This is a genomic window from Aliagarivorans marinus DSM 23064 (assembly GCF_000429485.1).
Lineage (GTDB): Bacteria > Pseudomonadota > Gammaproteobacteria > Enterobacterales > Celerinatantimonadaceae > Aliagarivorans > Aliagarivorans marinus.
In genome coordinates this window covers 57,672-161,208 of record NZ_AUBY01000016.1, presented here as the reverse complement: position 1 = coordinate 161,208, position 103,537 = coordinate 57,672, and the positions used below count along the sequence as shown (strand labels likewise).

At 53.4% G+C, this 103,537-nt stretch carries 98 protein-coding genes (1 of these 98 running past the window's edge); 42 read left to right on the top strand and 56 right to left on the bottom strand.

Going from position 1 to position 103,537, the window contains the following annotated elements; genetic code table 11:
• Both tnpA and fabB read right to left on the bottom strand, forming a co-directional pair.
• A partial coding sequence (gene tnpA, locus G461_RS25840) for an IS200/IS605 family transposase (protein WP_157360257.1) occupies positions 1–209 on the bottom strand: 209 nt, incomplete at its 3' end.
• 171 nt (positions 210–380) lie between these two features.
• A complete protein-coding gene (gene fabB, locus G461_RS0107600; RefSeq protein ID WP_026971397.1) occupies positions 381–1,592 on the bottom strand; it encodes a beta-ketoacyl-ACP synthase I in 1,212 nt (403 codons plus the stop codon).
• Positions 1,593–1,705: 113 nt separating this feature from the next.
• On the opposite strand from fabB, the gene mnmC reads away from it, so the two are divergent.
• The 3 genes from mnmC (at position 1,706) to G461_RS0107585 (ending at position 6,107) form a co-directional block, all read left to right on the top strand.
• Positions 1,706–3,688 carry a bifunctional tRNA (5-methylaminomethyl-2-thiouridine)(34)-methyltransferase MnmC2/FAD-dependent 5-carboxymethylaminomethyl-2-thiouridine(34) oxidoreductase MnmC1 gene (gene mnmC, locus G461_RS0107595; protein ID WP_026971396.1) on the top strand — a complete coding sequence of 661 codons (1,983 nt, stop codon included), beginning with the start codon at positions 1,706–1,708 and terminating at the stop codon, positions 3,686–3,688.
• Positions 3,689–4,096: 408 nt separating this feature from the next.
• On the top strand, positions 4,097–5,149 hold the full coding sequence (locus G461_RS0107590; RefSeq protein ID WP_026960242.1) for a response regulator: 1,053 nt from the start codon (positions 4,097–4,099) through the stop codon (positions 5,147–5,149).
• The gene (locus G461_RS0107585) at positions 5,139–6,107 is read left to right on the top strand and encodes a sensor domain-containing diguanylate cyclase (RefSeq protein ID WP_026971395.1); all 969 of its coding nucleotides are present in this window, start codon (positions 5,139–5,141) and stop codon (positions 6,105–6,107) included. The genes G461_RS0107590 and G461_RS0107585 overlap by 11 nt, the downstream gene beginning before the upstream one ends.
• 107 nt (positions 6,108–6,214) lie before the next feature.
• Here the strand turns inward: G461_RS0107585 and G461_RS0107580 are convergent, their stop codons facing one another.
• The 5 genes from G461_RS0107580 to prmB form a co-directional block, all read right to left on the bottom strand.
• On the bottom strand, positions 6,215–6,541 hold the full coding sequence (locus G461_RS0107580; protein ID WP_026971394.1) for a YfcL family protein: 327 nt from the start codon (positions 6,539–6,541) through the stop codon (positions 6,215–6,217).
• Complete coding sequence (locus tag G461_RS0107575) at positions 6,513–7,667, bottom strand: ATP-NAD kinase family protein (RefSeq protein WP_026971393.1); 1,155 nt, start codon at positions 7,665–7,667, stop codon at positions 6,513–6,515. The genes G461_RS0107580 and G461_RS0107575 overlap by 29 nt, the downstream gene beginning before the upstream one ends.
• Positions 7,657–8,178: an elongation factor P hydroxylase gene (locus tag G461_RS23640; protein WP_051333430.1), complete on the bottom strand. Its 522-nt coding sequence runs from the start codon at positions 8,176–8,178 to the stop codon at positions 7,657–7,659. Before G461_RS23640 ends, G461_RS0107575 begins: the two co-directional genes overlap by 11 nt.
• 51 nt (positions 8,179–8,229) lie before the next feature.
• Positions 8,230–9,318 carry a chorismate synthase gene (gene aroC / locus G461_RS0107565; RefSeq protein ID WP_026971392.1) on the bottom strand — a complete coding sequence of 363 codons (1,089 nt, stop codon included), beginning with the start codon at positions 9,316–9,318 and terminating at the stop codon, positions 8,230–8,232.
• Between the two features lie 65 nt (positions 9,319–9,383).
• Positions 9,384–10,313 carry a 50S ribosomal protein L3 N(5)-glutamine methyltransferase gene (gene prmB, locus G461_RS0107560; RefSeq protein WP_026971391.1) on the bottom strand — a complete coding sequence of 310 codons (930 nt, stop codon included), beginning with the start codon at positions 10,311–10,313 and terminating at the stop codon, positions 9,384–9,386.
• 58 nt (positions 10,314–10,371) lie between these two features.
• Here prmB and smrB point away from each other — a divergent pair, with 58 nt between their 5' ends.
• Entirely contained in the window at positions 10,372–10,902 is a 531-nt protein-coding gene (smrB, locus tag G461_RS0107555) for an endonuclease SmrB (RefSeq protein WP_026971390.1), read from the top strand.
• Positions 10,903–10,946: 44 nt separating this feature from the next.
• Here smrB and G461_RS0107550 read toward each other — a convergent pair whose 3' ends face one another.
• A complete protein-coding gene (locus tag G461_RS0107550; protein WP_026960235.1) occupies positions 10,947–11,159 on the bottom strand; it encodes a DUF1107 domain-containing protein in 213 nt (70 codons plus the stop codon).
• A 165-nt stretch (positions 11,160–11,324) separates the two neighbouring features.
• Positions 11,325–11,795 carry a phosphohistidine phosphatase SixA gene (gene sixA, locus G461_RS0107545; protein ID WP_026971389.1) on the bottom strand — a complete coding sequence of 157 codons (471 nt, stop codon included), beginning with the start codon at positions 11,793–11,795 and terminating at the stop codon, positions 11,325–11,327.
• Positions 11,796–12,039: 244 nt separating this feature from the next.
• Here sixA and G461_RS0107535 point away from each other — a divergent pair, with 244 nt between their 5' ends.
• The 7 genes from G461_RS0107535 to G461_RS0107505 all read left to right on the top strand — a co-directional run bounded on the left by G461_RS0107535 (position 12,040) and on the right by G461_RS0107505 (position 19,623).
• Complete coding sequence (locus tag G461_RS0107535; RefSeq protein ID WP_026971388.1) at positions 12,040–14,826, top strand: insulinase family protein; 2,787 nt, start codon at positions 12,040–12,042, stop codon at positions 14,824–14,826.
• A gap of 249 nt (positions 14,827–15,075) precedes the next feature.
• Positions 15,076–16,014, top strand: coding sequence for a phosphate/phosphite/phosphonate ABC transporter substrate-binding protein (gene phnD, locus G461_RS0107530; RefSeq protein WP_026971387.1), 939 nt, complete (start codon positions 15,076–15,078; stop codon positions 16,012–16,014).
• Positions 16,015–16,102: 88 nt separating this feature from the next.
• On the top strand, positions 16,103–16,903 hold the full coding sequence (gene phnC, locus G461_RS0107525) for a phosphonate ABC transporter ATP-binding protein (RefSeq protein ID WP_026971386.1): 801 nt from the start codon (positions 16,103–16,105) through the stop codon (positions 16,901–16,903).
• A complete protein-coding gene (gene phnE / locus G461_RS0107520; RefSeq protein WP_026971385.1) occupies positions 16,903–17,709 on the top strand; it encodes a phosphonate ABC transporter, permease protein PhnE in 807 nt (268 codons plus the stop codon). The genes phnC and phnE (G461_RS0107520) overlap by 1 nt, the downstream gene beginning before the upstream one ends.
• A gap of 11 nt (positions 17,710–17,720) precedes the next feature.
• A complete protein-coding gene (phnE, locus tag G461_RS0107515; RefSeq protein WP_026971384.1) occupies positions 17,721–18,533 on the top strand; it encodes a phosphonate ABC transporter, permease protein PhnE in 813 nt (270 codons plus the stop codon).
• A gap of 220 nt (positions 18,534–18,753) precedes the next feature.
• Positions 18,754–19,158 carry a YeeE/YedE family protein gene (locus G461_RS0107510; protein ID WP_026971383.1) on the top strand — a complete coding sequence of 135 codons (405 nt, stop codon included), beginning with the start codon at positions 18,754–18,756 and terminating at the stop codon, positions 19,156–19,158.
• A gap of 9 nt (positions 19,159–19,167) precedes the next feature.
• A complete protein-coding gene (locus tag G461_RS0107505; RefSeq protein WP_026971382.1) occupies positions 19,168–19,623 on the top strand; it encodes a DUF6691 family protein in 456 nt (151 codons plus the stop codon).
• A 9-nt stretch (positions 19,624–19,632) separates the two neighbouring features.
• On the opposite strand, the gene G461_RS0107500 is transcribed toward G461_RS0107505, so the two are convergent.
• Complete coding sequence (locus G461_RS0107500; protein WP_026971381.1) at positions 19,633–20,574, bottom strand: sensor domain-containing diguanylate cyclase; 942 nt, start codon at positions 20,572–20,574, stop codon at positions 19,633–19,635.
• A gap of 274 nt (positions 20,575–20,848) precedes the next feature.
• Between G461_RS0107500 and G461_RS0107495 the strand changes: the two genes are divergently transcribed.
• Positions 20,849–21,127 (top strand): hypothetical protein, encoded by a 279-nt coding sequence (locus G461_RS0107495; RefSeq protein WP_035479704.1) that lies wholly within the window; start codon positions 20,849–20,851, stop codon positions 21,125–21,127.
• Between the two features lie 134 nt (positions 21,128–21,261).
• Positions 21,262–22,170 (top strand): SMP-30/gluconolactonase/LRE family protein, encoded by a 909-nt coding sequence (locus G461_RS0107490; RefSeq protein WP_026971379.1) that lies wholly within the window; start codon positions 21,262–21,264, stop codon positions 22,168–22,170.
• Positions 22,171–22,212: 42 nt separating this feature from the next.
• On the opposite strand, the gene G461_RS0107485 is transcribed toward G461_RS0107490, so the two are convergent.
• A complete protein-coding gene (locus G461_RS0107485) occupies positions 22,213–22,527 on the bottom strand; it encodes an AzlD domain-containing protein (RefSeq protein ID WP_026971378.1) in 315 nt (104 codons plus the stop codon).
• Positions 22,527–23,249 carry an AzlC family ABC transporter permease gene (locus G461_RS23635; protein ID WP_035479700.1) on the bottom strand — a complete coding sequence of 241 codons (723 nt, stop codon included), beginning with the start codon at positions 23,247–23,249 and terminating at the stop codon, positions 22,527–22,529. The genes G461_RS0107485 and G461_RS23635 overlap by 1 nt, the downstream gene beginning before the upstream one ends.
• Positions 23,250–23,482: 233 nt before the next feature.
• On the opposite strand from G461_RS23635, the gene G461_RS0107475 reads away from it, so the two are divergent.
• Positions 23,483–24,514 carry an efflux RND transporter periplasmic adaptor subunit gene (locus tag G461_RS0107475; protein ID WP_026971377.1) on the top strand — a complete coding sequence of 344 codons (1,032 nt, stop codon included), beginning with the start codon at positions 23,483–23,485 and terminating at the stop codon, positions 24,512–24,514.
• Positions 24,511–27,591: an efflux RND transporter permease subunit gene (locus G461_RS0107470; RefSeq protein WP_026971376.1), complete on the top strand. Its 3,081-nt coding sequence runs from the start codon at positions 24,511–24,513 to the stop codon at positions 27,589–27,591. The genes G461_RS0107475 and G461_RS0107470 overlap by 4 nt, the downstream gene beginning before the upstream one ends.
• A gap of 137 nt (positions 27,592–27,728) precedes the next feature.
• Here G461_RS0107470 and G461_RS0107465 read toward each other — a convergent pair whose 3' ends face one another.
• The 7 genes from G461_RS0107465 to G461_RS23625 form a co-directional block, all read right to left on the bottom strand.
• Positions 27,729–28,307, bottom strand: a complete 579-nt coding sequence (locus G461_RS0107465) for a PEP-CTERM sorting domain-containing protein (RefSeq protein WP_084429084.1) — start codon at positions 28,305–28,307, stop codon at positions 27,729–27,731.
• Between the two features lie 378 nt (positions 28,308–28,685).
• Entirely contained in the window at positions 28,686–29,123 is a 438-nt protein-coding gene (locus tag G461_RS23630; RefSeq protein ID WP_051333428.1) for a hypothetical protein, read from the bottom strand.
• A 62-nt stretch (positions 29,124–29,185) separates the two neighbouring features.
• Positions 29,186–29,320 carry a hypothetical protein gene (locus G461_RS26495; RefSeq protein ID WP_281172004.1) on the bottom strand — a complete coding sequence of 45 codons (135 nt, stop codon included), beginning with the start codon at positions 29,318–29,320 and terminating at the stop codon, positions 29,186–29,188.
• Between the two features lie 113 nt (positions 29,321–29,433).
• The gene (locus G461_RS0107455; protein ID WP_026971374.1) at positions 29,434–30,954 is read right to left on the bottom strand and encodes a hypothetical protein; all 1,521 of its coding nucleotides are present in this window, start codon (positions 30,952–30,954) and stop codon (positions 29,434–29,436) included.
• A 130-nt stretch (positions 30,955–31,084) separates the two neighbouring features.
• Positions 31,085–31,300 (bottom strand): nicotinate-nucleotide--dimethylbenzimidazole phosphoribosyltransferase, encoded by a 216-nt coding sequence (locus G461_RS0107445; RefSeq protein ID WP_026971373.1) that lies wholly within the window; start codon positions 31,298–31,300, stop codon positions 31,085–31,087.
• A gap of 101 nt (positions 31,301–31,401) precedes the next feature.
• Positions 31,402–32,100: a DUF3592 domain-containing protein gene (locus G461_RS0107440; RefSeq protein WP_026971372.1), complete on the bottom strand. Its 699-nt coding sequence runs from the start codon at positions 32,098–32,100 to the stop codon at positions 31,402–31,404.
• 185 nt (positions 32,101–32,285) lie between these two features.
• Positions 32,286–33,401, bottom strand: a complete 1,116-nt coding sequence (locus tag G461_RS23625; RefSeq protein WP_051333427.1) for a hemolysin family protein — start codon at positions 33,399–33,401, stop codon at positions 32,286–32,288.
• Positions 33,402–33,730: 329 nt separating this feature from the next.
• Here G461_RS23625 and G461_RS0107430 point away from each other — a divergent pair, with 329 nt between their 5' ends.
• On the top strand, positions 33,731–34,099 hold the full coding sequence (locus G461_RS0107430) for a DUF2237 family protein (protein WP_026971371.1): 369 nt from the start codon (positions 33,731–33,733) through the stop codon (positions 34,097–34,099).
• Here G461_RS0107430 and G461_RS23620 read toward each other — a convergent pair.
• The 9 genes from G461_RS23620 to G461_RS0107385 form a co-directional block, all read right to left on the bottom strand.
• Positions 34,081–35,034 carry a LysR family transcriptional regulator gene (locus G461_RS23620; protein ID WP_051333426.1) on the bottom strand — a complete coding sequence of 318 codons (954 nt, stop codon included), beginning with the start codon at positions 35,032–35,034 and terminating at the stop codon, positions 34,081–34,083. The two genes, G461_RS0107430 and G461_RS23620, sit on opposite strands and share 19 nt — an antisense overlap.
• A 131-nt stretch (positions 35,035–35,165) precedes the next feature.
• The gene (locus tag G461_RS0107420; protein ID WP_026971370.1) at positions 35,166–37,982 is read right to left on the bottom strand and encodes an FAD-binding and (Fe-S)-binding domain-containing protein; all 2,817 of its coding nucleotides are present in this window, start codon (positions 37,980–37,982) and stop codon (positions 35,166–35,168) included.
• Between the two features lie 284 nt (positions 37,983–38,266).
• A complete protein-coding gene (locus G461_RS0107415; RefSeq protein ID WP_026971369.1) occupies positions 38,267–38,761 on the bottom strand; it encodes a P-loop nucleotide/nucleoside kinase family protein in 495 nt (164 codons plus the stop codon).
• A 13-nt stretch (positions 38,762–38,774) separates the two neighbouring features.
• Positions 38,775–39,281, bottom strand: coding sequence for a GNAT family N-acetyltransferase (locus tag G461_RS0107410; protein ID WP_026971368.1), 507 nt, complete (start codon positions 39,279–39,281; stop codon positions 38,775–38,777).
• A gap of 33 nt (positions 39,282–39,314) precedes the next feature.
• Positions 39,315–39,845, bottom strand: a complete 531-nt coding sequence (gene cobC / locus G461_RS0107405; RefSeq protein WP_026971367.1) for an alpha-ribazole phosphatase — start codon at positions 39,843–39,845, stop codon at positions 39,315–39,317.
• Positions 39,830–40,591 carry an adenosylcobinamide-GDP ribazoletransferase gene (cobS, locus tag G461_RS0107400; RefSeq protein WP_026971366.1) on the bottom strand — a complete coding sequence of 254 codons (762 nt, stop codon included), beginning with the start codon at positions 40,589–40,591 and terminating at the stop codon, positions 39,830–39,832. The genes cobC and cobS overlap by 16 nt, the downstream gene beginning before the upstream one ends.
• Positions 40,592–40,599: 8 nt before the next feature.
• The gene (gene cobT / locus G461_RS0107395) at positions 40,600–41,649 is read right to left on the bottom strand and encodes a nicotinate-nucleotide--dimethylbenzimidazole phosphoribosyltransferase (RefSeq protein WP_026971365.1); all 1,050 of its coding nucleotides are present in this window, start codon (positions 41,647–41,649) and stop codon (positions 40,600–40,602) included.
• Between the two features lie 79 nt (positions 41,650–41,728).
• Positions 41,729–42,067, bottom strand: coding sequence for a hypothetical protein (locus G461_RS0107390; RefSeq protein WP_245587163.1), 339 nt, complete (start codon positions 42,065–42,067; stop codon positions 41,729–41,731).
• Positions 42,068–42,349: 282 nt separating this feature from the next.
• On the bottom strand, positions 42,350–43,075 hold the full coding sequence (locus G461_RS0107385; protein ID WP_026971363.1) for a tellurite resistance TerB family protein: 726 nt from the start codon (positions 43,073–43,075) through the stop codon (positions 42,350–42,352).
• Between the two features lie 311 nt (positions 43,076–43,386).
• Between G461_RS0107385 and G461_RS0107375 the strand changes: the two genes are divergently transcribed.
• Positions 43,387–43,653 (top strand): DUF3081 domain-containing protein, encoded by a 267-nt coding sequence (locus G461_RS0107375; RefSeq protein WP_026971362.1) that lies wholly within the window; start codon positions 43,387–43,389, stop codon positions 43,651–43,653.
• Between the two features lie 335 nt (positions 43,654–43,988).
• Positions 43,989–44,477 (top strand): CIA30 family protein, encoded by a 489-nt coding sequence (locus tag G461_RS0107370; RefSeq protein ID WP_026971361.1) that lies wholly within the window; start codon positions 43,989–43,991, stop codon positions 44,475–44,477.
• A gap of 7 nt (positions 44,478–44,484) precedes the next feature.
• Here the strand turns inward: G461_RS0107370 and G461_RS0107365 are convergent, their stop codons facing one another.
• Positions 44,485–45,468, bottom strand: a complete 984-nt coding sequence (locus tag G461_RS0107365; protein WP_026971360.1) for a Gfo/Idh/MocA family protein — start codon at positions 45,466–45,468, stop codon at positions 44,485–44,487.
• 541 nt (positions 45,469–46,009) lie between these two features.
• Between G461_RS0107365 and G461_RS26060 the strand changes: the two genes are divergently transcribed.
• On the top strand, positions 46,010–46,186 hold the full coding sequence (locus G461_RS26060) for a hypothetical protein (RefSeq protein WP_157360256.1): 177 nt from the start codon (positions 46,010–46,012) through the stop codon (positions 46,184–46,186).
• Positions 46,187–46,398: 212 nt separating this feature from the next.
• Here G461_RS26060 and katG read toward each other — a convergent pair whose 3' ends face one another.
• Positions 46,399–48,555, bottom strand: a complete 2,157-nt coding sequence (gene katG, locus G461_RS0107355) for a catalase/peroxidase HPI (RefSeq protein ID WP_026971359.1) — start codon at positions 48,553–48,555, stop codon at positions 46,399–46,401.
• Between the two features lie 338 nt (positions 48,556–48,893).
• Between katG and G461_RS0107350 the strand changes: the two genes are divergently transcribed.
• From G461_RS0107350 to G461_RS0107340, 3 genes are all read left to right on the top strand, one after another.
• A complete protein-coding gene (locus G461_RS0107350; RefSeq protein WP_026971358.1) occupies positions 48,894–50,492 on the top strand; it encodes a BCCT family transporter in 1,599 nt (532 codons plus the stop codon).
• Positions 50,493–50,666: 174 nt separating this feature from the next.
• On the top strand, positions 50,667–51,728 hold the full coding sequence (locus G461_RS23615; RefSeq protein ID WP_051333425.1) for a PQQ-dependent sugar dehydrogenase: 1,062 nt from the start codon (positions 50,667–50,669) through the stop codon (positions 51,726–51,728).
• A gap of 12 nt (positions 51,729–51,740) precedes the next feature.
• On the top strand, positions 51,741–52,406 hold the full coding sequence (locus G461_RS0107340; RefSeq protein WP_425393806.1) for a cupin domain-containing protein: 666 nt from the start codon (positions 51,741–51,743) through the stop codon (positions 52,404–52,406).
• Here the strand turns inward: G461_RS0107340 and nhaA are convergent.
• Complete coding sequence (gene nhaA, locus G461_RS0107335; protein ID WP_026971356.1) at positions 52,376–53,578, bottom strand: Na+/H+ antiporter NhaA; 1,203 nt, start codon at positions 53,576–53,578, stop codon at positions 52,376–52,378. The genes G461_RS0107340 and nhaA overlap by 31 nt on opposite strands.
• 598 nt (positions 53,579–54,176) lie before the next feature.
• On the opposite strand from nhaA, the gene G461_RS0107330 reads away from it, so the two are divergent.
• The 7 genes from G461_RS0107330 to G461_RS0107300 all read left to right on the top strand — a co-directional run bounded on the left by G461_RS0107330 (position 54,177) and on the right by G461_RS0107300 (position 63,664).
• Entirely contained in the window at positions 54,177–55,283 is a 1,107-nt protein-coding gene (locus G461_RS0107330; RefSeq protein WP_026971355.1) for an ABC transporter ATP-binding protein, read from the top strand.
• Positions 55,284–55,316: 33 nt separating this feature from the next.
• Positions 55,317–56,387: an ABC transporter substrate-binding protein gene (locus tag G461_RS0107325; RefSeq protein ID WP_026971354.1), complete on the top strand. Its 1,071-nt coding sequence runs from the start codon at positions 55,317–55,319 to the stop codon at positions 56,385–56,387.
• A gap of 43 nt (positions 56,388–56,430) precedes the next feature.
• Entirely contained in the window at positions 56,431–57,669 is a 1,239-nt protein-coding gene (locus G461_RS0107320) for an ABC transporter permease (RefSeq protein WP_035479695.1), read from the top strand.
• A gap of 2 nt (positions 57,670–57,671) precedes the next feature.
• Positions 57,672–58,520: an ABC transporter permease gene (locus G461_RS0107315; protein WP_026971352.1), complete on the top strand. Its 849-nt coding sequence runs from the start codon at positions 57,672–57,674 to the stop codon at positions 58,518–58,520.
• Between the two features lie 80 nt (positions 58,521–58,600).
• On the top strand, positions 58,601–59,047 hold the full coding sequence (locus tag G461_RS23610; protein WP_035479692.1) for a DUF2780 domain-containing protein: 447 nt from the start codon (positions 58,601–58,603) through the stop codon (positions 59,045–59,047).
• 331 nt (positions 59,048–59,378) lie between these two features.
• The gene (locus G461_RS0107305) at positions 59,379–60,494 is read left to right on the top strand and encodes an efflux RND transporter periplasmic adaptor subunit (protein WP_026971350.1); all 1,116 of its coding nucleotides are present in this window, start codon (positions 59,379–59,381) and stop codon (positions 60,492–60,494) included.
• An 8-nt stretch (positions 60,495–60,502) separates the two neighbouring features.
• Positions 60,503–63,664 carry an efflux RND transporter permease subunit gene (locus G461_RS0107300; RefSeq protein WP_026971349.1) on the top strand — a complete coding sequence of 1,054 codons (3,162 nt, stop codon included), beginning with the start codon at positions 60,503–60,505 and terminating at the stop codon, positions 63,662–63,664.
• 72 nt (positions 63,665–63,736) lie between these two features.
• Here G461_RS0107300 and G461_RS0107295 read toward each other — a convergent pair whose 3' ends face one another.
• The 6 genes from G461_RS0107295 to zntR all read right to left on the bottom strand — a co-directional run bounded on the left by G461_RS0107295 (position 63,737) and on the right by zntR (position 69,583).
• Positions 63,737–64,210, bottom strand: coding sequence for a hypothetical protein (locus G461_RS0107295; protein WP_026971348.1), 474 nt, complete (start codon positions 64,208–64,210; stop codon positions 63,737–63,739).
• A gap of 119 nt (positions 64,211–64,329) precedes the next feature.
• Positions 64,330–65,712, bottom strand: coding sequence for a phosphohexomutase domain-containing protein (locus G461_RS0107290; protein WP_026971347.1), 1,383 nt, complete (start codon positions 65,710–65,712; stop codon positions 64,330–64,332).
• A 15-nt stretch (positions 65,713–65,727) separates the two neighbouring features.
• Complete coding sequence (locus G461_RS0107285; protein WP_026971346.1) at positions 65,728–67,176, bottom strand: mannose-1-phosphate guanylyltransferase/mannose-6-phosphate isomerase; 1,449 nt, start codon at positions 67,174–67,176, stop codon at positions 65,728–65,730.
• Between the two features lie 191 nt (positions 67,177–67,367).
• Positions 67,368–67,922 carry a prolyl-tRNA synthetase associated domain-containing protein gene (locus tag G461_RS0107280; RefSeq protein ID WP_245587162.1) on the bottom strand — a complete coding sequence of 185 codons (555 nt, stop codon included), beginning with the start codon at positions 67,920–67,922 and terminating at the stop codon, positions 67,368–67,370.
• 43 nt (positions 67,923–67,965) lie between these two features.
• Positions 67,966–69,192, bottom strand: a complete 1,227-nt coding sequence (locus tag G461_RS0107275) for an SO_0444 family Cu/Zn efflux transporter (RefSeq protein ID WP_026971344.1) — start codon at positions 69,190–69,192, stop codon at positions 67,966–67,968.
• On the bottom strand, positions 69,176–69,583 hold the full coding sequence (gene zntR / locus G461_RS0107270) for a Zn(2+)-responsive transcriptional regulator (protein WP_026971343.1): 408 nt from the start codon (positions 69,581–69,583) through the stop codon (positions 69,176–69,178). The genes G461_RS0107275 and zntR overlap by 17 nt, the downstream gene beginning before the upstream one ends.
• 378 nt (positions 69,584–69,961) lie before the next feature.
• On the opposite strand from zntR, the gene G461_RS0107265 reads away from it, so the two are divergent.
• On the top strand, positions 69,962–71,947 hold the full coding sequence (locus G461_RS0107265; protein WP_026971342.1) for a methyl-accepting chemotaxis protein: 1,986 nt from the start codon (positions 69,962–69,964) through the stop codon (positions 71,945–71,947).
• A gap of 120 nt (positions 71,948–72,067) precedes the next feature.
• On the opposite strand, the gene G461_RS0107260 is transcribed toward G461_RS0107265, so the two are convergent.
• On the bottom strand, positions 72,068–72,499 hold the full coding sequence (locus G461_RS0107260) for a GNAT family N-acetyltransferase (RefSeq protein WP_026971341.1): 432 nt from the start codon (positions 72,497–72,499) through the stop codon (positions 72,068–72,070).
• A gap of 174 nt (positions 72,500–72,673) precedes the next feature.
• On the opposite strand from G461_RS0107260, the gene G461_RS0107255 reads away from it, so the two are divergent.
• Complete coding sequence (locus G461_RS0107255; RefSeq protein WP_026971340.1) at positions 72,674–73,021, top strand: HopJ type III effector protein; 348 nt, start codon at positions 72,674–72,676, stop codon at positions 73,019–73,021.
• A gap of 21 nt (positions 73,022–73,042) precedes the next feature.
• Here G461_RS0107255 and G461_RS25440 read toward each other — a convergent pair whose 3' ends face one another.
• From G461_RS25440 to G461_RS0107225, 6 genes are all read right to left on the bottom strand, one after another.
• On the bottom strand, positions 73,043–73,741 hold the full coding sequence (locus tag G461_RS25440) for a hypothetical protein (protein WP_051333424.1): 699 nt from the start codon (positions 73,739–73,741) through the stop codon (positions 73,043–73,045).
• Complete coding sequence (locus tag G461_RS0107245; protein ID WP_026971339.1) at positions 73,738–74,166, bottom strand: DUF3592 domain-containing protein; 429 nt, start codon at positions 74,164–74,166, stop codon at positions 73,738–73,740. The genes G461_RS25440 and G461_RS0107245 overlap by 4 nt, the downstream gene beginning before the upstream one ends.
• A gap of 102 nt (positions 74,167–74,268) precedes the next feature.
• Entirely contained in the window at positions 74,269–74,454 is a 186-nt protein-coding gene (locus tag G461_RS0107240; protein ID WP_026971338.1) for a DUF4250 domain-containing protein, read from the bottom strand.
• Positions 74,455–74,463: 9 nt separating this feature from the next.
• Positions 74,464–74,661 carry a DUF2061 domain-containing protein gene (locus tag G461_RS0107235; RefSeq protein WP_026971337.1) on the bottom strand — a complete coding sequence of 66 codons (198 nt, stop codon included), beginning with the start codon at positions 74,659–74,661 and terminating at the stop codon, positions 74,464–74,466.
• Positions 74,662–74,785: 124 nt separating this feature from the next.
• Positions 74,786–75,517: an SDR family oxidoreductase gene (locus G461_RS0107230; RefSeq protein WP_026971336.1), complete on the bottom strand. Its 732-nt coding sequence runs from the start codon at positions 75,515–75,517 to the stop codon at positions 74,786–74,788.
• A 130-nt stretch (positions 75,518–75,647) separates the two neighbouring features.
• On the bottom strand, positions 75,648–76,439 hold the full coding sequence (locus G461_RS0107225; protein ID WP_026971335.1) for a CLCA_X family protein: 792 nt from the start codon (positions 76,437–76,439) through the stop codon (positions 75,648–75,650).
• A gap of 251 nt (positions 76,440–76,690) precedes the next feature.
• Between G461_RS0107225 and G461_RS0107220 the strand changes: the two genes are divergently transcribed.
• From G461_RS0107220 to G461_RS0107210, 3 genes are all read left to right on the top strand, one after another.
• Positions 76,691–77,665: a calcium/sodium antiporter gene (locus G461_RS0107220; protein ID WP_026971334.1), complete on the top strand. Its 975-nt coding sequence runs from the start codon at positions 76,691–76,693 to the stop codon at positions 77,663–77,665.
• A 114-nt stretch (positions 77,666–77,779) separates the two neighbouring features.
• Entirely contained in the window at positions 77,780–78,328 is a 549-nt protein-coding gene (locus G461_RS0107215; RefSeq protein ID WP_026971333.1) for a YaeQ family protein, read from the top strand.
• Positions 78,325–78,681: a hypothetical protein gene (locus G461_RS0107210; RefSeq protein ID WP_026971332.1), complete on the top strand. Its 357-nt coding sequence runs from the start codon at positions 78,325–78,327 to the stop codon at positions 78,679–78,681. The genes G461_RS0107215 and G461_RS0107210 overlap by 4 nt, the downstream gene beginning before the upstream one ends.
• 29 nt (positions 78,682–78,710) lie before the next feature.
• Here G461_RS0107210 and G461_RS23600 read toward each other — a convergent pair whose 3' ends face one another.
• Positions 78,711–79,142 carry an RNA-binding S4 domain-containing protein gene (locus G461_RS23600; RefSeq protein WP_035479684.1) on the bottom strand — a complete coding sequence of 144 codons (432 nt, stop codon included), beginning with the start codon at positions 79,140–79,142 and terminating at the stop codon, positions 78,711–78,713.
• Positions 79,143–79,425: 283 nt separating this feature from the next.
• Between G461_RS23600 and G461_RS0107200 the strand changes: the two genes are divergently transcribed.
• A complete protein-coding gene (locus tag G461_RS0107200) occupies positions 79,426–80,040 on the top strand; it encodes a hypothetical protein (protein ID WP_026971331.1) in 615 nt (204 codons plus the stop codon).
• Between the two features lie 35 nt (positions 80,041–80,075).
• Here the strand turns inward: G461_RS0107200 and G461_RS0107195 are convergent, their stop codons facing one another.
• From G461_RS0107195 to G461_RS0107185, 3 genes are all read right to left on the bottom strand, one after another.
• On the bottom strand, positions 80,076–80,402 hold the full coding sequence (locus tag G461_RS0107195) for a hypothetical protein (protein WP_026959368.1): 327 nt from the start codon (positions 80,400–80,402) through the stop codon (positions 80,076–80,078).
• Positions 80,402–81,040: a hypothetical protein gene (locus G461_RS0107190; RefSeq protein WP_026971330.1), complete on the bottom strand. Its 639-nt coding sequence runs from the start codon at positions 81,038–81,040 to the stop codon at positions 80,402–80,404. The genes G461_RS0107195 and G461_RS0107190 overlap by 1 nt, the downstream gene beginning before the upstream one ends.
• A 95-nt stretch (positions 81,041–81,135) precedes the next feature.
• Positions 81,136–81,792 (bottom strand): HAD family hydrolase, encoded by a 657-nt coding sequence (locus G461_RS0107185; protein WP_026971329.1) that lies wholly within the window; start codon positions 81,790–81,792, stop codon positions 81,136–81,138.
• A 293-nt stretch (positions 81,793–82,085) separates the two neighbouring features.
• Between G461_RS0107185 and mtlA the strand changes: the two genes are divergently transcribed.
• The gene (gene mtlA, locus G461_RS23595) at positions 82,086–83,138 is read left to right on the top strand and encodes a mannitol-specific PTS transporter subunit IIC (RefSeq protein ID WP_051333423.1); all 1,053 of its coding nucleotides are present in this window, start codon (positions 82,086–82,088) and stop codon (positions 83,136–83,138) included.
• Positions 83,135–83,665: an MltR family transcriptional regulator gene (locus tag G461_RS0107175; RefSeq protein ID WP_026971328.1), complete on the top strand. Its 531-nt coding sequence runs from the start codon at positions 83,135–83,137 to the stop codon at positions 83,663–83,665. Before mtlA ends, G461_RS0107175 begins: the two co-directional genes overlap by 4 nt.
• 42 nt (positions 83,666–83,707) lie before the next feature.
• Here the strand turns inward: G461_RS0107175 and ptsP are convergent, their stop codons facing one another.
• The 4 genes from ptsP to G461_RS0107155 form a co-directional block, all read right to left on the bottom strand.
• Entirely contained in the window at positions 83,708–86,287 is a 2,580-nt protein-coding gene (gene ptsP / locus G461_RS23590) for a phosphoenolpyruvate--protein phosphotransferase (RefSeq protein ID WP_035479681.1), read from the bottom strand.
• A 4-nt stretch (positions 86,288–86,291) separates the two neighbouring features.
• A complete protein-coding gene (locus G461_RS0107165) occupies positions 86,292–86,927 on the bottom strand; it encodes an MltR family transcriptional regulator (protein ID WP_026971327.1) in 636 nt (211 codons plus the stop codon).
• 17 nt (positions 86,928–86,944) lie between these two features.
• A complete protein-coding gene (locus G461_RS0107160) occupies positions 86,945–88,102 on the bottom strand; it encodes a mannitol-1-phosphate 5-dehydrogenase (RefSeq protein ID WP_026971326.1) in 1,158 nt (385 codons plus the stop codon).
• 81 nt (positions 88,103–88,183) lie between these two features.
• On the bottom strand, positions 88,184–90,103 hold the full coding sequence (locus G461_RS0107155) for a PTS mannitol transporter subunit IICBA (protein WP_026971325.1): 1,920 nt from the start codon (positions 90,101–90,103) through the stop codon (positions 88,184–88,186).
• Between G461_RS0107155 and G461_RS26215 the strand changes: the two genes are divergently transcribed.
• Positions 90,045–90,323 carry a hypothetical protein gene (locus tag G461_RS26215; RefSeq protein ID WP_169727236.1) on the top strand — a complete coding sequence of 93 codons (279 nt, stop codon included), beginning with the start codon at positions 90,045–90,047 and terminating at the stop codon, positions 90,321–90,323. The two genes, G461_RS0107155 and G461_RS26215, sit on opposite strands and share 59 nt — an antisense overlap.
• Before the next feature lie 348 nt (positions 90,324–90,671).
• Here the strand turns inward: G461_RS26215 and G461_RS0107150 are convergent, their stop codons facing one another.
• Both G461_RS0107150 and glmS read right to left on the bottom strand, forming a co-directional pair.
• Positions 90,672–91,301 (bottom strand): class I SAM-dependent methyltransferase, encoded by a 630-nt coding sequence (locus G461_RS0107150; protein WP_026971324.1) that lies wholly within the window; start codon positions 91,299–91,301, stop codon positions 90,672–90,674.
• Between the two features lie 147 nt (positions 91,302–91,448).
• Positions 91,449–93,284 carry a glutamine--fructose-6-phosphate transaminase (isomerizing) gene (glmS, locus tag G461_RS0107145; RefSeq protein ID WP_026971323.1) on the bottom strand — a complete coding sequence of 612 codons (1,836 nt, stop codon included), beginning with the start codon at positions 93,282–93,284 and terminating at the stop codon, positions 91,449–91,451.
• A 491-nt stretch (positions 93,285–93,775) separates the two neighbouring features.
• On the opposite strand from glmS, the gene G461_RS0107140 reads away from it, so the two are divergent.
• The 4 genes from G461_RS0107140 (at position 93,776) to G461_RS0107125 (ending at position 101,051) form a co-directional block, all read left to right on the top strand.
• Positions 93,776–98,533 carry a PAS domain S-box protein gene (locus tag G461_RS0107140; RefSeq protein ID WP_026971322.1) on the top strand — a complete coding sequence of 1,586 codons (4,758 nt, stop codon included), beginning with the start codon at positions 93,776–93,778 and terminating at the stop codon, positions 98,531–98,533.
• 16 nt (positions 98,534–98,549) lie between these two features.
• The gene (locus G461_RS0107135; RefSeq protein WP_026971321.1) at positions 98,550–99,650 is read left to right on the top strand and encodes a response regulator; all 1,101 of its coding nucleotides are present in this window, start codon (positions 98,550–98,552) and stop codon (positions 99,648–99,650) included.
• A 151-nt stretch (positions 99,651–99,801) separates the two neighbouring features.
• A complete protein-coding gene (locus G461_RS0107130) occupies positions 99,802–100,434 on the top strand; it encodes a DUF2959 family protein (protein ID WP_026971320.1) in 633 nt (210 codons plus the stop codon).
• Positions 100,435–100,607: 173 nt separating this feature from the next.
• Positions 100,608–101,051, top strand: coding sequence for a hypothetical protein (locus tag G461_RS0107125; RefSeq protein ID WP_026971319.1), 444 nt, complete (start codon positions 100,608–100,610; stop codon positions 101,049–101,051).
• Between the two features lie 17 nt (positions 101,052–101,068).
• Here G461_RS0107125 and G461_RS0107120 read toward each other — a convergent pair whose 3' ends face one another.
• Both G461_RS0107120 and G461_RS0107115 read right to left on the bottom strand, forming a co-directional pair.
• Positions 101,069–103,003, bottom strand: coding sequence for a sensor histidine kinase (locus G461_RS0107120; protein ID WP_026971318.1), 1,935 nt, complete (start codon positions 103,001–103,003; stop codon positions 101,069–101,071).
• A gap of 24 nt (positions 103,004–103,027) precedes the next feature.
• Positions 103,028–103,537: the final stretch of an EAL domain-containing protein gene (locus tag G461_RS0107115; protein WP_084429078.1), read on the bottom strand. 1,743 nt of this gene lie beyond the right edge of the window; the window shows 510 of its 2,253 coding nt (coding positions 1,744–2,253); its start codon lies beyond the right edge, outside the window; its stop codon occupies positions 103,028–103,030.

The following is a 103,537-nucleotide window of genomic DNA, read 5'->3' as shown; positions in this document are numbered from 1 at the left end:
GGCGGAACCTTTACAATCAAGTGTACGTGGTCACTTTGGACGCTGAGCTCGACGACCTCACATCCCAACTGAGCACAGTAAACTTGAATACACCGATAGACTTCTTTCCCTACATTATTTCTCAATATCCTAAATCGGTACTTGGGCGTCCAAACTATGTGATATTGACACCGCCAAAATACGTGTGATGCTTGCTTGTATCTGCTCATGTTATTTGTCCTTTTGACTTCGCTAAAAATCAAAGGCGCATTTAGCATGAGCGGGTCTTCAGGCAAAGCCTCACCGCATGATAACCACCTACTGAAGTAGGTGGTTTAGGGCCGAAAACAAAAAAGGGAAGTGCCTAAGCCCTTCCCTTTTGGTTTGCTAACGCGTGTTTCTTAGTACTTTTCAAACACAAGAGTAGCGTTAGTGCCACCGAAGCCGAAGCTGTTCGACATCACTCGCTGCAACTCTGCAGATTGCGCCTGATTGGCCACAATGTTTAAGCCTTGTGCTTTTTCATCAAGGTTCTCGATATTAATGCTTGGCGCAACAAAGCCGTACTCAAGCATCAGCAGTGAGTAAATCGCTTCATGGACACCCGCTGCGCCCAAGGCGTGACCGGTCAGTGACTTAGTAGCACTGATTAGCGGGCTCTGCTCAGAGAACACCTCTTGGATCGCGCCCAGCTCTTTAACATCGCCCACCGGGGTCGAGGTGCCGTGGGTATTCACATAATCAACAGCACCATCCAGTTGCTGCATTGCCTGACGCATACAGCGCACTGCCCCTTCACCGCTTGGTGCAACCATATCAAAGCCATCTGAGGTTGCGCCGTAGCCAACAATCTCGCCGTAGATCTTAGCGCCGCGGGCCAGAGCATGTTCAAGCTCTTCGACTACCACCATGCCGCCGCCGCCAGAGATAACAAAGCCATCACGGTCAGCATCATAGGTACGAGATGCCTTGCTTAGGTCATCGTTGTACTTGGTCGACAACGCGCCCATGGCATCAAATTCCATAGCCAGGCTCCAATGCAGCTCTTCACCACCACCGGCGAATACTACATCTTGTTTGCCAAGCTGAATCAGCTCCAAGGCGTGTCCGATACAGTGGGCACTGGTCGCACAGGCACTGCTGATGGAGTAGTTAACGCCTTTGATTTTAAATGGCGTGGCCAAACAAGCAGAGGTGGTGCTCGCCATGGTACGCGGTACCATGTAAGGGCCGACACGACGTACGCCTTTCTCGCGCAGGATATCTGCCGCTTCAACTTGGTTTTTTGAGCTGGCGCCGCCAGAGCCCACGACCAAGCCAGTACGTTCATTGGATACCAGTTCCTCGCCAAGGCCCGCATCATCGATGGCCTGCTGCATGGACAGATAAGCGAAGCCAGCCGCATCGCCCATAAAACGCATTACTTTGCGATCGATGTGCTCTGCCGGGTTAAGTTTGAGGTTGCCCCACACTTGGCTACGCAGCTTGAATTCAGCAAATTCCTCTGAGTAGTTGATTCCTGACTGACCGTTCTTTAGTGAGGCCAATACTTCTTCTTTATTGTTACCAATGCTGGATATAATACCCAGCCCGGTAATCACTGCTCTTTTCATCCGTTGTTCTCTCAGATCAGGTTTGCCGACTATGTTAACGAGTTTCATCCTAGAAACTGGTCTGAACAGGGTACAAGTGTACGCTAAAATTCGCTAGGCAATTCGAGGCAGCTTTGACAGAAAAACGTCCCTCTCCCACTCAACACGCACAAATTTCCTGGAATCAACAAGGTACACCGGTTGCCGAACAGTTCGATGATGTCTATTTTTCGAACGTGAACGGGCTCGAAGAAACCCGCTATGTATTTCTGAAACAAAACAATTTGCCCCAACGGTGGCTCGATAGCTCAGCCCAGCATCATGTGATTGGCGAATCTGGCTTTGGTACTGGCCTTAATTTTCTCGCCAGCTGGCAAGCCTTCGAGCAATTTCGAACCCAGCAGCCATCTCATTGCCTGAACCATCTCTATTTCGTGAGTTTCGAGAAATACCCACTGACCACCAGCGATTTAGTGAAAGCCCACCAAGCCTGGCCTGAGCTGGCTCAATTCGCCCAGCGCTTGCAACAACGCTACCCCACGGTAATGACCGAAGGCTGCCAACGGCTGCATTTTCAGTGCGACGGTTACTGTGTCACCTTAGATTTATGGATTGGCGATATTCTTGAGCAGCTACCCAGCGTCTATACCGGCTCTGCAGGCACTGTCGACAGCTGGTTTTTGGATGGCTTTGCGCCGAGCAAAAACCCTGATATGTGGTCTCAGGCGCTGTTCGACGGTATGGCCCGAATCAGTAAGCCCGATGCCACCCTTGCCACCTTTACCGCAGCAGGCTTTGTTCGTCGCAGCTTGATAGAAGCGGGCTTTGCTATGTCCAAAGCCAATGGCTTTGGTACTAAACGCGATATGTTGGTGGGGCACTTTCCCGCACAGACCGCGCAAGACCCAGACACAAGCGCACAGAACGTCGCCATTATTGGCGCGGGTATCGCTGGCGCTGCGCTCGCTTACTCGCTATGCAGCCGGGGTGTAACCGTTGATTTGTATGAGCGAGAGTCACAAGCCGCCACCGCCGCTTCGGGGAATCGCCAAGGGGCGATCTATCCGCTGCTAACCCCCACCAAGCCCGAGCAAACCCAGTTTCATGTGCAGGCCTTTTTGTACCAGCAGCAAACCATTGATATGGCCAGGGAGCATAACCCGCAACTTGGCTATGAGCAGTGCGGCGTGTTGCAACTGGCGCACAGCGATAAATCCCTCACCGCCATCGACAAGATTGCCCACGCCCGCTATCCGCAAGCTCTGGTGGAGCATGTTGGTGAAGATGACGCGAACCGCTTAGCCGAGCTTACTGTCGATGCCCAAGGCCTGCATTACCCGCTAGGCGCGTGGGTCAACGCGCCGGGCTACGTCAACACGCTTCTCGACAAAGCTGCGCAAACCGGCAAGCTAAATCTGCACTTTGGCAAAGAGCTGAGCGGCTTTATCCCAGAAGCGGATCGGGTAACCCTAAGCTTCACTGATGGCAGTCAGGCCTCCCATCCACGTCTTGTGTGCTGTCATGCTGAGCAAGCCCTGCAGCACGACCCACAATTGCCGATCACCCCGGTACGCGGACAAGTTAGCCATATTCAGTCCTCACCGCAGCTAAGTGCCCTAAGCAAAGTGTTGTGTTTCTCGGGCTACCTGACTCCCGGTTTGGAGCAGCAGCACTGCCTGGGTGCGAGCTTTATTCGTTTTGATCTGTCGCGAGAGCTTCGCGACGAAGAGACGCGGGAAAATCTTGAAAAGCTGCAAACCAGCCTGCCCCGGCCTTGGAACCAAGCGCTAAATGTCGCAGATAGCCAAGGGCGGGCTGCGATCCGCGCGACGGTACGCGATCACCTGCCACTTATCGGCCGCTATCCCGACCTCAAAGCTATCTACCGCGATGGCTATGCCGAGGCTTGGCAGGGAGAGCCCTTGCCGGTGCTAGAGAACTGTTATCTACTCACCGGCTTAGGTGCTCGCGGGCTAAGCATTGCACCGTTGGCCGCCGAGCTGCTCGCCAGCGAGCTGACCGCGCAGCCACTGCCAGCAAGCAAGGACATGAAATCGCTCCTTGAGCCTCAGCGCTTCTATCTGCGCCGCCTGCAAAAAGGGCGGCCACTGCCTTAGGCGCTTTGTTCGCTACTTGCGAGCTTAGGATTCTTTAACAAATGTCGAATAACGGTAGTAAACCTCAGTTTTCTACCGCTTCCTGCTCTTTCGCACGCTAAGCACAAGAAAACGCGATTTTTCCGCGTCTCTGTGGGCGATGATTGGGTTAACTGGGGGTACTCAAAGCCTTTCCAAATCACCTAGCCCAACCACCTAACCCAACCACCAATAGCCGGTCATTAATTAACCACAAGGTTATTTTTAGGTAACCGGAATGTGACTAATGCGCGGTTATTCTCCATTTTGTCCTATTCTAACCATGAACTTCTCAAAAGTGAGTGTACACTTAGCTTGTGCACAGCAGGTTAGTTGCCAGTCGTGCAATTAATATGAATTACAATGATTTAAGGAACAAATCATCCAACTATGCCATTGCCAATTTTAATTTGTGACGATTCACGGATGGCCCGAAAACAGATGGCGCGCAGTCTTCCTCCAGCGTGGGATGTTGAGATCAGCTTCGCGGAAAACGGTGAGGAGGGGCTCGAGGCAATTCGTTCAGGCAAAGGGAATATTGTCTTTCTCGACCTAAATATGCCGGTATTGGATGGTTATCAAGTGCTCGAGCAAATCCAGAGCAACGATCTCCCGGCATTGGTGATCGTGGTATCCGGTGATATTCAACCAGAAGCCCATGCTCGAGTAAAAGACCTCGGGGCGCTCGATTTCATCAAAAAGCCTACCAACAAGGCCAAGATCGGCGAGATCTTGCTGGAATACGGCATTCTTGATTCACCCCAGATACTCGCTCTGGACACAGAGATAGCCGAGGTCGAACAACTCGGCGAAAGTAAGGCCGATACCCTCTCCCCCAAAGTCAGCGACAATCTCGATCACTACCAAGAGATTGCTAATGTGGCCATGGGCCGCGCCGGTGACCTGCTGGCTCGCCTGCTTAACGCCTTTGTGCTGCTGCCAATCCCCAAGGTAAACATCCTGGAGACCAGCGAGCTGCATATGGCACTCAGCTCGGTGGAGAGCGATCAGAGCCTGTCAGGGGTTTGCCAGGGCTATATCGGTTCCGGTATCGCCGGTGAAGCGCTGCTGATTTTCCAGGATTCCAGCTTCTCCGATATGGCGAAACTGCTGGATTACCAAGGCCCACTCGACGACAAGGCCGAGCTCGAGCTGTTAATGGACACCGCTAACATCTTGATTGGCGCCAGCTTAAAAGGGATCGCAGAGCAGTTAGATATGCACTTTGCTCAGGGCCACCCGGTAGTGCTGGGGCAGCACTGTAATGTTGCAGAGCTTATCCAAAGCAACCGCCAGCGCTGGCAGAAAACCCTGGCCATCGAGATTAATTTCAAGATTGAGAAGCACGATATCCAATGTGATCTGCTATTGCTGATCACCGAAGATTCGCTGCCAACGCTAAACAACAAGATTTCCTATTTGATAGATAACGATGACGACTAGCCAAGAGCAACTAAATGAGTTCCATTGGATGCTGGACATGGTGCAAACCATCGATGCAGGCTTGGTGGTGCTCGACCAGCAGTATCAGGTGCAGATCTGGAACAACTTTATGGAAGCGCACAGTGGTAAGCGCCCTGATCAAACCCATGGAAAATCCTTGTTTGAACTGTTTCCTGAGCTTCCAGCAGACTGGTTGAAGCAGAAAATTGATTCGGTGTTCCTGCTGAAAAATCGAGCCTTTACCACCTGGGAGCAGCGACCACACGTATTTCCGTTCCGTAACTATCGGCCCATCACTGGTACGGTCGATTTTATGTATCAGAACATCACTCTGATCCCGCTTACCTCACTGACCGGTCAGGTGACTCATATCTGTATCATTGTCTATGACGTGACCGACAGCGCAGTCAACAAAGAGGAAGCCCAGCGGGTTAACGAGCAGCTCAAAGCACTCAGCCGCACCGATCACCTCACCTCGTTGAGCAACCGTGGCTACTGGCAACAGCGTCTTGAGCAAGAGTTCGGCCGCAGTATGCGTAGCGGGCACAACTACGCACTGGTGATGCTCGATATTGACCACTTCAAAAACATCAACGACAGCTACGGCCACCCGGTTGGCGATGAGATCATTACCATGTTGGCCGATGCTATCCGCCATATCATGCGCAAAACCGATATTGCCGGGCGCTATGGGGGCGAAGAGTTTGCCGTGATCCTCACCGACTGTACCGGTGAAGCGGCAATGTTATTTGCTGAGCGCCTGCGGGAAGCGGTTGAGCAGCTCAAGCTATCGCTAGACGAGCAGACCATAACCTTCACCATCAGTTTAGGTGTAGCCGCACTGGATGGTGAGATGGAAGCCGCAGCAGATTGGCTGGAAGCCGCCGACAAGGCGCTGTATGCCAGTAAGCATCAAGGGCGTAATCGCTCTACCTTGTATAGCCAAGAATTAGAATAGACAGGCTAAGCCAATGAGCAGTGCAGCGTAGCGAGAATCAGCGAGCGCGAGTAAAGAAAAAGGGAAGCGATGCTTCCCTTTTTGGATTTTCAATAGTGCAGTTCGTGTTAGCCAACGGCCACATTGGCAGTCGCTTGAAACTTGTGCAAACTCACGCTGAGATCTTGTAAGTCGGCAAATTTGAGTGCTTCTTTCCACCAGCTCTCAACCAGACGCTTATCCATACCATCTAGCTCCTCGCCCATGTGGGTGTCGAGTAGGTTCAGGTGCATCATCGATTTAAAGGTGTGCACCATAGGACGGGCACTGATTTCAGCTTGCGCCAAGGCAACAGTAATCTGACTTTGTAAGTACTCAAACAAACGGCCTTCCGCATAAGGGCGGATGTTGTTATTCAAGTAGCTTTCAACATGGTTTACATAACTTAGGAGCATCGGATACCTCATATTCGGGGTTCGATACTCGATACATCACATAATCTCGGTAACCGGTTATTACCTTAATCACGCCGGACAACTCTTGGTCCAGCAGCGTATCGCCAGTATCAACAATCAACGGGCGTCCATGCAAAGAGTTTAGTTTTGTTTTACTCGCCACAACTAGAATGTTGTCGCGGCCCACGCGTTTAATAAGCTCGGGACTTAACTGTTGATTTCCCCTGCCAAAGAGGTGTCCTTGGCCACCGATAGGAGTAATCAACAACTTAACTTTTTCGCGCGAAATTTTCTCAAGTAGCTGATTAGCAGTCAAATCATTCAGGACCACTGTGTGATCTTTGATTAGATCTACTCCTAAAAGGGTACATTGCAGTGATAATTCCTGCATAACCCCGGTGGTAGTGCCTCCTGACCCTATGATATACCAGGTGTCAGGGTCCATATTCTCATCAATTTCTGCTGCGATATCAGCAATCACCAGTTCATCGCTCTCTCGACCGCCCTGTTTGACTGCCTGAACGTAGCTTAAATCATCTGGAATGCTCATCTCGCCGAAGTTTCGCGCTCGAACCGTGCCGGCGCGAAACGCCTGTTCATCGATGTCCATCACATCGCCGGCGCGCAGGCTGAGCATCGAGCCTTCGATTAGCTTGCGTAATAACGCGCCCGTGGCCTTAGGAGACACACCATAAACACCGGAATGAATCTTACAGCCCGCCGGGATCCCCAAACAGCATTGCGACTCGGGTACAACCTTAAGCACATCTCGGGCAGTGCCATCGCCGCCAGCGAACACCAGGATATCAACTCCCGCATCAATGCAGGCTTGCACCGCTCGCTGGGTATCCTCGGCGCTGGACTCCCCTTGGTAGTGATAAACCACTTGATGGTCGAACCCTAGTTTGGCGCACACGTCCGCGCCCATCTGTGCAGATGCGGTATAAACCTGCAACTGGGAACGACAGTCAAGTAACTCTCCTAAGGCGGTTTTGGTACGCAACTCAGCCTGTGGTGTAGCGCCACGCTCGAGTGCTTGTTGGACAACCCCATCGGTGCCTTTGAGAGCGACTGAGCCTCCCAGACCAGCAATCGGGTTAACGACAAGTCCAATCCTAAGCGTCATGTTGCAGGCTCTCTGGTTGGCGTGATTGGGTTAAATGCTGCTCGATGGCGTCGATAAACAAGTGGACTCGCTGTGGGAAACCATGCTGCAGGTAGAGATGGTGCTGAGCGCTTACCCGTTTTTGGAACTGCGCACTGTCGCCCGCATCGCCATGAAGGTTATCGACACTAACTCGAAACGGACGTCCACAGGCTAAGGCAAAGGCCATCTCAACTGCCTGGGGTTTTACTTCGACTTGCTCAAACTCGGCTTGTTTTTCGGCGTCGCGCCCATCGGGGCAGTACCAGTAGCCGTAGTCTTCCAGTTTCCTGCGAGCAGGCCCGGCGATACACCAATGGGCTATCTCGTGCAGGGCGCTGTTAAAGTAGTCGTCGCGAAAGATGATTTTGGCGGGTTGGATTGCGCTAGCAGGTACATAGAGTGGCTCGCCGCCGCCCGCTACCAGCACGGTTTGATAATCACTAAAGCAGTGGTTAAACAGGGAGATAAGTTGCTCGATATCGTCAAACATGCCCTCTCCCCTCGTTCTGTTGTCCAGACTCTAATCCACTACCGCTAAGCGTTAACGCAGTACCGGTGTCTCGGTCTGCACATGGCCGTTTTGACCACGCTGACGCAGGCTGTGATCCATCAGCACGATCGCCAGCATTGCCTCGGCGATCGGTACCGCGCGGATGCCGACACACGGGTCGTGACGGCCTTTGGTGATGACCTCTGCGCTCTGCCCTTGCTTATCAATGGTTTTTCCTGGAACGGTAATCGATGAGGTTGGCTTCAGCGCGATGTGCGCGACAATGTCCTGACCAGAAGAGATGCCGCCCAGCACGCCACCGGAGTGGTTGCTGGCAAAACCTTCTGGGTTTAGCTCATCGCGGTGCTCACTACCACGTTGGTTAACGACACCAAAGCCATCGCCAATCTCAACGCCTTTCACCGCGTTGATGCCCATTAAGGCATGGGCAATATCGGCATCGAGGCGATCAAACACCGGCTCACCTAAGCCCACTGGCACGCCAGATGCAACCACGGTGAGTTTGGCACCAATCGAATCGCCATCTTTTTTCAGTTGGCGCATGTATTCGTCGAGTTGTTCAAGCTTACTGGCATCGGGGAAGAAGAACGGGTTCTGTTCCACTTGCTCCCAGTCGACAGTTTCCGCTTCAATCGGGCCGAGTTGGCTAAGGTAGGCGCGAATCTCAATGCCAAAGGTTTGCTTAAGGTATTGCTTGGCAATCGCACCGGCAGCAACCCGCATTGCCGTTTCGCGCGCCGACGAGCGACCGCCACCGCGATAATCGCGTACACCATATTTTTGGTGATAAGTGTAATCGGCATGGCCGGGGCGGAACAGGTCTTTGATAGCGGAATAGTCTTTGGAGCGCTGATCGGTGTTCTCAATCAACAGGCCAATTGAGGTACCGGTAGTTTGCCCTTCAAACACACCGCCAAGGATGCGCACTTCATCGGGTTCGCGGCGCGCGGTGGTATAGCGGGAGGTACCAGGCCGACGGCGATCGAGATCGTGTTGAATCATCGCCTCGTCGATCTCGACGCCCGGAGGACATCCGTCGACAACACAACCTAGTGCAGGGCCATGGCTCTCGCCGAAGGTCGATACCCTGAATAATTGGCCAATACTGTTTCCCGCCATTACAACTTCCTTTATTACTTGTATGCGTTAATTTGTTGCCTGCAAAAGCGCTTCAATGCGTCGACTTACTTAAATCCGTCAAACTGAGCGGCTACGTCGACCAGCTGCTCGCGGCTAATGGCGAACACACCGTGCCCACCATGGGCAAATTCAATCCAGGTAAAGGGTACCTCAGGGAACTGCTCGGATAAATGAATTTGGCTGTTGCCCACTTCAACAAACAGCAAACCACCTGGGTTCAGATGATCAGCGGCATGCGCCAGAATATGCTTAGTTAGCTCTAGGCCGTCGTTCCCCGAGGCGAGGCCAAGCTCGGGCTCGTGGTGGAACTCGCTCGGCAAGCTTGCCATATCTTCAGCGTCCACATACGGCGGATTGCTCACGATAAGGTCGTAGCGTTGGCCGGTTAGCTGTTTAAAGCCGTCCGATTGCAGCGGGATCACCTGCTGCTCCAGACCGTGGTCCTGGATGTTGATCTCGGCCACTGCCAGCGCATCTTCGGAGATATCCACTGCGTCCACTTCCGCCTCGGGGAAGGCATAAGCACACGCGATGGCAATACAGCCGCTGCCGGTGCACAGATCCAGCACTCGGGTAGGCTCGTTCACCACCCAAGGCTCAAAGCGTTGCTCAATCAGCTCTGCGCATGGCGATCGTGGCACTAACACCCGTTCATCTACGTAAAATTGCAGGCCGGCAAACCAGCTTTGGTTGGTCAGATAAGGCACTGGGGTGCGCTCGTGTACCCGGCGTACGATCAGTTCCACCAAATGCTGACGCTCTTGCTTGGTCAGACGCGAGTGGCGCACACCCGGGTCGATGTCCAGCGGCAAGTGCAAACTTGGCAGGATCAGCTGTACCGCTTCATCCCAGGCGTTGTCCGTTCCGTGGCCATAGAAGATGCCCGCGTCGTTAAAGCGACTTACCGCCCAACGCAGCATATCCTGAATGGTATGAAGCTCTTCAACGGCTTCTTCAATAAAGATCTTTTCCAAACTGGCCTCCAGATTCAGTACAATGCCCGCTGTTGCGAGTCTAGCACCGAGAGAAATGATGACAGATCCAAAAGACGATACCTTTAACAGCTTTCAAGAAGCGATGCAGGGAGTTCGTCAGATAAAGCAGGATAAAATAAGTCCTGAGCGACAGCGAATCAAGCAAAAACACACCCAAGCGCAGCAGCAAAAGCAACGTCGGGCAAAGATTGACCAAACCAGCTTCTTTTTCTCGGATGAGTACCATCCTCACCTGCCTTCTGAGGGACCAATGCGCTGGCATAGCGATCAGTGCGACCCTTTCGAGCTGAAAAAACTGCGCCGTGGTGACTACCCGCCAGAAATCTTTCTGGACTTGCACGGCCTGACCCAACAGCAAGCCAAGTTGGAAATCGCCGCGCTGTTAGTGGAGTGCCAACAACAGCACTACCAAGTTGCCTCGATTATGCACGGCCATGGGCAACGGATACTGCAATCGGCGGTTCCGCGCTGGCTGGCCCAACATCCCGAGGTGTTGGCCTTTCATCAAGCGCCGAAGGAGCACGGCGGCAACAGCGCCTTGCTGGTATTGCTGCCGTTAAAGGAATAGCATTGCTGTTTAGCTCCCAGGGGAGCCAGTAAGAGCAAAGCGGCCTAGGCCGCTTTGTCGTCGTTGAACTTATCGATTTGCTGGTTCACTTCCGCAACCGTTGAACGGTGTTTCTCGGTGGTGTGATTAGGTAGGTTGAATAACTTGCCGTTGTCGAACTGGTACGCCCCACGGCCCTTGATGTAGATACGTCCTTTGAAAAAAGCCTTCACATAGCGGGCTATTCGTCGCGGCGAATAGCGGGAAAATATTTTCATTATTGCGCCTGATTCTTCTAATAGTGCGGATTAATTTATCAGCGAAAGTGCCGCCCTCCTAAGCAAAGCTCACCCGTGGTGTTATTTCCGTCTTAGAGATCGCACTTCTATGATTTTATCTGACCCGCGGGGAACTCGATAAGTTTCACCGCACTTCACGGGTGCTTAATTTTTAAGCATATAAGGATGAGTGACCGCCACCAAGGTCGGCTCTTCGTTGAGATCGACTTGCGCGATAGCGGCGGTGCTAAACAGCGGAGAGCCTGCGCCGGGGCACAGCGCTTCTACCAGATAGCCAACCAGCGGCAAGTGCGACACCACGATGATATTGGCGTTGGTATGCTCGCGCGCCAGCTCTTCAATCAAACCGGCCACCGACACCTCGTCGCCAGAGGGGATCAGCTCTTCCATGGGAATGACCTGCTTACAGGCTGGCAGAATATCCTTCAACACCTGCCAAGTCTGCTGCGCACGCATATAGGGGCTCACCAGGGCATAATCAAGAGTGTCAATCTGCTTGGCTAGCTGAAGGCCCATGTTTGCCACGTCTTGTCGGCCCTGCTCTGTCAACTCGCGCTTTGCATCACTACTGGCGTACATTTCCGCTTCGCCATGACGCATGATAAATACTTGCATATCGCTGCACCTAACTAAATCTGCCTACTATCATCATAGCCCGAACGGCAAATGTAAATAACAACGGTCAATTGTTGTTAACATTGCAATCAACTGCCACCATGATTAGACCAAAGTCGGGGGTTTCTAGTTCGCGTTTTTCATCGATCTTGCTGAAATAAGTGAAAAAATCTGTCGCGATTAGATTGCAAGAAGCGAGTGGCCGACTGATAATCATTTGATTGCGCAAATTGCGGAGGGAACCTTGCGACTCAGCCCGAATGATCACAAACAGTATCTTCATTTACACTTGGATAACCAGATCAAAGTGTTGCTGGTCCATGATCCCGAAGCGCAAAATTCCGCCGCCGCCTTAGCGGTTAACGTTGGCCATTTTGATGATCCCGCTGAGCGCGAAGGCCTCGCGCATTTTCTCGAACATATGTTGTTTCTTGGGACCGAGCACTTCCCCAAGCCGGGCGAATATCAAGAGTTCATCAGCCGCCACGGCGGCAGCAACAATGCCTGGACTGGCACCGAACATACCAACTACTTTTTCGATATCGACACACCGTTCTACGAGCAGGCACTGGCGCGCTTTAGCGCGTTTTTCATCTGCCCCACCTTCGATGCCGAACTGGTCGACCGCGAGCGCCAAGCGGTTGATTCCGAATATCGACTCAAACTAAACGACGAAGCGCGTCGCAACTACCAAGTACATAAAGAGACGGTCAACCCCGCCCACCCCTTCTCCAAATTCTCGGTGGGCAGCCTGGATACCCTCTCAGATACGCCAGACAGCCAAGTGCGCGATGACCTGTTAGCCTTCTATCAGCAGCACTACTCCGCCAACTTGATGAGCCTGGTGTTAATCAGTGACCTACCGCTGTCTGAACTCGAACGGCTCGCGTTGCAGTTCTTTGCCGTGATCCCCAACCATGATTTCACCAAGCGCGAGTTGCCTCCCCTGTATCTCGAGGAGCACCAAAGCGTTGGCATCTGTATCGAACCGCAAAAAGAGTTGCGTAAACTCACCCTAAGCTTTGCCTTCGATAACATGATGCCGCTGTATCGCTGTAAGCCACTGACCTACTTGTCTAATTTGATTGGCTATGAAGGGCATGGCAGTTTGATCGCCAAGCTGCGTCATGCCGGTCTCATCAATGCCATGGCTGCAGGCGGTGGTGTGAGCGGCAGTAACTTCAAAGAGTTTTGTGTCAGCTTTAACCTCACTGAAGAAGGCTTGGGCTACATCGACGATGTGATCGAAAGCTGTTTTGCCTACTTCCAGCTCATCGCGAAAGAAGGGATGCAAGACTGGCGCTATCAGGAAAAATCCCAGGTCATGCAGCGCGCCTTCTCATACCAAGAGCAAAGCCGCCCGCTGGATTTAGCCTCCCACCTGGTGATGAACCTGCAGTACTATCCTGAGGAAGATCTGATCTATGGCGATTATGCCATGGAGCAGTTCGACGCGGAGTTAATCAAGGCCTGTCTGGGCAAGCTCACCGTCGACAACATGCGCATGACCTTGGTGGCCAAGGGCATCATGCATGACCAAGTCGCCAAGTGGTATCACACCCCCTACAGTGTGCGCGAGTTCGGTGACGAGCAGCTGGCGCGCTGGCGTAACCCAAAACCGCTGGAAGGCGTAGCGCTGCCGCCTGCCAACCCCTTTATCAGCTTCAACAGCCCGCAACTGGAGAGCGTGGGATCTGCCGCAGCGGTGCCACAGTTGTTGGTCGAAGAAAGCGGCTTTCGGCTGTGGCTGGCCCGTGAGAGCGAGTTTAAGGTGCCCAAGGGGCATCTTTATATCTCTATTGATTCAGCGTTTGCGGTCGCCTCAATTCGCAACATCGCCTGCACCCGTTTGGTGGTGGAACTGCTGCTTGATCACCTCAGCGAGATCACCTATCAAGCAGAGATAGCAGGCATGGGCTATCAGCTCTATGCCCACCAAGGTGGCTTTACCCTGCATCTATCAGGTTTTAGCGACAAACAAGTGACCTTGCTGGAGATGATCCTCTCCAACCGCCGTTTCGGTTATTTCGATGAAAAGCGTTTCGCCGTTATCAAGAAACAACTTCTGCGCCACTGGCGCAACCAGCAACAAGCCAAACCGATCAATCAGCTGTTCAACCAGCTTAGTGCCCTGCTACAGCCGAATAACCCGCCGCCCGCCGAACTACTGGAGGCTTTGGATGATTTGGAGTTAGTGGAGCTACCTACCTTTATCGACCAGCTCTATCAGCATGTGCACCTCGAGGTGTTGGCCTACGGCAACTGGCCGAGCGAGCAAATCGAGCACTTGGCCGATTACATCAAGCAAGAAGGCGCCCCCTATGCCATTCCCACCAACGAGACCCCGCGTCAGTTGGTGAGCATTCAGGGTAAAGGGCCGCTGCTCTATCAGGTGAATTGCCAGCAAAGTGATGCCGCCTTGATGATCTACTACCAAAGTGCCGGCTGCGATGCGAAAGATATCGCCTTATTTACCCTAACCAATCACATCATGAGTTCGCCGTTCTTCCATGAGCTGCGTACCCGTCAGCAATTAGGGTATATCGTCGGTAGTGGTAACCTGCCGCTCAACCGCCACCCCGGTTTGATCTTTTACGTGCAGTCGCCCCATGGCACCCCACAAACCCTGCTCGATGCGATCAATGAGTTCCTCGACGAGTTCCCGGTGCTGACCTTCCAACTGAGCGATCTGCAGTGGCAGCAAAGCAAACAAGGGCTAGTCAGCCAAATCCTGGAGACCGAGAGCAATATGCGCACCCGCGCTAAGCGCTTCTGGACCAGTATCGGCAACAAAGATTATCAGTTTTGCCAACGCGAACGGGTTGCCAAGGAGGTACTGGCGCTCGAGCGTGCCGAGGTGGTCAAATTTATGGTCGAGCTCAAGGGTAAACAGCGCGACAGGCTTATTGTTTACAGCTATGGCCAAGAGGGCGAGCCAACGCCGATCCAGGCCCACCCCCATGAAGCCGGTAAGCATATCGATGAGCGTCAGCAATTCCATCGCTCCAGCGGGCGCTTTATCTACAACTGATCGCGGTCACATTTTAACCAACAAGGTAACCGCGATCGCACATCAATGCTTTATCACCTTTTCCTCAGTACGCAATCAGGTTTGACCAGATAGGTAAGCGCTCGCCGTAAGAATTATAAAATATTCGTGATTTCATAAAGTTACACTCATCTCACGTACATATTTCTGACATCTTACTGACGCATATCTGTCATAACAGCCTTCTATAGTCCGCGCTGCATTTAAACTAAATCCGCAAAGGACACACGAATGAAAAAGTTTGCGTTAACTCTGGCTGCGCTTGCAGTATCTGCAACCACCGCGGCTTCAAGCCTGGACGCTCGCTACCAAGATACCTCAGGCAACCTGACTGCTGATCTGCCAAGCGCGTCGCAACAGGTTGATCCAAACACCCTGATCTTTGCCTACACCCCGGTTGAAGATCCTGCGGTATACGCCGATGTATGGAGCGATTTTCTGGCTCACCTGAGCGAGAAAACCGGTAAAGATGTGCGCTTCTTCCCCGTTCAAAACAACGCCGCGCAAATCGAAGCGATGCGCGCTGGTCGCCTGCACGTTGCTGGGTTCAACACTGGCTCAACCCCACTTGCCGTAAACTGCGCAGGCTTCGTGCCTTTCACCATTATGGCTGCTGAAGACGGCTCATTTGGTTACGAAATGGAAATCATCACCCACCCAAGCAACGGCATCGATGCGGTTGAAGACCTGAAAGGTAAAAAGGTGGCGTTCACCTCGCAAACTTCGAACTCAGGCTTCAAGGCACCTTCTGCGATTCTGGATGCAGAGTTTGGTATGAAGCCAGGCGATGACTTCGACACCGCCTTCTCAGGCGCTCACGACAACTCGATTATCGGTGTAGCTCATCGTGACTACGACGCTGCGGCTATCGCTAACTCAGTCATGGGTCGTATGCTCGACCGTGGTGTGGTTAAGCAAGATGACATCAAAACCATCTACACCTCACAAACCTTCCCGACCACTGCTTACGGCGTGGCACACAACCTAAGCGAAGACCTGCAAAACCAGATCCGTGATGCATTCTTCAGCTTCGACTGGGAAGGCACCAAGCTGCAAGAAGAGTTCACCCGCAACGGTGAAGCGCAGTTCATTCCAATTACTTACCAAGAGCACTGGGAAGTGATTCGCACCATCGATACGGCAAATGGTGTGTCTTACACCTGTAGCTAAGCCGCATTAGCGCGTAATACGCCGCGGCCCCGGTCGCGGCGTTGTTGTTAGTAAATAAACGTCAGCTGGCGCTGACAGGAAAGACCCAATGGCCACTTTGCAACTAAAGAATCTGAGTATGCACTACTCAGCCAAAGACAAAGCACTTACCGACGTAACCATCGACGTTCAAGCAGGCGAAATCGTCGGCTTGATAGGACCGTCTGGTGCCGGTAAATCCACCCTGATCCGCTGTATCAATCGCTTGAATAACCCGACCAATGGGCAGGTGCTATTTAAAGAGCAGGATCTCACCAAACTCGGTGGCCAAAGCCTGCGTAAAGCGCGCAGAAAGATTGCAATGATATTTCAGGAATACGCCCTGATTGAGCGCCTCACCGTAATGGAAAACGTGCTCTCAGGCCGCCTTGGCTATGTACCGTTTTGGCGCAGCCTGCTACGCAAGTACCCTGAGCAAGATATCCAACAAGCCTATGCCCTACTCGACCGGGTTGGCCTGCTCGAGCATGCTGACAAGCGCGTCGATGCGCTTTCCGGGGGCCAGCGTCAACGCGTCGGTATCGCCCGCGCACTGGCACAAGACCCGGAGCTACTGCTAATTGACGAGCCCACCGCTGCGCTCGACCCGCGCACCGCCCGTCAGGTGATGCGCCTTATTAGCGAGATCTGCAGTGAACGTGGTCTCCCTGCCATCATCAACATTCACGATGTAAATCTAGCCAAGATGTTTGTTAAGCGGATCATCGGCCTGCAACAGGGCGTGGTGGTGTTCGATGGCAAGCCCCAGCAACTGGATGACTCGGTGCTTACCCTGATCTACGGCGAAGAAGACTGGAACCAAACCGAGCAGCAAGAGCAAGAGCTCGAGACACTGCGGGAGATTGCGTAATGCAGTCAGCCTCAGATTACCCAACTACCTGGCGTAAACCGCCACTGATTAGCACCCCCAGTATTCGTTACGGCCTGTGGCTGTTGGCTGCGGTGTATCTGTTTTTTGCCTTCGACTCGGTTGAGGTCAACTGGCAACGGGTGTGGGAAGGTGGCGAGCGCGGTTGGCGCTTTGTCCAAGCTTTTCTTAACCCCGATTTCACCAGCCGCTGGAGCAATATTGTCGATGGCATCTATGAAAGTCTGACCATGACCCTGTGCGCCACCGTCGCAGGTGTGATCTTGTCGATCCCTTTCGGCTTGGGCTCGGCGCGTAATTTGGCACCCACGCCGGTGTATCTGTTCTGCCGCAGCTTTATCGCCATCGCTCGAAGCTTTCAAGAGATCATCATCGCGATTCTCTGTGTGGCCTTGTTCGGCTTCGGCGCCTTTGCCGGTTTTGTTACGCTGACCTTCGCCACCATTGGCTTTCTGGCCAAGTTATTTGCCGAAGAGATAGAAGAGATCGACCCGGCATCGCTCACCGCCATGCGTGCTACCGGCGCTAACTGGCTGCAGCAGGTGAACTATGCGGTGCAGCCACAAGTGATGCCTAGGCTGATTGGCCTTAGCTTGTACCGACTTGATATCAACTTCCGCGAATCAGCGGTGATCGGCATCGTTGGTGCTGGCGGTATCGGCGCCACCTTGAACACCGCCATGGACCGCTACGAGTATGACTCGGCCGCCGCGATCCTATTGGTGATTATCCTGCTGGTTATGTTGGCAGAGTTTGCCTCCGGCCAGATCCGTAAACGCATTCACTAGGAGCATCGCCAATGTTGAACATCAACGATTACCCCCAGCAGTGGGAAAAACACAGCCGCACTCAGCGACTGCTGAGCTGGCTAGCATGGCTGAGCTTTGTAGTGCTGTGTGTGTTTTGCTGGCAACAGATGAACCACCAGACACTGTGGTACTTTGTCACCGACGCGCCCAATCAATTCGCCGATATCAGCTCGCGTATGTGGCCTCCCCGTTGGTCATATATGGAGCGCCTCTGGCAACCGCTGTGGGACACCATTAATATCGCCACCCTTGGTACCGCGCTCGGTGTAGTAATGGCTATCCCAGTGGCCTTTTTGGCCGCGCGCAACACCACGCCTAGCCAGCTGCTTGTTCGGCCCATCGCGCTGTTTGTGATTGCTGCCAGCCGCTCGATTAACTCGCTGATTTGGGCGCTACTATTGGTTGCTATCATGGGGCCCGGCCTACTGGCGGGTATCATCGCCATCGCACTTCGCTCGATCGGTTTTGTGGCCAAACTGATGTACGAGGCCATCGAAGAGATTAACACCACTCAGGTGTCGGCCATCACAGCCACTGGCGCAAGCCCTATGCAGATCCTCGATTACGCGGTAGTTCCACAGATTATGCCGACCTTTATCGGCACCACCATCTTCCGCTGGGACATCAACATCCGTGAGTCCACCGTACTGGGTTTGGTGGGCGCTGGCGGCATTGGTTTACGCCTGAATGAGTCTTTGGCAACACTGGCGTGGCCGCAGGTATCGCTGATCTTTATCTCGATTCTGGCAACGGTGGTGTTTTCCGAGTGGGTCTCAGCACGTTGTCGTAAGGCCTTTATCTAACAGACAGCTGGGTCTAAACCTGACAAGCGGTGCCAAATTTGGCACCGCTTTACTTATTCGCCTTGCAGAACGACTTAGCTTATTTATTTCTTTCTTTATTTCTTCACTCTTCTCGCGCCTCCTCCAGCTGGCTCTTCAGTTGGTCCTTTTTAAATTAGTATTGCCTAATATTAATCTGTCGCTATAATCCCTAACATTAGCTTTATCTAATGGACATGCCATGACCTTGAACTCGATTCTTCCTGCCCTGCTAGGCGGAGCCTTGCTCGGCCTCTCCGCCGCAGCCTTGCTGCTGTTTACTGGCCGAATTGCCGGTATCAGCGGCATTGTCGCCAGTCTGTTAAACAAAGGCTCGCTAAGCGGCCCTTGGCAGCTTTGGTTTGCTGGCGGCATGTTGCTAGGGGGCGGCCTGGCGGTGCTGGCTGGCGTTCCATTGCCAACGGTGGCTGTGCCACTACCTGTTGCGGTTATCGCCGGTGTGCTAGTCGGTATTGGCAGCCGGATGGCCAACGGCTGCACCAGCGGCCATGGGATCTGCGGTATCGGCCGGCTATCGCTGCGCTCTATTGTAGCTACCGCAGTGTTTATGCTGTGTGCCGTGATCACCGCCACCCTTATTCACTAGGAGCTTGAGATGAATGCAAAGCTTATAGCCCTGCTATGTGGGGTAGTGTTTGGTCTGGGCATGATGATCTCAGGCATGGTAGATCCCAACAACGTATTGGGTTTTCTCACCCTTTCTGCGAGCTGGAACCCGAGTCTGGCCTTTGTGATGGGTGGTGCACTAGCGGTGTTTATTCCCGCCTACCAATGGCTGATAAAGCCGCGAGTTGACGCATCAAAGACTGCACTTACCGGGCAGCCCCTGCAGCTACCTGCAAATAGGCAAATCGATGGCAAGCTGTTGGCGGGCGCGTCACTATTTGGGATTGGTTGGGGCGTGGCGGGGATCTGTCCCGGTCCTGGGTTGACCATGTTAATCAGTGGGCAGGCACCGGTTTGGGTGTTCTTTGTCAGCATGCTGGCAGCCATGTTCGCTTATCAGCGAGTAATCGAGCCGCTATCTCGCGCAACCAAGCCTAGTGCCTAGCGTTATTTGCTAGGCAAGCTCGCGCTGAGAGTTATCTGAAGCGCTCGACAGCACTACCTGATTGCGCCCGGCATGTTTGGCGCGATAGAGCGCCGCATCGGCCCTGCCGAACACGCTATCCGAGCTATCGGTGGGCGACAGCTCTGCCACGCCAAAACTCAGTGTGATAGACATCTTCATGCCTTGGTGCATAAACACATGCTTGGCAGTCTCAACGCGGATACGTTCAGCCACCTCCAGCGCCGCGGCACTGCCCTTACCAAGCAGCAAGATGGCAAACTCCTCGCCACCAACCCGTGCTAGCAGGTCTTCGTCGCGCAAGATGGGCAGCAAGAACGGGCGCAGTTCACGCAATACGCTGTCGCCAGCTTGGTGGCCATGGCGGTCATTGATCAGCTTGAAATAGTCCACATCGAACAACAACAAGCTACCAGTGGAGGCCTGTCCAAGCTGCATCAGGTTCAAAGCGCTGTTCAATTGATTGAAGAAGTGTCGGCGATTATACAAGCTAGTGAGTTCATCGGTGAGAGACTGTAAGCGCAGTTGCCGTTCATTTTGATATCGGCTCGACACATTGTGTGCCATCCATAGCACTAAACGTTCGCCACTATCACGAAAGCTAAGCGGAAAGACTTTGGCTTCATAGTACTGCATACCGATAGGGCCGATGGATGTGTCTAACAGCTCGATACTTGCCGGGCAAAGAGAGTATTCGACGATCAGCATGCTGCCTTGCTGCAGCACCTTGCCAATCTGCTCGATATACCAAGGATACTGATCCTCCGGCAGTACTTGCGCTACATTCTTGCCTTCTAGCACTCTACCGTCTTGATAACAGTCTTGGTCCACCCCACCAAGCACCGCAACATAGCGCCCGGTTTCGCTAAGCACAAACACCGGATCGGGCAAGCAGGAGAACAATTCTTTAAGTTCACTGGCTGAAAAATTCATATTCGTCCCTGAATTGCTTGCTTCAATGAGCCACGACCCTCAGGCGCACCGATTAACACCACGACAATCCATCTTAGTTATTACTGCTATAAAATCCGCTAATGATAATTAGATCAAATCAACAAATATAGGGCAACCGCGCTATTACTTGCTTATATATTCACCATCTGTTGGTCACTAATTTGTCACTCCTCTCCTCTGAACAACGGCTAAGTTGTTGAACAGCAACCCCTCTCGGGATAGCATTACTGCCCCAACTCCAGCAACTATGACCATGTTTCAGACAATCGAACAGCTCAAACAACAGGCAACAAATGCTGATTTGGTGGCGGTGTTCAACCATTTCGATGTCGAAGCAGACCGCAGCTTTATCGAAACCCATCGTGTTGAGCTACGTAAACGCTTTATGGGCAACCTGCTTATAACAAACGCAGAGGACTGGTTTGACTTTCGCCGCGCCCTGAAGAACGCCTATTGCCGGGTACAACGCAGCCAACGTCCTGCCGGCCACCGGGGCGCTTGCCGCGGCTGTAGCAGCTGCGAACGCCGCTAAATTGACGAGTTGCTTAGCAAAACCAGTGAATTACCCTGAAACAAGTTTCATTCGTAAACGGCGCATTGGTCACTGTCCCTGAGCTAACTTGTTTGGCATCATAATCGCGTTATTCATCATACGGTTGCCCTTGCATGAGCACACATATTCACGCTGGTTTCCAGTTCAGCGCTCTCTCTCCGGCGTCTAACCTCTTGGGCGAAGGCCCAGTTTGGCTCCCATCAGAACAGGCTATTTACTGGGTAGACATCATCGGAAAAACCCTCAACTACTACCAACCATCTAGCCAACGTTGTCAAAGCTGGCCACAGCCGAATATGCTCAGCGCAGTACTGCCTTGTGAGCCGGCGGGTCAACTGGTTGGTTTCTATGAAGATGGGGTCTACCTCATTCGGGACGGGCAACGCGACGCCGAACCACTGCTTGAGTTGCTCAGCGACAACCCCGACATGCGTTGCAACGATGCCTGGGTAGCACCTACCGGCGATATCTGGTTTGGCACCATGGATAAGGAATGTGCACGTGAGAGCGGTAACTTCTACCGACTAACGCCAAAACTCGAGCTTCAGGCCATGCCGGGCAGTTATGTCGTGACCAATGGCCCCACCTTTGACGGCGACAATGCCTTCTTTGTCGACACCGAGCAGCGGCAGATTCTGAAAGGCCAGCTGGATGCCCAAGGCCACGTCGTGCAACTGAATCAATGGGTGGAGTTTAGTGAAGAGCAAGGACACCCCGATGGTATCGCCATTGATGCCGAGCACCATCTTTGGGTGGGCCACTGGGGCGGTGCACGACTCTCCCGTTACCGTCCGGATGGTAGCTTAGAGCGTGAGATCCCGATTCCGGCGTTGAATGTCACCAAATGTGCCTTTGGCGGTAGCAAACTCGACACACTGTTTATTACCACTGCACGCAACGGCATGAGCGAGCAACAGCTTGCAGAATATCCATTGAGTGGCAGCCTGCTTGCCCTAAAACTTGATGGGATTCGAGGTGTTGCCTGCCCCGCCTTCTCACTAGCTGAGAAGGTATTCCGCTAAGCCTTTACTTTACACAAGGGCATAAACAAAACGACTGGCTGTCTAGCCCAGCCACTGTTTTAGCCCGAAAAATAGCAACATACTCAGCACGGTGGTCAACAGCACATTCTTGGTGGCCTTGGCCAACACAATGGCCACCAGCGCCGCCATAAGATAAGGATTGCTCAATTTGAGGTTAAGCTCGCCCTCAGGAATAAACACCAGCGGCACCCATAGCGCGGTCAGTACTGCCGCGCTCGAATAAGCCAATATCCCGCGGGCATGGCGATTGAGCTTAAGCGGCAGCTTAGGCTCGAGGAACAAGTAGCGGCTGGTAAACACCACCAGCGTCATCAAGATAATGGCTAACCAAATCATCAGCGTCCCCTCCCAGCTTGCTGTGCTTTCTCTAACAAGTACGCGGACACCATCGCCAGTAAGCTGGCGAAAATCAGCCCACCGCTTAGCTCGATTAACTCAAACACCAGCGAGGCAACGCCTGCAATCAGCACCGCGGCGAGCACCGGCAGTGATTTTACCTGCGGGATCACCAAGGCAATAAAGGTGGCGGCCACCGCAAAATCGAGACCCAGTTCCTGCAGATTGGGGAGCTGCGCACCAGCCACGATCCCTACAAGGCTAGCGGCGTTCCAACATAGATAGAACCAGAGCCCGGCACCGAGCGCGTACCAGCGGTTAAACTGCTCAGGCTTTTGCTTGCCGCACAGGGCAAACAGTTCATCGGTCAACAAAAAGCCCAACAGCACTCGCCAGCGCAGCGGCTGCTTGCTGATATGTGGGCGCATCGCCAAGCTGTAAAGCAGGTGGCGCGAGGTAACAAACAGTGTGGTGAGCAACATGGTCGACAGGCTAGCGCCAGCCTTAAACAAGCCACAAGCCACCAGCTGGGTGGAGCCTGCAAACACGATGGCTGACATCGCTTGGCTTTGAAACACATCCAGGCCACTTTCCAGGGCAAACGATCCGGCGAGCAGGCCCCAGGGAAGCACCGCAATCGACAGCGGGGTAACGGCGAGCGCCCCTTTTAGCAGCTCTCGCCAACGCGAAGCACCGAGGTCATTCTGACTATCTAAATCCATATCCAACGAAACTTGTCCTTGTTCAATCAAAACAGCTAGTAGAGAGCCCTACACTAACGCCTTTATATAGTGCCCATCACGCAACGCCAAAGTGTTTTTTAAACTAGCGAAAATATTTCGAAACTTTGATACCTTGATGCAGTTCACTATTTACTGAATTTCACAATATCGCGCTAGCTGCGGTCTATTAACTGATGTAATGTCCCAGCGTTCTTTTTTCAAGGGGTGTAATCATGCGTGTTCTGCTTGGCTTAGCAGCACTGCTGGCTGTAGTCGCCTCCTGGCTACTTACTGGCAAAGAGTCGGACGAACCGGTCCATCACAATCTATCAATCAGTGTCGAAGTCACCGACGTCACTGAGCAACAGTTGCAGCAGCGCTTGCACATTCTCGGCACCGTTTATGCCGAACGATCCGTTACAATTCAATCAGATGTCGATGGCCGATTGCAACAAGTCGCGGTCAAATCCGGTGAGCAAGTGGCCGAAGGGCAACTGCTGTTCCAACTCGATAACCGCCAGCAAAACGCCATTGTCGAGCGCGAGCGAGCGCGTTTAGCCGACGTCGAACGCCGCTACCGCAATATGCAAAGCCTGCTCCCCCGGGGTGCGGTTACCCAAACCGAGGTGGAAGCCATCGAATCGGAGCTGGCCATGCAGCAAGCCGAACTGAACCTGGCTCAAGCCAACTTGGAAGACCGGGCGATCCGCGCCCCCTTCGAAGGCCGCTTGGGCTTAATCGACCTTAGCCCCGGCCAGTTGATCTCGCGCGAACAAGCGCTCACCACACTCGATGATGCCAGCACCTTGCGCCTGAACGCCCCTATCCCGACCCGCTACCTCAGTCAGGTGGTACCGGACAAGCAGGCCACTTTAAGTGATGCCAGCCGCCCAGACCTGAGTATCATTGCCGATCTGGTCGCCATCGATACCCGAGTGCGCGATGACAGCCTGAGCATGCACCTGATGTTTGAGCTGGACAATCAGCAGCAACAACTGCCTCCGGGCAGTTTGGTTAGCGGAGAGCTAAAACTGCACTCTATGCCCAGTGTGGTGATCCCACTACAGAGCATCGTGTACGAAGGCCACAAGCGCTACGTATACCGCCTCAATGGCGAAAACGTAGAAAAGGTTGAGGTGGAGCTGGGACAACGCAGTGCCAACCAAGTGGAAGTGATTCACGGCCTTAGCCAAGGCGAGCAAATCGTTATCAAAGGCATGGTTAAGCTTCACGACGGCGCAGAGGTTGAAGTCATCCGCTCATGAGAATCTCCGATATTGCGATGTACCGCCCGGTTAGTGCGGTGGTACTCAGTTTGCTATTAATTTTGTTTGGTGTGGTTGGCTACAGCATGTTGCCAGTGCGCGAGATGCCAGATATCGACAACCCGGTGATCTCCATCGGTACGCCCTATCGTGGTAGCGCGTCGTCCATTGTTGAATCGCAGATCACCAAGCCTATCGAAGACCAGCTCTCTGGCATCGATGGTATCGACTATATCTGGTCTTCTTCGTGGGATGGCTGGTCAGGCATCACCATTACCTTCAAGCAAGGCCACGACATGTTGCAGGCGATCAGTGATGTACGCGATGCCGTTGGCCGAGCCCGCAACCGCCTGCCCGACGACATCGATGAACCTGTGGTGCGTAAAAACGATGACCAAGCAGGCCCGATCCTTTGGCTAAAACTCACTGCACAACTGCAAGACCGCGTCGAGCTCAGTGACTACACCCAGCGGGTATTGGTCGAGCGGCTAAGCATGCTGCCCGGTGTTAGCTCGGTGAATACCTCAGGTCTGGTTGAGCGAGTCATGTATATCGAGCTCGACCCGGTAGCCATGGCTGGCCGCGGCCTCACCACCCAAGACGTCATTCAAGCCCTTGGCCGTGAGAACCTCGAGCTACCCGCCGGTTACGTGCGTAACGACAGCCTCAATGTGGTGGTGCGCATGGAGCGTCTCTACCAAGGTGAGCAAGACTTTAAGCACCTGAAAGTGGCCGAGTACAACGACGATATCGTGCTGTTGGGCGACATCGCCGATATCTATATTGGCGCGAAAAAAGACACCACCACCTTTAAAAGTAACGGTGTAGATAACATGGGGCTAGGCATCGTGCCCATGTCGCAGGCCAATCCCTTGGATGTGGTCGATGCCGTGACCAACGAGCTGGAATACCTGCGCCGCTTTCTACCCGAAGGCGCCTCTCTAGAGGTGGACTATGACAGCACCGTGTTTATTCGCACCGCTATCTTCGAGGTCTACCAAACCCTGTTTATCTGTGCGGTGTTGGTGATTGCGGTACTTTATCTGTTCCTTGGCCGACTTAGCGCCACCATTATTCCTGCCGTGGCGGTGCCAATCTCACTGATTGCCGCTTTTTCGGTAGCCTACCTGCTTGGCTACTCGATTAACCTAATCACGCTGATGGCGCTGGTGTTGGCGATTGGCCTGGTGGTCGACGACGCGATTGTGGTGGTGGAGAACATTATCCGCCACCGGCAACTGGGCGAGAACGCCTTGGTCGCCGCGTTCAAGGGCACTAAAGAGCTTAACTTCGCGGTAATTGCCACCACCGCGGTGCTGGTGATGGTGTTCCTGCCGCTGCTGTTCCTGCAGGGCAAGATCGGCGATATGTTTGCTGAGTTTGCGGTGCTGCTATCTGCCTCGGTGGTGTTCTCCTCCATCGTCGCGCTGACCCTCACGCCGGTAATGGCCGGCAAGATCTTCGAGAAAGAGATCGGCCGCCCAGCCTTGGTATGCCGCTGGGTCGACCAAGCGATGATCGCCCTGCGCCGCCACTACCGCAAGGTGCTAACTAAACAGCTACAGTACAAATGGCTAGCTCCCCTGCTACTTACCTTGTGTTTTGCAGGCCTCTACTACAGCTATGGCCAACAGCGCTCGGAGTTCTCCCCCCGGGAAGACCGCTCGGTGGTGAACGTCTATATTGGTGGTCTGGAGGCCACCAGTTACGACCGGATGCTGATCAGCATGCAAGCCATCGAAGACCGTCTACTTCCCTTGCTCGATGGCCCAGTGCAATCACTAAATTGGTCAGCACCCGCTTTTGGCTCCTGGGCCGATCACCAAGGCTTTGTGATTCTGGTACTCAAGGACTGGAACGAGCGCGAAGAGAACGCCGCTGATGTGGTCGAGATGGTGCGCGAGCTCACCCGCGATGTCACCGACGTACAGATCCACCCCTATCAGCCCGGTTTTGGTGGCGGTATGGGTGAGCCAGTACAGTTTGTTTTGCAAGGTGACGACTACGACGACATCTACGTCTATGCCAAGCAACTGGAAGAGCTGGCTCGCCAAAGCGAGTACATGATCGACCCCAAACTCGACTACAACCCGAGTACCCCCGAGATGCTGGTCCATGTGAACCGCTCGGTGGCTCAGCAGCTTAACGTCAGCATGGATGCCATCGGCAACACGCTGGAGGTGCTATTAGGCGGCCATACTCAAACCCGCTTTAGTGAGCGCGGAGAAGAGTATGATGTATTCCTGCGCGCCGACGAAGAGCACTTCCAATCGCCTTCGGATTTTGCCAAGGTCTACGTACGCTCTGAAAATGGTGCGCTAGTTTCCCTTTCTAACCTGATAGAGATTGAAGAGGTAGCCTCAGCACGCGGCTTGTTCCACTATCAGCGTAAAAAGTCTATCAATCTCAAGGCAAACCTCGCCGAGGGCGCTACCTTGGGCCAGGCCCTAGAGTTTTTGAATGAACAGGCCGCCGAGATCCTCCCTACTGGCTATACCTACGCCTATGCCGGCGAGTCGAAAGACTACTACGACAACCAGCGCGAAATCGGCCTGCTGTTCTTGATGTCGCTATTGGTGTGTTATCTGGTATTAGCCGCGCAGTTCGAGAGCTTTGTCAGCCCCTCGATTGTCATGCTTACCGTGCCGCTTGCCCTATTAGGCGGTCTAGTTGGCCTACTTATCAGCGACGAGAGCTTTAACATCTACAGCCAGCTTGGCATGTTGATGTTAATTGGCATGGCGACTAAAAACGGCATTTTGATCGTAGAATTTGCCAATCAATTGCGCGATCAAGGCCAAGATACCCTCAACGCCATCGTCAATGCTGCCGAGCAACGTTTACGGCCGATTCTAATGACTGCACTCACCACCCTGCTGGGATCGGTACCAATGCTGCTAGCCAGCGGTGCAGGCTCGGAGACTCGCTTTGCGGTTGGGGTGGTGATCTTCAGCGGCATGGCCTTAGCGACCTTGGTAACTTTGTTTGTGATTCCAGGACTTTACGCGCTAATTGGCGGGCTAAGCTCGTCACCGGAGGCGCGCGAGAAGCTGCTTAAAGAACAGCTCGGTCACTAGTTAACGCTCTAACACTGCACAAATCAAAGGCCACATCTGTGGCCTTTGATATTACGTCCAGTTACGCCGATACTTGTTTGAACGTAAGCTGCGTTTCAACTCGCACCTAAGTCTCGCCTAAGCATTCTAAAAGAAAATCAAGCTCTACGGCGACGACCAGCAAACAGGCTAATCAACCCCAGCGATAACAACGCTATGACGCCCGGCTCTGGCACGCTTGAGCTTGGTGCTGAAAATGCCACCTTCGCCGCAAAATCGCCATTTTGATTGCCGAAGGTCATGGTGCCTAAGCTGTCTAGCAGGTTGAACTCCTCGCCCGCTAACATTGCGCCGATATCGTCTACGTTAATCACGCTAGTGAAAAAGCCCAGCAGCGTATTGGTGGTATCGTTAAGCGCATCCGCCGCATTTTCGAACGCATAAAAGGTATCGAAGTCCTCTGTGCGCGTAGACAAAAAGTAGGTTCCCGTGTCCTGCCAAGTCAGACCGGCGATATCAACGCGGTAATCGACGCTAAGATTGCTGGTGCGCTGGGTGTAATCCAGATTATCGACATCGAAGGTCAAGCTATACATCACACTATCACCGACCTCGATATCGATATGATCGGGCGACGAATCAAGCAAGCCTCCACCCTGCTCCAGATGCTGCACATAGCCCTCAAAATCCAGCGTAATGGGCGTAGCCCACACATTCATGGAAACGAGAGCAGCCATCAATACCAATAGTCCTTTTTTCACTGTAGTTAACACCTGTCTTGAGTAAGAGCACTAGCCTAAGCAGGAATAAGGCCACGATCGCTGAAACTGGTTACATTTTTCAATAGCACCACATATCTTATTGTTATTTATAAATTTAATTAGTTTAGCAATGTCTTGAATTTTGTGTGGATTTTGAGAGTTTGGAGCCCGTTAATCAAAAACTGTTAAATTTTTTGACAGTAAAAGTAAATTGTTTAGCTATTGATGAGAGCTGTTGGAAGTGATCTACTTCCGCACATCCAACAACTAAAGGTACTCGGTATTCTTAGTATTTAAATACCGACTTTACGTCCTTGAACATAGCAGGAAGCCGAAATAGGAGCTAACTACGCGCTACTGAGTGAGCCAGCGCTTGGCTGCACCCATTCCTTGAACGCGCTGTTGGTGATGGCAGACCTTGTAGCGCAGCAGACTGGTATCTCTGCCAACTACGCCGCCAAAGTGCTTCTCGAGACCGGTGGTAAGCTCAAGCCAGCATTGATGGTCGATGTTGAGCCGCTCCAAGATGGGGCTGGTCGTGGCGTCGATAGCACCACGCTTGTCTTCGCGAATAACCCGCCCCGTCATATCCACCAGTGCCAAGTAATCAGCCAAGGAAAATGGCAGACCATCGGGCATATCCTTGCGTGGATTACCAACAAATGGGTATAGTTGCTTGGGCTGCTCGCCTTTCCTGGCCTTCTCGATACGCTTTTTCACGCTGGTGTGAACCGAGTTTTCTGAGGTATCCGCAATCTTGGCCCGAATCGGATTCAAATCCACGTAGGCCATACATGCTGCTACGGCGGATTCATATACCGCTGAGTAAGCAGCGTACCTTTATGCAGCCTATGTCAACGCACTAGCACTTGTTCAACCGACCAACTCAACGCCCGCTCTTCATTGACATGCAACACCACATGGCTGTGGTAACTCATCACCGCATAAGCGCAGACGTCAATGGCAAATACCTCCGCTAAGCTCAGCAACTTGTCTTCAACCCAACGGGTGTCTTCTTAATGTTAAAACGAATCGATGGACTTCCCTTTCTTCTTAAAGCGCAGGCGCTTTGCAGCGGACTCGGTGTCAATTTGTGACTAGCTCAACGAGAAAGTTTAATCTGGCGATAGCTCAGTGGAGCATTTATTAATCTTCGCAAGTGTTGAAAGTAGGAGTCGCTCTCTTTGTTGACGGGGTGTTGTCCAACAATCACATATTCTACTCGTTTCTTTTCTAGAGCGTAGCGGTGTCCGTATTGGAGTATCTGCCCAAGAGCTTCTCTCAAGCACCGATTTGCACACAGGGCTGTTTTGACTTCGAATAAAATAACCCTGTCTGCCAGTATGACCTGCATATCTACGTAGTCATGTTCGGTGTGCAGGTTCTCGTGGTCATACTCCTTGCATAGCTCTTCGAGTAGTTTGTTTTGAAGCATCTTGTGAACTTGCCTTATCTTGGTGCGTCCCCGGCCGCGTACGTCTATGTCTGATGTATCGGGAAACGGCGTGTCCCCGCTCCCAATCGGGAGTGGTTTGGGGCTTTCAGTATCACTTGCGTACGCGCCAAATATCGATTCTGCAGTCTTTCTGTCTGTGATGTGGTGCATCGTCCAGCGATATGTCGTTGGTAGCGGAATGCTGAGGTCGTAATCAATGAAGTCAACGGCAATGGTGTGTGTTAAGTGTTCGCTTAATTGATAAATTGGATTGTTGTTGCCTTTGACAATGGCTATGCTGCTCACCTTGAGTGTATCTTCTGGGCGGCGGCGTGTTTTGAGTGCTACTAGGTCACCGGGTCTGAGGCTGAGGAAGTGTTTTAGAGCAGTGACGGCGGTTGTGTTAAATCCATCTGCCTTTAGCTGTTTCTGGATTTCTTCGCGACCAAGTCCTACTAGGTGGCTTAGATCATGCTTTGGGTAAAACCCAACGCTTATCACGCTCTGTTCTAGCATGTCTTGGTAGACGTCTATGGTTGTGTTTTCAGCAACGCTATAACCGGTTCCCAAGATGTAATAGTTAGTTTTATCGCTCTCGGCGGGATCGCGGTGAGTGGTATCATCAGCAATTTCATTGTATAGCTTAAGTAGCTTTATGAGCTCGCGCTTCCAGTCCCCCCAGCGACTTGATGACAGGTCTTTCTCTCCGATGACCTCAGACTGTAGATTGTCGGAGTCTTTGTGGGTGGTCATCTTTAGGTCAGAAAATCGCGCGTGGTAAGTGTCCGCAATTGAGAGAGCTTTATCTTTTAGTTGGTCGTTGGCCTGTGCCCTGCTTTTTGTGGACTCTATTGCTTCTTTGAACCCCTGAGTCAGTTTGAGCTTGCAGTGCTGGTGCGGATTAGTGCGGCCAATAATCGGTTTAATGATTGCATAAATCCCCTCTTTCCCTGATTCAGATAATCGGGGGTCAGCAAAGTGTATTACGGGGTTGTGGGAGAGATTGCCGCTACCGCTACTCACCCACGTCTTTATGTGCTTAAAGCCGGAAGCATCTAGCTCCCCTCTTAGTCTCTTCTCTATTTCTTCCCGAGCTTTTGAAACAGCTCTGTTGCTAACGGTCTGATCTTTCGCAAGCCATTTCGGGTACTGTTGTCCGAACTGATGGATAAGCGTTGCAATATTCATCCCTGCACCTGTTATTGACTAAAGCATTCTTTATAGCTCTATTTGCTTGTTATTTCGAGACTTATTCTTAATTAGTTTGCCGTTGTCCATGTCAATCTCAAACTCGGAGCGATCCATGGCCTCCTCTACCTTACTCATTTGATTGGCAGGTGGCGCTCATCAGCAGCACAGAGGCAGAGGAATTGCCGATCCCCATCTCGCCAAAGCCGAGGCAGTTGCAACCCGCCTGAAGCGTCGCTTCTGTAATCTGAGCGCCCTTGTCGATGGCAGCCTCGCATTGCGAGCGGCTCATGGCAGGCAGCTCTAGATAGTTGTGGGTACCCAAAGCGATCTTGCCGTCAATCAAGCCATCGACCTAGTCAAAATCAAAGTCCACACCGACATCGAACACCTTGAGTGCGATACCGCATTAATATGGGTGTATTGCTAAATACAGTAGAACCTTCACTAACGCGCCATTTTTGGAAGACACGATACATCGACGTAATATTTCTTTGGGTTACTCATTTCAATCAACACAGTGATTTCTTGCTGCTTTATATAGTCGGTGGGGTCAAACCATAGGTTTTCGCTGCTAAAAACGTGCATCTCTGATGTACGTGGATTTCGCCACTGGGCATGGATCTGATAGGGGTTTCTGCCATTAACAGAAAGTGATCTGTTGATATTTACCCCCTGTAGCTTGGCTTTTACCCGAGTGCCATTTTGCTTTAGGTGTTTGATGTTAGTGTTTTTGAGGTGCTTCGAGGCGAATATTGATAAGCCGATGATGGAAAATATCGCGCCTAATCCTCCCAAAACGGCAACGCCGCCCCATAAGGGAAAGAAGGCGTTGATTTCTGCTTCTTGAGGAGCACTTTCAAGGTAGAGAACCTCAACGCGTTCACCTTCAGAGTAGGACGGAGGATTGCTGCCTGTTGAAGAAGAAAATTCAATCTCACGGCCGCTTTTGATCTTAAACCTTACAACAGGGTAGTAGCTGGTGGAGTCGCTGGATCTTGAGCGTATCAACTGAGTCACAACGCCTTCGGTTGTAACCGCGCTGCTAACAAAAGACTGGGTGTTTGAGTACATAAAATACGCCCCGGCCAGCATCGCAAGCCCAATAGCGCTAAACAGATATTTTATGATTGAAACGGCCTTCATCGCTTACTCCTTCTAACGCTAACAACCCATACGACGACGGAGCGCCCTTTTAAGGAAAAAGGGCGATGTATTCAGAAATACTCAATCTCCATAAAGCAGCTTATCATTAAGGTTTGGCATTATCTATCAACAGCTTACGGCCAAGCGCAAGGGCGATACGGTAGGAGAAGCTCGGCAAACAGCTATCATGACTCCCCTTCCCCCTTCGTCTCATTCTCCGAATTCGCCTGTCCATCAAAGCTCTCAACATCCAGCCCCATAGACTTTGCCCGCTCCTTCCACTGTTTGCGGGCAAGTATGCGCATGTCTTCCACATCGTCGGTTTCGTCGACGATCTCCATGCCCATGAGGGTTTCGATTAGATCTTCAAGGGTAACCAGACCTTCGGTGCCGCCGTGTTCGTTGAGCACCACGGCGATATGGGCTTTGTCGTTGACTAGCTGTTCGAACAGGTTGGGCAGCGTCACAAAGTCGGGAACGGCCAGAATGTCGCGCTTCACCGCGCTGAGTTTAGTGTCGTCTTGATGTTGAGCAGCGCTCTCTAACACGTCTTTTTTCAGCACAAAGCCGGTGATTTCGTCGATGTTATTGGCATAAAGCGGGATGCGGGAGAAGCTTGATTGGGTGACCAGCTCCAGTGAGTCGGCGATGCTCATCTCCTCGGCTAGCGCAGTGACCACGGTGCGCGGGGTCATGATGTCGTCGACCTTTAGCGATTCGAAGCGGAAGATATTGCGAATCAGGGTCGATTCATTCTCGCGGATTTGGCCGGTTTCTACGCCCACCTGCGCCATAGCGATAAACTCGTCGCGGCTGAAGATATGGACTGGCTTGCCCCTTGAGATGAGCTTGGTGAGCTTCTCGGAGATCCACACTATCGGATACAGCAATAGGATAAGGGTATTGATAAAGTAGGAGGTTGGGCCGACCAAGGATGACCAGTACACCGCGCCCAAGGTTTTCGGCACGATCTCGGAGAGAAACAGGATCAGCAGGGTCATCACCGCCGAGAACAAGCCAAACCAGGTGTTGCCGAACACCACAGTGGCCTTAGCACCGGCACCAATTGCCCCTACGGTATGGGCGATGGTATTGAGCGTTAGGATTGCCGCGAGAGATTGGTCCACATTATCTTGCCGCAGCCGTTTTAGCATTGCCGCCAGCTTAGGCTGCTTCTCCTTTAGCCCTTCTATATACGAAGGCGTGATGCTAAGCAGCACCGACTCGGCCACCGAGCAGAGAAACGAAAACACCAGAGCCAACAGCACGTAGAGTATTAGCAGCAGCACATCAGCGCTCATTATTGATTTTCCTTTTCCTTAACACCGTTCACTCCTAGGGCGCTAACTGCAACCTTGGGGTAAGCGATAGAGTCATATCCAGTTGTTTTATCGCCGCTTTGAGCTGCGACCTACCTATTACGCTATACGATGAAAAGTTTATCAAAGAGATCATCACTACGTCTGTTTTGTTGGTCTCCAAAGCAAGGCTGAACATAGCGCCCCCTGCCCCGCATTTTGACGCAGCATTGCACTGGCAAAGCCAATAGCCAACTCACTAGGAGTGATCAGATCGACCGGCATACACTGTATTAGCTATGAGATGAATCGAATCAAGGAAATATCAGCGTATGAACGACAAGTTCAATGTGCTCGGCGAGCCACTCGCGCTTTGTAGCTGCACACCGCTCACCGGCTTTTATCGCGATGGCTATTGCCGCAGCGATCAGCAAGACTTGGGCCGCCACATAATTTGCGCAGAGGTGACCGCCGATTTCCTCGCCTTCACCCTGATGCAGGGAAACGACCTTTCGACCCCAAGGCCCGAGTTTGGCTTTCCCGGCTTAAACCCCGGCGATCGCTGGTGTCTTTGCGCCGAGCGTTGGAAAGAGGCATGGCAAGCCGGTTGTGCGCCGATGGTGGTACTATCTAGTTGCGAGCAGAGCGCCTTGGAGGTGGTTAGCCTCGAGGTGCTGCAGCTCTATGCGGTCGGCTCTTGAGGCTGGTGCTCTTGCGGGCGGTGCTCTTGCGGATGGTGCTCTTCGGGCAGATTGTAATACTTATGGATATGCTCAATCAGCAGCTTGGTTTTGCGGGGCACATGTTTGGTGTAAGGATAAACGGCATAGATGCCTAAGCTTTTGCCCACCTGATCGTTCAATACTTCAATCAGCCGGCCTGCCGCTAAATCCTCGGCGACTAAGATCTTGGGCACATACACCAAGCCTTGGCCATACAAGGCCGCCTTGCGCAGCGCAGAGGCGTTATTGGTGCAAAAGTTTCCCGCCACATTCAGGGTGTAGCTACCCTGCTCGCCCTTAAACAGCCACTCATAGGCACCAGTCTCCTGAAACGAGTAGCCCAAGCAGTTGTGCTTTAGCAAGTCCTGCGGTGAGCGCGGCAGGCCTTGTTCTTCTAAGTACTCAGGCGCGGCGCAAATTACCCAGTGCACATCCACCAAGCGGCGAGCAATATAACTGGAATCGGGCAGCACTCCGGTGCGGATCGCCATGTCGTAGCCCTCTTCAATCAGGTCGACAAAGCGGTTTTCTAAGTCCATATGCACATGAACCTTAGGGTAGGCTTTGCTGAACTCGGCAATGGCCTGAGGGAGCACCAGCTCGCCAGAGATGGTCGGCACCGTAATCTTGATAGAGCCAGACAGACTGTCGTTAAGCCCCTGCAGCTCCTCCATCGCATTGTTAACCGAGTTGGCCACCTCACGCGCATGCTTGTAAAACACCTCGCCGGCTTCGCTAAGCGCCAGCTTGCGGGTGGTGCGGTAGATTAGCTGAACGCCCAGCTCCTGCTCTAAGCGGGTAATGCGTTTGCTAATCACCGATTTGGTTAAACCCACCTGCTCGGCGGCTTTGCTAAAAGAGCCTTGCTCAATGAGGTGGTAGAAGATCAGAAAATCGTCGCTATGTTTGAGCATAAACCACGCTTATTGCAACAGTGTTTGAGTTTGTTGCAATAAGCTTAAGAGATAGCCCGAGCGATTTCCTGCACCCGCCCCACACTTTGGCAATCACAGCTACTGCCGACACTCTAGCGAAGTAACTCGCGCTAGCGGGTACACTGGTCCACCAGATACACAATCGACTGATAATCGATGCCCGAGTGATGGCTAAGGCCAATCTCACAGGTGCGACTGGTGGAGTAGCCACTGCTGCAGCCTTCCACCTGACCAGATAAGGTGCGCAGCGCTGACTCGTTAAGCTCCGGGGTGGTAAAGCCTTTATCGCCGGCAAAACCACAGCAGGTGATTTGGTCGGGGATAACCACGTTGGTACTGCAGGCGTTCATCAGCTCGACAATCTTCTGATCCAGCCCCATCCGCCGCGTCGAGCAGGTAATATGCAAGGCGACCTTGTCGTCGGTGGGCTCGAACTCCAACCTATCCATCACGTATTCGTGGATAAACTCCACCGGTTCATAAAGTTTAAGCTTGGGATGGGGGTGCTCTTTTAGCTGCATCAAGCAAGGGCTGGTATCGCAGTAGATGGGGATCTCGCCGTTGTTGCTGGCTTCGAGCAACATCTCTATGGTCTGATTGGCCTTTGCATCGGCCTGATTGAACATGCCTTTGCTCTTAAACGGCAAACCACAGCATTGGTCTTTTAGGCCCTTGGGATAGATCACCTCAAAACCGGCTTTACGCAGTAGGCTTTCGGTTTTCTCAAACAGTGTGGCCTGCTGCTCCGCGCCGCGTGCTGGCCCCATAGTACGGCTGGAACAGCTTGGCAGATACACCACCTTAAGCGAGCTGGCTGCCGGTTCACTGTTCTCGATGTACTGATTGACTGGAATAAGTTGCGCCGCCGGGGTCGGCATAGACGGCGTCCAGTGACCCAAGCGTTTGCCCGATGCTTTACGCATACCACTGGTAAGCGCGCCCATCGCCTTAGAGCCAAGCACGCCATGGCTGATATTGGCCGCGCCAAAGGCGGTTTTTGCAGCCTTAGTGACGATGTTGAAGTTGTCGGCAATCCACTCCGAAACCCCTTCCTTATCCCGGTTGCGGTCGTGGCGTAGCTGCCGGACCAAGTCGCCGGTGTTGATCCCCACCGGGCACACCGTTGAACACAGCCCGCAACCTGCACAGGTATCGATCGCCATATAATCGTATTTGTCGGCGAAGGCTTTTTTGTTTTCACCATCGAGCAAGGCCAGCTCGCGCTTACCAATAATTCGCTGGCGCGGGCTAAGGGTGAGCGCACGTGAGGGGCACATGCGCTCGCAAAAACCACACTCAATACATTGGTCGACGATATCGCTGACCGCCTCCATCGGCTTGAGGTTACTGATATGCAGCTTGGGGTTATCGGTAATCATTACATCGGGGTTTAAGATCCCTTGTGGGTCGAACAGGGCCTTGATTTTAAGCATGTAGCCATAGGCTTCCTCGCCCCACTCGCGGCGTACAAACGGCGCCATATTACGGCCCGTGCCGTGCTCGGCTTTGAGCGAGCCATCGTACTTGTTCACCACGATATCGCACACCGCCTCCATAAAGCGCTCGTAGCGTGCCACCTCCTCACTGCAGCCAAAACCTTGGGAGAAGATAAAGTGCAGGTTGCCATCGAGAGCATGGCCGTAGATCACTCCATCGTCGTAGCCAAACTGCTGCATAAGCTGCTGCAAGTCGGTTAAGGCATCAGCCAAGCTCTCTATATGGAAAGCGACATCTTCGATAAGCGCGGTGGTGCCCTTGGGCCGGGTGGCTCCTACTGCGGGGAAGATCCCTTTGCGGATATTCCAGTAAGCCTGATACTCAGAAGGCTTTTCGGTAAAGCTGGCTGGCACCACCAGCGGCAAGTCGTGGATCTCGCCCAAGATGGTGTGGATCTGCCCCTTTAGCACCGACAGCATCTCTGCCTCGGTTTGCACCAGGATCGCCGTCGCGCCTAGCGGCACATTGGCGACAAACTCGGGCACTCCGTCCATATGCTGTACCGCTTTGAGCGCGTAGTAGTCAATCATCTCTGCGGCAGAGACAGGAGTATCGTTAAGCTTAAAGCGCATCACCGCTTCGCTGGCGGTGCGGATATCCGGAAACACCAAAAAGGCCGAGGCTTTGAGCGGGTACTTTTTGATGGTGTTATGGGTGATCTCCGAGATAAAACCCAGCGTGCCCTCAGAGCCAATCAGCAAGTGGGCGATGATGTCGATGGGGTCGTCCCACTCAATCAAAGAGCGCAGCCCATAGCCGGTGGTGTTTTTGATTTGGTACTTGCGCGCGACCCGCTGGCTAAGCGTCTTGTTGCCGCGCATCTGCTCGGAGAGCTCGGTAACACCGGCAATCAAATCGGCATGGGTTCGCTTGAACATACTGCGGCTGGCCTCAGAGCCAGTATCGAGAACCGTTCCATCGAGCAATACAATGCGCGCCGACTCCATCACCCCGTAGGTATCCATCGAGTTCATGCCCGCGGCATTGTTAATCGCGATGCCACCGATGCTTGCCGCATCGATGGAGGCCGGCATGGGCGCAAGCTGATAGTGAAGCGGAGCCAGATAGCGGTTGGCGTCGCCACCCAGTACACCGCATTGCATGCGGATCTTGGCGCCACCTTCAAGGATTTCGTAGTCTTTCCAATCCGGCGTTAGGGAGAGCAAAATCGAATCGCTCAGCGCCTGACCCGAGAGGCTGGTTCCCGAGGCGCGGAAGGTAATCGGCAGGCCCATGGCAGAGGCGAGCGCCATCAAGCGGATCACCTCACCTTCATTGGTAACCTGTACAATCACCTTGGGGACTAAGCGGTAGAAGCTGGCGTCAGTGCCATAGGCAAGTGAGCGGAAATAATCAGTGATCAGCCTATCGCTGGGAATGAACTCGGCGGCCGCGTTCACAAACTGCTCATAGCTATCTTTCACTTGCATGTCATCGTCCTGATGCGTATTGGAATGTTGCGGATCAGGTTAGCAACAGCACATTAGTAAGATTAGGCGCTTTAGGGCGTTTAATTGTTTCTTAAATGCCACCAATCACCATATCTAATTGTTTTAAATGATGTTTATTAAGTGCAGGTGTGTAATTTGGCAAACTGGGTACCGCCCTTGCAGGTGGCAAATTGTGATCTCACTGCAAGTGACCGGTGGAACTTGAAGCTTGGCGACTGCCCTCAAGTTCACGAGCAGTACACTAGCAGAAGTGAGTGAAACGCTTAGCTGTTAATCGTTCGCCCGTGCTGAAGCTCTATGTCATCGGGCACTTCAAACTTGGGCTCCATAAACTCAAACATCACGTCGGTGACCTCAAAGGCGTAAACCTTCGGATCCTTCTCTTGATTACGCTTGGCGATGCGCTGCCTGCGCAGCTCTGGCGGCGCGTTCACAAAATGCACCTCGGCGTTTATCCCTAAGGCCTTTGCCTTGCTTGTGAACACCTCACGTTGCGCTTTGGTGGTAAAACCAAGGTCCAGTAATACTTTGCCATCGAGTACGAGGATCTGCTCACTGACCTCCCAGATTTGCTGATAACAGCGCTCTACCCGCTCAATCATCCAGGCATAATCAAGCGCTTGCATATCTTTGGCGAACAGGGTTTGCATCCATGGGTCGATGGAAAACCGGACTGCGCCGATTTCCTCGCAAAGCGATAATGAGTAGGTGGTTTTGCCTGCCCCGGTGGGGCCACAAACCAAGATCAATCTAGCCATGTGCAAAAACCTTTTATAGCAGTTTATAGAAGTAAACCGTTGCCTCTAGCTCGCCCGTTGAGCTACGCGCAAACTGTGGGATCTGTCCCGCTTCAGTGTAGCCAATCCGCTGGTAGAGCGACGATGCAACATCGCCAAGCCGCGTGTCCAACACCAACAGCGATAGCCCAAGCGCCGACGCAGTCTGTTCCATCAGGTCCATTAAGCGTTTGCTTAATCCTCTGCCACGACTTTGGGTGTGTACCATTAGCTTTTCAACTTCGCCCCGATGGGCGCCATTCGCTTTACCACAGAGCGATAGCTGCACGGCGCCTTGCACCGCATTGTTGTCCAGTGCGACAAACAGCTTACGAGCGCCAGCCTTCAACTCTTCTTCAACCGCGCTCCAATAGCGGCTAATTTCGTCGTCTTCTACCGGGGTTAAGAACCCAACCGATGCACCGCTTTCCACGCAGTCAGCCAGCAGATGTTGTAACGAAGGCTGCAAGCCTTCGATTGATTTAACTTCTTTGATTTCCACTCGTTTTCCTAGACGTTGAAACTGCTTTTTTGATTAAAGGCTAACCCGAACCACCTGACCATAATCGAGCTGGTAGCTAAACGCATCCTTGAGCTCGGTGTTATGCGCGATACTCATAAACGCTCTGATCACGCCGCTGTGGGTGACGATAACTGCGCGCTTAAGGCCGGTCGCAAGCAGCTCGGTTTTAAAGGCTTCCACTCGTTGATATAGGTCGACAAAGGACTCGCCGCCCGGGCAGCGTACATTCACATAATCGTTGCCCCAGTCGCGGTATTCGTGTTCCGGAATATCATTCCATCGCCTTAGCTCCCAATCGCCGAAGTTCAGCTCTTTCAGCCGCTCATCGAATGCGATAAAGCCAGTTGTTAACTGTTGCGCCAACTGCTTACAACGCCGCAAGGGGCTGGCGTAGATAGCGTCAATTTGGCTAAGCTCGGGCGTGTTGCGAGCAATCGCTTGAACCTCGTCGGTAAAGGAGTCCGCCACATCCAGATCGCTCTGCCCATAGCAGACGCCCTTCTCCACCTTCGGGGTGGTATGCCTGACTAGATAAACTTCCATAGCGCGATCACACTCAAGTAAAACACCACTTCAGAAACCTGCTGCACCGCACCGGCACAGTCGCCGGTATAGCCGCCAATCCATTTGCTAAAAAAGCGGAACAGCGAGGCTTCCGTAAGTAGTAAGGGGATCAAGGCAAGCATTACGTAGGGCGAGTCGAACAGCAAGAATGCGCTCAGGCCCATTAGCGCATTAGCCAGCAGTGAGGAGAGCGGTAGCTTGTCGGCGGCACTCCCCGCCTTGGCTTGATTTTTCTCCTGTACATAGCGGCCACGGGCCAACATCCTGGCGGCGGTAAAGCGGCTAAGCGCATGTCCGGCGATAATCATCGCCGGGATCTCTGCCGCGGCGAACTCTTTGAGGCTAACGAACTTCAGCAGGGTAATCAGGATAAGACCCAGCACACCAAAGGTGCCCAGCGTAGAGTCTTTCATGATGACCATGATCCTCTCCTTGCTCCAACCGCCGCCAAAGCCGTCGCACACATCGGCCAGACCATCTTCGTGAAAACCGCCGGTCACTCGCGCACCAACGATAAAGCTCAGCACCAAGGCGATATCGCTGCTAAACAGCAGATTGCTCACATAAAAGGTTAAGGCGGCGATAGCCCCAACTATCCAGCCAATCAGGGTAAAGTAGCGCGCACTTTGATGGTTGTAAGCCGGGTCGAACTGCGCCCCCGGCGGGCAAGGGATGCGCGTGTAGAACATCAGCGCCGCGCAGAAGATATTGAACTCTCTATACATCGACGCTGCTACTCATCGGGCTGGCTAACAGCGGCTGAGTCGAAGCTGGCCATTTGATTGATAAAGGCGCAGGCGGACTCAACGATGGGATACGCCACTGCCGCGCCACTGCCCTCACCGAGTCGCATACCGATATCGATAAGCGCCACTTTGCCCATATGTTCGAGCATGGCTTTATGTCCGCTCTCTTCAGACTGATGGGTGCAAATCACGTAATCCAGCACCAAGGGGTTGATGCGCTGCGCTACCAGCAGCGCCGCAGTGGTAATAAAGCCGTCCACCAAGATGGTCGCCTTCATCTCCGCGGCTTTGAGCATGCCGCCACAGATTTGGGCGATCTCAAAGCCGCCAAAGGTGGCCAGCAGCGCAATCGGGTCGTCGCTATCAACATCGCGGTGTAGCTCCTGCACCTTCGCCAGCGTATCGAGCTTTTGCTGATACTGGGCGCCAACTACGCCGGTGCCCTTACCCACACATTGGTCAATCGGCAACTGGCAGGCGGCACTCATCAGCAGCGCTGAGGCAGAGGTATTGCCGATCCCCATCTCTCCAAAGCCGATGCAGTTACAGCCGGTCTGAAGCGTCGCTTCGGTAATCTGGGCGCCTTTATCGATGGCAGCCTCACATTGCGAGCGGCTCATGGCAGCCTGCTCAAGATAGTTATGGGTACCCAAGGCGATCTTGCCGTCTATCAAGCCATCGACCTGGCCAAAATCATAGTTCACACCGGCATCGACCACCTTGAGTGCAATACCGTGTTGCCTGGCAAACACGTTGATCGCTGCCCCACCCTGCAGAAAGTTCATCACCATCTGAAAGGTGACTTCCTGAGGAAAAGGATTCACCAGCCCATCTTTGGCGATGCCATGGTCAGCGGCGAACACGATAATGGTCGGCTGGTTAAGGTTGGGCGCTAAGGTGTCTTGAATACAGCACAGCTGAAAAGCAATAGATTCGAGCTTACCCAGCGCGCCAAGCGGCTTGGTTTTAAGATCGATCTTGGATTGGATCGCGGTGGCTTGGTCGAGGGAGATCGGCGTGATATTGAATGTCGTCATAATGATTTGGTTTTTAAAAATAGAGCGTTGAAAACAATAGTTAAAAGCAATCGTTAAAAGCAGTATTACTGGGCGCGTGCTAGCGAGTCGATGCCAGCAAGGCCAAGACTCCGATAGCAATAAAAAACAGCCAAGACAGATGCTTACCTTTGGCCCCCACTAAAGAGACCAACGCATGCAGCAAAAAGGTGATGCCAATAATGCCCGCTATAACATGAGCGCTTAGCGCCCCTTGGGCCAAGTGAACCAAGATGGCAGCAAAGCCCCACCACGCGATGGTGGTGACATGCCAGGCAAAACGCAGGGTGTTCTTAGTGAAGGTTTGCCCGCCGTAGAGCTTTGGGAGGTTGTCGCGCCGAAACAGCCGGATCAGTAGGTAGCGTTCGCCCAAGTAAGAGTGGGCAACGCCGATAAACACCAACAGCAGAGCAGCAATATAGTAGAGTATGTGAGTCCTTCCTTAGATTGCAGCGCACAAGCAGGGCCTGAAGTCTCGCCCCCGACGAAATAGTGCTCACTCTATCATTTGGTTTTGTCTATATCCATCAGTGGCTTACACCCGAGCAACCTCAAGATGCAGGATTCAGATTAGTAAGGGGATTCGAAACAGCGGCCGAGTTCGATAAGGGGTTAGATTAGAATATAGGTACAAACCCTGTCGCTGCGTAGCTTTTACTACAGCGACAGGGGGAGATGGCGACTACAGCGCCATTTGAGCTTCTATTTCATTCACCAAGCCTTGCGGCAGATTAAGGCGCGCTGCCAACATCGACAGATAGGCACGCTCGGCGGCGGAGTCGACCTCGATGGCCAACAGCGATGCCGCGTAGATCTCAGCGGCCACCTCTGGGCAGGTGGCGCTGGCAACAATGGCGTCCATATCCACCGGATGCCCCATCTCCTGCACCAGCACGCGTTGGGTGTCGGCATCTAAGCCGAGCGCTTCAATACGTTGGAAGATCGCTTGGCTCTCTTGGGCATCCAGCCGACCGTCGGAACGCGCCGCAGCAATCATGGCGCGGATCAGAGTAAGCCCTAAGGCCTCCTGAGCGGCGATATCATTTGCCGCTGGCATAAAGGCTGAACCTGCGGGTGCCTGAGTAAGCGTGCCGGTATGCCCCGCAGAGCTTGCTGGGGAGTAGGTCGCTTGAGCCGCTTGTTGCGCAGGCTGCGGAGAATAAGTTACATCTGGCTGGGCCTGCCCGCTTGCCGCCGCGCCACTTTTATCGCTGTATTTCTGATAGGCGCTATAGGCAAGTGCGCCAACCGCGGCAACGCCGCCAAGCTTTAAGGCCTGCTTGCCCATTTTTCGGCCAGACTTACTAGTAAGCAGCCCACTGGCTAGCCCTCCTGCCAAACCGCCAGCAAAGCCACCCGCGGCGCCGCTGCCCATTAATCCACCGAGTAGTTTGTTGATATCAGCCATAACATCTTCCTTTTTGTAGTTATTCGAGTACTGAGCGCTTTAATGAATAGTTGTGTTGTACTAAGCGTTGTTTGTAAGCGAGCCTGCTAAAAACACCCACTTTTCTCAAAGATAGGCGATTATGCCGGTGATTTCCGTTGTGAACGCTTTTGTCGACGCTCTAGTAAACGTGCGTATCGCGTTGGCTGATCACCCCACAAAGAGGTATCAGAGACACGCCATATTGATCGAGGAGGAACACTTACACGTAGCTAAACAGGTGAAATCGACCTATCAGGGCGCGTGTTGGCCCAACTAAGCAGGAGCCACCTATGGACAGCAGACTCACCATCAGAGATTTTCTTCGCGTATTTGATCTTGTCAGCTCTAATGGCACCAAGCAGCAGTCTAAATACCAACTAGACGGGCTGAGTGCATGGCACGACTTCGACGGCTACACCTGCTGGCTGGGCTATAAAGATGTCACGGTCACGCTGATGTTCCACGGCTCGCTGAAAATCGAGTATGACAAGCCCTCCAGCTACAATGAGTTGGTTGAACGCTGCCTGGCACTGACCGCCAGTGAACCTATGTCATGAATGTGTTATACCCGAGCAACCTCAAGATGCAGGATTCAGAGGACCTCAATGTCCATAGAGCGAGGCGAAAGTACGAAGGAATGGTGACTCATTTCAAGTGCTTTCAACGAAGAACTATGGACATTGAGCGCCTCCCGAAGGGCGTGTTTACCAGTCTCTCATACTGCGTTACTGCTCCTTGATTTAGACCACTAGATCGGCGGAGCAGTGCCTTGCCTGAGAGACTGGTAAATCTCGCTGAACAAGCATCTTGAGGTTGCTCGGGTATAGAGCGCGCATGTTTCCTGGCCTTTACTGCACTATCGCTTGCTCACCCGGTTACAGCAGGAAGCCCGATGATCGACTTATCCGCACCTGACGAACACCATCGATGGCGTGCTACCAATGACGGAGTGATGGGTGGACTCTCCCAAGGCGAGCTGCTATTTGACGGTCGCTGGAGCGTGTTTTCTGGAGAGTTATCACTTTCCAACAATGGAGGCTTTAGTTCGGTCAACCGCCCCATTGAGAACCTTCCCGCCGCCATTGACCGGGTCGAGCTGGTGTTTATCGGCGATGGGCGTCGCTATCAGCTACGTTTTGCAACGATAAGCGGCGGTGAGTTGGTCCGTTACAAACATGAGTTTGCCACCGTTCCAGGGCAGCGTCACAGCAAACTATTTAAACTCAAAGACTTCCAAGCCACGTTTCGCGGAAGGCTTATTAGCGACGCGCCCTCACTCAAAGCTGAAGCGATAAATCAGGTGGGACTATTGATTGCCGATAAGCAGCCAGGGCCGTTTGCGCTAGAGCTTGTGCAGCTCCAGTTCCTTCCCGCGCCTTAAATGAGCTCTAATCCGCACCCTTAAGTATCTGCTCCATCACCCATGCGGTGTGACTGGCGCTAACGCCGGTGGATGGATGAGGTACGCCGGAGACCAGCTGCGCACGGATGTTTTGCACATGGTAGCGCTGAATGTGCGCCGGGTTATCGATATACAGTTGCTGCTCACCACTCGCGTCAACCACGGTAATTGGCTGTTCGCCAAACACCGAAAAACGGATCTCGCCGCGACGGCCCAAAATCGTCACCTCATCGATCCGGCTGTAGCTGGCAAAATTCCAGCAAGCCGAACCAGTCACCCCGCTCGCATGTTGCCAACAGGCGGCGATGGAATCGAGGGCGCTATACAGCCCCTGTTGGTTTAGGCCAATGCCTTTAGCCCGCTTGATATCACCGAGCAGAAAAGCAAACAGATCCAAGCCATGACTGGCCAGATCGTCAAAGTAACCACCGGGGGCAATCAGCTTGTCGGTTCGCCAGTTATACGCGCCGGATAGGTCCAGCTCGGATGCCGCTTTACTAAACTGCCAGTTGATCTGCCGCGCATCGCCAATCACACCACTCTCCAGCAAGCTTTTGACTTTGACAAAGCGCGGCAAAGAGCGCCGATAGTAGGCCACAAACAGCGGTAGCCCAGCGCTTGCGAACGCATCGCAGATTGCTACGCAGTCTTGATAACTGGGGGCTAAAGGCTTTTCGATACAGCAGATCTTACCGGCTTGCGCCACTTTCAGTGCGTAGAGCTCATGCGAATCAGGTGGAGTGGCGATATACACCGCGTCGATATTGTCATCGTTTATTAGTGCATCAGCGTCGCTGTAGTAGCTCGGCACACCATGGCGCTCAGCGTAGCTTTTTGCCGCTTGCCCATCGCGCCGCATCACTGCGACTAAATCAAACCCATCGGTCTGTTGATAAGCCGGACCGCTCTTTACTTCGGTCACCGCACCACAGCCGATGATTCCCCAACGAATGCGCTGATTGTTACTCACTACTGCTCCTGTAACCCTACAAGCAAATAAACAAGCCTACCCCGCGCAATAAGACCTGGCTAGATCCAAGTGATAAGCGTGTGGCGAAGAGTGCTCGGCAAAGCGCAAGCAGCAGGTACTGCGACGATGAATACGCGCTCAACCTAACGTTGCTAGTAAACAAAAATCACAGGAGATTAATAATGAACATCGTTAATACGCGCTTGCACAATAATAATTGCGTTTAATTGCATAGATTGGTCCGAACACTTTTTACGAAAATTTAATTAACAAAAATCACCATCACCCACTCCTTTCTTTGACAATCAGCATCTTACCGACACCCACACAATAAAAAATCGAAATGCAAACAATGAGCGAGCGATAAAATAAAAATACATTCACCGGTTAACAACACTTATCAACCGGTGAATTAAATTATTGAAGCGGTCGACCCAAAATTATTTGCTAAAAATATATTTACATCAGAAATATCTGGTCTAGGATTTTTTTAGGAATAGCAGCAAGGAAGCGTTTGTTTACATTTCGCAGGAGAAACGTAATGAAGATTATTGCAAGTGTAGTATTAGCGTTAGCCGTTATTGTCCCAGCTACCAGTTCCTACGCCATGGGCAGAAGTGGCGGGATGCCAACCGTTGCCTGTTTCGACAAACAGGGCAATATGATTTCACCTCAAATGAAGATTAATGAATGCCAAGACATTCGCAATCAAAGCTAGTTAATTCAACAGTAACTCTATTAGCCTTCACAAGACTGTGGAGGCTTTTGTTTTATTAGTCCGCACAATCAATACAAAAATCGAAAAATAAATTCGCCAGAAAATAAATAATACCCCGGCAAATAAACTGAAGTCTTTGCAGCAATGTTCCGGATAATAAAAAGCCCGCCTGCATAGCGCAAGCGAGCCTATCAAAAACGACAACTAGTTGATTAACTTAAATCAAATCGATCTGCATTCATTACCTTCGTCCAAGCGCTAACAAAATCTTGCACAAATTTATCCAAGTTATCATCTTGAGCATAAACCTCAGCATAGGCGCGCAGGATGGAGTTGGAACCAAACACTAAATCAACTCGCGTTGCAGTCCACTTCAGCTCGCCGCTGTCCCGATCCACCAGCTGGTACAGGCCATCGGCTGCGGGCTTCCAGCTATAGCGCATATCGGTCAGGTTCACGAAGAAATCGTTACTCAGCACCCCTACCCGGTCGGTAAATACGCCATGTTGACTGCCTCCGTGGTTGGTACCGAGCACCCGCATACCACCGAGCAGAACTGTCATCTCTGGTGCAGTGAGCCCCATAAGCTGGGTGCGATCGAGCAACATCTCTTCGGCGCTCACCGAGTAGCTTTGCTTTAACCAGTTGCGGTAGCCATCATGAAGCGGCTCGAGTACCGCGAATGACTCTGCATCGGTTTGCTCAGGCGTTGCATCGCCGCGCCCCGGTGAAAACGGCACGTCTACCTCAATACCAGCGCCCTTGGCTGCCTGCTCCACGCCCACATTACCCGCTAGCACAATCACATCGGCAATACTGACGCCGTTATCGACGGCAATACGCTCCAGAACCGCTAACACTCGGTTGAGGCGCTCAGGCTCATTCCCCGCCCAGTCGCGCTGTGGGGATAAGCGAATACGCGCACCATTGGCGCCACCGCGCTTATCTGAGCCACGGTAGGTGCGAGCGCTATCCCAGGCGGTAGTGACCATATCGCTGATACTAAGGCCGGATTGGGCAATCTGCGCTTTTAGCACGCTGATATCATAATCTTTCGGGCCTGCGGGCACAGGGTCTTGCCAAATCAGCTCCTCGTTAGGCACGTCAGGGCCGATATAGCGCGCTTTCGGTCCCATATCGCGATGCGTTAGCTTGAACCAGGCTCGGGCAAACACCTCGGAGAAGTAGTCATGATCTTGTTGGAAGCGCTCTGAGATCTTGCGATAAGCGGGATCCATTTTCAGCGCCATATCCGCATCGGTCATCATTGGGTTGTGGCGCTGGGTTCCCTGCTCAACATCTACAGGTTTATCTTGCTCATCAATCGCCACCGGCTCCCACTGCCAGGCGCCAGCGGGGCTTTTCACCAACTGCCACTCATGCTTGAACAGCATGTCAAAATAGCCGGCATCCCACTGTGTAGGATGGGTGGTCCACGCGCCCTCGATGCCGCTGGTCACTGCGTCGTTACCCACACCTCGGGTAGTATGGTTATTCCAACCCAAGCCCTGCTCTTCAATGCCGGCGGCTTCCGGCTCGGCGCCTAGGTTTGCAGCATCGCCATTACCATGGGCTTTGCCTACGGTGTGGCCACCGGCGGTAAGTGCCACGGTCTCTTCGTCATTCATTGCCATACGTGCAAAGGTGACGCGCATATCGTGGGCGGTTTTAAGCGGGTCAGGGTTGCCGTCGACCCCTTCTGGGTTCACGTAGATCAGCCCCATCATCACTGCGGCCAAAGGATTTTGCAGGTCGCGTTCGCCTGAGTAACGGCTACCTTCACTGCCACTTGGCGCTAGCCACTCTTTCTCCGAGCCCCAGTAGGTGTCTTTTTCTGGGTGCCAGATATCCTCGCGACCAAAGGCAAAGCCGAAGGTTTTTAGCCCCATGGACTCATAAGCGAGTGTCCCTGCGTAAGCGATAAGATCGGCCCAACTAAGCTTGTTGCCGTATTTCCTCTTAATCGGCCACAGCAGTCGGCGGGCCTTATCGAGGTTGGCGTTGTCTGGCCACGAGTTGAGCGGCGCAAAACGCAGGTTACCCGAGCCGGCACCGCCACGTCCATCGGCAACGCGGTAGGAACCAGCGGCATGCCAGGTCATGCGGATCATCAGGCCGCCATAGTGGCCCCAATCTGCCGGCCACCAACTCTGGCTATCGGTCATCAAGGCCTTTAGATCAGCTTTTAGCGCCGCCACATCCAACTGCTTGACCTGCTCCTGATAGTTAAAGTCGGCCCCCAAGGGGTTAGTCTTGCTATCGTGCTGGTGCAGGATGTCGAGGTTAAGGGTTTTTGGCCACCATTCGGTGACGGTCTTCTCTGTGCTGGAGAGTGCTCCATGCATGAACGGGCATTTGCTTGCGGACATTTCTGGTAACTCCTGTTTGTGGGGGAGTGACGTAATCCAAGTCACCTGAACAGTATGGTTCCGGATTTTCAATTAGATAAGTTGATTAAAAATATCACTACGATTGAGTAACCCTATCAATTGAAATTAAGCAGTTTATGCTTACATTTTGACCACCTGCCAAATCTACAATAACACCACCAAATCCCACCCATTCAGTGATATGTGTCGAATTTTTGATTGAAACTAGATATTTTGAGATAATAATCGCGTCATGAGTAACCACAAAGCACCTTTCATAGGTGCTTTTTGTTTAGTCGTGATCTCAACAAATTCATCTATCAACAAATTGAGGATTAGTGTCTACTCACACTGACAGATATAGTATCGACAACACCGACTACGTGGTCGGCCAGGACAATATTCAGAAATGGGGTCTGGACATCCACAACCCCGTATTCGGCACCAGTGCCGCGCTGGTATTGTTTTTTGTTGTCACCCTCCTGCTGGTCGATGCCAGCACCGCTAAATCAGCGCTCGACAGCATCAAATGGCAGATCATCGACCATTTTGATGGCCTGATCATGTGGTCCGCCAACCTCTTCTTGCTGTTTTGCATCGCTTTGGTTCTCTCGCCCTACGGCAAGATCCGCATCGGTGGCGACAAGGCCAAGCCCGAATACTCACGCAAATCATGGTTCTCCATGCTTTTTGCCGCGGGTATGGGCATTGGCTTGATCTTCTGGGGTGTCGCTGAGCCTTTGGCCTACTTCACCGGATGGTTTGAAACGCCACTGGGGGTTGAAGCCAATACCCCCGAAGCTGCACGCTTGGCGCTGGGTGCGACCATGTTCCATTGGGGCTTGCACCCATGGGCGGTCTACTCGGTCATGGCCTTATCTTTGGCCTTCTTTGCCTATAACAAAGGCTTGCCGCTTTCGATTCGCTCGGTGTTCTTCCCGATCCTCGGTGACCGCGCCTGGGGCTGGGCTGGTCATATCATCGATATATTGGCCGTGCTGGCGACCTTGTTCGGTGTAGCCACCTCGCTAGGCTTAGGCGCCCAACAGGCATCTGCGGGTATCAGCCATGTATTTGGCCTTGAGGTGGGCATCGGCCTGCAATTGATTGTGGTCGCTTCGGTAACGGCCTTGGCAGTGATTTCGGTGGTACGCGGCATTGATGGCGGCGTAAAGGTGCTGAGTAACATCAACCTGATTGTGGCGTTTTTGCTGGTCGTCGTAGTGGCCCTGACCGCCATTGGCGTAGTGACAGGGTCACTGTTTAATGCGCTGGGCGGCTATGTGGAGAACATCATTGCCCTAGCCGTTCCCCATGGTCGCGAAGACCAAGCCTGGATGCACGGCTGGACTGTGTTCTACTGGGCGTGGTGGATTTCATGGTCACCTTGTGTCGGGATGTTTATCGCACGCGTATCGAAAGGGCGCACCATCCGCGAGTTTATTACCGCCACTTTGTTGATCCCCACCTTGGTGACCTTGCTGTGGATGTCGACCTTCGGCGGCATTGCCATCGATCAGGTGGTCAACGGTATCGGCGAGTTGGGCCGCAATGGCCTGACCGACGTGTCGCTGGCACTGTTCAGCCTGTATGAAGTGATGCCAATGAGCACTTTGCTGTCGCTGGTATCAATACTGCTGATTCTGGTGTTCTTTGTGACCTCTTCAGATTCAGCGTCACTGGTCGTCGACAGCATTACCGCTGGCGGCAAGGTGAGCTTACCGGTGCCACAGCGTATCTTCTGGGCAGCCAGCCAAGGCCTTATCGCCTCGGTACTGTTGTGGGTAGGTGGCACTGAAGCCATTGAGGCCTTGCAAGCAGGCGCTATCTCCACCGCGCTGCCATTCACTGTGATCCTGCTGGTAATGTGTGTCTGCCTGATTATGGGCATGCGCAGCGAAGTCGCAGGGCAATCACGCAGCATCGCGTATTCCTAGCGCAGTAACGTGTTATTAATGGGGCCGCATTCTATGCGGCACCATTTGCCACTCTTCAGTATTCAGCCGCTCTACTTTACTTCCTGCTTCCGCATAGGTTTGCCGCAAATTCAGCAGGTTAACGATGTTGGCGTATAATACTTAGATACTCGTAGACCAGCAGCAGGTGTCAGGATGATACGAGCGTGGTTTTTTGTTGTTTGCCTCTGTACCAGCGATGCCCTTTTCGCTCGGCAATTCACTACCGTAACCGATCAACTGGTTCACCCCTGGTCAATGGCGCTGATTGGCGACCAGCAAGCCTTAGTCACCGAACGTCGTGGCAAGCTATGGCGGGTCGATTTGTCCGGCAACACTCGCCCCGTCGAGATTATCGGCCTGCCAGCCATCTATGCATCGGGCCAAGGTGGCCTGTTTGATGTACTCCCCGCCCACGACTTTGCCAGCAGCAAGCTCCTTTTTCTGAGTTATGCCGCAGGTAGCGCCAGTGCTAACGCGACTATCCTTGCCAGCGCCCGCTTGCAAGGCAACCAGCTTCGCGATGTCACCGTGCTGTTTCAGGTAAGCCCGATGAAATCTGGCGCCTATCACTTTGGTGGGCGACTGGCGCAGCTTGCAGATAACACCCTGCTGCTCACCACCGGTGACGGCTATCACTTGATGCAGCAATCTCAGGAGCTCGATAACCACCTTGGGAAGTTAATCCGCATTCATCCCGACGGCAGCGTGCCCGACGACAACCCCTTCATTAAGCGCTCAGACGCGCTGCCAGAGATCTACAGCTATGGCCACCGTAACCCGCAAGGGCTGACCGTCAGCGCCGATGGCCGCATCTACCTGCACGAGCATGGCCCCAAAGGCGGTGACGAAGTTAATCTGATAGAGCCCGGCCTCAACTACGGCTGGCCGGCTATTACCTATGGCGTGGACTATTCCGGTGCAGAGATCAGCCCCCATCAATCGCTGCCCGGCATGCAGCAACCGCTGTTGCACTGGACCCCGTCCATCGCACCTTCTGGCCTGTGTTATCAGCAACAGCGCCTGTTTGTCGGCGCTTTAAAAGCGCGAAAGTTGCTCGAATTATCGCTCGAAGCGGGTAACATAGTGGCGCAACAGGAAATCGCTCTGCCGATCAACGAACGTATTCGCGATGTGCGCTGCTCCCCTAGCGGCGGACTGTATATTCTAACCGACAGTCCTAGCGGCGCGCTCTATTATCTGAGTCCTGAGGGATAGACAATGTTGAACATGGATCGTAGCACTAACCTGTTTATCGACGTCGAGTCTATGCATTGGCAAGAAAGCCCCCACCCGGGAGTACTGCGCAAGCCATTAGAGCGGGAAGCCGCTGAACATGGTTGGGTCACTAGCGTAGTTAAGTACCTGCCCGGCGCCAGTTTCCACGGTCACGAGCACCCTAAAGGAGAAGAAATATTGGTACTCGACGGCACCTTCTCCGATGAAAATGGCCACTACCCCGCCGGTAGTTATTTACGTAACCCTCCCGGCAGCTCGCATGTTCCATTCAGCGACCATGGCTGCGTGCTGTTCGTCAAACTCAACCAGATGCAAGCCAGCGACAACACGCTTTTGGCACTACCGCTGCTTGAGCAAAGCTGGACGCAACTCAGTGATGGGGTTACCGAGCTGGAGCTATACACCCATAACGACGAACGGGTCAGCCTGGTGTCGGTCGATGCCGGAGCCAGCCTACCCCTTGCCACCCAAGATTTTGGCGAGGAGCTGTTTCTACTGAAGGGAAACATCAAGATTGGAGAGCGCTTTATGCGGGCGTTTAGCTGGATACGCATGGCCAGAGATCAAGTGGCCGGCCACGCCCAGCAAGATTGCCTGCTATGGCGTAAAACCGGCAGTTTAGCGGGTTATTTCAGCGACGCGCCTATCTCTGCCTGAATCAAGGCCTGCTGCCTCTCGCGGGTACTGTGCCACAGCAAGTAGTAACCTGCCAACGCAGAGGCAAACGAACCGCCGAGAATGGCTAATCGCGATTGCGACAAGGTTGCCGCCTCGGCGAAGGCCAGTGAAGAGATAAAAATCGACATGGTAAAGCCAATACCACACAAGCTGGATGTGGCAAACAGCTGAGTGCGGTTGGCGCCTTGTGGCAACTCGGCAATGCCTAGCCTAACCGCCAACATACTAAAGCAGAAGATACCCAATGGCTTACCAAGGAACAGCCCTAGCATAATCCCCAAACTGATCGGGCTGGCCAAGAAGCTCAGGCTCACGCCGCTAAGGTCGACCCCGGCATTGACGAAGGCAAACACCGGCAAGATAAAGAAGTTGGAGAAGGGATAGAGGTATTGCTTCATATGTGCCAGCGGCGAGTCTCCTTCCCGGCCGTTCATCGGCATAAAGAAGCCCACCACCACTCCGGCGAGCGTGGCGTGCAAGCCGGATTTGAGTACCGCTGTCCACAGCAGCAAGCCAAAGAACATGTATGGAGTCAGACCACTGTAGCGACGACGGTTTAGGATAAACAACGCGCCCATGGCGACTACCGACCAACCTAATGCAGCCATGGAGATCTTGCCGCTATAAAACAGGGCAATGATTAAGATTGCCCCTAAATCATCGCTAATGGCCAGTGCCAACAAAAACACTTTTAAACTGGTAGGCACCCGCTTACCCAGCAGCATCATAATCCCCAAGGCAAAGGCGATATCGGTGGCCGCGGGTACCGCCCAACCGTTTAGGAACTCGGGGCTATTGAGGGTAAACAGCACATAGATAGTCGCGGGTACCACCATCCCTCCCACTGCGGCAATGATCGGGAGCATTGCGCCTTGCAGCGACGACAAGCTGCCATGGCAGATCTCTTCTTTTACCTCCAGCCCGATAACCAAGAAGAAGATGGCCATCAGGCCGTCATTAACCCACAGCAGCAGCGGCTTGTGGATATCAAACTCAGCAATACGAAACTGTATGGGAAGGTCGAGCAAGTCAAAGTAAAAAGGGCCGAGGATAAGGTCGTTGGCTAAGAACATGGCCATTGCGGCAGATAACATCAACAGCATTCCGCTAGCGGCGTCTTTTTTCAGTAGACGCTCGATATAGCCTGGCATAATTCCCTCTACTCATGCGTAAGTGCTTTCAAGTCAGTAAGTTATCACTAAGACCTAAGTAAAATTGTGAACTTGATCGCCTTCAAAAATTTCAGCCTTTAAATGTGACTTTTTGATGTTTAGGACAACGTGATGTCTATTTTTTGTCCGTTGATGTACTTGTTAGGTTATATCGTTGTTAAACCTATCAAAAAAGAAAGGAAGCATGTGAAATTACTTAGCGAATGGCTGTTTCGCAGCAAACTCGGCGATTCTGGCGTCTATTTGACTTTAATTTTCTGCATTTTCGTTAAAAGGCCATTTTCTGCTAAATTGACCGCCGGTTCCGTGTCATTACTCTAGCACTGTGCAAAACGTGGCCAAGCTAACAGAGCATAGTGAGGCGCAAGCCCTAGACAAAACTCACTTCTAACCCGAGTAATTGCTCAATCCGACCCACGGCAGCAGATTTTTTCTTTACCTTTCCATGAGTCTTTGCTTTGTTTAATGGGTAGCTAAACAACGTCACTAAAAGATTTAACCGTTAACTTTTAACGAGTTGCGCGCCCTATCCTTGAATATCTATCGCGGGGCCGCGCCAACAACGCCGAGGGAATGGATGCCGCCCGCCGTAGATAACAGCTGTTACGTACAGTTCAAAAATGTAAAGAAAAGCTACGACCAACGCACCTTGGTAGTGGTCGACTTTACCCTCGATATCGCTAAAGGCGAGTTTGTGACCCTGCTTGGCCCTTCTGGCTCGGGCAAGACCACCTGTTTGATGATGCTGGCGGGCTTTGAAGATGTTAGCAGTGGCGAGATCTTGGTGGAAGGCCAGCCTATTACCCATGTGGCGCCCTACCACCGCAATATCGGCATGGTGTTCCAACACTATGCACTGTTCCCCCATATGACGGTGGAAGAAAACCTCGCCTATCCGCTCAAAGTGAGAAAACTCCCCGATACCGAAGTCAAACGCCGGGTGGCCAATTCACTGGATTTGGTGGAGCTGAGTAACTTTGGCAAACGCTATCCGGGGCATTTATCGGGTGGCCAACGGCAGCGGGTGGCGCTGGCACGCTCACTGATTTTTGAGCCATCGATTGTGTTGATGGATGAGCCACTCGGTGCCCTCGACAAAAACCTGCGCGAACAGATGCAATTTGAGATCAAGCGCTTACACGAACAGCTCGGCTTTACGGCCATCTATGTTACCCACGATCAAACCGAAGCGCTGACCATGTCAGACCGGATTGCCGTATTCGATCAAGGTGTCGTGCAGCAATGCGCCAGTCCCGACCAACTGTATGAGCGCCCCAGCAACGCCTTTGTGGCCGACTTTATCGGCGAGAACAATCACCTGGCAGGCACCGTTTTGCAGCGCAACAACGACTATACCGAGCTGCAGCTAAGCGATGGCAGTCGGATCAAAGCCCTTACCGGCGATTGCCCAGAAGCAGGAGCAGCCTGTGTGCTGGCGGTTCGGCCAGAGAACCTGTTTATCGCCAGCGATAAGGTCGCCTTGGATAACCGCATCAATGCCACCTTTATTACCCAGCTCTACGTAGGCGACTTTATTCGCTACTTCTTCCAGCTGGAAGACAAGTCAGAAATCATGATTAAGCAGCTCAACGACCATCAGGCACCTAAGCTCAGCGCTGGTGCTGTTACCAGTCTAACGTGGTCCGTCAACGACGGGTTAGCACTTAACTTAAGTACAACCTAAACCAACAAGGGATAGCTCCCAGAGGAAGGAACAATGAAGACACGCGTCAGCTCCACCTTGCTCGTTGCCAGTTTGTTCAGTGCAACCACGCTGTTTAGTGCAGCGACCCACGCCGACTCACTCACTGCGGTTTCGTTTGGCGGTGCCTATGGTGCCACCCAGCAAAAGCACATGCTGGACCCGTTTATGGAAGCCACCGGCCACGAGATCCTGTTTGAGAACTACTCCGGCGGTATCGCTGAACTCAAAGCGCAAGTAGAGAGCGGTAACATCCTGTGGGACGTTATCGATGTGGAGGTAATCGACCTGGAGCGCGCCTGCTCGGAGGGGCTATTAGAGCCCTTCCCCATGGACACCCTGCCCCCGGGTGACGATGGCACGCCCGCCATGGAAGACTTTTCTGAAGAAGCGCTGGCCAATGAGTGTGGCGTCGGCAACATCGTCTGGACGGTGCTGTTTGCCTACAACAATGACACCATCGGCAGCGGCAAGCCGATGACCGTGGCCGATCTGTTCGACACCGAGATGTTCCCCGGCAAGCGCGCGCTGCGTAAGCGCCCTCAGGTGAACATGGAGTGGGCCCTGCTGGCCGATGGCGTGGCCAAAGATGAGGTGTATGCGCTGCTGGAAACCGATGAAGGCCAACAGCGGGCGCTGGATAAGCTGGCATCGATTAAAGATGACATTATCTGGTTCGACAGCTGGTCACAGGCGCCACAACTGCTCAATGACGGCGGCGCAGTGATGGTGCAATCGGCCAATGGCCGGATCTTCGATGCCATTCAAAGCGAAGGCAAACCCTTTGAGATGGTCTGGGACGGCCACCTCTACGATCTTGACGTATGGGCGGTGGTAAAAGGCACCAAGAAGAAAGCCTTGGCGGAAGAGTTTATCCGCTTTGCCACCGGCTCCAAACCGCTGAGTGGCATGCCAGACATCGCCTACGGCCCGACTCGCCAGTCGTCTTATGCCTACGTTGACCCAGAGATTATTCCTAAGCTGCCCTCGTCTCACCTCGATGAAGGTCTGAAAGCCTCCGGCGTATTCTGGGCCGACTATGGCGAGTCACTGGGTGAGAAGTTCAACGAGTGGCTGCTCGAGTAAGCAGCAGTCAAAGCCAAAGCTATATCTATATAGGTAAGTGACAATGCCAGCCCACTTAAGCATCAAGGAAATTGCCGACAGCCAAGCCCAGCTTCGCCGTAAGAAGCTGGTGCTGTTTGCCTTTACCTTGCCACTGCTGCTGTTTGTGATGCTGGCCTTTGTCGCGCCCATCGCGACGATGCTGTATCGCAGCGTCTACCACCCAACGGTGGCGCAACTCATCCCGCAAACGCTAAAACAAATGCAAGGCTGGGAGACACAACCGGATACGCTTCCCGACAGCGACAGCCTGGTCACCTTTGCCTTAGAGCTAAAAAGCCTGGCGGGCGAGCGGCGCTCAGGCAAGCTTGCGGAAGAGATCAACCGGGTGTTTCCCGGTGCATCCAGCCTGATTAAATCCACCGCACGCAAGCTTAAACACCTTGATGAGCAAGAGATTATTGCCAGCCAGGGCACTATCCTGCTCGATAGCCACAAGAAATGGCACAACCCTGCGCTGTGGCACGCCATCGCCTCGGCCGGTGAAGTGTGGACTTCACGCTACTACCTCACCGCATTAGACCTGCAGCTCAGCCCCGAGGGCGCTATAGAGAGCCGCGACACCCGCATCTACCTCAAGCTCTATTGGAAGAGTTTGCGCATTGCGCTGCTGATCACCTTACTAACCGCCGTGCTGGCCTTTCCGCTGAGCTACTTCCTGGCCAATGCCTCGTCGGCCAAGGCGAATACCTTGCTGGTGTTTGTGCTGTTGCCGTTTTGGACCTCGCTGCTGGTGCGCACCACATCATGGATTGCCCTGCTGCAAACCAATGGCGTGGTCAACTCCACCTTAAAAGTGCTGGGGATTATCGATCAGCCACTGGAACTGCTCTACACCGAGTTCGCCACTGTTATCTCGATGACCCATATCCTGCTGCCGTTTATGGTGTTGCCGCTGTATAGCGTGATGAAGAATATCGACCCTTCGTATTTTAGGGCGGCGCTGTCGCTGGGCGCTAAACCGCTACCGGCCTTTGCCAAGATCTACTTCCCAATGACCCTGCCGGGCCTTAGTGCCGGTGCGTTATTGGTATTTATTATCTCGATTGGCTACTACATCACTCCGGCACTGGTGGGCGGCACCGACGGGCAGATGATCTCCAACATCATCGCCTTCCATATGCAGTCTTCCAATAACTGGGAGCTGGCCGCGGCGTTGGGTAGTCTGCTGCTGGTGCTGATTCTGGCGCTGTATTGGCTGTACGACCGGATGGTCGGCGTAAACAACATCAAGCTGGGGTGACGATGGCCTTTCCTTCCTATTACAGCCCACTGCAAAAACTTGGATCGCTGATGCTGTCGGCCAGCGCCTATCTGGTGCTCGCCTTTTTGATTCTGCCGATATTGGTGGTGATCCCACTATCGTTTAACGCCGAGCCCTTCTTTAGCTTTACTCCGGGCATGTTAGCGCTGGAGCCCGACGCCTACTCGCTCAAGTGGTATCAAGAGATCATCGAAGACGACAAGTGGCTGCTGGCAATCAAGAACAGCTTTATTATTGGTTTCTTCGCCACCTTGATTGCCACCACCTTGGGCACCTTGGCCGCGATTGGCCTGAGTAACCCCAACATGCCTGCGCAGCGCTGGATTATGGCGGTACTGCTGTCGCCGATGATCGTACCGCTGATCATCACCGCTGCGGGCATGTTCTTTTTCTATACCCAGTTCAATCTGGCGGGCAGTTATTTGGGGGTGATCATCGCCCACGCCGCCTTGGGCACACCGTTTGTAATCATCACCGTTAATGCCGCGCTGGCAGGGTTTGACTACTCGCTGGTACACGCCTCGCTGGGGCTTGGTGCCAAACCCGGCTATACCTTCTTTAAGGTGATTATGCCGCTGATCCGCCCCGGGGTGATCTCCGGTGCCTTATTCGCCTTTGTCACCTCCTTCGATGAAGTGGTGGTAGTGCTGTTCTTAGCCGGACCTGAGCAGCGCACCATTCCTCGGCAGATGTTCTCGGGGCTGCGCGAGCAGATCAATCCCACTATTTTGGCAGTGGCTACCTTGCTGGTTATCGTCTCTGCCCTGTTGTTGCTCACGCTCGAATACCTACGCGCCCGCTCCGAGCGTATACGCCTTGGGACTCAATAGCCCTTCATCATAGAAGCAGTAGCTGGCAGATCCGTCTATCTCGGCTACGCTTAGTCCTCTTGACGTACACGGAGTAACACATGAAATACCTCAGCATTGCCCTTTTCACCGCATTCAGCCTTAACGCCTACGCAGGCGGCCTCTCGTCCTTGCTCGATTCTGCGGAAGAGACCCTTTCCCAATCGTCCGAACAGTCAGCGCCCAGCAGCTTGATATCGACCCTCACCGAGCAACTGGGCATCAGTTCCAGCCAAGCCAGTGGCGGCACGGCAGCGCTGGCCTCTTTGGCAACAAGCCGGCTAAGCGGTGAAAACGGCGATCTACTTGGCCAGCTGTTAGGCGGTGGCGATGCCAGTAGCAGCCTGCTAGGCAGCATTACCGATATGCCCGGTGTAGAGCAGGCCTTTTCGGCTTTAGGCCTGGATGCGGGCATGGTGCAGCAGTTTGTGCCGCTGATTATGGATTATTTAGGCAACAACGGTGGCGAGAGCTTGATCGGTCCGCTGGGTGCTATCTGGGGCGATTAACGCTCGCCCGTAGCGACTAACTATTTAGTTTACTACCCGCCCCGCTGGTTTTTACTACGCTATTTGCTATCCAGTGGGGCAGCAACATTTTGTCTCCTCACGTAACGTATATCACACCAACATCACACCCATATCACCCACAATAACCGCGTGATGTAAATCACACTTTTACTTTTAGAATTACCCTCTAATCGCGTATATTGCTTCATCCACAACTGTTTGAGCGATGGTAGTTGCTAACTCGTTTCGATCGCATGGAAGCTCCACAATCTCAATAGGATAAGTAAGAGAGTTGCATCCCTAGCTCAGTGCTTTCGCACGGAGATAAAACATGCGATTACTACAACCCGCAAAGATCGGCCTGCTTTCGAGCGCGCTCTTGCTAGCTGCCTGCGGTAGCGACAATGCTACCGAACAGCAGGTGCCGCCAACTCTTGTTCGCACACAAACCGCCGAGGTAATTGAGCACTTCCCGTCGACCAACTTCATTGGCCGTATCGAGTCCTATGACGATGTGACGATTCACGCTCAAGTGAGCGGTTATCTGATTTCGCGCCACTTCGAAGACGGACAACTGGTCAGCAAAGGCGATGTACTCTACGAAATCGACCCGATCCGCTACCAAGCTGCAGTTGCTCAAGCCCGCGCAGCCATCTCCCAAGCCAAAGCCAACCTGGTGAACGCCGAGCTTAACTGGGAACGTGGCAAGTCACTGCTGGTGACCAAAGCGATCAGCCAAGCCAACTTCGATGGTATGACCGCAGACAAAGCCTCTGCAGAAGCCCAGGTAGAAGCGGCTAAGGCGCAACTACGCGCCGCCGAAGTTGACCTTAAGAACGCCACCATCCGCGCGCCCTTCGATGGCCGGATAGGTCGCAGTCAAGTTGTTCCCGGCGATTTGATCAGCCCGAATGCCGCCCTAACGACCCTGGTTAGCATGGACCCAATCCGCGCTAGCTTTAACATGTCGGAGCGTGAGCGCCTGCGCTTGAAGATGGACAGCTCTGTCAACGCCAGCGCTAGCAATGAAATTGCCCTATTCCTAAGTGATGCCCAGACCTACTCAGAGATGGGTGAAGTTGACTTTGTCGGCAACCGTATCGATGTGCAAACCGGTACCCTCGCTATGAGTGCCCGCTTTGCCAACCCTGATTACCGTCTGCTGCCGGGCCAATACGTTGAGTTGCAACTTACCGCCCTGGAAGCACAAAGCGCCGTAACCATCCCGCGCCGCGCGGTACAAAGCGACCTGGAAGGCGAGTTCGTGCTGAGTGTCAACGACGAGCAAACTGTGGTGCGCCACAACATCGCCCTTGGCCCCGTCACTGAACAAGGCGCCACTATTCTTAGCGGCCTTGAAGGTGGCGAAGCCATCATCGTTTCCGGCCTACAGCGTGCACGCCCGGGCGCCAACGTCACCATTACTGAGCATATCGAGCAGCAGTAGGAGCGCAGATGTTAAGTCGTTTCTTTATCCAGCGCCCTAAGTTTGCGCTGGTTATCTCAATTCTGTTGACGCTGGCCGGTTTGGTGGCTGTCAACATTCTGCCGGTATCGCAATACCCGCAGATCAGTCCGCCATCGGTCGGCGTTACCGCCTACTTCACCGGTGCTAGCGCTGAGACCGTGGAAGAGTCGGTGGGTGAGATCATCGAGTCAGGCATTAACGGTGTGGAAAACATGCTGTATATGGACTCGAAGAGCTCCAACGACGGTGCCTATCGCCTCAACGTGACCTTCGATTTGGGTACCGACCCGGATATGGCACAGATCAACGTGCAAAACCGAGTAACTCAGATTGAGTCGCAACTGCCTCCCGAGGTACAGCAAGTAGGCGTTAGCGTCTACAAACGCTCCTCTGACTTCCTGATGGCGCTGACCTTCTATTCGCCCAACGGCGAGTACTCAGACTCGTTTATCAGTAACTACCTGAGTCTGAACCTGGAAGATCAGCTCACCCGTATTCAAGGTGTGAGTGAGGCCTATGTACTGAGTGCCGCCAAGTACGCAATGCGTATCTGGATTAACCCGCAAAAGCTGGCCAACTATGGCCTGACCACCTCGGATATCCGTAACGCACTGCGCGAGCAAAACGCTCAGGTCGCGGTAGGTTCCATCGGTGCGCCGCCGAGCGATGCCCACAACGAAGTGCAGTTTAACCTGCTGACCAAGGGCCGTCTGGAGACCGCAGAAGAGTTCGGTGACGTGGTACTGATTGCCCGCCCCGATGGCTCGGCGGTCTACCTTAAAGACGTAGCGCGCATCGAACTGGGTCAACAGGCCTACAACGTGTTTGGTGAGTTCTACGGCCAGCCGTCGGTGACGGTTATCATCAACAGCCAGAGTGATGCTAACGCCCTTAAAACCGGCGAAGCTATCTTTTCGCTGCTAGATGACATGAGCAACAACAGCTTCCCTGAGCATCTGCGCTATGAAGCTGCCTACGACACCACCCTGTTTATCGAAGAGTCGGTCAGCAACGTACTGCGCACCTTGATTGAAGCGGTACTGCTGGTAATCGCCGTGACTTACCTGTTCCTAGGTAGCTTCCGCGCCACCTTGGTACCGGTAGTCGCTATTCCGGTATCGCTGGTTGGTACCTTCGCCTTTATGTTGGCCACCGGCTTCTCGATTAACACCATTACCCTGTTCGGTTTGATTCTGGCGATCGGTATTGTGGTGGATGATGCGATTCTGGTGATCGAAAACGTTGACGTGAAGATGTCATCGGACCCGAATATTAGCCCTAAACTTGCCACTCTGCGGGCAATGAAAGAGGTAACCGGGCCGATCATCTCCTCAACGCTGGTACTGCTGGCGGTGTTTATTCCGGTATCGCTGCTACCGGGGATTACCGGGGTGATGTATCGCCAGTTTGCGATCACCATCTGTATCGCGGTTGTGATCTCTTCGATCAACGCCTTAACCCTATCCCCTGCAATCTGCTCACTGGTGCTCAAGCCCGGCGACAAGATGCATGCGCGTTGGTTTACCTACTTTAACCGCGGCCTGGATTGGGTCACCACCAACTATGGTCGGGCTGCCGGCTTCCTGGTGCGCAAGACCATTATCCTGTTGGCCTTCTTTGTGTTGGCCTTGGGCGCGGCGGGTTGGTTTAACAGCAACACCTCCACCGCCTTTGTGCCGCAAGAAGACCAAGGCGTGCTGATGGTGAACGTGCAGTTACCTGACTCGGCGTCACTAGAGCGCACCTACGAGGTGGTGAAAACTGCCGAGCAGCTACTGGTTCAAGAGCCGGGTATCGAGGTAGTGAGTGCGATTCCAGGTTACGGCCTACTGGCCGGTACCATGCAATCCAACGCCGGTACTATGTTCGTTAAGCTGCGCCACTGGAACGAGCGTAACGAGCTGGATGGCGACCACAGCGCCGATGCCATTGCTAACCGCTTCAACCAAGCGGCCTTTATGGCAATCCAAGACGCCATGGTATTCGCCTTCGGACCGCCAGCGGTTCCGGGTATGGGCTCTGCTTCTGGTTTTGAGTTCGTGCTGCAAGACACCCGTGGCCGCTCGCGCAGTGAGTTGGCTGAGGTGATGCGCGAAGTGGCAGCCGCCGCTAACCAAGCGCCTGAGATCACCAGTGCCTTCTCAACCTTCCGCGCCGACGTGCCGCACTTCTACCTGGACATCGACCGGGTGAAGGCGAAGCAGCTAGGTATTCCGCTGACCGATATCTTCACCACCTTGCAAGGTAACCTCGGTTCTATCTACGTCAACGATTTCACCATCTTTGGCCGTAACTTCCGAGTCACCATGCAGGCAGAAGACCAGTATCGCTCCAGCCTCGATAACCTTGGCCTGTTCCACGTGCGCGCCGGCAACGGCGATATGGTACCGCTGAGCACTCTGGTTAGCGTTGAACAGGTATTCGCCCCTGACGTGGCTTGGCGTTACAACATGTTCCGCTCAGCAACCCTGCGCGGTGAAGCGGCGCCGGGCTTCTCCTCTGGTGATGCCATTGCCGCCATGGAGCGTATCGCCGAAGAAATGCTGCCAAACGGTTACCAGTACGAGTGGACCGGCCTGGCCTATCAGGAAAAACTCTCGGGCAACCTGGCGATCTACGCCTTTGGTTTAGCACTGCTGTTTATCTACCTGTTTATGGTGGCGCAGTACGAAAGCTGGACCGTGCCTTTGGCGATTATCTTGGTGGTACCCGTTGCGACCCTCGGCTCGTTCTTAGCGCTGCACTTAGCCGGCTTCCCGCTTAACCTGTATGCCCAGATCGGCCTGGTGCTGCTGATTGCGCTGGCCGCTAAGAACGCGATTCTTATCGTGGAATTCGCCCGTATGCGCCGGGAAGACAACGAAGACAGCATCGCTGATGCAGCAGTGAAAGGCGGTACCCTGCGTTTCCGTGCGGTGAACATGACCTCTTGGTCATTCATCTTCGGTATGATCCCGATGATCTACGCTAACGGTGCAGGCTCGATGAGTCAGAACTCCTTGGGCGTATCGCTGGTAGGAGGTTTGCTGTGCGTACTGCTGGTTGGTACCTTCTTCATCCCGGGTTTCTACGCGATGATTCAGCGCTTGCGTGAGAAATTCCACGGCGGCTCAACCAAGTTGATCGAAGTGGTCGACGAAGACGAGTAAGCCCTCACAGGCAATGACTACAGCAAAAGGCCTTCGAATGCGAAGGCCTTTTTTTTGGTGTACGTGTGGGCGCTATTCTGCCGCAGCCACCGCTGGCGCAGGCTTGAGGTGGCGCAAAATCAGATAACCACAGCTTAGCCATACCCCGCAGGCCATAAAGAACAGCGCATACTCTTGCGGACAACCCGCTTCCAGACAAGTTAAATCGGTGTAAGGGAACAGCCCTAATGGGGTGAAGATATGGAAGAATATCGCCCCGGAGATAATACCGAAGCCCAGCAGCGCACCATAAAAGCGGGTAGCGGCGCGTAAAATCAGGATGCTGGCCACCAGCTCAGCGCCACCAATCGCTAACTCGCCATACTGGCCGAACAACTCTCCGACCACACCGAGGCCGATGCTGCTCATCCAGGCACCTACGGTTTGGAAGATATAAACGGTGATATCAGCAGGTTCACCAAACAAACCTGCAAACTTGAAGAACAGGGATTGCAAGAAAACAAAAGCAACAAAGATGGAAAGTATCAGCGGAATGTATTTCTTCATTTTGATTCCCGTAAGGTCAAGCAAAGTTAATGACTATATTAAAGATAGTAAGTTTTGCTGTTTCAGCTAATAAAAAACCAGCATGACGCTGGCCTTTTATTAGAACGGGTGACTGGCAATTAACTTCGCAAAATCGCCAAAACTTCTTCGGTTTTTTGCTCCATCAACGCGATATTGCCGCGCGACTCCACATTCAAACGCACCACCGGCTCAGTGTTGGAGCTACGCAGATTGAAGCGCCAAGCCCCCTGCTCGTCGGCGAAACACATGGAGATACCATCGGTATGGTCAATGTTGGCCGCCGCTTCTTGATAGGTGTTCAACACCCGCTCTATGGCCGCTTTGGGGTCTTCGAGGCGCGAGTTAATCTCGCCCGATGATGGGAACTGGCCAATCGCCTGCTCCACCATTGAAGCCAGCCCTTGGCCTTTTACCGACACCAACTCAGCAATCAGCAACCATGGGATCATCCCGCTGTCGCAATAGGCGAAATCGCGGAAGTAGTGGTGGGCACTCATCTCGCCGCCGTAGATGGCATCTTCCTGGCGCATCCGCTCTTTGATAAAGGCATGGCCGGTTTTGCTCATCACCGCGACACCGCCAGCTTGTTCCACCACCGCCTGAGTGTTCCAAGTCAATCGTGGGTCGTGGATGATCTTCGCCCCCGGCTGCTGCTGCAAAAATGCCTCAGCCAGCAAGCCGACAATGTAGTAGCCCTCGATAAACTGGCCGTTTTCATCGAACAGGAAGCAGCGGTCGAAGTCGCCATCCCAGGCAATCCCAAAATCAGCGCCGTGCTTGAGCACCGCCTCAGAGGTGGCTGAGCGATTCTCAGGCAGCAGTGGATTCGGTATGCCGTTGGGGAAGCTGCCATCGGGCTCATGGTGCACCTTGATGAATTCAATCTCAGTCAGCTTCGATTCCAGTGCGTCCACCACATGCCCCGCAGCACCATTCCCGGCGTTCACCACAATCTTTAGCGGCTTAAGCTTGGCGACATCGATATAGCCGAGTAGATGCTCCACGTAGGCGTCGGTGAGGCTAAGCGATTGAAAACCTCCCGCCTGCTCGCAGTGGGCAAACTCGCCGCTCTCTGCCAGCGCTTTAATATCGTTCAGACCGGTATCGCCGGAGATCGGCTTACTTTGCTCGCGCACCAGCTTCATGCCGTTGTAATCGATGGGGTTGTGCGAGGCGGTAACCTCTACCCCACCCGCAACATCAAGGTGTTTGGTGGCGAAGTAGATCTCCTCGGTGCCCACCATGCCGATATCAATCACCTCCAAACCGGCGTCCATTATGCCGCTAGCCAACGCGCGTTTCAGCGGCTCTGAGGTTTCACGCACATCCCCGCCAACCACCACGGCGGGCTTGGGATGTCCTTCAGCTTTAAGAAACTGTCCGGTCGCACGACCGATGCGATAGGCTACTTCATCGTTGAGCTGCTCACCGAGCTTGCCGCGGATGTCGTAGGCCTTAAAACAATCCATTGCCATCTTCATATTGCTACTTCATCCCTATTTCAGTCGGCCATAGCGGTCTTCAAAACGCACGATGTCGTCTTCACCCAAGTACGAGCCCGATTGCACCTCGATCAGCTCCAGTGGCACCTTGCCTGGGTTCTCCAACGCGTGAGTGACACCGATGGGGATGTAAGTGGATTGGTTTTCCGACACTAGGAAGGTCTCGTCGCCATTGGTCACCATGGCGGTGCCCTTCACCACAATCCAGTGCTCGGCGCGGTGGTGGTGCATCTGAACCGACAGCTTCTCACCGGGTTTCACCGTAATACGTTTTACCTGATAGCGGTGACCGGCATCGATGGAGTCGTATTTACCCCACGGGCGATAGACTTCGCGATGGTTGAGGTGCTCGCCACGGCCTGCCTCTTTAAGCTGCTCGACGATCTTCTTCACCTTTTGCACTTCGCCTTTATTGGCGACCAGTACCGCGTCCTTGGTTTCCACCACTACTAGGTCGTTAACCCCCACGGTGGCAACCAATTTATTCTCTGCCGAAACGTAACAATTGTGACTCTCGTGGCTTAGCACATCGCCCTTAAACGAGTTGCCATCGTCGTCCTTGTCGGTGACATCCCACAGCGCCGACCACGAGCCCACATCGTTCCACTGGGCATCCATGGGCACCACGACCACATCATCGCCCGCGGCGGATAGCGGCTCCATCACCGCATAATCGATGGACTCGGCCGGACAAGCGGCGAAAGCCTCGCTATCGACCCGTACAAAGTCCATATCAGGGGTGGTCTCAGCCATCGATGCCACGCAGGCCTGATGAATATCTTCACGGAAGCGTTTCAGCTCGTTCAAATACACCGACGCACGGAACAAGAACATACCGCTGTTCCAGTAGTATTTGCCGCTCTTGAGGTAGGCCTCGGCGGTTTCCTTGTCGGGCTTCTCGACAAACTCTTTGACCTCGAAGGCGTCGTTGGGCTTATCTGCGCCTTTGTCGACAAATACAGGTTGGCCGGCGTTGATATAGCCATAACCGGTCTCAGGTTGGTCGGGGACGATACCGAAGGTAACCAGTTTGCCCTGCTCGGCAAACGGGATCGCTTTGCGCACCGACTGCTGGAAGGCCTGCTCGTCGCGGATCACATGGTCGGCCGCCAAAATCAGCAGCAAAGGGTCGTCATCAGGATACAGGCACTGGGCCTCCAGTGCTGCTAGAGCGATAGCTGGTGCGGTGTTGCGTCCTTCTGGCTCGAGGATGATCTTGTCCAGTTGATTGATCGCCCGCAGCTGCTCTGCGGTGATAAAGCGGTAGTCTTCGTTGCTCACCACCAATGGCGGCTTGGTGGATAGACCAAACAAGCGCTGAACGGTGGCTTGTAGCATGCTTTGCTCGCCCACCAGGGGAATCAGTTGTTTAGGATAAAGAACGCGGGACAGTGGCCACAGTCTTGTGCCAGAGCCCCCTGCCATAATGACGGGTAGTAACATGAAACTCTCCTTGTTTACACGCATGCTAGCTTACAGCGAAAATCGGCGTCGCTGGTAGTGCACCAGCCGCTTAACCTACATCCTTGTAGCGATGTACTCTACGAGCACATCGCCGAGAATACTTGAACCAGATCACAAGTTTTCACTCTATTGTGGCACTTTGTAGAAAAAAACATCCACTTGAAACAATTTTAGCCACCTTGGGCCAGCTTGCGTGCGGGAACGCCTAGCAATTGCTTTTGATGGCCGGTGAGGCGTAAAAACCGATCGACCTGATAGGGAGATAGCACCACAGTGGCGGTATTAACCAGCGGATGACACTGTAAGGCATGCTCATCTATACGCTGGTCGTCGCTAGCACCACGCCATAAGTCCTCATCGATCCATAGCTCCACCTGACACTCACTATCGTTTATCAGTGCGAGCAACGACACGCAGCCGGGCTGGACACCTAGATACTGGGCCAAGCGCTCATCCGAGGCAAAACCCAGTCGCGACAGTTGCTGCTGTTTGGCTAAGGCTTTTAAGTCGACGAGCTTGTCTGCAGGCACCAGCAACAGAAAATGGCGGCGGCCATAGTTATCTCTGAGAAAGAGGTTTTTGATTCGCTGACCGGAGCGATTGAGTTGATACTGCTCGGCGCAGCGCGCGGTGCTAAGCGCAGGATGTTCCGAGTATTCAAAATCGATCTGCTGCTCACGTAACCATGTGAGCAACGAATCACAGCCATGTATTGCCGAGTTCACTACAGCCTCAACTATATCAATCGTTTAGGCCAGTGATACTACCTCAAGCCAAGCGCTGCTTAAACGGCTTGAGCTGTTTCTGATAGAAGGCATTAAGCATAGCGCCAGCTAGTAATGCAGTTGCCGCCCACACCAACATACTGATGGCGGCGTGCTGATGCTCGTGGCTTAAGGTGGGGACAATCTCCCAGCCGAAGTGCTCAACCAGCCAGTTAAGTAACAGCCCAAACAGTAGCGACACGCCAATGTCGCCCCCGAGATAGGCAGCAAGCGCTCGATTGCCCAGCTCCTTTTTGACCAAGCCAATGGTGGCAATGTTGGTGGCCGGGCCTGCCAACATAAACACCAGCACTGCGCCCGGTGAGATCCCAGCCAGCAAAAAGCCTGCAGCCACCGGGGTAGAAGCGGTGGCGCAGATGTACATTGGCACCCCAATCACCGCCATAATCAGCAAGGCTGCTGGCCCCTGTCCCCACTCGGTCAGCCACTGCTGCGGCACAAAGGTTTGCACAATCGCGGCAAAGAATAAGCCGATCAGCAACCAGCGGTAGGTATCTCCCACCATATCCACGAAGGCATAGCGCAGTACTTGGCGAATTCGTTCCACCAGACCAGGCGTTGTTGGCGCCTTCGCTTTTGAGCTACAACAGCTGCCGCTCGATGGCTTGGCAGCTGCTTTGTTTTCGCTAGCACAACAGCTGGTCGCTGGTGGATCAACCGCTACGGCTTCGGGTTTTGACTGACTGCTACAGCAACTGCTCTCAGCCTTAACCGAGTCGACGTTAGACGCAGCGGCTTTACTGGTCGAGGCGTTGGACGCGCAGCAACTCTTGCTTACTGCAGGTGCCGCCGATGAGACTTGCGGCTCACTCTCCTCGCTACGCCCAACTAATAGCCCAGCGCAGATAGCACTGGTAATTGCGGCAACCGGGCGTATCACCGCCATAACCGGCCCGAGCATCGCGTAAGAGACCGCCACCGAATCCACCCCAGTTTCCGGCGTGGCCACTAAAAAGGCGGTGGTCGCGTTTTTCGATGCACCGGCTCTGCGCAGCCCAAGGGCTGCTGGGATGACACCACAGGAACACAGGGGCAGTGGCGCACCAATTAAGGCGGCGCGCACCGTGGTTTTGGCATCGGTGCCACCAAGCTTCGACGCCATTAAATCGGCCGGCACAAACTGTTTAATCAAGGCCGCAACGGTGTAGCCGAACACCAACCAAGGCGCGGCTACCACAAACAGGTCGAACAGGTTAGTCAACAAACTCATCGAGGGCCTCCAGAATTGCACAATGGGTGGCTAGCTCGTCACTGCCGCAGCACGCCGCACTTAAATCACTGAGGGAGCGCTCAAAGGCCTGCAGCTCGGCAAGCTTCTCTTTCACCTTGGCCAGCTTAAGGTCGACGATGTCTTTTACTTCGCGACAGGTCGACTCTTCGGCATGGGCCTTAAGATGCACCAACTCGCGCATATCGCTGTTGGACAAGCCCGCTTGCTTGCCGCGCAGCACAAAGCGTAGCTGTCGCTCATGGAGCGAGTTGTAGTAGCGGTAGCCGTTGTCGGCCCGCTCGGCGGGGGCAATGATCCCTTCGCGCTCATAAAAGCGCAGTGTGGCCTGACTGAGGCCAAGGCGTTTGGCGAGTTCACCTATTTGATACATCGTCGATCTCGGTGGATGGATAACAGCTTAAGGTTAAACCCTAAAGCAATGTTTAAGGTCAAGCCTATTGGTGCAATTAAATGCCACGAAAAATTCATCTCTCGCAAAGCATTTGGGTTAACCAATTAGATCTTGTCGGTTTGCCGCTGTAAGCCCGTTTGTTAGTAAAGTATCTAGCAGATGTAAACAGCACCAGCAGATCAACTGGATTTTGAGTGTTCACTGTCACTTTTAACTAAGTTGACGCGCAATTGTGGTGAGTAAAAACTGGTCATTCCACTTCCCAATGTGGTAAAACACTTGCGATATTAGCTTACTAATTGATATTACGGGCAATTTTTCATCAATACAGATGGGTTGCCCCTGCAAGGAAGCCACATGAAACTCTCAGTCGTCACACGCATTGTCGCCGGTTTCGCGATCCTGCTGCTTATGCTGGCAGCAATAGCAACCATGGCGCGACTCAATGTTCGTCAGCTACAAGCGCAACTCAACATCACGGTGCAAGAGCTGGCCCCCATGGCCGAGCAAGCCAACCAGCTCAGTGGCTTGCTGCTCGATAGCGCCCGTCAGGTGAGCATTCACAGCGTTGCTAACGCCGCCGAGCAGCGCCGCTTTAGGGAGCAGCAGGTTGAGGTGGCCGCGCAAGGATTTCGCGAGCGTTTAAGCGCCTTGCAGAGCCTGGCCAGCAACTACCCGCAAGTCACTGAGCAACTGCAACGGCTTGAGGCGCCCATCCAGCACTTGCAAGCAACAGCAGAGCAACAGCTCGCCTTGCGCGAGCAAGCGGTGCTCGCCGAGTCGCAGCAAGCCCAACTACGCAGCGAGTTTAACAAACGTTGGGTATCGCTCATCGATGAACTGGGTTTCTTGTTCGACATGGTCGATGAGACCGATGAGTGGCTGATTACCGGCATAGAGAATGACGCGCGGTCACTGTTAGCTCTAGCCGAGAAGCTATTCGTGATGCACGATCCAGTGCAGTTTGCCAATCAGATGCCGGTGCTGGAAGGCTATCGCGGGTCGCTTGAGCAAAAATACCAACAGCTACAGCAAAGCGACTCCGATACCGCCAGCGAGCTCAGCGCCAGCTTCGAGTTACTGGCAACCAGCTTCAGTGACCAAGGCAGCTTTGGCCTGCTAGCCACCCAGCAACAACTGCAGCATCAGCAGCAGACTCAGCTGGAGCTGCTCAATCAACAGACCGACCAAGCGCTTGTGCAGTTAGAGCAGCTATCGCAAGCAATCAATGGCATCATCACTCAGGCCTCAATAGACGCCCGCGAGTCGGCCAACCGCGCCACCTGGCGCACCGTTAGTGTAGCGGCCTTTGCATTGCTACTGTCGGTGGTGGTAATTGCCAGCATTGTTACCAGCATCCGCAAGCCCCTTAAGTCGACTCTGGCGGCGATTCAGCGTATGGCCCAGGGCGATTTCAGCCAAACACCGCAGGCCAACAGCCAAGACGAATTTGGCCAGATTGCGCGTAACCTGAGCGAGCTTAATCTGCAAGTCAGTAAGATCATCAGCAACGTCAATCACCAAGCCAACTCGCTGGCGCAAAGCGCCCAGCAAGGTATGACCACCAGCCAACACACCCACCAACTACTCTCCAACCAACAGCAGCAGAGCCTACAAGTAAGCGATGCGGTGGATGTCATGGAGCAAGGCGTCAGCGAAGTGGTTCATCAAGCCATCGAGAGCGAGCAATCCATCGAGCAGCTCGACCAGCTCACCCAACAAGGACAAGACGCCGCTAAAGTCACTCTGCAAAGCAGCCAGGAGCTGCAACAAGCCATGGACGATGCCAGCGCGCAGGTACAACAGGTAAAAGAGCAAAGCCTGGGCATCAATGCCATCGTCGATATGATCCGAGGCCTATCCGAGCAAACCAACCTTCTAGCGCTAAATGCAGCCATTGAGGCGGCCCGGGCCGGCGAGCAAGGTCGCGGTTTTGCGGTAGTGGCCGACGAAGTGAGGACGCTGGCCGCCAGCAGCCAAGCCTCCACCGATGACATCCTCGAAGTGGTCGAGGGCTTACAAAAAGGCGCTCAGTCAGCCATGGATCTTATGCAACAGGGCGAGACGCTAGTACAGAGCTGTATGGTCAGCGCCCAACAAAGCGAAGCGCAGTTGCTGGAAGTAGCCAAGTTGTTGGCTAGCGTTCGAAGCCATAGCGTGGATATTGCTGCCAACGCTAAAGAGAAGCATCAGGTAGCGGTAGATGTTAGCAAACACGTGAAAACCATCGTCGAACTGGGTGAACAGGCGGGCCTCGATGCCAATCGCAACCTCGATGTCAGCGAGTCGCTGCAGCGCCAATCCCAAGAGCAGCTCGAAGCCTTGGCGGGCTTTAAGCTTTAAGCGCCGTTTTTAATACGAGTGTTGAAACGAATGTTGAAACACGTATACGGAAACGCCCGAGCTTATTAGTCTCGGGCGTTTCTTCTGACAGGGGGTGAGATTATCGGCTTAGCCGGCGACTCAACGTGTCATATGGAGTATGGGAAAGGGTTTGCCCATATCATCAAGCGGTGAGCGCGCTACCACATGGAAGCCCATGTGCTGGTAGAACGCGACCGCCTCAGGGTTTTGCTCATTTACATCCACCTTATTCACACTCAGCTCAGCCACGGCAAAGTTTAGCAGCGCGCTGCCAATCCCTTTGCCTCTGGCTGAATTGAGTACGAACAGCATCTCTACCTTGCTGCCTTGGCAGCCGATAAAGCCTTCAATCGCACCATCGCTTGTTTTTACGCAATGCAGTGCCACATTCGGGAAGCCGTGTTCGATAATCAGCGGTTTAAAAAACGCAATATCGTCTTCTGTGATAAAGGTGTGAGTCGCCCGGACTGAATCTTCCCACACCGCCAACAGCTCGGCGTGATCGTGTGGAAATGCTGGTTCAACATGCATAATGACTACTCTTGTTGTTCTGCAATCCAGTTAGGGGCGCGCAGTATAGCAATAGCCGTAAGCCCCTTCAACGCGGGGGCTGCATGCTTATTAAGGGCAATAGGGCGGGCAATTGAAGTTCACCGCATATCCGGTAAACTAGCGCTTTTTCATCGGATGAGCCGACCTATCACTATGGAACTTAACGACTTTCTACAGCAGCTGGCAAACGCGCCAGAAGCCATTGCCTTTAGCCAAACCATGGCCGTGATTGACCAACACTATGACTTTGAGGCGACAGCCTTTGCTAACGGTGCCCAGCAAAACGCTGCCGGAGAAAACAATGGCTCGTGTAAAATACTGGCCTTCGCCGAGTTGCATCAGCTAAACCCTGCGCAAACCCTGCACCTGTTCGGTGACTACTACCGCAAAGATGTGCTCGCCAACCCACAAGGGAGTGATCATCAAAACATCCGCCAGTTTATGCAACATGGCTGGGACGGCGTAAGTTTTGAAAGCGCGCCGCTAAGCGCTAGGGCTTAAGCGGCTATCAGCGAGGCTACGCTAGGGCACCTCTTCAGGCCTTAGCAGCACATAACGAGAGCCATCAAAAGCCAGATAGAAGTCAATCCCCGCTTCGGTGGGGATCACCATCACTTGCTCAGCCAGTTGTCGGTAACGCTGCTCGCTGAGCATGTCGCTAACCACTTCTTTATCGGCGTTTGATAAGCCCAAGCTCGCCCCATGGAAGTCCGATTGGCAGGAGTAAAGCAAGTGCATGGTCTCATTGTCACCGGCAACGACCAGCAACATGTCGCTGGCGCTCTCTAGCTGGCAAGACGAATCGGCCGTTGCCGAATACTCAAGCACTTCACCATTGGTAATCTCGAAGCGCTCGGCAACCATAAATATGTTGGATTTTAGATTGCGATCGATGGCGACAGAACGAGATTGTATGAAATTAACGATGGCAACATTCGCCTTGCCTACCCCGAAATTAGTCACGTCATCCTCACCGGGGCTCTCATTGGCGGGTGCTTGCTCGGGTGATAGCTCAGATGTTTGTTCAAATGAGTGCGAAGGGGCGGTCTCTGCAGGAGCGCGAGTGAAGCTCTCGCTATCAGGGCTTGGCTCAGCGGGCTTCGCCTGTTCTAGCGCAGCACTTTGCTTAGCGGCTTCGCTATCTTTCCAAAAGCCATGATAGACAACAAAGCCCAGCAGATAGACGAGGACCAACAGCGAGAAAATCGACGGTTTTTTCATAGTGCTCCCATAAGGTAAGCTGCCAACCAGAGCACAGATACCACCACAACGCTCATCACAACTAAAACGACAAACGCACGTTGACTGCATAGTGACATAAGCGAGGCTTGCTCAGGCTTGCGAGGATTCACCCAGACCGCAACACGGGCACCGGCTGGATACTGCTCGTGTAAGGCTTGAGCGCTATCGAGCTCACGTTGGGTATTGTGAAACGGGTAAGCGATACGTTGGCCTTGATAGCTGCGGCCAGCAAACAAATAACGATAGCGTAGCTGATTGCGATACATATAGCTGTCGGAGAGGCGCTCATGGACCACCTCAGAGTGCTCTATAACCGCTTCACTCGCCGTCCAGTCCATCACGCTGCGCAGCTTGTACAAGCTCCAGAAAACAAACAGCGTAGTCGCGACTAGTCCTATCAACATGCCCTGCCCTCCATACATCTTCTTAACTGGCTGGGGTAAATCGTAAGCGTATGATAGTACTAGCTATTGTTTTCGTTTACATCCTAAAAAGGTGTTTAGGCCCTAACGCCACTGGTTGATCTGCGCATGATAGTAGAAACCGGCGTCAGTCAATCGCTCTTTCAGGCCTGACTCGTCCATTTCAAAGCGTGAACACAGCTGGTGGTAATCGTTGTCGAGGTTGCGCAACTGCATGTTGAGGATCGACACCAGCATATTGATATCCATAGTTTGCCAGTTTTCGAACATTGCTACTCCTTAGTGAGCGTGCCCAACCTTCGGGCCGCCCATATCCATTTTATTCCAGGCCTTTTCATGGAAGAAGAAGGCGACAGTATTGACCGCAGGCTCTACCAAGGCGACTAAACCGCCGATGACAAAGTCACCAGTCAAAGCCCAAGTTACTAAAAACGCGACAGAAAAATGCATAATGGCGAAGCTGATAGTCTTTTTCATGTTAACCTCCGAAGCGAATCGGTAATTGCTAATCTCAAGACTAAATGTAAACCATTCTCATTTGCATTTGAAGAGATTTTTTCTTATCACATTCATTGAATGTATCTATCGGTATAGCAGACGCCTACAGCTGCTGCCGTGTTGCAGCCAGCACAATTTCACGAATACACACATGTTGTGGCTGTTGGTAGACGTAGACGATGTTCGCGGCAACTTCCTCTGCACTGAGAATACCGCCGATAGATTTCGCCCACTGATCTTGGCCCTGCTTAAACTCAGGCTTTTGATTACTCTCTAGCAAGGCTGTTTCGATAGCACCGGGAGCGATGGTGCTCAAACGCACGTTGTGCTGGGAGAGTTCTTCGCGCAACCCTTCACCAATGCCGTGAACCGCATGTTTGCTGCCACAGTAGACGGTCTGGTTGGGAATGAGCTTGTGGCCACCGAGCGAGCCCATATTGATAATGGTGCCCTTCTCTCGGGCAATCATCCCGGGTAGCACCGCTTGAATGCCGTTCAGCATGCCCATCACATTCACCTTGAACATAAGCGCAAAGTCGCTGCTTTGCTGATTAGCCACACTGTCCATGCGGATCACGCCAGCGTTGTTGACAATGCAATCTACCGGTCCGAACTCACGCTCTGCCTGTTGAACCGCCTCGGTCATCGCTGGGCCATCACTCACGTCCACCTGCAGTGCCATTGCGTGTGGCAGCGCTAAACCCGATACCACATCCACCTTGAGGTCGAGCAACAACAAGGCATGACCCAGTTCACTAAAGCGCTTTGCACAGGCCAGGCCAACCCCTGAGTTCGCGCCGGTGATCACCACCAGCTCCTTGTATTGTTGTACCATTAACGTCCCTATCAATTTATGAAACCGGTTACAAACATAACTCGCAGAGGAGAAAACGCAAGCAGTTATAGATGTTCCGGTTCACAACAACGCATAAGGCTATTCGAAAAGCTGGCTCAAAGAGTAAGGATTAAGGCGCAAGAATTGCAGCTAGCTCAGCAAAGTATTCACTGGCAGCTGTGGCATAGCGCTGCTGCTGCTCACCACGGGGAAACGCGCCATTCTGCGCAAGCTCACCCTGCTTGGTACCACTGACCAAGTATTGGTTTTTGATATCCTCTCGCCCCTGCAGCCAGCCCTCGAAAGCGCGGGCGGTCAGTTCCTCGGGCTGGGAAAAGTAGCGGGTACCGTTATCACGATCTAACGCTAAACCATCCTTGACTAGCTGGCAGGGCTGATTCAGATCGTCACTTAACAACACGGTGGCAAACAGGTGGTGCAAGCGATGGTTGAGCGGGTGATCGGTGAGTGGCTCATCGTGTAGCCACCGGCGCGAGGCAAATGCATTGGCCCGACCCGGCTCCTCGAATGCCTTGCCGGCGAGATGATTGTCTAGCGCATGCCACCATTCATGGGCCAGTGCTCCAGCGCCTGCATTCTTAGCTAAGGCCAAGGTGGCAGAGCCCGGTGCATAGTGCGCCTGCACGCCGCGCTGACCGCCCCGGCCAAAGGCCAGTGCCAGGCTCTCGCGCAAGCCGATGGCCGCCGGTGGCAGGGCCAGCATAAAAGCCAGATCGGCAAAGGCATCAAACAACAGGTTGGCCGCAAGTTGGCGCTCCTCGCGGGTGACCCACGCCCCCACCTCTATCGAACGGAAGCCGAACTGCTGCTTGATATCGACAAAATCGACGTCATCACCGAAGCGGTAGTCAGGCCCACGCCGGAAATACTGGCGATACAGTCCGCTGGCTTTTGCGTTCAATGAAGCCGCATCAGGTGAAGACGCGTTTAATGAGGCCTCTTTTATTGAGGTCGCTTTTGATGATGGCGCTTTTGAAAACGAAGAATTCGATGACATAAGATGCAGGTTTACCGTAACAGCCGCAGTGTAACAACTCACCGTTGCTGCGCAAGCCGTCTAGCCCCAATCGCATACCCCAAAATAGAGATAGCCAAGCGTCCTCGACAGGTGCTTAACTAAGCAAATGCCCCATCATTACCCGAAGGCCCACTATGACACTCGCTATCCTCGCCATCGTCGTTGGCTTTGTACTGTTGGTTTGGAGCGCCGACCGCTTTGTTGATGGCGCAGCAGCAACCGCCAGCCATGCCGGTATGCCGCCGCTACTAATCGGCATGGTGGTAGTGGGATTTGGCACCTCGGCCCCGGAGATGGTGGTTTCCGCCATCGCCGCAGTCAACGACAACCCGCAGTTGGCGCTGGGCAATGCGCTGGGTTCAAACATCGTCAACACAGGCTTGATACTCGGGCTCACCGCATTGATTGCGCCCATCGCAGTGCAATCGAGCATTGTGCGCAAAGAGCAGCCGCTGTTGGTGGGCGTCAGCCTGCTATTAGGCGCGCTGCTGTGGAATGGCAGCTTGGGGCGGCCAGAAGCTGTTGTGCTGTTGCTGGTGTTTGCCGGGCTGATTGGATGGAGTGTGTATTCCGGTCTAAACGGCAAGGAAGATGCTCTACAAAGCGACACCGAAGAAGTACTGGCGCAGCAGCAGATGCCACTTAACACCGCGTTGATGTGGCTGATTATCGGCTTAGTCTTGCTGATTGTTAGCTCCCGACTGCTGGTTTGGGGCGCTGTAGCCATTGCCCAATCCATGGGCATCAGCGATTTGGTGATCGGACTTACCATTGTCGCCTTAGGCACCTCATTGCCAGAGCTGGCGGCCTCGGTGATTGCTGCGCGTAAAGGCGAGCACGATATCGCTATCGGCAATATCGTCGGTTCTAACCTGTTCAATATCTCCGCCGTCATCGGTATTGCAGGGGTGATTACCCCCATGGCCTCGATGCCCGCCAGCGTTTTGTCGCGCGACTGGTTAGTGATGTTGGGGATGACCTTGGCGCTGTTCGTGATGGCCTACGGCTTTGGCAGGCAGGGGCGGATTAATCGCTTTGAAGGCACAGCGCTGCTGCTCGCCTATGCGGCCTACAACCTCTGGTTGGTCATGTCTGTTACCGCAAGCTGAATGCTGTAACTGTTTGATCGACGTTAAGACTCAAATCAGTTGATGACTATTCACACAGTCGCCTCGCCTAAAATGTGATAGCTTAGCCTCACTATTTACCTTGAAGGCAGTACCGTGGCGCTTAAACCCACCATCTACAAGTTCCGAATCCACCTGTCGGATCTGAATATCGATCACTACGACAGCTTGAGTCTGACCATTGCTCAGCACCCGTCTGAGAACCCAGAACGCATGTTGACCCGGGTGTTAACCGCCTGTTTGTTGGCGCAAAAGCAGCCGGAGATGACCAAGGGCCTGAGTGAGATCGACGAGCCCGATCTGTGGGTGCGCACCCTCGACCAGCAGATTACATTGTGGGTAGAGGTGGGCGAACCAACCTTTGACCGCCTCAAAAAGGCCTGTCGCAGCGCCAAGCAAGTGGACGTATTCAGCTTCAACAGCAAATCGGATACTTGGTTTAACCAATCCCAAGGCAAATTCAGTCAATTGCCGGTCAAGATCACCCAGTTTAATGCCCGCGATATCGAGGCCTTTAGCGCGCTGCTGACGCGTACCATGGACCTGTCGGTGACGATTACTGGCGAGACGGCCTTTATCAACACCGAGAGCGGTGATTGCGAGGTGCACTGGCAAGTCTTACAAGATACCCAAGGACAAGCATGAACAACGTCTCCATCCTGGCGATGCATGGCATCGTGTTCCTCGCACTGCTCGCCTTTAAAACCTTGGTGCAACGCCCTGCGATTGCTCAAAAGTTTAACCGCTTCGCACTCGGTGATCGGATGGTGAATCTGCTGCGCATCGGTTTTTGGGTGGTGGCGTTTGCCTATATGATCATCAGCCACACAGCCTATCAGCAAGCGCACTGGGCCATTGAAGGGCTGTCGATGGCGGTGATTATCTTCTCCGCCTTGGTGGTCTTTGAACTGATTAAACAGCTCGGTTGGCTGATTATTGTTCCACTGAGCCTGCTGGCGGTTAGCTGCTGGCCGAGTCCTGGCGCAGGGCTGGGTTAGGCCCTTCCCCGGCGAATCGCTCTAGAGGTCTAAAAACTGATCGAGCGACGCGGCTTTTTACCTTTGACGCCGCTATCGGCTGCGGGCTCTGACACGTTGTTAGGCGCGCTTTTTTCAGTGCTTTTTTCGAAAGTGCTCTGCTTAGGCGTCTTACCCTTAGCTTTGTTTGGCTGCGCCGCTTTACGCACCGGAGCCTCGGTGATCGGCTGATCGCACACCACCAAGAAAAACTCGCCGTTAAACTCAATCACATCGCCGTCGTACATCTTGCGACGTTTGCGGGTCTCCAGCTCACCATTAACCGCCACATAGCCTTCGCTAATCAGTTGCTTGGCTTCGCCGCCACCGCCCACTAAATTGGCGATTTTGAGGGTTTTATACAGCTCGACCGGCTGGGCGGTAACAAATAGCTCTTCGGCTTCGACCAGGAACTCCTGCTCATCATCTGAATGTTCGGTCATAGCGACTCCCCTCGGGCTGTATTTAAAGGCGCGCCGATTATGGTTGCTTACGCAGACAAGGTCAATGAGCCCTAATACCAATCCACATGAGTAACTGCTCATTCTTGCTAGTTAAAATCATTGATGACAGCGTCAACGCTTTTGTAATTAGCCCACTAGTTACGGCAAGCGCTTCCTCGTCCTCAATGATTTTCCCTGCGCAATCTCTGATCACTTACTTATCCGGATTGGTATTAGCAAACGGTCTATACTCTCTGGGTTTTATGTAACAAGGAGTTATCACATGGATTGGGTTGAATGGTTTGGCTATCTGGCATCGGTCATCGTTGCGGTCTCGCTAACCATGCGTTCGATAGTTAGACTGCGTTGGTGGAATCTTCTCGGGGCCGCCTGCTTTAGCCTGTATGGCTTTATCATTGCCGCCCTGCCGGTGGCCTTTTTGAACCTGTTTATCGTGTTTGCCAACCTCTACTACTTGCGGGCGATATACAGCGCCAAAGACCAGTTTCAATTGGTTGAAGCCCAACCCGACAGCCCGATGGTTAAACACTGGCTACAGCAATATCACAGCGACATTGTCAGCTACTTCCCGCACTTTCAAACCGAGCAACCCAGCGAGCGACTATGTTGGGTGCTAATGCGCAATCAAGACGCCGTGGGAATTTTAATTGCCGAGCAGCAATCGCAACAGCTGCAGATCCACCTCGACTATGTATTTCCTGCCTACCGCGACTTTAAGACCGGCGCCTTTCTGTATCAGGAGTCCGGCCTGTTCCGCTCGCTAGGCGTCAGTGAGTTGTTGGCCAAGGGCGAGGTCAAAAGCCACCAGCAGTACCTTGAAAAGATGGGCTTTACCGCCCTGCCCAATCAGCTCTATTCCATGCAGCTACCTAGTTAGCACTACAACGTTCTAAGCGCCCTTAACAGCTTCAGTTAAGGGCGGATCCCCAGCCATTCTTGTAGCAGCAAGCCCATGTAGAACTGGTGATTCACTACGCTTCCGTGGCGATACAGCACCGAGTCGCTGGTAAGCAGATACTCGATAAGACGGCCGTTTTCCTCGACGATGATCTGGCAATCCGGACGCACTCTCACCGGCCGCCCGCGCGGCCAAAAACGCGACAACCATTCGCCGAGATTACGACGAAGCCAGCCACCTTCCACCCGTCTCAACTCATCTTCTACCAAGGCCTGTTGATAGCTGTCGAGCAGCAGCTCGTTTTGCGTGGCGTACTCGACAATGCGGATACTGTTAGCCATTACCAACTCCCATTCTTAAAGTTCGCCCAGCAGGCATTGCCAGTGGCGTTGCTGCCACCGGGATAGCGCTGCCACACCGTGCGCGTGACCGGCGGCCAGGCGAGTGCAAAGTTGTATTCGTTAAAGCTGTCGACGATCTTCTCGTTGCCCTCGCCGTGGCTACCGCTGAGATAGCCCTTGCTGCCATACACCCTGATTTTGTGGGCAAAGTTCTGCGCATCGAAGGGCATGGCCTCGGCCAACTGCTGGGCAATGGGGCCGACCCGGGCGGGGTCTTGAATACGGGTGGTACGCGGCAGACCGGTGTTACAACCGGAGAGGTAGATCTCCGCCTCATCGCACCAGTTCAGTGTTTTAAGTTGAGCCGCCCAATTGTTCACGTCCAAGCGCGACATATCGTTGATGGAGATAGGGTTACCATGGGCGACGATCTCCAACACCTTGAGGCAGGGATTCCCGGGGTTTATCGTCAGAAGCTGATTGACCTTGGTAATTAGGTCAGCAAGGTTGTCATAGCCGAGGATGATCTCCCAAGTATTAGGAAGGTTGCGCACGATGCGAGTCTCTTCTGCATCATAATCCGCCTGAGAGTCCCAGCCTCCGGTAAACGGGGCAACGACTTTTAGTTCTGAACTCATGGTCGCTCCTATGCGAGCCTGTGTTTAAACAACCAGCAGTGGCTAACTATAGAAACTAAAAGGTAGAGTTTAAAACTAAGTAGACCAGTTATACCTCAGGCATTGGCTTGAGAGAGAAGCGCTGGCACCTCCAGCAAACTGCTTACAATGGCCATGGCATTGGCGCGCACATCATCATCGGGCTTGAGTAAATCCGGCACCATCACCGCATGGCACCCCGCCGCGATACCTGCGCGCATGCCGTTGTTGGAATCTTCTAACACCATACACTGTGCCGGTGTCACGCCCAGCCGCTCGGTGGCGAGCAAGTAGCAATCCGGTGCGGGTTTGCCATTGGCAATATCTTCGGCGCTGATCACCACCTCGAACTTCTCCAGCCAAGGGCTATCGGCAAAATGGTGGCGTACTTGCGGCAAGCTCGATGAGGTCACCAGTGCCAGTCGATAATCCTGGGCAATCAACTGCTGGAACAGCGCCGCAAAACCAGCTTTGTAGTCTACCGGTTTATTGGACAGCGCGGCGAGTTGTTGGTCTCGTTCGCGGCGAAAGCGCGATAGATCGAAGCGGCTGCCAAAGTGGCTAAGCAGCATTTGTTCACACTGCGCGTCTTGCACGCCGATAAAGCCTTGGTAGAACGCATCGTCCAAGGTGAAGCCCTGCTCGCTGGCCGCCGCCTGCCAACACAGCTTATAGCGGCCTTCGGTATCGAAAATCAGGCCATCCATATCAAAAAGCACGGTGGAAATGGGCATAGCAGTGTCACCTTTCTTCATCGTCGGAACGGAGTCAGTCTATCTATTCGGTTTGCCCCCCGCAATAAGACGGAGGCGCGCTTCAACTCGAGAATAAGCTACCTTGTTCATAGAAAAGGCATCTTGGACTTGGTAAGGCAAATGCGCATGTGTTTTACTTAAATCAATCAGTTACATGGTTGTTGTATCCAAGGGATAAGCGCTGTCTTCCGTGTTTAATTTATTACTGCGTGCTGAGTGTAAGGTCGAACTCCAATCCTACCTCAGCCCGGCGGGAGCATAGACCTATCAATATGACAACACACAACCCCAAAGCCCAGCTACAACAGTTCGGTCGCTTTCTGACCAATATGGTGCTCCCCAACATCAGCGCCTTTATTGCCTGGGGCTTTATCGCTGCACTGTTTATCCCCACCGGCTGGTATCCCAACCCGCAGTTAGCCTCTTTGGTAGAGCCGATGAGCAGTTACCTGCTACCGCTGTTGGTGGGCTTCACTGGAGGGCGCTTGATCGCCGGTGAACGTGGCTCGGTGGTGGGTGCGGTGGCCACCATGGGCTTGATCGTTGGCAGCGAACTGCCGATGTTCTTTGGCGCCATGATTGCAGGCCCTCTTGGAGGCTATGCGATTAAGTGGGTGGATAGCCTCTATCAAGGCAAGGTCAATCCCGGCTTCGAGATGCTGGTGGATAACTTCTCCGCCGGCTTGGTGGGGATGATACTGGCGCTGTTTGCCTTTACCGTTATCGGCCCCATCGTTGAGGCCACCACTCTGCTGCTAAGCTCCGGCATCGACGTATTGCTGCACTTCGACCTACTGCCGCTCACCTCGCTGTTGGTGGAACCGGCCAAGGTGATGTTCCTCAACAATGCGGTTAACCATGGGATCTTCTCACCACTGGGGGTACATGACTCGCTAGAGAACGGTAAATCGCTGTTCTTCCTTATCGAAGCCAATCCCGGCCCCGGCCTGGGCGTGCTACTGGCCTACTTTGTGTTTGGCCGCGGCCGCGCCAAGCGCTCAGCCCCTGGCGCCATCATCATTCATTTATTGGGCGGAATTCAGGAAATCTACTTCCCTTACGTGCTGATGAACCCCAAACTACTGATAGCCGTTATCTTTGGTGGTGCTTCGGGCGTGGCTACTTTGTCTTTATTTGACGCAGGTCTGGTATCGACCGCCTCACCGGGGAGTATATTTGCTATCTTCGCGATGACACCGCGCGACAGTTTCCTTGGGGTGCTGCTTGCAGTCTTGATCTCCTGCGGGGTTTCGTTCATCATCGCCAGCTTTTTCGTCCACCGAAATACCGTGGTCGAACGTCGTATCAGGAGTCAACAGCAGTGACCGGCACCAACAGCCGCCAACAATCCGCCTCAGTCATCGACTTAATCGCCAATCTGCCCACGCTCAGAGGCTGTTTAGTCTCGTCCATCGGGCACCTTGAAGAGTTGCTGCATGAAGCGCTCAACCAGATGTTTCAAGGCAATGACGATGCTACCCGCTATGTCACCGCGCCCTTGCTGGAGCAGCAAGGCCCCCTTGCCGATATGACGGTAAAAGCGCGCCTGCTGGTCGCATTGGGACGTATTGAGTCGGATGTGTTCGAAGACATGGAGAAGCTGGCCAAGCTGCGCGACCTGACCGTGTACTCCCCAGAAGAGCTGACCTTTAGCTCGCCGAGTGTGCTGGACGCACTGGGCCAACTGAGCCACTTTGACAAGAGCCTGCTGCCCTTATTCGAGCAGCGACTGGCTCAAGCGCCGGACGATGACTCGTTGCGCGGCCAATACCTTGAAACCGTCAACAAGAGCATCCGCTCGGCACTGGCGCTCACCATTGCCACCCTCTCGCAGAAGATCAGCGACGATTAAGGGCTGATCGGCCCAGTCAGCCCTTGCTTCACAGCGCTGTTTTTACGGGCACGCCACCGCTGCTAGTACTGGCATACGGCCCGGACTCAGCTGACGCACCTCCTCGGCCGTTGCCAGCGCCAAGGCGGTGCTTGCCAACGTTTTACACTGCGCCATATCCAGCTCTCTGATCTGCGCCTTCACCTCCGGCAGCGCCGGTACGCTGGTCGACAACTCATCGACCCCTAAGCCCAGTAGCAGCGGTACCGCTTGTACATCGGAGGCGATGCCACCGCACACTCCCACCCACTTGCCGTGTTTGTGGGCACCTTGTACCGTCATATCGATAAGTCGCAATACCGCTGGGTGAATGCCATCGAGTTGCGCCGCCAGCTTTGGATGGCCCCGGTCGACTGCCAGGCAATACTGGGTCAGATCGTTTGAGCCAATCGAGAAGAAATCGACTTCCTTGGCGAACACATCGGCCATCACCGCCGTAGACGGGACTTCCACCATAATGCCAATCTCGTAGTTGCTCACCTCAAGGCTATTGGCCTCTTCAACCACCAAGGCCTTGGCCGCGCGTAGCTCTTCGATAGTGCCGACCATCGGGAACATAATCCGCACCAAACTCTTGGCCTCTTTGGCAGCGCGCAGGATACCGCGCACCTGAGTACGCAGGATGGCCGGACGACGGATACCGATACGGATGCCTCGCTCGCCCAAGAAGGGGTTCTCTTCTTCCGGCATTGGCAAAAAGCTGAGTGGTTTGTCGCCGCCCACATCCAAGGTGCGGATGATGATTGGCCGCCCATCCAACTGCTCGATAATCGTTTTGTAGGCGAGATACTGCTCGTCTTCATCGGGCGCGCTGGCGCGGTTTAAGAACATAAACTCGCTGCGCAGCAATCCCACGCCTTCGCCGCCAAGCTCAACACTGGCCCGCGCATCATCGGCATTGGCGATGTTTGCCACCACCTCTAACTGTTGGCCATCGAGGGTTACCGCCGCCAGATGCGCCGAGGCCTTGTCTTGGCGAGCCAACTTGGCATCGTCGGCCTGTTGCTGACGGATCGCCGCAAGCTGCTCATCACTGAGGTTAATCTTCAGTTGACCTTGGTAGCCATCGAGCACCACGTTGGTCTGATCGGCCAAGGCCATTGCCGCGTCATCCACCGCGGCAATGGCTGGCAGGTTCATACTGCGCGCCAGAATCGCCGAGTGGCTGGACGCGCCTCCTTCGGTAGTAGCAAAGCCAATCACCTTGCTGGTATCTAGCTTGGCGGTAACCGATGGAGTGAGATCGCGGGCAAGCAAGATGGTGTTTTCCTGTAGCTGCAAACTCGGCTCGGCTTGACCCAGAATCAAACGCAGCACACGTTTGCCAATATCTTCCAGGTCGCTGACGCGCCCGGCCAGCAAGGCGTTGTTCAGGCTAGCCAAGGTTTGGCTTTGATTATCAATGGCACGCTGCCAGGCGTAGGCCGCCGACTTGCCTTGAATGATGCCTGCTTTGGCATGCTCCACCAGATCCGGGTCGCTCAACAGCTCTTGGTGGGCACTGAAGATCTCTGCCTGCTGCTCGTTGCCTTGGGCAATCACCTCATCGCGCAGCTGCTGTAACTGGCTTGCCGCTTGCTCCAGCGCCTGGGTGAATGTCGCCAGTGCTTCACCGCTGTTCTCGCTTAGCTCTGGGTACTCGAACCGCTCCTCTTGCAAGCGCAACAACTGCCCGACGGCTAAACCCGGTGACGCGGCGACGCCTTGCAACACATTGGGATCGTGGCTGACCTTGCCAATCAGTGGCGCTTCTTCCAGCCAATCTGGCGCGGCTTCGGTTTGCGCAACCGGGCTCAACTCATCGCCCAGTCCTTCACGAATGGCTTGCTCTAGCTGCATCAGTGCTTGCTTGGCATCGCTGCCTTTGGCTTGCACCGTTAGCTTGTCGCCCCATACGGTGTTCAAACCAAGCAGGGCCGTCACTGAGCGCGCGTTGGCGGTGCGGCCGTTGGCTTCAATCTGGGTATCGGCGCTAAACTGCTTGGCCAGCGCCACCAAGTTGGCACTGGGGCGAGCGTGCAGGCCCTCGGCCAATAGCAGTTCGATGGGCGCGCTGCTTTGCCACGGCTCCTCCGCTTGGTGGACCGGCGCGTTGGCCGCCTGTCCTTCCAACAGCAATTGCAGGCACTTATCGCCGCCACTGACTGCGCCCTTAGAGGGAATAAAGTGCAGCACATTCTCACTGTTGGTGATCACCATTACCGTGGCAAGGCTGGCGACATGCGACTGCAGCGCCTGACGGTCGAAGCGGATCAAGGGGTCACCTTGACTCACCCGCTGGCCCTGCTCTATCAGGCACTCAAAGCCTTGGCCACGCTGCAATACCGTATCGATGCCGATGTGCAGCAGCAGCTTGATGCCCGTGTCGGTTTGCAGCGTTAGGGCGTGCTTGGCTGGGTGGACTTTAACGATAAGGCCATCGCAAGGGGCAGCCAGGGTGTCGCTCTCCGGCTCAATGGCAATACCATCGCCGAGGATTTTGTTGGCAAAGATGGGATCAGAAACCTGGTCCAACTCAACTAGGGTGCCCGCTAAAGGAGCAACCAGGGTTTGTAGATTTTTGGGGCTCGATGGAAGATTCATGGTGTTACTCCTTCGCTCTCTTAGCACCGGTTTTAACCAAACGGCTGAGTAGCAAACCGTCGTCGGTTTGCTTAGAGGTTGGACGCTCTTTCGCCAGTCCCGCAGCCGCTCTGCTGCCCTTGTCCTGGCTGGCTCCCACCTCGGTTAACAGCGAATCAATGGCTATCTCGAGTGCCGAATAAATACTTTTGTTTAAGGTCTGTAGGTACTCGTCTCGTAGCGCGTTTTCCTGCGGCAAGTTATCGAGACGAACGTAAAAATGTCTGAGCAAGCTGTTGTCAAAGCCGCTTAGCTTGGCCAACTTTGGTAACAGCTCTGCGATGTAATGCTCTGGTGCGGCTGGCGGTATCTGTTCTGAAGGCTCTCGGTAACTGGCCTCAACAATGGCTTGCAAAGTAATGATGTCGGCAAAGTGCTGCGGTGACAGGTAGCCCAAAGCCACCATTAAGCGCGCCTTCACCAAGGGCTCCGCCAAGGGGCCGCGCTGGGAAAACAGCGGCGCCGTGACGTAGCGAGTCGCATCGTCTTCACCACTGAGCACCTGACTCAATAGCTGCTCTAATCGCTCACCGAGCCGACCAATACTGCTATTCAGCAAGGCGCTCAGTGGCGAGAGTGGCTTAGAGTCGGGCGTCGTCATCAGCGTGGCCTCGCGCCTTAAGCGGTCTTAAAGCGCTTGTAGTTGCGCACGATGGCTTCAACCATGGTGCTCACCGGCGACAAGCCAGTGATGTCAGAGGCGGTCTCTTCGATGCCGCGCTCCTCAATCATGTGTTGAAGCTCGTTGGCCTGTTCATCGTCTTTATTGCGATACAAAAAGGCCGCCGCAATGCCCTTGAGCAGGTTTTGGTTGCCCAGACCCAGCTCGATGGTGCCGCGCAGGGGCTTCATCAAACGGTCTTCACTGCCGAGCTTTCGCAAGGGTTGGCGCCCTACCCGCAGCAGCTCATCGGTCAAGTAAGGGTTGCGAAAACGCTCGATGATTTTATCCATGTAGGCTTGGTGTGCGTCGCGCTCAAAGCCAAAGGTTCTGACCAGTACCTCGCCGCTCTCTTGCATGGTGCTGCGCACCGAGGCTTCGATCTCAGGGTCGTTGATCGCATCTGCGATGGTTTTGTAGCCCTTTAGCATGCCCAAATACGCGGTTACCGCGTGGCCAGTGTTGAGTGTGAACAGCTTGCGCTGCACGAAGGCCATCAGGTTATCGGTCAGCTGCATGCCTGCAATCTCAGGCGGGGTGCCAGAAAACTGGGTCTGGTCGACAATCCATTCGCTGAAGCTTTCAACGGTCACCCGCAGCGGATCGCCCTGATTGTCCACGGTCGGTGGCACGATGCGGTCAACCGCCGAATCGGCAAATCCAACATGGTCTTCCAGCCAGTCCTGCTGCGCAGGCTCAAGCAGGCCCATTACCAGCGTCTTCAAATGGCTGCTGGCACAAACCATATTCTCGCAGGCAATGATATTGAGCGGCTGACTCGCGCCCTGCACCTGGCGGGCGATGATCCCGTCGGCCAGCAGCTTGGCCAGCTTGGGCAGTACCTGAGGACCCACCGCTGTAGTCACCAGATCAACCTGGGTGAGCAAGGGGGTGATATCTTCCTGCAGGGTATTGATGGCCGAGACCCCAGTGACCCGTTCGGTGACACACTGCTCACCGACAATGTCTACGTGGTACTGCTGGTTGTCTTTAAGGGCCGATACCAGCGTATCGTCCACATCGGCGAAGGTGACTTGAAGCCCCGCATCCGCCAGTAGTTTTCCTATAAATCCGCGCCCGATGTTACCTGCGCCAAAGTGAATCGCCTTATTCATGGCAAAGCTCCGCTAGGCCGGTAGCCCACGGCTACCAGCTAGTTAGTGAATTGAAAGGGGTTAGAGACTTAAATCAGTGGCTTACGCCATGGACACCGAAGATTGCCCAGAGAGCACCTTGTAGATAAGGGCGTTGCTGTCGGTAGAGCCAAGCAGCTCCATAAGTTCGCCATTGGCAATCTGGTCGGCCAGGCTGGAAAGTAGCGCCATGTGCTCATTACCCTTAGCCGCAATGCCAATCAGCAGTTTGGCTTTCTCGCCATTGCTGCCAAAGGCAATCCCTTCAGGGAACTGGCATACCACCAGACCGGTTTTGCGCACCTGACCTTTTGCATCTGAGGTGCCATGAGGGATGGCGACGCCGTTTTCCATGTAGGTAGAGACTTGTGACTCACGGTCGACCATGGCTTCAACATAGCCTTCGTCGACAAAACCCGCGTCATGCAGCTTGCGCCCTACCAGACGGATAGCATCGTCGCGATTGGTGCTTGGCAGGTTCAATGAGATGTTGCTAAGGCTCAGTACCTCACCTTCTTGTGGCTCCGCATTCGATTGAGCGCTAGCTTGCGTGTGGGCTTGCGCTTGTGGGGCAGCCGCTTGGCTGAGCTTGTCTACCAACTGCTGATAGAAGGCCTGATCCATAAAGTTAGTGAGTGACAGATGCTGGGCACTCGGGCAGCTCTGTACCGCACGGTCGGTCAGGTCTTTGTGGGTAACAACGATATCGATATCGGCGGTCAGGTCGTTGATGGCCAAGTTGCTTACATCGATGTCCAAGCCAGCAGCTTCGACTTTTTTACGCAGAACTGAAGCGCCCATGGCACTTGAGCCCATACCCGCATCACAGGCCACCACAATCTTACGGATGTTTTGAGTGTTAACTGAGGCAATGCTCGCCACTGCCACAGCAGGTTTGGCATCGTTTTTCATCGACTTCATCTGCGCGGTGGCCGCTTCCAGGTCACCTGAGCCTTGCTCGTCGCTGGCAGCGCGTTTAACAAAGAATGATGCCACCAAGAACGATACACAGGCCGATGCCGCAACCGATAGCAATACCCCAATCAGCGACGCTTTTGGCGTCATCAGCAATACCGCAAAGATACTACCCGGTGATGCTGGCGATACCAGACCGGCATTGAACAAGCTGAGCACCGCCACGTTCGTCATACCACCGGCAATCACTGCCAGCAGCAGGCGTGGGTTCATCAGCACGTACGGGAAGTAGATTTCGTGGATACCGCCAAAGAAGTGGATGATCACCGCACCTGCAGAAGACTGTTTGGCATCGCCGCGACCAAACATCAGGTAGGCCAGCAGTACGCCTAAACCAGGACCGGGGTTGGCTTCAATCAAGAAGAAGATCGACTGACCCACCTCTGACGACTCCTGAATACCCAGTGGCGAGAATACACCGTGGTTGATCGCATTGTTCAGGAACAGGATCTTCGCGGGCTCAACCAGTACCGAGGTCAGTGGCAGCAAACCGTTTTGCACCAAGATGTCGACGCCAGATTCCAGCATCGCTGCGATGCCAGTGGCGAACGGACCAATCAGCTTGAATGCCAGCAGTGCCAGGATCATACCGACGATGCCCGCAGAGAAGTTGTTTACCAACATCTCAAAGCCGCTTTTGACACGGCCGTGGAAGTAGGCATCAACGTGCTTGATCACGTAGCCACCTAAGGGACCAGCCATCATTGCGCCCATAAACATCGGGATATCGCTGCCGACAATCACCCCCATGGTGGTGATGGCACCGACCACACCGCCACGTTCACCGGCCATCAATTTACCGCCGGTATAACCAATCAGCAGGGGAAGTAGGTAAGTAATCATTGGGCCCACAAGTGCGGCTAACGATTCATTCGGCAGCCAGCCAGTGGGAATAAATAGCGCGGTGATAAAACCCCAGGCGATAAAGGCGCCAATGTTGGGCATTACCATGTTACTTAAAAAGCGTCCAAAGCTTTGGATGCGTATTTTTGCATTAGAGCTAAGCATAATGTTTGTACCAGTAGTTGTGATGTTCCTTCAGCCAGCAACCCACGGCTTTAACAGCGCCGGCAACCTTCGAAGCGAAGTATCGGTGACTAAGTACAAATTTTATGTGACACACATCACTCTTGATTTTTATGCGGGAAAACTCCGGAGTGACACAGATCACACTCATGCCACAGTTTTAACGAATTTTGTGACGCGTGATATTTTTTTTACTTCTTGACTTATTTACAAAGACGATCCAGATCACACTGAGTGGCATGCTTATTTTCGAGTCACATATGTGACGGATATCACTATATATTTTGCGCCAGCTAATTTCCCAAAGAGATCTTGATCACATTAACAGTGATGCATTTATAATTTTCAAGCAGCAAGAGTGATTCACATCACACTAAATGACGGATAAACAAACGAGGTTGGGAGAGGAAAATTGCAGAGTTCAGGCGCATAATTCGACCATAAACAAGGTCTAGTTAGCCTGCGTATATCGCCACGCTAAATTCACGTTGATCTGTTTAACACCGACCAACATCACGATGAATGTTCAACAAGAGCTTACTGGGAGTTTTCACTTATCTTTGCGCGCAATAATAAACACACTGCTATTTTTGGTGCCATGATGCCACTGTGTTTCAATTGCAAACCCATGGTTAATTAACTCGCCTGCCAACTGCCGTTCAGTCATTACATAAACGTCAGGCATTAGGTTTAACAATTTGCCAAGTGGTGCAAGCCAGGTGATATAGCGCAACATCGAGCTACCCAGACATGCGGTGCTGCTAACAAACACACCGCCGGGTTTAAGTATTCTTGCCACCTCTGAAAGGGTCGCATCTCGATTGGGCAACAAGTGAAGAATGCTCAGCCCCAACACCATACCCATACTTTCGCTCTCGACGTTAAACTGCTCTAGCGTGCCCTGATGGAAGGTAATGTTGCTGACACCCGCTTGCTGGGCCTTATCGCGTGCAATATCTAGCATGTTGTTGGAGAGGTCGATGGCATCGATATGCGCCACATGCGGTGCATGATGTATGGCCGTGGTACCTGTACCACAGCCAAACTCCAGCACACGCATGTGCGAAGACATGTATTGCTGGGTCTGCTTGAGCTTTTTCTGATAAGCGGCTTCGTCGCTGACCGGAGAGCGTGAATACTTCTCCGCCACCTTGTCCCAAAACTGTTCAGGCTTGCCCATGGTGATATCCTTATCCGCTTGTTGGCATGCTACGGCTGCTAGTGAGTACAACCTGAGCATATTACAACACGATGATGCGCAGCCATTGCATGGCAATAAAAAAGGCAGCGCATGTTGCGCTGCCTGATTGACGACATAGAGAATTGCCTACTCCACTGTTACCGCCTTGGCTAGGTTTCGTGGCTGATCCACATCGGTGCCTTTAATTAAAGCCACATGATAGGAAAGCAGCTGTAGCGGTACGGTGTATAAGATTGGCGCGACCAACTGAGCACAGTGTGGTACCTCCAGCACGCGCATGGTGTCGTCGCTGCTAAATCCAGCCTGCTGATCGGCGAACACGTACATAATGCCGCCGCGGGCTCTCACCTCTTCCACATTCGAGTGCAGTTTCTCCAACAGCTCATTGTTCGGCGCAACGACAATTACTGGCATTTGCGCGTCAATCAGCGCCAAGGGGCCATGTTTGAGCTCACCTGCCGCGTAAGCCTCCGCGTGAATGTAGGAGATCTCTTTGAGCTTCAGTGCGCCTTCCATCGCAATTGGGTACTGATCGCCACGCCCCAAGAACAGTGCGTGGTGCTTGTCGGCAAACTCCGCCGCCAATTGTTCGATGCTCTCGGATGATTCAAGCATCTGCTCAATCTTCGCTGGCAGTGCTTTAAGCTCGGCCACGGTTTGCAGCTCCAGCTCTGGGTCCAGACGCTGCTGCGACTTGGCAATGCCCATAGTCAACAGTAACAAGGCCACCAGCTGAGTGGTAAATGCCTTGGACGATGCTACGCCAATCTCCACACCCGCTTTGGTCATAAAGGCCAGATCAGATTCTCGCACCAGCGACGAGCCCGGTACGTTACAAATGGCCAGGCTCGACATATAGCCCAGCTCTTTGGCCATTCTCAGTGCCGCTAGCGTATCGGCGGTCTCACCAGATTGAGATAAGGTGACGAACAGCGAGTTAGGACGAACCACCGATTTGCGATAACGAAACTCTGAGGCAATCTCAACATTACAGGTCACACCTGCCACCTCTTCCAACCAGTAACGCGCAACCATGCCCGAGTTGTAACTGGTGCCACAGGCAACAATCTGTACGTGCTCAACCTTGGCCAGTAACTCCTCGCCTTTGGTGCCAAAGGCATTAATCGCCACACCGCTGTCGCTCACTCGCTCAGCCAGAGTCTGCTGCAGCGCCTTAGGCTGCTCGAAGATCTCTTTTTGCATAAAGTGCTGGTATCCGCCCTTGCCGCCCGCGTCGTGCTCTACGGTAGATTCAATAACTTCACGCTCTACCGGCGCACCGTTAACATCAAATACGGTGACGCCCGCACGGGTGATCTGGGCGACATCGCCCTCTTCCAAATAGCTGAAACGACGCGTCACAGGCAGCAGAGCCAATTGGTCGGAAGCCAGGAAGGTTTCGCCAAAGCCGTGGCCAATCACCAGTGGACTGCCTGAGCGAGCAACGATCAGTTGATCGGGCTGCTGTTTGTCCATCACCACAGTGCCATAGGCACCATCTAGCTGGGCTACCGCGCGTTGCACCGCGATTAGCAGCGAATCGGCGCTTTTCAGCTCATGATGCACCAAATGCACAATTACTTCGGTGTCGGTTTGTGAGCTAAAGCTATAGCCAAGCCCCTGCAGCTTCTCGCGCAGTGGGCCATGGTTTTCGATGATTCCGTTGTGAACGACCGCAATGGTTTCGTTTGAAATGTGTGGATGGGCGTTTGCTTCGCTCGGCTCGCCATGGGTGGCCCAGCGGGTATGTGCGATGCCGATGCGCCCTTCAACGCCGGACTCCTTCACTGCTTCGGCAAGCTCGTTTACCTTACCCAGGCGACGAACCCGGCTCAGCTCACCTTGGTGATCCAACAGCGCAACGCCGGCAGAATCGTATCCGCGGTACTCAAGGCGACGCAGTCCCTCGACCAGAATTTCACTCACATCACGTTGTGCTACTGCCCCAACAATGCCACACATATGCTTTTCCCCTTTAGATTCTAAGCAACGTTAGTCCTGTCTTGCTTTGCCGCTCTACTCGTTCCAGTTGAGTGAAGGTCAAAGCCACAATCAATTTCGGTTTACGATTATATTCTTTCGCTTCGAAAGTTCAATATTTAAAATCGTTCTAAATTTCAATCCAATCAGTCTGCCACATCCGCAACAATGCCCGCATAAATTGCCAACAACCGTCCTTTCGTTTCGAAAGGCATTGAGGTCATCCAATAAACTTGATGCCTTGTTATCTACCCGTGTCGCAAATCATCAGCCATTTAATCCTAGCTGTAAGTGACCTGAGCCACGGCTTTAGCTTATAAAATAGGCATTTATTAATAGTTAGACATATCATTAAATCTAGGCAAGGAAGCAAAGTAGTAAGCCTCCCATGTGGGTCGGAGAGGCTTTGCCACTAGGGAAACACAAGCAAGTCATCGCGCTATCGATTTCTCGAAGGGATTCAGGGAGACCCAATGAAACTCTATCCAAAGTTTCTGATTGCACTAGCCATCACCGTGGGCTTAATGCTGCTCTCGGTGTTTTACATTATCTGGCAGGCCGATAAAGCACTCGTTGAAAGGCAAAAGGCCTCGTTCGCCAGAGAGAGTCGACTGCTGATTGACGAAGTCGACCGCATGCTGTTCGAACGTTTCCACAATGTGCAAACCTTCTCCCTGTCACTGGGCGATATAGAACCGGGGAAACTGGCCTATATCTCCACCTCACCCGAAATGATCGCCAAGCTCAACAGCTTGGTGGTGAACTACCAAGCCTACCGGCGCATAGCCATCTTCGACACCGACGGCAGCTTGTTGGCTGCCAATAGCCGCAACGCCCAAGGAAGAACGCTGCAAGGGATCTTTATTCCCAAGCAAAAAGTGGCAGCCTCGGCGTGGTTTCAACAGATATTAAACAACGAGGATGTTAAGACCGGAGAGGTCGCCACCAGCCCGGTGGTCGCCGGCCCCTACCGTTACATCTTGAGCCCCAACCCCGACCATTACGACCTCATTTTTGGCTCGCGGATCCTCGATACCGAAGGGAATATCGCTGGGGTTTGGGTAAACATTGTCGACCTCGCCAGTATCGAGAGTATTTTCGAGAGCCACTACGCCCTGCTCGCCGCCAAAGGGATGGAAGACACGCAGCTAGTGTTGATCGATAAAGACGGCAAGCTGCTTATCGACTTTGCGCCACTGCAGCAGGGCTCGCCGGAGTACCACCGCAGCTTCGATCGCATCGACGCAGTAAACCTCAAATCACAGGGAATGGAAGCGGCGCGCCTTGCGGTATCCGGCTTGTCTGGCAATGTTGTGGAGGGGGCCACGAACCAAGAGCTAGTGGTCGGTTTCGCCCGCAGCAAGGGGGCCCACGACTTCACCGGGCTAGGCTGGTCCTCACTTATTAGCATGCCTAAATCCGCAGCCTTCCGGCAGTCTGAGCGGATCAAAACCTCAGCCATTAGCTTTGCCTTAGTGCTGGTTTCGTTGACCATGGCAGGCGGCGGACTGGTGTGTTGGCGGCTTAGCCGTTCGTTTAACAGTTTGTCAGATACCATGGATCAGCTGGCTTTGGGCAACTCGCAAGTAGAGCTGCCCAACATTCGCCGTAGCGATGAAATCGGCAATATGGCTCGCTCGCTGGGTAATCTACAGCAGGTGTTGATAGAGAGGGACCGACTACGCGAGCAAAATGAGCAACAGCTGTTCTGGCTGGAGATCCAAAAACGCGCCACCGACAGCAGCTCTATTGGCATCTGGGTCTCTGATATCAGTAAGGCCGAGCACCCTATCGTCTACACCAACCGAGCTTTTGAAACCCTCTCCGGCTACGCATCAGGCGATATCATCGGCTGCAATACCGAACTACTTAATGGCCCCGGCACCGAACCCGAAGCCTTAAGTGAGATCGACAATGCCATAGCAGCTGGCAACCCCGTGTCGGTGACGTTGACCCATTACAAGAAAGGCGCACAACCCTTTACCAATAAGCTACGTTTGGATCCTGTTTACAACTCAGAGGGTGCGCTGACCCACTACATCGCCTTCCATGAAGATGTAACTGAAGCATTGGCGAAGGCCCAACAAGATCGCCAGGCGCTGGAAACCGAGATAGAGCAGCGCACTAAAGAGGCGCGCAGTGCGGCAAACCGATTGCAAGCGGTTTGGGAAACCGCCCCCGATGGCATGGTGATCTTCTCCCCCGAAGGCCAAATCATGGATGTTAACCGCGCCTTTGAGAAACTATTTGGCCTTAAGCGCGAGGAACTGTTTGGTAGCACCATCACCGCCTTGTTTACCTTGCGTGCCAGCCAAGGTATCGAGTCCATCGCCATCCAGGACATCGCCTACGAGTTTGCCGCCAGCGATGACTTCGACGGCCTACATTTTCATAAACGCCGTTTTCCGGTCGAATTGGCCATCGCCGAAGTGTATACCGAGGACCTACACGCCTATTTAGCCGTAGTCAAAGACCAGACCGAACATCAGCAACGTAAAGCCTCCGAGCGTTTCTTACGCCACGCCTTAGAAGAGCGTGAGCTGATTTACCGCACCGCCTTTGGTCAAGCGGCGATGGGGATTGCCCGAATATCGCTGGAAGGCCAGTTTATCGAAGTGAATATGAAGCTCTGCCAACTGTTTGGTTACCCAGAAAAAGCCTTCCTTCGACTGAACTATGCCGATATCTCGCTGGATAAAGACAACGCCGCCCAACAGTTGTGGCAACGCTTGAAAGAGGGGCAGATCGACAACTTCAGCGACGACCTGGAATTTGTCACCCGCAAAGGCGATTGCTTCTGGGCCAATCTGGCAGTATCACTGGTATCAACCGATACCGGGGAGGCCAAGTACTTTATCGCTATCTTTGAGGACATCACCAGCCGCAAAGCCTCCGAGCAAAAACTGCAGGATTCGAAACAGCAAATCGATGAGCTACTAAGAGGCATGCAGGTTGCCTCTGATGCGGGGGGAATATGTAACTGGTCGTTGGATTTGGTAACCGGAGAGGTCAAGTGGGACGAAGGCAGTTTCGCACTGTTTGGCTACTCCCCTGAAGAGACCGCAAGTTACGAGCTGTGGAAGCGCGCCGTACATCCAGACGACATGCCCAACGCCGAGCAATCGCTCTCTATGGCGATTCAAGATGGCAGCGATTACCACGCCGAGTACCGCGCCTATTGCCAATCAACCGGAGAGCTTCGTTGGGTGAAATCGGCAGGTAGCGTGGTCACCAATGAAGACAATCAGGCGGTGGTCATTCACGGCATTAATCTCGACATAACCGAAGAGCGGGAGATCCAAGCCAAGCTGGCCCAAGAGTCTCAGGCCGCCCAGCAAGCCAACAAGGCAAAATCCCAGTTTTTGGCAACTATGAGCCATGAGATCCGCACCCCGATGAACGGCATCATCGGCATGGTCGATCTGCTCAAAGACACCTCCCTGAGCGATGACCAAACCCGGATGGTGCAAACGGTTAAAGATTCCTCTTACGCGCTGCTGGATATCATCAACGACATTCTCGATTTCTCCAAAATTGAATCCGGCCAGATGGAACTAGAGATCTTGAATATCTCCATCCTATCCACCGTCGAGAAGATGATTGATACGGTATGGATCAACGCAAATCGCAAAGGCGTGAGACTGTGCGTGCTGGCGCGCACCGAGATCCCCGACGAGCTGCAGCTTGACCCCGTCAGAGTCAGACAGGTGCTGCTCAATTTGGTAGGCAACGCCATCAAGTTTACCAGTGGTGAACAAAAGCATGACCGAGTATCGATAATCCTTGCCTATGACAAAGTCCGCGGCATGCTCAACATGCAGATCGAAGACACAGGGATCGGCATGAATCAAGCCCAGATAGGCTCGCTATTTAAGCCCTTCACTCAGGCAGATTCATCCACCACCCGGCAATATGGCGGTACCGGACTGGGTTTGAGTATCACTAAGTCATTTGTTGAGCTGATGGGCGGCTCGGTATCGGTAAGCAGCGAAACGGGCAAAGGCAGCTGCTTTGCCGTGGAGATACCCAGCTCACCACCCAGCGAGTTCGTCGATGTGTTCGGCAAATACGACATCTCAAGCTACTCAATTGTGCTGATGGTGAAAGACCCGCTGCACGGGCAGGTTTGCCGGGACGTAGCAGAGCGCCTTGGGCCACGAGAGATACTCGACACCCTCCCTGAAGATAGCCTGGAAAACCTCAACCAAGTCGTTGTTATCACCGACAGCGATGACGACAACATCTCCATGTTTGGCTGGCGAATGCTGCTGCTCAATGAGGACCCACTCTCAGAACATGGCAGCATGACCCCGACTTACTATGTGGTCGGCGCCCACCCGCTCAAGCCCAGCGAGCTGATGTTTGGTGTTGCCGTGTTATGTGGCCTGGACAGCGCTGAGTTACACGCACTCAGCAACGTGATTGACCTTGACCACATCCCCGCTCTGGCCGATCGCGAGCAAGCCGAACGTCAAGGCCGGGTTATTCTGTGCGCCGAGGATCAACCCACCAACCGCTTAGTGCTATCCAAGCAGCTCGACAAGCTCGGCTATTGCTATGACATGGCAGAAGATGGCTTGGAGGCGCTGGAGTTATGGACTCGCCATCAACATCGCGTCGTACTGACCGACTGCCACATGCCCAAGATGGATGGCTTTGAATTAACCAAAGCGATTCGACAGATAGAAAAGCCCCAGAACCGGCCTACCATCATAGCAATTACCGCCAACGCCTTAACCGGCGAATCGGAGAATTGCCGCAATGCGGGTATGGACGATTACCTGAGCAAACCGGTCGATTTAAAAGCGCTGCAAAAATGCCTGAGCAATCACTTTAAGGAGATCGGGGACTCCCTCGAGCCCGCCACCATCGTTGAAGAGCCTGATGGTATCACTGTCGATGGCATCGACAACGAACATCTTTACCGAGTACTGGGCTGCGACGATGAAGAGCTCGCCAAATCGGTGCTGGCAATGTTCTGGACCAGCCTTGAGAGCGATCAACAGCGCCTAAATGAAGCCGTGGGTAGCGCCGATTTCAACAGCATTCGCTCAATTGCCCATGGCGCTAAAGGCGCAACCGCCTCCAGCGGCGCACTCGAGCTTAGCGAGTTGTTTAAACAAATTGAACATCAGTACCAAGACATTGATACCGTCAACAAGATCTTGGTCGACATTGATCTGCTTGCCAACAAGATTGGCGACAGCCTCAGACAAAGCCATATCGTCTGACTAATCAGGAGCGAATATGAATATCAGCACGTCACGCATTATCGTTGTTTTCGACTCTCACGAGATTATCGACATTATTCGTCAATTACTCACGCCCAGCAGCGCCCCCGTTGTTGAGCTTCCCACTACCCTTGGGGAAGAAGAGAGCAAGCCATTGCTGAACGAGTTTACCGGCCCTCAGTTGATCATCTATGCCTTTGCCGACCCCAAGTCCGCAATTACCGCCAAGCAGCAAATCGACAGCCTTCTCGACGCTCCTCTGAGCTACTTCCGCAGCATTCTTTTTTGTGACAAGGACCAACGGCAACTGGCCTACAAAGCCTGCTTCGAAAATCACTTCGACATCTATGACACCATCCGCCCGGTCTATGACGTTGGTCGTGTTCGGCTACTGATTAAACGTTCAATCGAATGGCTCAACCAGCAAGTCGAGCAAGCCAAGCAAATTGAAGAGTTAGAAGCGCGCCTGGAAGAGTTTGTCGACACCGAAGAGGAGGAGCAAACACCGCTAGAACAAGTGCTCGATGAGATCCCCCGTGCTGAGTGGGAAAAAGCGCTGGAGAGTGTACTGTCGTCACTGGAGGTCACCGAGCTAAATGGCCTGCTGGAAAAACTGCCGCAGGAGACCCTAACCCAAGGGGTGATGGAGGTGAAAAACCCCGAGTCTCAGATGCTAACCGACTTTAGCCAAGCCATCGACAAGATCCGCAAAGGCAAGGCCAATCGCAAGAGTACCGTTATCGTGGCTGAAGACCACCCTGTGATGCAAAACATTGTAGCGTCAATCTTAGAGCGGGAAGCCTACCACGTTGAACGGGCGGGTAACGGCGCTGAGGCACTGTTTAAAGCCAAAGTAATGCAACCTAAGCTGCTTATTCTGGATATCGATATGCCCACCTTAGACGGCTTTAATACCCTCAAAGCGCTAAGAGAGTGCCCCGCCACCCTCGAATTACCGGTTATCATGCTAACCAGTCATTCTGATAAAGATATCTTTCGCCAGTGTATTCAATCAGGCGCTCAGGACTACATCGTCAAGCCAACCAACGCCAGTACGCTAATTAAAAAAGTGGAGAAGCTGATAGCCAGTAAAGGGGGTAGCAACTTCCAGATATAGCATGTAAGCGCCTATCGATTTCGGCCTTGAACAAGCACGGCTTGAGCATGACTCGAGCCCAGTGGCTTTTGCCCCACCAACAAATGATAAGCTAAACTGTGTCTCGCAACTCTGTTTTAAATGTTTTCAACTCCCGAGAAAGGATCTCTCAATGAAGTTTGTCCCCGCAATACTGCTTGCCCTACTCATATCTGGCTGTGAATCAACTTACTACAACGCAATGGAAAAAGTGGGCTACCACAAACGTGAAATCCTCGTTGATCGGGTAGCCGATGCGCAGTCCAGCCAGCAAGAAGCCCAGCAGCAGTTCAGTTCAGCCCTTGAGGAGTTGCAGGTACTCACGCAGTTCGACGGCGGTGATCTGGAAGAGGTCTACGATCAAGTCTCCAGTCAGTATAAAAAGTCGGTGTCATCCGCCGAGGAGGTGAGCAGCCGCATCGACAAGGTTGCCAGCGTAGCCGATGCCCTGTTTGAGGAATGGCAACAAGAACTTAGCGAGTATCAAAGTGACTCCTTGCGCAAACAGAGCGAGCAACGACTAAAAGACACCCAAGTTCAATATCAACAGATGCTCACCACCATGCGCCGGGCGGAAAGCAGTATGGAGCCGGTGTTAAGACGCTTGAAGGACAACGAGTTGTATCTTAAACACAACTTGAATGCACAAGCGGTGGGCGCGATTGGCAATGAGTTCACCCAGTTAGAGGGAGAGATAGAAGCCCTGATAAGCGAGATGCAAGCAGCCATCGACGAGTCGAAGCGCTTTATCAGCACGCTGAACTAACGTTCTCGCTTCCCTAACCACGCGCAGCCTGCTGGATGTAAGACCGGGGAGCGGCATTGCTCCCCCTTAAATAGTCATTTTTAGATGCACGTCATCAAATTTGACCTATAAATGACATCGCACATTGTTGATTCATATATCATTAATATATCCCCCTACAAACGGGAATGATATTGAAGCCAATCTATTCGTGTATCGAGTTCACCAAGCGGCTGATAGCATCGCCGAAGACCTATCGTGATGGCGCCCATCAAGAAGCGAAGGATCTCGCCAGCATCGTTAACCACCAGCATGTCGAAGACATCGCTGAGTTTGGCTTTATTTGGCGCACCCTCGACATCCCCGACTTTTTGCGCTGCACCTATGTGCGCTACTACCTCAAGCCCCAGCAGTTCCCTCAGCAAGTGCTGATGAGCGAAGTGTTGAGCCCCTTTGATATCGAGATATGTAATTTCTTGCTGTGTTCCAAATCGGGAGAGCTGCTGAGCGAGGATGAAGCCTGGGAGGAGATACAGCAAGCCGTTTATACCTTTACCCCTATCCGCAGTATCTCACCTCCAGCGCAGCTGGCGACTTCTGCGCTCAACAATCAAAACTCACTGCTAACCGAGAACTAAATCAAAGGTACTGCACGTTACGCGACGTTATTTGCTCGGCTGACAGGCGACTCTTTTTGCATGGGGTCTTGATACTCTAACGGTACCACCAGCATAAACCGGGCGCCTTTCTGGTAGCTTTTATCCAGCCGAATGGTCCCACCTAAACACTGGGCAACCCACTGATGAACCAAGTGCAAACCGAGGCCAGTGTGCTTTTGTGCCCGCTTACTGGTAATAAACGGCTGAAAGATAGTGTCTTGCATAAACTCCGGCACGCCCGCGCCGTTATCAGCGACACTGATCACTAGCTCCTCGGCGCCGATACCAACAGCAGATACGGTCACCCGGCCCTCTTTCACCGCCTCCTTGAAGCCATGAGACAAGGCGTTCAAGATAAGATTTTCCAACACCTGTGAAAGGATGCCCGGATGCGTGGTGATCATCTGCGCCGGCTCAACCTCTATCTCTAACTCTACGCCTTTCTTTTTAAACTCTGGGACCAACGCCCTCCCCAAGTCCTCAATAAACTCGCGCAGGTTGAACTGAATGATGTCGTCGTGGGTTCGCTCCAAGGTCAACCGCTTAAAGCTCTTCACAATTTGGGTGGCCCGGCTCAAGTTCGAGCGCGCTAACTCCAGGCTCGAATCCGACTGCGAGATATATTGCTCGAACGCACTTTTGGTCAACCCCTGGGTCACTGCCTGTTTCAGGCTTTGCAGTCTGGCGAACGCATCCGATACCGACAAGGCAGCCCCACCAATGGGGGTATTTAGCTCATGGGCGACCCCTGCCACCATCACGCCGAGGGACGACAAGCGCTTGGTCTCAGCAAGATCCTCAGTGAGCTGTTGCTGTTGCCGTAAGGTGTTATCAAGCAGTCCATTTACCCGGTTTAGCTCCTGCATGTCAGCACGCATCTGCCCGGCCATAGACAGCACCGCCAAGCGTGATTTGTGGTCACGGAGAATGAAGATCGCGCCAAGCAGCATCACGATAATGCCGACACTCACCGCATTAAACACAAAGCGCTGCATTTTGCCTTGCACCACGTGAGCCGGAGTCATACTCACGAGCAGCAGCTCACGCTTGGGATACACATTGGCAAAGCCATAGATGGGTATGCGCTCATAACTTACAACACCGCCAGAGTAGAACTCGGTATCTATCGCCTCTTGGGAAGAGAGCATGCTCCACAGCGCGGGGTCTTTAGCGGCGATATTGTTTTGCAGCTGCCCCAGCTCATCGCCCCAGGTCATCGTCGTATCTGGATGCACCAACCAGTAACCTTGTTGGTCACTGAGCTGAAGCTGCAGGCTGTCAGAAGAGATGGCAGCAACGCTGGCTAGTAACTCACTCAGGTCGTAGTTGATGATAAACAAGCCTGATTTTAATCGGTCACGCACGCCAGTGACCTTGGAAAGGCGCATTGCAGGTTGAAACGGCTCGATGATTTGACCATTCTCTACATTCAGGTCGATGGGCGACAAATACATACGCGGCGGAGCAACGCGCATCCCGTCTTGGAAGTAGTAGCGGTCGGCTTTTGACTGCAAGTCCCATTGGGGAACCACGGTGATCGCGGTGTCGCTGACATCCACTCGAACCTGTTCCATGCCGCTATCATCAATCCAGCGGATGCTGTTAATGCCTTTGATGACTCGGGCATAGCGTTTAAGCACCGTTGATACCGAGGAGCGGTCAATAAAGTAATCACGATGCAGTCCCGATATCAGCAACTCATCGCTCAGCACCAAATTCAGTATATCTTCGAGCACCACCAACTCGTGATAGAAGGTATCCATCGCATGACGCAGCACTTCCGAGTGTTGGGCACTCAACTCGCTCTGGTAATGATCACGTTCGGTCTTGAACAGTAGGTAACCACTCAAAGCTGCAAGCACGCCCAAAATACCGGCGAAAATGGCAGTTTTGACATTCAACCAACGTAGTTCACTCTTGGAAACAGGCATAAAGGCTCCCTGCCGTTAACCGGTTTAATTACGATCTGATAACCAGGTGAATAGATCAGAAAGTGGCATGGGCTTGGCGAACAGATAGCCCTGGCCGATTGCACAGCCTTTAACCTGCAGCTGATTACACTGCTCGACGGTTTCGATCCCTTCCGCCACCACTTTGAAGTTAAAGCGCTCACCCAGTTTGAGCACCATGTCCACCACATGCTCACCGGAGCTATCCTCACTCATGGCGTCCACAAAGGCGCGATCAATCTTAAGGTGAGTCGCAGCCAGGTTGGTCACATGCTGCAGCGATGAGTAGCCGGTGCCAAAGTCATCGATGTTCACGCCAACCCCCAGCTCAATCAGTTTCTGCAACTCGCTATTTACCAGCTTGTAGTCTTCCATGGCTTGCGACTCTGTAAGCTCAACTTCCAGCATCGCTGCAGGCACCTCTTGGTTATCCAGAGCCTCTAGCAAACGGGTCATAAAGCGGCTATCCAGCAGGTCGGCGCAAGTAACGTTGAACGACACCGGTAGGTAAACGTC

Excerpts from the sequence above, each read along its gene's own strand:
- fabB (WP_026971397.1), bottom strand. The coding sequence starts at position 1,592 with ATGAAAAGAGCAGTGATTACCGGGCTGGGTATTATATCCAGCATTGGT.
- G461_RS0107590 (WP_026960242.1), top strand. The coding sequence starts at position 4,097 with ATGCCATTGCCAATTTTAATTTGTGACGATTCACGGATGGCCCGAAAA.
- G461_RS0107585 (WP_026971395.1), top strand. The coding sequence starts at position 5,139 with ATGACGACTAGCCAAGAGCAACTAAATGAGTTCCATTGGATGCTGGAC.
- G461_RS0107580 (WP_026971394.1), bottom strand. The coding sequence starts at position 6,541 with ATGCTCCTAAGTTATGTAAACCATGTTGAAAGCTACTTGAATAACAAC.
- G461_RS0107575 (WP_026971393.1), bottom strand. The coding sequence starts at position 7,667 with ATGACGCTTAGGATTGGACTTGTCGTTAACCCGATTGCTGGTCTGGGA.
- G461_RS23640 (WP_051333430.1), bottom strand. The coding sequence starts at position 8,178 with ATGTTTGACGATATCGAGCAACTTATCTCCCTGTTTAACCACTGCTTT.
- aroC (WP_026971392.1), bottom strand. The coding sequence starts at position 9,318 with ATGGCGGGAAACAGTATTGGCCAATTATTCAGGGTATCGACCTTCGGC.
- smrB (WP_026971390.1), top strand. The coding sequence starts at position 10,372 with ATGACAGATCCAAAAGACGATACCTTTAACAGCTTTCAAGAAGCGATG.
- G461_RS0107550 (WP_026960235.1), bottom strand. The coding sequence starts at position 11,159 with ATGAAAATATTTTCCCGCTATTCGCCGCGACGAATAGCCCGCTATGTG.
- sixA (WP_026971389.1), bottom strand. The coding sequence starts at position 11,795 with ATGCAAGTATTTATCATGCGTCATGGCGAAGCGGAAATGTACGCCAGT.
- phnD (WP_026971387.1), top strand. The coding sequence starts at position 15,076 with ATGAAAAAGTTTGCGTTAACTCTGGCTGCGCTTGCAGTATCTGCAACC.
- phnC (WP_026971386.1), top strand. The coding sequence starts at position 16,103 with ATGGCCACTTTGCAACTAAAGAATCTGAGTATGCACTACTCAGCCAAA.
- phnE (WP_026971385.1), top strand. The coding sequence starts at position 16,903 with ATGCAGTCAGCCTCAGATTACCCAACTACCTGGCGTAAACCGCCACTG.
- phnE (WP_026971384.1), top strand. The coding sequence starts at position 17,721 with ATGTTGAACATCAACGATTACCCCCAGCAGTGGGAAAAACACAGCCGC.
- G461_RS0107510 (WP_026971383.1), top strand. The coding sequence starts at position 18,754 with ATGACCTTGAACTCGATTCTTCCTGCCCTGCTAGGCGGAGCCTTGCTC.
- G461_RS0107505 (WP_026971382.1), top strand. The coding sequence starts at position 19,168 with ATGAATGCAAAGCTTATAGCCCTGCTATGTGGGGTAGTGTTTGGTCTG.
- G461_RS0107500 (WP_026971381.1), bottom strand. The coding sequence starts at position 20,574 with ATGAATTTTTCAGCCAGTGAACTTAAAGAATTGTTCTCCTGCTTGCCC.
- G461_RS0107495 (WP_035479704.1), top strand. The coding sequence starts at position 20,849 with ATGTTTCAGACAATCGAACAGCTCAAACAACAGGCAACAAATGCTGAT.
- G461_RS0107490 (WP_026971379.1), top strand. The coding sequence starts at position 21,262 with ATGAGCACACATATTCACGCTGGTTTCCAGTTCAGCGCTCTCTCTCCG.
- G461_RS0107485 (WP_026971378.1), bottom strand. The coding sequence starts at position 22,527 with ATGATTTGGTTAGCCATTATCTTGATGACGCTGGTGGTGTTTACCAGC.
- G461_RS23635 (WP_035479700.1), bottom strand. The coding sequence starts at position 23,249 with ATGGATTTAGATAGTCAGAATGACCTCGGTGCTTCGCGTTGGCGAGAG.
- G461_RS0107475 (WP_026971377.1), top strand. The coding sequence starts at position 23,483 with ATGCGTGTTCTGCTTGGCTTAGCAGCACTGCTGGCTGTAGTCGCCTCC.
- G461_RS0107470 (WP_026971376.1), top strand. The coding sequence starts at position 24,511 with ATGAGAATCTCCGATATTGCGATGTACCGCCCGGTTAGTGCGGTGGTA.
- G461_RS0107465 (WP_084429084.1), bottom strand. The coding sequence starts at position 28,307 with ATGGCTGCTCTCGTTTCCATGAATGTGTGGGCTACGCCCATTACGCTG.
- G461_RS23630 (WP_051333428.1), bottom strand. The coding sequence starts at position 29,123 with ATGGCCTACGTGGATTTGAATCCGATTCGGGCCAAGATTGCGGATACC.
- G461_RS0107455 (WP_026971374.1), bottom strand. The coding sequence starts at position 30,954 with ATGAATATTGCAACGCTTATCCATCAGTTCGGACAACAGTACCCGAAA.
- G461_RS0107440 (WP_026971372.1), bottom strand. The coding sequence starts at position 32,100 with ATGAAGGCCGTTTCAATCATAAAATATCTGTTTAGCGCTATTGGGCTT.
- G461_RS23625 (WP_051333427.1), bottom strand. The coding sequence starts at position 33,401 with ATGAGCGCTGATGTGCTGCTGCTAATACTCTACGTGCTGTTGGCTCTG.
- G461_RS0107430 (WP_026971371.1), top strand. The coding sequence starts at position 33,731 with ATGAACGACAAGTTCAATGTGCTCGGCGAGCCACTCGCGCTTTGTAGC.
- G461_RS23620 (WP_051333426.1), bottom strand. The coding sequence starts at position 35,034 with ATGCTCAAACATAGCGACGATTTTCTGATCTTCTACCACCTCATTGAG.
- G461_RS0107420 (WP_026971370.1), bottom strand. The coding sequence starts at position 37,982 with ATGCAAGTGAAAGATAGCTATGAGCAGTTTGTGAACGCGGCCGCCGAG.
- G461_RS0107415 (WP_026971369.1), bottom strand. The coding sequence starts at position 38,761 with ATGGCTAGATTGATCTTGGTTTGTGGCCCCACCGGGGCAGGCAAAACC.
- cobC (WP_026971367.1), bottom strand. The coding sequence starts at position 39,845 with ATGGAAGTTTATCTAGTCAGGCATACCACCCCGAAGGTGGAGAAGGGC.
- cobS (WP_026971366.1), bottom strand. The coding sequence starts at position 40,591 with ATGTATAGAGAGTTCAATATCTTCTGCGCGGCGCTGATGTTCTACACG.
- cobT (WP_026971365.1), bottom strand. The coding sequence starts at position 41,649 with ATGACGACATTCAATATCACGCCGATCTCCCTCGACCAAGCCACCGCG.
- G461_RS0107385 (WP_026971363.1), bottom strand. The coding sequence starts at position 43,075 with ATGGCTGATATCAACAAACTACTCGGTGGATTAATGGGCAGCGGCGCC.
- G461_RS0107375 (WP_026971362.1), top strand. The coding sequence starts at position 43,387 with ATGGACAGCAGACTCACCATCAGAGATTTTCTTCGCGTATTTGATCTT.
- G461_RS0107370 (WP_026971361.1), top strand. The coding sequence starts at position 43,989 with ATGATCGACTTATCCGCACCTGACGAACACCATCGATGGCGTGCTACC.
- G461_RS26060 (WP_157360256.1), top strand. The coding sequence starts at position 46,010 with ATGAAGATTATTGCAAGTGTAGTATTAGCGTTAGCCGTTATTGTCCCA.
- katG (WP_026971359.1), bottom strand. The coding sequence starts at position 48,555 with ATGTCCGCAAGCAAATGCCCGTTCATGCATGGAGCACTCTCCAGCACA.
- G461_RS23615 (WP_051333425.1), top strand. The coding sequence starts at position 50,667 with ATGATACGAGCGTGGTTTTTTGTTGTTTGCCTCTGTACCAGCGATGCC.
- G461_RS0107340 (WP_425393806.1), top strand. The coding sequence starts at position 51,741 with ATGGATCGTAGCACTAACCTGTTTATCGACGTCGAGTCTATGCATTGG.
- nhaA (WP_026971356.1), bottom strand. The coding sequence starts at position 53,578 with ATGCCAGGCTATATCGAGCGTCTACTGAAAAAAGACGCCGCTAGCGGA.
- G461_RS0107330 (WP_026971355.1), top strand. The coding sequence starts at position 54,177 with ATGCCGCCCGCCGTAGATAACAGCTGTTACGTACAGTTCAAAAATGTA.
- G461_RS0107325 (WP_026971354.1), top strand. The coding sequence starts at position 55,317 with ATGAAGACACGCGTCAGCTCCACCTTGCTCGTTGCCAGTTTGTTCAGT.
- G461_RS0107320 (WP_035479695.1), top strand. The coding sequence starts at position 56,431 with ATGCCAGCCCACTTAAGCATCAAGGAAATTGCCGACAGCCAAGCCCAG.
- G461_RS0107315 (WP_026971352.1), top strand. The coding sequence starts at position 57,672 with ATGGCCTTTCCTTCCTATTACAGCCCACTGCAAAAACTTGGATCGCTG.
- G461_RS23610 (WP_035479692.1), top strand. The coding sequence starts at position 58,601 with ATGAAATACCTCAGCATTGCCCTTTTCACCGCATTCAGCCTTAACGCC.
- G461_RS0107305 (WP_026971350.1), top strand. The coding sequence starts at position 59,379 with ATGCGATTACTACAACCCGCAAAGATCGGCCTGCTTTCGAGCGCGCTC.
- G461_RS0107300 (WP_026971349.1), top strand. The coding sequence starts at position 60,503 with ATGTTAAGTCGTTTCTTTATCCAGCGCCCTAAGTTTGCGCTGGTTATC.
- G461_RS0107295 (WP_026971348.1), bottom strand. The coding sequence starts at position 64,210 with ATGAAGAAATACATTCCGCTGATACTTTCCATCTTTGTTGCTTTTGTT.
- G461_RS0107290 (WP_026971347.1), bottom strand. The coding sequence starts at position 65,712 with ATGAAGATGGCAATGGATTGTTTTAAGGCCTACGACATCCGCGGCAAG.
- G461_RS0107285 (WP_026971346.1), bottom strand. The coding sequence starts at position 67,176 with ATGTTACTACCCGTCATTATGGCAGGGGGCTCTGGCACAAGACTGTGG.
- G461_RS0107275 (WP_026971344.1), bottom strand. The coding sequence starts at position 69,192 with ATGAGTTTGTTGACTAACCTGTTCGACCTGTTTGTGGTAGCCGCGCCT.
- zntR (WP_026971343.1), bottom strand. The coding sequence starts at position 69,583 with ATGTATCAAATAGGTGAACTCGCCAAACGCCTTGGCCTCAGTCAGGCC.
- G461_RS0107265 (WP_026971342.1), top strand. The coding sequence starts at position 69,962 with ATGAAACTCTCAGTCGTCACACGCATTGTCGCCGGTTTCGCGATCCTG.
- G461_RS0107260 (WP_026971341.1), bottom strand. The coding sequence starts at position 72,499 with ATGCATGTTGAACCAGCATTTCCACACGATCACGCCGAGCTGTTGGCG.
- G461_RS0107255 (WP_026971340.1), top strand. The coding sequence starts at position 72,674 with ATGGAACTTAACGACTTTCTACAGCAGCTGGCAAACGCGCCAGAAGCC.
- G461_RS25440 (WP_051333424.1), bottom strand. The coding sequence starts at position 73,741 with ATGAAAAAACCGTCGATTTTCTCGCTGTTGGTCCTCGTCTATCTGCTG.
- G461_RS0107245 (WP_026971339.1), bottom strand. The coding sequence starts at position 74,166 with ATGTTGATAGGACTAGTCGCGACTACGCTGTTTGTTTTCTGGAGCTTG.
- G461_RS0107240 (WP_026971338.1), bottom strand. The coding sequence starts at position 74,454 with ATGTTCGAAAACTGGCAAACTATGGATATCAATATGCTGGTGTCGATC.
- G461_RS0107235 (WP_026971337.1), bottom strand. The coding sequence starts at position 74,661 with ATGAAAAAGACTATCAGCTTCGCCATTATGCATTTTTCTGTCGCGTTT.
- G461_RS0107230 (WP_026971336.1), bottom strand. The coding sequence starts at position 75,517 with ATGGTACAACAATACAAGGAGCTGGTGGTGATCACCGGCGCGAACTCA.
- G461_RS0107220 (WP_026971334.1), top strand. The coding sequence starts at position 76,691 with ATGACACTCGCTATCCTCGCCATCGTCGTTGGCTTTGTACTGTTGGTT.
- G461_RS0107210 (WP_026971332.1), top strand. The coding sequence starts at position 78,325 with ATGAACAACGTCTCCATCCTGGCGATGCATGGCATCGTGTTCCTCGCA.
- G461_RS23600 (WP_035479684.1), bottom strand. The coding sequence starts at position 79,142 with ATGACCGAACATTCAGATGATGAGCAGGAGTTCCTGGTCGAAGCCGAA.
- G461_RS0107200 (WP_026971331.1), top strand. The coding sequence starts at position 79,426 with ATGGATTGGGTTGAATGGTTTGGCTATCTGGCATCGGTCATCGTTGCG.
- G461_RS0107195 (WP_026959368.1), bottom strand. The coding sequence starts at position 80,402 with ATGGCTAACAGTATCCGCATTGTCGAGTACGCCACGCAAAACGAGCTG.
- G461_RS0107190 (WP_026971330.1), bottom strand. The coding sequence starts at position 81,040 with ATGAGTTCAGAACTAAAAGTCGTTGCCCCGTTTACCGGAGGCTGGGAC.
- G461_RS0107185 (WP_026971329.1), bottom strand. The coding sequence starts at position 81,792 with ATGCCCATTTCCACCGTGCTTTTTGATATGGATGGCCTGATTTTCGAT.
- mtlA (WP_051333423.1), top strand. The coding sequence starts at position 82,086 with ATGACAACACACAACCCCAAAGCCCAGCTACAACAGTTCGGTCGCTTT.
- ptsP (WP_035479681.1), bottom strand. The coding sequence starts at position 86,287 with ATGAATCTTCCATCGAGCCCCAAAAATCTACAAACCCTGGTTGCTCCT.
- G461_RS0107165 (WP_026971327.1), bottom strand. The coding sequence starts at position 86,927 with ATGACGACGCCCGACTCTAAGCCACTCTCGCCACTGAGCGCCTTGCTG.
- G461_RS0107160 (WP_026971326.1), bottom strand. The coding sequence starts at position 88,102 with ATGAATAAGGCGATTCACTTTGGCGCAGGTAACATCGGGCGCGGATTT.
- G461_RS26215 (WP_169727236.1), top strand. The coding sequence starts at position 90,045 with ATGTTACTTAAAAAGCGTCCAAAGCTTTGGATGCGTATTTTTGCATTA.
- G461_RS0107155 (WP_026971325.1), bottom strand. The coding sequence starts at position 90,103 with ATGCTTAGCTCTAATGCAAAAATACGCATCCAAAGCTTTGGACGCTTT.
- G461_RS0107150 (WP_026971324.1), bottom strand. The coding sequence starts at position 91,301 with ATGGGCAAGCCTGAACAGTTTTGGGACAAGGTGGCGGAGAAGTATTCA.
- glmS (WP_026971323.1), bottom strand. The coding sequence starts at position 93,284 with ATGTGTGGCATTGTTGGGGCAGTAGCACAACGTGATGTGAGTGAAATT.
- G461_RS0107140 (WP_026971322.1), top strand. The coding sequence starts at position 93,776 with ATGAAACTCTATCCAAAGTTTCTGATTGCACTAGCCATCACCGTGGGC.
- G461_RS0107135 (WP_026971321.1), top strand. The coding sequence starts at position 98,550 with ATGAATATCAGCACGTCACGCATTATCGTTGTTTTCGACTCTCACGAG.
- G461_RS0107130 (WP_026971320.1), top strand. The coding sequence starts at position 99,802 with ATGAAGTTTGTCCCCGCAATACTGCTTGCCCTACTCATATCTGGCTGT.
- G461_RS0107120 (WP_026971318.1), bottom strand. The coding sequence starts at position 103,003 with ATGCCTGTTTCCAAGAGTGAACTACGTTGGTTGAATGTCAAAACTGCC.